Below are 111,510 nucleotides of genomic sequence, written 5' to 3'. Positions count from 1 at the left end.
GACCTCCGGCACCAGCCAGAGCAGCAGGAGGAGCAGTCCGAGGAGGACCAGCACGGAGCCTTGCGCACGCGTCATGACGGGCGAACGGACGGTGGCGCTGGCGGTTCCGCTGGCGGACCGGATTGCTGCGGGCCGCGGCATCCGCGTCGCGTCAGTCGGCGCGGATGTTCGCCTCCCGCACCACCCGGCCGTGCAGGGCGAACTGGCCCTCGAGGAAGCCGGCGAACTCCTCCGGCGTGTTCGGCCGCAACAGCCCGCCGAGCGCCACCAGCTTCTCCGCGACCGCCGGCTCGGCCGCGGTCGCGTTCAGCGCGGCGTTCAGGCCGCGGCGGATCTCCTCCGGCGTGCCGGCCGGCAGGAAAATGCCGTTCCACTCATAGGTCTCGAAGCCCGGCAGGGTCTCGGCGACCGCCGGCACGCCGGGCAGGACCGGCACGGGCTCGCGGCCGGTATGGGCGATGACGCGCGCGGTGCCGGCGCGGAAATGGCCGACGCTGCCGGGGACGTTGCTGAACTGCAGCTGGATGCGGCCGGTCACCATGTCGTTCCGCGCCGCCGGCGCGTCGCGGTAGACCACGTGGCTGATCTGCACCCCGGCCATGGCGTTGAACAGCGCCAGGGTGATGTGCTGGGCCGAGCCGATGCCGGAGGTCCCGGCATCGATCGTCGCCGGCGCCGCCTCCGCCGCCGCGATCAGCTCCGCCACCGTGCGCGGCGCGAAGTGGTGGGACCCGACGATGGTGTTCGGCGTGACCAGCGACAGGAAGACGGGCAGGAAGTCGCGCCGCGTGTCGTAGGGCAGCTTCGGCCCGAACAGCGCCGGGTTCACCGAATGCGCGGTCGCGTCATAGAGCAGCGTGTGGCCGTCGGGCGGCGCGCGGGCGACGACCGAGGCGGCGATGGTGCCCGCGGCGCCCGGCCGGTTCTCCACCACGTAGCTTTGCCCGCTGCGTTCCGACAGCCGGCCGAAGAGCAGGCGGCAGACGATGTCGGCGGTGCCGCCGGCGCCATAGGCGTTGACGACGCGCACCACCCGCGCCTGGCCCCGGGCGGTGGCGGGAGCGGCCAGGGCGGCTCCCAGCAGCGCGCGCCGGCGCATCTCAGGCCGAGGTCGGCATGAAGCGGAAGCCGTCGCCCCAGCGCGTCAGGTGTCCGGTGGAGGGGGAGGGGAAATGCGCGGTGCAGAGCAGCCGGCCGCTGTCGCACTGGTGCTCGAGGAAGCGCCGCCGCGTCACCGCCGACTGCGCCTGGTCGGTGTCGGCGCGCATCGACAGCTCGGGGTAGCGCGCCTGCAGCGGCGAGTGGATCAGGTCGCCGGTCAGCACGCCGGTGGTCTCGCCCTTGCCGAGCTCGACCGCGTAGTGGTCCGGCGTATGGCCCGGCGTCGGGATCAGCCGGACATGGTCGTTCAGCGCGGCGTCCGTCCTCACCATCTGCGCCTGCCCCGCGGCGACGACGGGCAGCACGCTGTCCTCGATCACCGGGTTCGGCGCGCGCGCGTGCTCGGCTTCCCAGTAGGCGTACTCCTTCTCGCCGAAGACGTATTTCGCGCGCGGGAAGGTCGGCACCCAGCGGCCGTTCTCCAGCCGGGTGTTCCAGCCGACATGGTCGACATGCAGGTGCGTGCACATGACGTAGTCGATGTCGTTCACCGAGACGCCGGTCGCCGCCAGGTTCCGTTCCCAGGTATCGGCGGTCTTCATGTGCCAGAAGGGCCGGGCCGGGCGCGGCTTGTGGTTGCCGACGCAGGTATCGACCAGGATGGTGTGGTGCGGCGTGCGGACGAGGTAGGACTGGATGCAGAGCCGCAGCTTGCCCGTGGCCCTGTCGATGGCGCCCTGCTCCAGCCAGGGAAGGTTCTCCTCCAGCACCTCCCGGGTCAGGGAGGGGAAGAACTCCAGCGGGTCGAAGAGCGGCGTCTCCTCCTCGATCACCCGGTGAATTTCCAGGTCGCCCAAGCGGAACTGCGTGCTCATTTTCCATCCCCCGTCCGTTATTCGGGCGAGTGTACCGCCTCAGGCCCGGCGCGCCACCACCGCGACCGGGCCGCCGCCATCGGGGCCCTGGTGCTCGGCGCCGCCGCTGACGAAGAGGTCGGTGCGGCCGACCGCGCCGGCGATCACGCCGCCGACCAGGGCGCGCGCATGGCGCGTCGCGTTGATGTCGCTGTCGTCGGCCATGATGTGGCGCCGGCCGCGGATCAGCCCGGTGGAGGAGGGCTCGGCCTTGGCCAGCACCGCCACCAGCCTCTCGCGCGCGGCCGCCGGCACCTGGCCGTCCTCGGTCGGCAGGCCGGCGGCGCGGAGGGCGGCATGCACCGCGGGCAGGTCGATGGCGTCCTGCATGACGGCATGGGCGATCGCCAGGTCGCCGCCCCAGTCCGGGCTGTTGCCCAGCACGATGACCTCGCACCTCAGCAGCTCGACGCCCGCCGAGGTGCTGGCGCGGCCGGAGAACAGCGACCAGTCGGCGCCGATCGCCGCCTCCGGCACGCTGTCCACCTCGCCGAGGGCGAGCGCCACGCCGAGCGCCGCGGCGCCGCGCGACAATCCCATGGAATGATAGGTGTCCTCGGTCGCCACCGTCCGGCCGCGGGCGCGGGCCGCGGCGATGCGCTCGCTGGTCAGCAGCGGGCATTTCACCTGGACGTAGTGGACCTCGGCGGGATCGGCGATGCCGGCCCCGGCCATGGCGGCGCGGGTGGCGGCGGCGGTGGCCTCGACCTGCGGGCCGCGGCCCAGTTCCTCCGGCGCGAAATCCCGGGTGAAGGCGGTGCCGATGGCGAGCGCGCTGGCCGGCTCGGCCGCCGCCGCCGCGGTCACCGAGAGCACCAGGAAATGCGGCGAGAGCCCGCCCTCCGTGCCGCCCGACATGACCATGGCGACGCGCGCGGCGACGCTCTCCGGCGCCTCGCCCAGCCGCCGCCCGAGCATCAGGGACAGCGCCTGCACCGCATAGGCGCGGGTGAAGTCGTTGACGCAGCCATTGCCCTCGGTCTTGCCGAGCACGGCGACGACCTCCTGCGGGTCGAGCGCGCCGGCATCGAACAGCGCCTCGATCGACGCGGTGTCGCCAGGATGGCGCATGGGGACGCGGTGGAGCAGGGCGCGGCGCGCGGGCATGGGTGGTCCGATCGGCTGGTTCGGTGGCAGCATAGCGGCGGCACCCAGGGAGGCGAGGCATGTACGAGACGCGCGAACGACCAGGCGACGGCTACCGCTACATCCCGGCGGTCTTCCAGTATTCGGCGGGCGTCGCGGCGCTGCCGGGCTTCCGGATCGAGCGGGTGCGCTTCGCCGAGCCGGTGCCGATGGCGGCCGGCTTCGCCCGCATCGCCGACTACCTCAAGGGCATCGGTCGGCCGCTCTCCGCCTTCTGCCAGTGCGAGCTGCGCTCGCCCGGCCAGTTCACCGAGGCAGGCTTCCGGCAGTTCAACCTCGGCTATGCCAAGGTGCTGGGGGAATGGGGGATCCTGACGGGCAGCGACAACCCGGTGGCGCGCAGCAATGTCTGCCCCGAGCTGACCCCGCCGGCCGAGCCCGCCTTCCATGCCTTCTCCTGCACCCTGCCCGATGCCGGCGCCGCGCCGAGCTTCGCCACCGCGGGCAGCGGCGAGAGCACCGAGGGCAAGGGCAGCTACGAGGAGCAGACCATCGCGCTGGGGGATGTCTCCCCCGCCGGGCTGCGCCGGAAGGCCAGCTTCGTGCTCGGCGAGATGGAGCGGCGGATGCAGGCGCTCGGCGGGTCCTGGGCCATGGCGACGGCGGCCCAGGTCTATACCATCCACGACATCCATCCCTTTCTCGGCGACGAGCTGGTGGCGCGGGGCGCGGGGCGGCACGGCGTGACCTGGCACCACTGCCGGCCCCCGGTGGTCGGGCTGGAATACGAGATGGACGTGCGCGGCCTGCCGCTGGAGCGGGTGATCCCGGGCTGAGGGACGGGATTCCGTTGCGGTTCCGGGCATTGCGGCGTATAGGAATATGGTCAACGGCCCCGCCATGCCCGGGCGGGGCGAGGGCGGGTTTGAAAAGCTGAAATCCTCAAATCCTCAAGCCGGGATCGCGCCGGGCCCGGGTTGGCCCGGGCCTGGCGCCGATCCCGGCCGGATCGGCCTCAACTTTCTTGAGCGAGGTTGAGGCGAATTGAGGTTGAAGAGTAAAATCCCGGGCCGGGACGGGGTATGTCCGGAACGGCCGGGAAGACGGCATTTTCCCGTGGGACGCGGGCGTCCGACCCCTGACCCGTTCCGGCGCGCCCGGCACCCTCCGCGTGGCGCCAGCCGGCCCGCAGCAAGGCAGGGAGGGGTTCGCGGAGGGAGTGGACTTGCCGCCCGATCCTGCCCTCAGAAGCTCACCACCGGCTTCGCCCTGGCCTCCGCCGGCACCTCGAAGAACCGCTCCGGCGCGAAGCCGAAGGGTCCGGCGAGCAGGTTGCCCGGCACCGTCTGGATGCGGGTGTTGTAGTCCTGCACGGCGTCGTTGAAGAACTGCCGGGCGAAGGCGATGCGGTTCTCGGTGGTCGCCAGCTCCTCCTGCAGCGCCGTCATGGTGTCGCTGGCGCGCAGCTCGGGCACCGCCTCGGCCAGGGCCAGCAGCCCCTGCACCTGGCGGCCCAGCGCGGCCTCGGCCGCGGCGCGGGCGGGGATGTCGGCGCCGGCGGCGGTGGCGGCGCGGCGGGCCTCGAGGATGCGGTCGAAGATCCCGCTCTCGTGCTTCATGTAGCCCTTCGCGCTTTCCACCAGGCCGGGGATCAGGTCGCTGCGCCGCAGCAGCTGCACGTCGATCTGCGCCCAGGCGTTGCGCACGCGATTCCGCGCGGCGACCAGCCCGTTGTAGAGCCAGGCCAGCAGCACCAGCAGCAGCACGACGATCCCGGGGATCCACCAGGCGGACATCGCAGGCTCCTTCAAAGGCGGAGGACGAGGGAGGCGAGGGCGGCCCCGCCCATCACGGAGAAGAACGAGGCGCCGGCCAGCAGCAGCCCCACCATGACGACCAGCGCGCCGAACAGCGGCACCAGCAGCGCCAGCAGGAAGACCACGAGTGCCGCCTTCCAGCCCGGCAGCGCCGCGATGCCGCGCAGCCCGGCAAGGAGGCCGCCGCCCGGTGCCGGGCCGGCGCCGAGCGCGGCCAGGCGCGCCAGGCGCCGGCCCGGCGCCGGCGTCAGCGCCGCGACCATGCTGGCCCTGGCACGGAAGCCCTTCGCCGCGTCGTGCTGCGGCGCGTGGAAGAAGCCGAGCTCCTGCAGCGCCCCGCCCGGCGGCAGGCCGTCCGCGTCGATCCGGCGGAGCGCGCCGGCCAGCGCTTCCGGGTCGCGCAGCAGCTGCACCGCGACGGCATCGGCCAGGTAGCGCCGCGCCCGCCAGAGCAGGCCGAGCGGCCAGCCGAAGACGAAGAGCATCCAGAGCGAAACGAGCAGCTTCTGCACCAGGGTCAGCAGCATCCAGGGCAGCAGCGGCGCCACCAGCAGCGCGCCGAGCGGCGGCCAGCGCTCGGCGAGGCTCATCACCCGGATCATCTGGTCCATGGACTCCGGCGCGGTGCTGGCGGCGAGGCCGGTGGTCAGCGGCCCGGCCCGCGCCGCCGGCAGCAGGCCGAGCACCGCGCGGGCCAGGTCGCCGAGCGTGGTCCAGGCGGCGCGGCGGAAGGGCAGGTCGAAGACCAGCACCATGGCGCCGAGCGTGCCGAAGACCGCCTGCACCGCGGCCGCCAGCCGCAGGTCGCCGCCGCCGAGGGAGCCGACGAGATGCGCCGCCACCCCCTGCGTCTCCCGCCGGTCCAGCCGTTCCAGCAGGCCGCGCGTGGCGATGATGGCGGCGTCGCGGTGGGAGGCGCCGAAGGCCGCGGCATTGGGCTCCGCCGCATCGACCAGCAGCAGGCGCGGGGTCGGCAGGCCCGCGGCGAGCGAGAGCTCGGCCAGGATGTTGCCGAGCTGGCGTTCCTCCGCATCGGCCTCGCGCGGCGCGCGGGCGGCAAGGTCTGCGGCGGCGGCGGCGACGGCGCTGCGGCGCTGGAAGCCGGCCAGCCGCGCCCAGATGAGCGCGCCGAGCAGCATCCCCGGCAGGACGAGCTGCGCCGCGTGCAGGAAGGAAGGGATGGCGGCGCGGGTGCCGACGGCTCCCTGCGCGTCGAGGATGTCGAGAGCCTGGAAGAAGGCATGGACGCAGCCGCCGATCCAGGCATCGAGCGCCTGCAGCGCCGCCAGCATCGCCGCGGGCGCCAGCCCGATCCAGGCCAGCAGCTTCAGGCCGAGCGCCAGCAGCAGCAGCACCAGCGGCCCGGTGATGGTGCTGAGCACCGCGCCGAGGCCGGCGGCCAGGCCGAGGCAGAGCAGCGCCCAGAGCCGCGCATGGCGGCGGCGCCGGGCCTGCTCGGCGAAGAAGGTCGTGCGCTCCGCCGGGGCGGCGGCGAGATCCGGCATCGTTCCGGCTTACACGGGAACCGGGCGCCGGGACGGAGGCTGGAGCGAAAGTGACGCCGGGCGCGTCGGGCCGGCGCCGCCCCGCGGTCAGGCCGCCAGTGCCGGCTGCGCCCAGCCGGCGGAACCGCGGCCCACCGCCTCGCCCACCAGCAGCAGGGCCGGGCCACCCTGGACCCAGGCCGGCGCCTCGGCCGCGATGGTCTCCAGCGTGCCGCGCAGCACCCTTTGCCGCGCGGTGCCGCCGCGCTCCACCACCGCGGCCGGCGTCGCGGGGGAAAGGCCCTGGGCCACCAGCCCGTCGCGGATCTCCCGCAGCATGGTCAGCCCCATGTAGATCGCCAGGGTCTGCCCCGGCCGCACCAGGCCGGAGACGTCGACGCTGCCGTCGCGCCGGTGGCCGGTGACGAAGGTCACGGCGCGGGCGGCGTCGCGGTGGGTGAGGGGGATGCCGGCGCCGGCGGCGCAGGCCAGTGCGGCGGTCACGCCGGGCACCACCTCGCAGGGGATGCCGGCTGCGGCGAGCGCCTCGGCTTCCTCGCCGCCGCGGCCGAAGACCAGCGGGTCGCCGCCCTTCAGGCGCACGACGCGCTTGCCCGCGCGGGCGAGGCGCACCAGCAGGGCGTTGATCTCCTCCTGCTTCATGCAGTGGTTGGCGCGGGCCTTGCCGACGAAGATGCGCTCGGCATCGCGCCGGGCGAGCTCCAGCACCTCCTCGGTGCCGAGCCGGTCGTGGACGATGACGTCGGCCTCGCCCAGCAGCCGCAGCGCCCGCAGGGTCAGCAGGTCGCCGGCGCCTGGCCCGGCGCCGACCAGGTGCACGATGCCAGGCGGCGCGGCGTCGGCGCCCTCGAGCGCCCGGGCGAAGGCGGCCTCCGCCTCCGCCTCGCGGCCGGCCATGGCGAGGTCGGCGGCCGGGCCGGACAGCGCCGCGTCGAGGAAGCGGCGGCGGGCGACGAGGTCCGGCAGGCGGCGGCGCACCGCGGACTTGAAGCGGTCCGCGAGCGCCGCGACCCGGCCGAGGCCCATCGGCAGCACCGCCTCGATCCGCTGGCGGACCTGCCGCGCCAGGACCGGGGCGGCGCCGCCGGTCGAGATGGCGATGGTCATGGGCTCGCGGTCGATGATCGCCGGCATCAGCGCGGTGCAGAGCGCGGGCTTGTCGACGACGTTGACCGGGATGCCCCGCGCGCGGCAGGCCTCGGCCAGCGCCAGCAAGTCGGGGTCGGCCGCATCGGCACCGATGGCGATGGCGCAGCCGTCCAGCAGCGCCGGCGCGAAGGTCGCGGCGAAGCGGATCTCGGCCCCGGCCTGCCGCAGGATGGCGGCCTTCCGCTCCGCGACCTCGCCGGTGCCGAGGACGAGCGCCACCCGGCCCTTGAGGTCGAGGAAGACGGGGAAGTGCAACATGCAGGCGGGCTCCGGCTCGGGTGCGGTAGATGGCCGGGCGGGCCGGTGATCGCAACACGTGGTGCGAAGGAAGATTGGGGAGGCAACGGTGTTTCCTCCCGTGGGACGCATGCGTCCAATCCCTCCATCCCTTTTTGTGGGTCGGGACCCGCCACACGACGGGTGCCGACCCGCAGAAACAGATGAGGGGGCCTGGGGGAGAACACTTTGCTCCTCCGGCCTTTCTTCAGGCCGCCGACATCGCCGGGTTGGCATGCCGCGCATGCAGGAATTCCAGCACCGCCGTGCGCGCCGCGACGAAGGCCGGGTCGGCCGCCAGCGCCAGCCTGTTGCGCGGCCGCGGCAGTTCGACCTTGAGGATCTCGCCGACCGTCGCATTCGGGCCGTTGGTCAGCATGACGATCCGGTCCGACAGCAGCACGGCCTCGTCCACGTCGTGGGTGATCATCACCACGGTGGTGCCGCGGGCGGCATGGATCTCCATCACCTGGTCCTGCAGGTGGGCGCGGGTCAGCGCGTCGAGCGCGCCGAAGGGCTCGTCCAGCAGCAGCACCTTGGGCCGCATCGACAGCGCGCGGGCGATGCCGATGCGCTGCTTCATGCCGCCGGAGATCTCGGCCGGGCGCTTGTCCTTTGCCGGGGTCATGTGGACCAGCGCCAGGGTCTCCATCACCCATGCGTGCCGCTCGGCCTTCGACATCTTGCGGCCGACGGTCTGGTCCACGGCGAGCCGGATGTTTTCGTAGCAGGTCAGCCAGGGCAGCAGGCTGTGGTTCTGGAAGACCACGGCGCGGTCGGGGCCGGGGCCGTCGATCTCCTTTCCTTCCAGCACCACGCCCCCGGCGGAGGGCGGCAGCAGCCCGGCGATGACGTTCAGCAGCGTCGACTTGCCGCAGCCGGAATGGCCGATGACCGCGACGTACTCGCCGCGGGCGATCTGCAGGTCCACCTGCCGCAGCACCGGGACCGCACTGCGCGGGAACTGGATGGAAAGACGGGAGATGTCGAGGAAGCGGTCCATGCCGGTGTCTCCCGTTATGCCGCCGCGGTGCCGCGGGTGGCCAGCCGGCCGGCCAGCGCCACGATCCGGTCGAGCGCGAAGCCGACCAGGCCGACATAGACCAGCGCGACGATGATGTCGGAAAGGTTGGAGCTGTTCCAGGCATCCCAGACGAAGAAGCCGATGCCGACGCCGCCGATCAGCATCTCGGCGGCGACGATCGCCAGCCATGAGAGGCCGATGCCGATGCGGAGGCCGGTGAAGATGTAGGGCGCGGCGGCCGGCAGCACGATCTTCCAGAAGAAGGCCGGGCCGCGCAGGCGGATCACCGCGGCGACGTTGCGGTAGTCCTGCGGCACGTTGCGGACGCCGACCGCGGTGTTGATGATGATCGGCCACACCGAGGTGATGAAGATGACGAAGATCGCGCTGGGCTGCGCTTCCCGGAAGGCGGCGAGGCTCAGCGGCAGCCAGGCCAGCGGCGGCACCGTGCGCAGCACCTGGAAGATCGGGTCGAGCCCGCGCATGGCGAAGGGCGAGGTGCCGATCAGCAGCCCGGTCAGGATGCCGGCGATGCCGGCGATGGCGAAGCCGAGCGCGACGCGCTGCAGGCTGGCCGCAAGATGCCAGAACAGCCCCTTGTCGAGCCCGCCGCGGTCGAAGAAGGGATCGGTGATCAGGTCGTAGCTGTCGGCCCAGACCTTGGAGGGCGGCGGCAGCGTCGCGGCCGGCCCGCTGGCGAGGAATTCCCAGAGGCCGAGGAAGACGGCCAGGATCATCACCGGCGGGATGACACTGGCCAGCACCGGCGTGATGCGCGACGGCTGCGGCAGCCTGGCCAGCAGCGGCCGGGACATCTGCGCCGGGGCCGGCGCGGGCTTGGTGGAGACGGCGGTCATCTCAGGCCCCCGCGAGCTTCTTGATCGAGAGCGAGGCCAGGTAGGCGGCCGGGTTCTCGGGGTCGAAGACCTTGCCGTCGAAGAAGGCCTCGCGGCCGCGGCTGGTGCCGCTCGGCGTCTCGGCGGGCTTCACCCCGGCCATTTCGGCGGCCTCGCGCCAGAGCGCCTGGCGGTTGACCTGGGTAACGAGCGCCCTTGTATCGGTAGCCTCCGGCAGCACGCCCCAGCGGATGTCCTCGGTCAGGAACCACAGGTCATGCGAGGGGAAGGGGTAGCTGGCATGGTCGCGCCAGAACTTCATCAGCAGCGGCGAGCCTTCGACCTTGCGGCCGTCGCCGTAGTCGATGTTGCCGAGGCTGCGCTGCAGGATGTCGGCGACGGGGACGTTGAACCAGGCGCGCTTGCCGATGATGGCGCACATCTCGGCCTTGTTGGCGGCCTCGTCGCACCAGCGCTGCGCCTCGATCACCGCCGCCGTCAGGGCGCGGGCGGCGTTCGGGTGCTTCTCCACCCAGTCGCCGCGCATGCCGAGCGACTTCTCCGGATGGTCGCGCCAGAGCTCGCCGGTGACGGCGGCGGTGAAGCCGATCTTCTGGTTGACCAGCTGGTCGTTCCAGGGCTCGCCGACGCAGAAGGCGTCCATGGTGCCGACCTTCATGTTGGCGACCATCTGGGGCGGCGGCACGACGATGGTCTGCACGTCCTTGTCCGGGTCGATCCCGGCGGCAGCCAGCCAGTAGCGGATCCACAAATCGTGGGTGCCGCCGCGGAAGGTCATCGCGATCTTGCTCTCCGGCGTCAGCGACTTCCTCAGCGCCGCGGCGTCGACCGTCGGCTTCAGCGGCTTGTGCTTCTCGGCGACCGAGAGCGCCTGGCCGTTGGTGTTGAGCCGCGCCAGGATCACCATCGGCACGGGCTGGCTGTTCTGCGTGACGCGCCCGGTGGTCATCAGGTAGGGCAGCGGCGTCAGGATATGGGCGCCGTCGATGCCCCCGCGCTCGCCGCCCAGCACCAGGTTGTCGCGCGTCGCGCCCCAGCTGGCCTGCTTCGAGACCTCGACATCGGGCAGGCCATGCTTGGCAAAAAGACCTTTCTCCCTGGCGATGATCAGCGGCGCGGCATCGGTCAGGGCGATGTAGCCGAGGGTCGCCTTGGTCACCTCGGGCTTGGTCGAGGCTTGGGCGAAGGCGCCGCGCTGGGTGGCGGCGCGGGCGACGGCCAGCAGCGCGGCGGTGGCCGCGATGGCGTTGCGGCGGGTGAGGCTCATCGGCGGGTCTCCGGCATCGGGGCGAGTGGCAGGTCGGCGGGTGGTGGGTTGGGGGCGGGGGGCTCGACCTCCCGCAGGCGGGCGGCGGCGGCCCGCCAGATGTCCTGGCGCCAGGGGGTGAGGGCGGTGGCCTCGGCGATACCGGGCGGGATGTGGCCCCAGCGGCGCATCTGCCGCAGCCACCAGCCCGCCTGCTCGCGCCGCGGCAGGGTGGCGGTGCGGAAGCGCAAGGGGGCCGCCTGCATGAACCCTTCGGCGGTGCCGTCGAAGGCGGCGCCGATCGCGCCGGCGGAGAGATCGGGGAAGATGCGGCGCTGCAGGATGTGCACCGCCTCCGCCTTGTTCTCCGGCTCGTCCAGCCAGCGCGTCGCGGCGATGGTGGCGGCGGTGCAGGCGGTGGCGCTTTCCGGGTCGCGCAGCGCATAGCCGGCGGCGAAGGCCAGCACCTTCTCCGGATGGTTCGGCCAGATGTCGCCGGAGGAGAGCGCGATGGTGCCGGCGCCCCGTTCCGCCGCGTGGCTGCCCCAGGGCTCGCCGGCGCAAAAGCCGTCGATGGCGCCGTCCGCCAGCCGCTGCGCGCAGAGCGCGGGCGGGACCACCACCAGCCGCAGGTCGCGGTCGGGGTCGAGCCCGGCCGAGGCCAGCCACCAGCGAGTGAGGTAGTTGTGCGACGAATAGGGGAAGACGACGCCGAGCGTGACCGGCCGGCCGGCGTCGGCGCGCCGTCGTGCCACGGCGGCGAAGGCGGCGGCCGGCAGCGGCCGGGGGAAGCGGCCGATCTCGGCGGCCAGGGCGCGGGAGATGGTGAGCGTGTTGCCGTTGGCACCGAGCCCGGCGCTGACCGTGACCTGCGCCTTGACGCCGTCCAGCCCCGCCGAGAGGGCGATCGGCATCGGCCCCAGCAACTGCGCCGCATCCAGCGCGCCGAAGGCCAGCTTGTCGCGGAGCGCCGCCCAGGCGCTCTCGACGGAGAGGCTGACGCGCAGCCCGACGGCATCGAAGAGGCCCAGTTCCTCGGCGACCAGCAGCGGCGCCGCATCGGTCAGCTGGACGCAGCCGAGCCGGAGCGTGCGCGCGGCGTGGCGCCGCTGCGCACGACGGGGGCCGGTCAGGTCGGGGGCCAGGGTCTCGGATGGCACGCGGGCGGACCTCCGGCCGGGAAGGCCAGGTGCGGACCGCCATTGGACCGCGGGCAACGGGGGTGCGGCACGCTCCGGGGAGGTGCGCCGGATCGGCAGGCCCGCGCCATTGCGGGCCGTCGCGTCGCGGCAGGAAAACCGGAATGGAGACGATCGTCAAGCGAATTGCGTGAACTTTGAGCAAGAGACCGGAAATTTCGAAATTATGACTAATTTTAGCTCGTCATTTCGGGTTTTTGCCCATTATTGAGGCGGCTACGGTACCCAGCTTTTGCCCGCGATCCATCGCCATCCGCCGCAGGCGCCGATAGGCCTCCGGCTCCGTCATCCGATGCTTCTGCATCAGCACCGCCTTGGCGCGGTCGACCAGCCGCCGCTCCTCGAGATCCTGGCGCGCCGCGGCCAACTCGTCCCGCAGCGCCTGGTGGGCGCGGAAGCGGCGGATCGCCACCTCGATCACCGGCCGCACCCGCGCCGGCGCCATGCCTTCCACCACATAGGCGGCGACACCGGCCTCGAGCGCCGCCTCGATCTGCTCGGGCTCGGCCTTTTCGGCGAAGAGCACCACCGGGCGCGGCTCGTCGCGGTGCAAGGCCCGCATGCCCTCCAACTCGTCGCGGGAGGGATCGTCGAGGCCGCAGACGATGACCTCGGCGCCGCTGTCCCGCACCGCCCGGGTCAGCCCCGCGGTGCCGCCCACCACGCCCACCACGACGCAACCCGCGGCGACCAGCCCGGCCTCGACGGCCGCCGCGCGATCGCCATCGCTGTCCACAAGCAAGACTCGCAGAGTCACGGTCCCCCGACACCTCGGGCCGCAGCCGGCCCTTGCGACTGTCCCCATGCGACCGGCAAGGCACAGATCGTGCCGCGATACGGAGGTGGCGCGGCAGCCGGTGCTCGGGCAGCATCGCGGCGGAGGAAACCCGATGCCGCAACGCCTTGGACGCCGTGCCCTGCTGGCCGCGGCGGGCACCACCGGTCTGGCCGCACCGTGCATTGCCCAGACGGAGGGCTGGCCTGCCCGCCCGGTGCGCATCGTGGTGCCTTTCACCCCGGGCGGGTCGAACGACGCCATCGCCCGGCCGCTGGCCGAACGGCTGCAGGCCCGCTTCGGCCAGCCCTTCGTGGTGGAGAACCGTCCCGGTGCCGGCAGCGCCGTCGGTGTCGCCGCGGTGGCGCAGAGCGCGCCGGACGGGCACACGCTGCTGCTGACGACGTCCTCGATCGCCGCGATCGGTCCGGTCCAGGGCAGCGGCTTCAACCCGGCCGCCGAGCTGGACGCGGTGGCGTTGCTGGCGAAGGCGCCGCTGATCGTGGTGACGCCGCCCGGCTCGCCGCTCGACTCGATCCCGGCGCTGGTGGCGGCGGACCGGGCCAGCCCGCGCAGCCTGCACTTCGCCAGCTCCGGCCCAGGCAGCACCACCCATATCGCCGCCGAGCTCTTCAACATGCGGGCCGGGACGACGCTGCAGCACGTGCCCTATCGCGGCACGGCGGGAGCTTTGACCGACCTGGTGGCGGGGCGGGTCGACCTGATGTTCACCACCATCGCCAGCGCCGCCGGGCAGATCCGCGGCGGGCTGCTGCGGGTCATCGCCTATACCGGTGAGGACCGGCCCGCCGGCAGTCCGCCGGCGCCGACGGTGCGCGCCGCCGGCATCCCCTACGAGTCCGGGATCTGGTGGGGGCTCTTCGCCCCGCGCGGCCTGGCGCCCGAGCTCCGCCGCACGCTGAACGCCGCGGCCAATGCGGCGCTGGAGGAGCCGGGCTTCGCCCGCTACCTCGCCGGCGAGGGGGCGCTGCCGGCACCGTTGCCGCCCGCCGCCGTCACGGCCTTCCTGGAGTCCGAGGTCCGCGAGATGCGCGAGGTCGTGGCCGCGGCGCATATACGGGCGGATTGATGCTCCGCGGCGGGGTCGGATTGACGCGGCGCCGCTCGGCGACTCCATAGTGAAGCGTATTGCGGCAGGGGGCGTGCGATGTCTGGCATCCTGGTGATCGGCGGCGGCGTCGGCGGGCTGACCCTGGCGCTCTGCCTGCACCGCAACGGCATCCCCTGCACGGTGCTGGAGGCGGCGGCCGAGCTGCGGCCCTTGGGCGTCGGGGTGAACATCCTGCCGCATGCCGCGGCCGAGCTGGCGCGGCTGGGGCTCGAGCCCGCCCTGGCCGCGGTCTGCGTCCAGCCCTCGGAAGCGAATTTCTTCAATCGCTTCGGCCAGCACGTGCACCGGGAAGCGCTGGGCCGCGCCGCCGGCTACGACCACCCGCAGCTGTCGCTGCACCGCGCCGACCTGCATGCCGCGCTGCTTGCGGCGGCGCGCGAGCGGCTGGGGGCGGACGCGATCCTGCTCGACCGCCGCGTCGCGCATGTCGGCCAGGACGAGGACGGCGTCACCGTGGAATTCACCCCGGGGCGCGACGGCACGGTGCCGCCGGCGCTGCGCGGCAGCGTCGCCATCGGCAGCGACGGCATCCATTCGGCGCTGCGCCGCCAGCTCTACCCCAGGGAGGGCGACCCGAAATACACCGGCTACAACATGTGGCGCGGGGTGACGCGCTGGCCGCCGGTCCTGAACGGCGCCTCGATGACCCGGGTCGGCTGGCTGAAGAACGGCAAGATGGTGCTCTACCCCATCCGCCGGCACGAGGACGGGACGCAGCTGCTGAACTGGGTCTTCGAGGTGGAGACCGAGACGCACCGGTCCCGCCGCGACTGGAACCGGCCCGGCGAGGTCGAGGACTTCATGCCCTGGATCCGCGACTGGGTCTTCGACTGGCTGGACGTGCCGGCCATGGTCCGCGCCAGCGAGGTCGTGCTGGAATTCCCCATGGTGGACCAGGACCCGCTGCCGCGCTGGACCTTCGGACGCGTGACGCTGCTCGGCGACGCGGCGCATCCGATGGTGCCGCGCGGATCGAACGGCGCGGGGCAATCCGTGCTGGATGCGCGCTGCCTGGCCGACCGGCTGGCGCGGCATGCCGACGACCCCGAGGCCGCCCTGAAGGCCTATGAGGCGGTGCGGCTGCCGGCGACGACGCAGGTGGTGCTGACCAACCGGAAGAACCCGCCCGACGTGATCCTGCGCGAGGTCTTCCTGCGCACCGGCGACCGCCCCTTCGCCCGCATCGAGGACGTGATGAGCCGGGAGGAGATGCTGGCCATCACCGGCGGCTACAAGCAGGTCGCGGGTTACGACCTGGAAACCCTGAAGGCGAGGCCCGCCGGGGCTTGAGGCCGGCCGCTGCATCCGCGGCGGCGGTATGGTACTCCCTGCCGGCGGCGCCTCGGCCAGCGGCCCCGCCAAGCCAGAGCAGGGAGCATCGACCGATGAGTCTCGCCTTCGCCACGGAACGCCGGCTGCTTGCCGAGGATGAGCTGGACCCGATCCGGCGCAGCCATTTCCCGCTGCTGGAAGGCCTGCCGCGCGCGGAGGTCCATGACCTGCTGCACTGGCTGCGGGCGCGGCGCAACCGGGCGCGGGACCTGATGCGCGACCATCGCCGGTCGAAGCGGGGCAAGGGCTCCGCCGCCCAGCCGCTGCCGGACGCGGATCGCGGCCTGGCGGCGAAGAAGCAGGTCTTCGCCGGCGCGCTGCGGCGGGTGAATGCCCGGCTGGACGCGCTGCTGGCGGAGGAACGGCGCGCCGCCAACCTGGCCCGGCTGCGGCAGGCCCTGGGACGCCGGCAGGCGGCGGTCCCGCACCACCCGGCGGGCGGAGCGACGCCGGATGCCGGCACGCGGCCGCTGCCCAACCGGAAGGCGCGGCCGACCATCCATGGCGCCCGGATCGGCAGCGCGTCGCAATCCGTCCGCACCGCGCAGGCGAGGCGGGATGCGCGCGGTTGACGCCGCGCTGCGGAGCCGGCTGCGGCACGCCTCGGCAGGCCTGGCCAGGGACAAACAGGGCACCGGCTTCGGGTGAAGCCGCGTCTGGGAGACAAGCATGCAGAATACCGAGGAAATCTGGCGCCTGGTCGATGCCAGTAAGGCCGAGTTCGAGGACCTCTCGGACCGCGTCTGGCACATGCCGGAGCTGGCCTATACCGAGACGCGGTCCTGCGCCGAGCACACCGCGATGCTGCGCGAACAGGGCTTTCGCGTGACCGAGAAGGTCGCCGACATCCCGACTGCGGTGATGGGCGAGGCGGGCGAGGGCGGTCCGGTGATCGCCATCCTCGGCGAGTACGACGCGCTGCCCGGCCTGTCGCAGGAGGCCGGCGTTGCCGAGCAGCGACCGCTGCCCGGCCCCGGCTTCGGCCATGGCTGCGGCCACAACCTGCTGGGCTCGGCGGCGATGCTCGCGGCGACCGCGGTCAAGGACTACCTCGCGGCCAACAAGCTGCCCGGCCGGGTCCGCTACTACGGCTGCCCGGCCGAGGAAGGCGGCGCCGCCAAGGGCTTCATGGTGCGCGACGGCGCCTTCAAGGATGTGGACATCGCCATTTCCTGGCACCCCGCCGCCTTCGCCGCGGTGCAGGAAGCGCTGTCGCTGGCCAATACCCGGATCGACTTCAGCTTCGCGGGCCGCGCCAGCCATGCCGCGGCGGCGCCGCATCTCGGCCGCAGCGCGCTCGATGCGGTCGAGCTGATGAATGTCGGCGTCAACTACATGCGGGAGCACATGCCCTCCGACGCCCGCATCCACTATGCCTACCTCGATGCCGGCGGCGTCGCGCCGAACGTGGTGCAGCCGACCGCGAAGGTCCGCTACCTCATCCGCGCCCGCGACCTGGTCGAGCTGCGCCGGCTGATCGAGCGGGTGCGGAAGATCGCCGAGGGCGCCGCGCTGATGACCGAGACCAGGGTCGAGGCGAAGGTGGTCAGCGGCGTCTCCAACCTGCTCGGCAACCTGCCGCTCGAGCGCGCCATGCAGTCGAACCTCGATCGCCTCGGCCCGCCGCCCTTCGACGAGGCCGACCGCGACAAGGCCGCCGAGTTCCAGGCGACCCTGAGCGAGGAGGACATCGCCGCCGCCTGGCGCAAGATGGGCTTGCCGGTGCGGAAGGGCGTCCCGCTCTGCGACGTCGTCGTGCCGCTCGACCTGAAGGGCGCGCCGATGGTGGGCAGCACCGATGTGGGCGACGTGTCCTGGGTGGTGCCGACGGTGCAGGCGCGCGGCGCCACCTATGCGATCGGCACGCCGGGTCATTCCTGGCAGCTCACCGCGCAGGGCATGCTGCCGGCGGCGCACAAGGGCATGGTGCACGTGGCCAAGGTGATGGCCGGCACCGCGGTGGATTGCCTGCGCGACCCGGCGCTGGTCGAGGCCGCCAAGGCCGACCTGGCGGCGCGGACCGAGGGCGCGCCTTACGAGCCGGTGCTGTCGCCCGACGTGCAGCCGCCCTTCGGGATGTCGACGGCGGCCTGAAAGCAAGGTTGGGGAGGAAAGCATTTCCTCCCCAAACCCCACCTTAGTTTCTCGCGGGCTTGGCACCCGCCGCGCAGCGAGCGCCGACTCTGAGAAATATAGGAGGGTTGGACGCCAAAGGCGTCCAACGGGAGGATACTTCCTCCCTGGCCCTGCCTATTCGGCGAATTCCGGCGGCGCATCGTCGAGCCCCGCCGGGGCCACCGCCAGCGGGTCGCGCGCCAGCAGGCCGGCATCGTTCTCCGCCACCTTGTTGACCCGCGGCGTCACCGGCCAGGCGGCGACCATCTCCGGCGGGCAGGGGCGCAGCAGGGCCAGCAGGTCCTCCGCCTCGGCCGGGTCCTCGCCGAGCCAGCGGCCCCAGGAATCGCGCGGCAGGATCACCGGCATGCGGTGGTGCATCGCCGCCAGCTTCTCGTTCGCATCCGTCGTCACGATGGTGCAGGTCCGCAGGATGCCGCCGTCCGGCGCCCGCCAGCCCTCCCACAACCCGGCCAGGGCCATCGGCGCGCCATCCGCCAGCGCGACGGCATAGGGCTGCTTCGACTTGCCGTCGGTGCGCCATTCGTAGAAGCCGTCGGCGGTGACCAGGCAGCGTCGCTTGCGGAAGGCCTCGCGGAAGGCGGGCTTCTCGGCGACGCTTTCGGACCGGGCGTTGATCATCTTGGCGGCGCCGGAGGCATCCTTGGCCCAGCGCGGCACCAACCCCCAGCGCAGCGCATCGAGGTGGCGCAGACCGGTCTCCGGGTGGCGCCGCACCACCATCGCATCCTGGGTCGGGGCGCGGTTCCAGCTTGCCGCGAAATTCGGCAACGGGTTCACCGTCTCGAAGTAGCGCGCGACCGAGGCCGGGCCGCGCTGCTGGAAGTAGCGTCCGCACATCCCCGAGGATTACGGCAGATCGCCGGGGCGCGGAACCGTCCGGGGCCGTGAATCTGCCCGGCCGGCTGGGGGCCGGTGCCGCCGCGGGCGGGCGGCGTCCCGCCACCGTTCGGATGGCATGCGTGTGCCGTGACGCTCAGAATGGCAGGATGATGTCGAGCAGCTGCGAGCCCAGCCGCGGCTGCTGGATGTCGGACAGCGTGCCGCGGCCGCCATAGGCGATGCGGGCTTCGGCGAGCCGGTCGTGCCGGATGGTATTGTCGCTGGCGATGTCCTGCGGCCGGATCACGCCCTGTACCGACAGCTCGCGCATCTCGGCGCTTACCCGCACCTCCTGCTTGCCGTTCACCACAAGGTTGCCGTTCGGCAGTACCTGCGTGACCGTCGCCGCCAGCCGCAGCGTGACGGTCTCCGACCGCTTCGCCGTGCCGTTGCCGTCCGTGGTCTGGCTGCCGGAGGCGCTCACCAGGGTGTCCGGGCTCGCCGCCTTCGGCAGCCAGCGGGTCTGCATGCCGAAGAGCTGCGGCATGCCCATGGCGTCGGCGCCGGTGCGGGCGCGCTGGGTGCGGTTCTGCAGCTGCGCCTGGTCGTCGATGCTGACCAGCACGGTGATGAGGTCGCCGACCTGGGCCGCGCGCTGGTCGCGCAGAAAGGTCCGGCTGCCCGGCCGCCAGAGGCTGTTCGCCGGCGTCGGCGGGTCGAGCGGACTCGGCATCGGCATGGCGACGGGCCGATAGCCCGGCTCGGCGGTCGGGTCCCGCACTGCGGAGAGCTCCGGCGGCCGGCCGACGCGGGACAGGCGCTCCAGCGTCCCGCACCCCGACAGCAGCGCCAGCGGCAGCAGCAGCAGCAGTGCGCGCATCACTCGATCCCCTGCCGCAGCGGCGTGGCGCCCATTGTCACCCGGACCCGCCCCGGCCCGGTAACCTGGGCTTCCACCACCGTCCGGCTGCCGAGGTTCATCACCGGCACCAGTCCGCCGCGCGGCGCCGCTTCCAGCGCCCGGCCCTGGGCGGTCAGCGCGATCCCCGGCGCCTCCACCACCATCGTCACCAGCGTGTTGCGGCCGACCAGCGCCGGGGCGGCGAGGTCGCCGCGCTGGAACGGCATCTCGGACCCCAGCGGGCGCTGCAGCTGCTGGCCGAGCACCTGGTCCAGCCGCTCCGCGGCCCCTGGCCGGACCCGTTCGGCGCGCAGCCGCACCAGCCGGGCATCGCCCGGTCCCACCACGTCGCCGAGCGCCAGCCGCCGCGTCGCCACCACCACCGGCAGGGTCGGCATCGCGCGGCCGGCCAGCCGCAGCCGCTGCACCGGCATGCCGTCCGCCATGATCACCAGCGTCGCGCCGAAGCGCCCGCCGGCGGCGCCGAGGCTGGCGCCTTCCACCGCCAGGTGCCGTGCCGCGCCGGCCGGCAGCATGGGCGGCGCGAGCGGGCCGAGATCCAGCTCCGCCTCCGGGTCGAGGCCGAGCCGCAGCAGCTCGGCCCGCAGCGCCGCGGCGATCTCCTCCCGCTGCAGCATCTCGCCGGGCCGTTCCACCACGACCCGCTCCTGCGCCGAGAGTGGCCGCCAGGCCAGCCCATGCGCCCGCGCCAGCGCGGCAAGTTGCGCCGCCTCGATGACCAGCCGCCGGCCCGGCGCCGGCGCCGCGCCGATCGGCTGGGCGGCGCGTGGCCCGGCGCCCTCGAAGATGTCGCCGAGCCGCAGGGTCGCGTCCTCGACCACCGCGAGCGGCCGCGGCCCTGCCATGTCCTGCGCCGCGGCGGGCAGGGCGAGGGCCAAGAGGAGCAGGAGCGCGCGCATCGGCCGCCTCACCGCATCCGCGACAGCGTCGAGAGCATCTCGTCGCTCGCGGTGATGACCTTGCTGTTCATCTCGTAGGCGCGCTGCGCGGTGATCAGGTTGGTGATCTCCTGCACCACGTTGACGTTGGAGCTTTCGATGAAGCCCTGCAGCACCTGGCCATGCCCCGGCTGCCCCGGCGCTGCCAGCTGCGCCTGGCCGGAGGCCGGGGTCGCCAGCAGCATGTTCTCGCCCATCGCCTCGAGCCCGCCCTCGTTGGCGAAGATCGCGGTCTGGATCTGGCCGACATTCTGCGGCGCCACCTGGCCGTCGATCTTCGCCAGCACCTCGCCGGCGGCATTGATGGTGACGTCGCGCGCCGCGGCCGGGATGGTGATGCCGGGCAGCACCAGGAAGCCCTCGGCGGTGACCATCTGGCCTTCCGCCGAAAGGCCGAAGGTGCCGTCGCGGGTAAAGGCGGTCTCGCCGGAGGGCAGCTGCACCTGGAAGAAGCCGTTGCCGCGCACCGCCAGGTCGAAGCGGTTCTCGGTCTGCTGCAGGCTGCCCTGCTCGCCGATGCGGTAGATCGCGGAGGTCTTGACGCCGAGCCCGACCTGCGCGCCGGCCGGCAGGATGCTGCCGCTCTCCGAGCTCTGCGAGCCGACCCGGCGCATGTTCTGGTAGAGCAGGTCCTGGAACTCCGCCCGCCGGCGCTTGAAGCCGGTGGTGCTCATGTTGGCGATGTTGTTCGAGATGACCTCGACATTGGTCTGCTGCGCCAGCATCCCGGTGCCGGCGATCTGCAGGGAGCGCATGGTCGGTCGCCTCCGGCTCAGCTGCGCTTGCGCAGGATGCGCTCGACCGCGGTCTGCAGCCGCTCGCCCTCGCGGTCGGCGAAGGTCACGGCGTTCTGGAATTCGCGGACCTCCTCGGTCATGCGGACCATCTCCATCACCGCGTTGACGTTGCTGCCCTCGACTGCGCCCTGGACAACACCGGGGCGCTCCATCGGCAGCGGCGTCTCCTCGGTGGCAAACAGCCGGTCGCCCTCCGCGCGCAGCTTCTGCGGCGCCTCGAACCGCACCACCCGCAACTGGCCGATGGCGCCGTTCTCCGAACGGATGGTGCCGTCGCCCTGGATCTCGATGCGGCTGTCGGCGGGGCCGAGCGTGATGGGAGAGCCGCGGGTGTCGAGCACCGCATTGCCGTCGGCATCCATCAGGCGGCCATCCTGCCCGAGCGTGAAGCGGCCGGCGCGGGTGAAGCGTTCCTCGCCCGCCGCGTTCTCGACCACGAAATAGCCTTCCCCCCGCAGGGCGACGTCCAGTGGATTACCGGTGGTGGTCATCGGGCCGGGGCGGGTTTCCCGCCAGGTCGCGCGGTCGAGGCTATAGGCCACCGTCTGCCCGCCGCTGCCCGGCGGGGAGGGCGGGAGAAAGCGGGCGAAGATCGGCCGCTGTGCCTGAAAGCCCGGCGTGTCGGTATTGGCGAGGTTGTTCGCCAGCACCTGCGTCGCGCGCTGCTGCGCGCCGAGGCGGGAGAGGATGACATAGCCGGGCGTATCCATGCGGGGTCCCCATGCGGGCGGCGCCGTCCTGGCGCCTGGTCATGCCGCCCCCAGCGCAACCGCCATGCCAGCCGCGGGGCGCCCCGCGCCCGGCCGTACCTGCCGGTCGCGGCAGGATTTGCCGCCCCGCCCGGCCAGCCCTGCCGCCGCAAGGCTTTCTTAAGCCCCGGCGGGCAGGATGCGCCGCCAAGGGGCGAGGTGCGGGATGTCGTCGAAGGCGGTCGGATCTGACGTGGCGGTGGCGAAGGGGGGCAAGCGCAAGCTGCTGCTGCTCGCCGTGCCGGTCATGCTCGCCGCGATCGGTGCCGGCCTCTGGTTCAGCGGCATTCTGCCGAAGATGCTGGGCAAGGGCGACGGGGAGCACCACGCCGGGACCGAGGGCGCACCGGCCGCAGCGCAGGCGCCGGTCTTCTTCGACATGCCGGAGATCGTCGCCAACATGAACGCCACCGGCCGCCGCGCCGCCTATATCCGGCTTCGCAGCAAGCTGGAGCTGTCGAAGCCCGAGGACGCGGCAGCGGTGCAGGCGGCGATGCCGCGGCTGCTTGACCTCTATGCCACCTACCTGCGGGAGATGCGGCCGGAGGAACTGCGCGGCAGCGCCGGCACCCAGCGGCTGCGGGAGGAGCTGATCGCCCGCGCCAGCCTGGCCGCGGCGCCGGCCCGTATCACCGATGTCCTCTTTACCGAGATCCTGCTGCAATGACCAGCGCCGAAGACGACGATCTCGCCGCCGCCTGGGGCGAGGCGCTGGAGCAGGAGGGCAGCGCGGAAGCCGCCCCGGCGCCGGATGCCGCGCGCGTCCTGAACCAGGCCGAGATCGACAGCCTGCTCGGCTTCGGCGGCGGTGACGCGAAGCAGGAGGACCAGACCGGCATCGAGCGCATCGTCAGCGCCGGCCTGGTCTCCTACGAACGCCTGCCGATGCTGGAGATCGTCTTCGATCGGCTGGTCCGCATCCTCTCGACCAGCCTGCGCAACTTCACCTCCGACAACGTCGAGGTCTCGATCGACAGCATCGTCTCGCTGCGCTTCGGCGACTACCTGAACAGCGTTCCGCTGCCCGCCATGCTGGCCGTCTTCAAGGTCGAGGAGTGGGACAACTACGGCCTGCTGGTGGTCGATTCCGCGCTGATCTACTCGGTGGTCGATGTCCTGCTCGGCGGCCGCCGCGGCACCGCCGCCATGCGGATCGAGGGCCGGCCCTATACCACCATAGAGCGCACGCTGGTGGAGCGGCTGATCACCGTGGTGCTGCAGGACCTCTCGGACGCCTTCAGCCCGCTCTCGCCGGCGAATTTCCGCTTCGAGCGGTTGGAGGTGAATCCCCGCTTCGCCGCCGTCTCCCGGCTGTCCAATGCCTGCATCCTGTCCCGCCTGCGCGTCGACATGGAGGATCGCGGCGGCAAGATCGAGCTGCTGCTGCCCTACGCGACGCTGGAGCCGGTGCGCGAGCTGCTGCTGCAACAGTTCATGGGCGAGAAATTCGGCCGTGACAGCATCTGGGAGACCCACCTGGCCGAGGAGCTGCGGCATACCGAGCTCGCGCTCGACGTGGTGCTGGACGAGCAGGCGATGCCGCTGGCCTCGGTCATGTCCCTGCAGCGCGGCGACCGCATCACCCTGAACGTCGCGCCCGGCGCGCCGGTCATGCTCCGCTGCGGCGAGGTCCCCTTGTTCGAGGCCGAGCTGGGCCGGCGGGAGAACCGCCTCGCCGTGCGGATCGGTCGCGCGCTCCGCAGGCAGCCGGAAGGGGGTTGAGCCGATGGGCTGGATCGAATGGGCGCTGCAATGCGTCGTCATCCTGCTGCTGGTCGCGGCACTGCCCCTGGTGCTCCGGCTGGAGCGCACATTGGCCGGGGTGCGGCGTGACCGCGCGGCGCTGGACGGCAGCGCGGGCAACCTTGGTGAGGCAACGCGGCTGGCCGAGGCCGCCTCCATCCGGCTGCGCGCCGCGGCGGAAGGCGGCGGGCGGCAACTGGCCGAGAAGCTGGCGGCGGCCGAGCCGCTGCGCGACGATTTGCGCTACCTGGTGGAACGCGCCGAAGTCATGGCCGACCGGCTGGAAGCGGCGGTGCGCGCCGCCCGGCCCGCCGTCCCGGAACCGGCCGCCGAGGCTGCGCCCGCCGAGGCGGGCCGCAGCCAGGCGGAACGGGCGCTGTTGCGCGCGCTGCGGGTGGGCCGCTGATGCGCCCGCGCCTGTTGCCCGCCGCACTGGCCGCCATGGCGCTGCTGCTGGCCACCAAGCTACAGGCGCTGGTCGCGCCGTCGCCCGCCCCCGCGCCGGTCCTGGCGCTGGTGGCCTCGGCGCGGGCCAGCAGCGAGCCTTCGGCCGCCGCCCGTGCCGCGGCGCCGTCCCCGACCTTGGCCCGCCCGCTACAGCCGGTGCCGCCCGAGGCGCCTTCGCCCGAGCAACAGGCGGAGCGTGCGGTGCTGGAAGAGCTGCGCGCCCGGCGCGGCGAGCTCGACGCGCGCGACCAGGCGATCGCGGCGCGCGAGATGGTCATCGCCGCGGCCGAGAAGCGCATTGCCCAGCGGATCGAGGAGCTGGGCGCGCTGCAGCAGCGGCTGCAATCCTTCGACCAGCGGCTGAGCGAGCGCGAGGCGGCCGGCTGGCGACAGATGGTCAAGCTCTACGAGGGTATGCGCCCGCGCGACGCCGCAGCGATTTTCGACGACCTGGAAACGCCGGTGCTGCTGCAGATCCTCGACCGGATGGGGGAGCGCAAGGCAGCCCCCGTGCTCGGTGCCATGAAGCCAGAACGCGCCCGCAGCATCACCGCCGAGCTGGCACGGCACCGCGCCCGTCCCGCCGACTGACCCGCAACCCCCGCCACCAGAAGGCAAAGGCCGCCCATGGACAAGTCCACCAACGTCCTCATCGTCGACGACTACAAGACGATGCTGCGGATCATCCGCAACCTGCTCAAGCAGCTTCAATTCGACAATGTCGAGGAAGCCACCGACGGCCAGGAGGCCCTGGCCAAGCTTCGCGCCGGCAGCTTCGGCCTGGTGATCTCCGACTGGAACATGCAGCCGATGACCGGGCTCGACCTGCTGAAGGAAGTTCGTGCCGATGCGCGGCTGAAGGACACGCCCTTCATCATGATCACCGCCGAGAGCAAGACGGAGAACGTGGTCGCCGCCAAGCAAGCCGGCGTCTCCAACTACATCGTCAAACCTTTCAATGCGGAGACGCTGCGCGAGAAGATCGAGAAGGTGATGGCGCATGCCTGACGGCGACATCCCGCAGGACGGGCCCGGCCAGGACCGGATCGAGGAAGCGGTGCGTGCCGTCCTCGGCAGCCTTTCGGGCGCGATGACGGTGACCGAGGCGGCGCTGCTCTCGGAGCTGGAGGCGCTGGGCCGCGAGGTGATGCGCGCCAAGTCGGAGATCGCCGCGCTTCGCGTCGAGGACATCAACCACAGCCATATCCCGGCGGCGACCGACGAGCTGGACGCGGTGGTCGAGCACACCGCCGAGGCAACCAATGAGATCCTCGACAGCTGCGAGACGCTGGAGGCGCTGCAGGCGACGCTGTCGGGTGCCGCGGCGGAAACGGTCGCTGCCGCCGTGACCCGCATCTACGAGGCCTGCAGCTTCCAGGACATCACCGGCCAGCGCATCGGCAAGGTGGTCGCCGCACTGAAGGCGATCGAGACGCGGGTCGCCGCCGTCACCGCCTCCTTCGCCCGGCAGCTGGAGGCGGATGCCGTGCCTGGCGACGGCCCGGCGGAGGATGGCCGGACCGAGGGCGAGCGGCTGGCGAATGGGCCGCAGCTGCCGGCGGCCGCGAGTTCGCAGGCCGAGGTCGACCGGCTGCTGGCCAGCTTCGACTGATGCGCCTGGCGCTGGCCTTCACGCTCGCCGTCCTGCCGGGTCTTGCCGCGGCGGAACGCGTGGCGGTGCGTGCCGGCGACCATCCCGGGCATGGACGGCTGGTCTTCGACTGGCCCGCCCCGCCCGCCTATGGCCTCGACCAGCAGGGCGAGCAGGTGCTGCTGCGCTTTCCACCCGGCACCGAGTTCCAGCTGCCGCGAAAGCTGCCGCGCAACCTGCTGGCCGCGGTGGCGGAGGGGGAGGGCATCCGCCTGACCCTGCGTCCGCGCGCCACGGCACGGCATTTCCGGCTCGGGGGCAGGGTGGTGGTGGACCTGCTCGACCCGCTGGCCGAGCCGGCGCGGCAGGACGCGCGGGCCGATTCCGGGCCGGCCTCCAGACCAGCCCCCAAGCAGGAGCCGAGGCTGAAGCCGGGGGGCGCGAAGCCTCCCATGCCAGCTCCGGGCGCCGGCTCCGGGCCGGTGGCGGCCGAGATCCCACCCGTCCGGCCGCACCCAGCCCGACCTGCTGACGCGCCGCCGGCTGCCTCGCCCGAGCCGCCGCGCGCCGAAGCGTCGCGACCGGAGCCGCCGCCCGCTGCCCCGTCGCCTGCCGTCCCGCCGACCGCCGCCGCGCCGTCCGTCGCCGCGCTGCCGCCCGCGTCGCTGCCGGCGCGGCTGCTGGCGATGCCCAACCGGGTGCCTGCGCTGCAGCTGCCCTTTGCCGCCGGCACCGGCGCCGCGCTGCTGCGGCGGGGAGAGGAGGTGCTGGCCGTCTTCGACACCGCCGCCGCGCCAGACCTTGTCCCGCTGCGCGGCGACCCGGTCTTTGGCGGGCTGCGCGCTGAGGCGCTGCCGGGGGCCACCCTGCTCCGCCTGCCGCTGGCGGCGCCGGCCCAGCTGCGTGCGAGGCGAGAGGCCGCCGGCTGGGTCCTCGAAGCCGTCCGCACCGCGGCCGAGGCGGGGCCGCCCGGACCGGTGCTGGCAACCCAGGCCGAAGCCGGTCCGCCGCCGCGCCTGGTGCTGACCGCCGCCGCTCCCGGTCGGGTCGTCCCGGTCACCGATCCCGAAACCGGCCTGCCGCTGCTGGTCGGCACGTTGCGGGAGGGGCGGGAGGCAGTGCCGATTGGCCGCCGGCTGCCCGAGCTCGACCTGCCGCCCACGACGCTCGGCGTCGCGGTGCTGGCCCGGTCGGACGGCATCGCGCTGCAGCCGGGCAATGGCCGCTTCCTGCTGACCGCATCGGGCGGCACGCGGCTTGCGCTGGATGTGGATGTCGCCCGTGCCGACGCCGGCCCGACGATGACCCGCAGCTTCGAGTTGCCGACCCAACCGGTGCCCGAATTGCTCGCCCGGCTGCAGAGCCTGCAGGCCGGGATCGCCGGTGCCCCGCCGCTCGGCCGGATGCCGCAGCGCCGGGCGGCGGGAGAGACGCTGCTGGCGCTCGGCCTGCCGCAGGAGGCCCAGGCGATGCTGCTGCTCGGCTATGCCGAGGACCCGCGCGCCGGGGCCGACCCGCGCTACACCGCCCTTTCGGCCGCCGCCGCGCTGCTGGCGGGCCGATTGGGCGAGACCGCGGCGCTGGCCGCCCCGGGCCTGGCCGAGAGTGACGAGGCGGTGCTCTGGCGCGCCGCCCTGGCCGCGGCGCAGGGCGATTGGCGGCTGGCCGGCCCCGGTTTCTCCGCCACGCTGCCGCTGCTGCTGGCCTACCCCGAGCCGCTGCGGGCCAGGCTGTTGCCGCGAGCTGCGCTGGCGCTGGCCGAATCGGGGGATGCGGCGGCGCTCGGCCGGCTCCTCGCCGCCGCCGGTCCGGCCGCGGAGGGGCTCGCCTTGTCGCGCGCCATCCTGGCGGAGACGGAAGGCAAGGCGGAGGAGGCTCTGGCCGGCTACGACGCCGTTGCCGCCGGCCGTGACCGCCAGTCCAGGGCGCGGGCGATCCGCCGGGCGGTGGAATTGCGCCTGGCCAGCGGGAGGATGGATGCCGCCCAGGCGGCCAAGACGCTGGAAGCGGTTCTCTTCGCCTGGCGTGGCGATGCGGCCGAGCTCGAGGCGCGGCTGCGCCTGGCCGCGCTGCGACGTGAATCCGGCAATGGGCGCGGCGCCCTGGCCCTGCTGCAAGAAACCGCGACGATGGTTCCAGAGCATGCCGCGGCGCTGCAGCCGGCTCTGCGCGACAGCTTCCTCGCGGCACTGGCCGATGCACCGCCGCTCGCGGCGGTCGCGCTGTTCGACGCCTATCCCGCGCTGCTGCCGGTCGACCAGCGCGGCGAGGCGGCGGTGCAGCTGCTGGTCGAGCGGCTGGTGGGATTGGACCTCGGCGATCGCGCGGCGACGCTGCTGCGGCAGGCGATGGAGCAGGCCAGCGGCGTTTCGCGGAGCGCGCTCGGCCTGCGGCTGGCCGCATTGCGGCTCGAGGAAGGCGATGCCGCCGGCACGCTCGCGGCACTGGCCGGCAGCGCTACGGCGGACATGCCGTCCGCGATGCAGCGCGATCGCGCGGTGCTGGCGGCGCGCGCCGAGGCGCGGCTCGGCCGCGCGGCGGAGGCGATCGCCGCGCTGCGTGCGCTGGGTCCGGCGGGCGGCGAGGCCTTGTCGCAGCTGCTGGCCGAGCAGGCGGATTGGGCCGGTGCCGCGGCGGCGCTTGATGCGCATATCGGCGCGGCGCTGCCGGCATCGCCCGCGCCGCTCGACGACGCACAGCGCCGGTTGCTGCTGCGCCAGGCGTCGCTGCTGGCCCTCGCCGGTGACGAGTCCGGCCTCGCTGCCCTGCGGGATGCGGCCGGCGCGCGGATGGGCGAGGGACCGCCGGCGGAGGCCTTCCGGCTGCTCACCGTCGATCCGCTGCGCGGCCTGGCCGACCTGCCTCGGCTGCAGCGTGAGTTGCAGCTTTTCCGCAACCTGCCGTCGCGGCTGGAGGCATTGCGGGCAGGAGCGTCGCTGACACGCTGAGTCCCGCGTCCCCCGCGGGGGAGAGCGGCATTATTTTCGGCCGTGCTGCGCAGAAAATGGCTTGCGTCCTACCCCCCCTTGCCCCATATGCCGCCGCCATTGACCTGATCGATCCCCGATCACCCCGGTCATCTACTGGTGGGAACAGGAGCCCGATGGACGCTCTTATCCAACTGGGGATGGTCTCGGAGCAGCTCCCGAGCGAAGCCCAGAACTCTGCAACCTCGGCGAGCGAGGCCAAGGATTACTTTGTCAGTCGTGACGGCGTGAAATTCGCTGGCACGCATCTGATCATAGATCTGTGGGATGCCACCAACCTGGCGGACCCCGAGCATATCGACGACGTGCTGCGCGAGGCGGCGGTGGCCACCGGTGCGACGATCCTGCACGGCCACTTCCACCATTTCGGGCCGAACAGCGGCGTCTCCGGCGTGCTGGTGCTGGCGGAAAGCCATGTCTCCATCCACACCTGGCCGGAGCGGGACTATGCGGCGCTCGACATCTTCGTCTGTGGCGAGTGCAACCCGTATCTCGCCATCCCGGTGCTGAAGAAGGGCTTCCAGCCCGGCCGCGTCCAGCTCGCCGAGCACAAGCGCGGCCTGGTCGGCTGATATCGATCGAAGCATGCGGGTTCCAGGGGCGGGGCCGCGAGGTCCCGCCCTTTCCTGTTTGAGGGTGGCTGTGCCGTGACCGATTCGTGGGTGAACGAGACGCTCTACGGCGCCTGGGGTCAGCGCTTCCTGGTGAAGCGCGAGCTTGCGCGGGTGCGGAGCGCCTTCCAGGACATCATGATATTCGAGAGCGAGACGCACGGCCGCGTCATGCTGCTCGACGGCGTCGTGCAGATCACCGAGGCGGACGAGTTCGTCTACCAGGAGATGCTCACCCATGTGCCGCTGCTGGCGCATGGCGATGCGAAGCGCGTGCTGATCATCGGGGCCGGGGACGGCGGCGTGCTGCGGCGGGTGCTGCAGCACAAGGGCGTCGAGCGCGCCGTCATGGTGGAGATAGATGGCGAGGTGATCCGCCTGGCCAAGCAGCACCTGCCAATGATCGCCGGCGAGGCCTGGAGCGATCCGCGCGCCGAGGTGATCGTCGGCGACGGCATCGACCACGTGAAGCAGGCGCCGGATGCCTCCTTCGACGTCGTCATCGTCGACAGCACCGACCCGATCGGCGTCGGCGAGGTGCTCTTCACCGACGAGTTCTACGCCAATTGCGCCCGCCTGCTGACGCCGCGCGGCCTCGTGGTGAACCAGTGCGGCGTGCCCTTCATGCAGGCCGAGGAGCTGCGCGAAACCTCGCTCCGCCGCAGGAAGTCCTTTGCCGACGTCTTTGCTTACGTCGCCGCGGTGCCGACCTATGTCGGCGGCTTCATGACGCTGGGCTGGGCGGCGAAGGATGCGGCGCTGCGCGCGGTGGCGGTCGAGGAGATCCGGGCGCGGGCCGCGGCTGCCGGCATCCTGGGCACGACGCGCTACTGGACGCCGGAGATCCATTGCGGCGCTTTCAACCTGCCGCCCTATATCGCCGAGCACCTGCCGAAGTAGGTTCGGGCTAGCGATTCACGCCGCGGGTGGTTCCCACCCGCGGCGGTCGCGGGCCGGCTCAGCGGACCAGCACCCGCAGCGCGACCAGCCCGGCGATCCCGCAGGCGGCGATCACCGCCGCCATCGGCACCGCCGTGCCGGTATGCAGCAGCCCGACCAGCGCACCGGCCAGCGCGCCGCCGCCGAATTGCAGCGTGCCGATCAGCGCGGAGGCGCTGCCCGCATGCCGCCCCTGCGGGCCCATCGCCAGCGTCGTCGCCAGCGGCATCACCGCGCCGATGCCGGCGACATAGCCGAAGACCAGCGCCGCGATCGCGGCGAAGCCGCCGAGCCCGGTTGTCGCCGCGCCCAGCAGGGCGGCCCCGGCCAGCGACATCCAGGCCAGGGCCGCGCGCAGCATCCGCGCCGGCGGCACCCGCTTCGCAAGACGGGCGACGCTCTGCGCCGCGATCATGATGCCGAAGGCATTCACCCCGAAGAACAGGCCGTATCGCTGCGGCGAGACGCCGAACAGCTCCATGTAGACGAAGGGCGAGCTGCTGATATAGGCGAACATCCCGGCCAGCGGCAGCACCGCCGCCAGCGTGTGGCCGAGGAAGTGCCGATCCCGAAGCAGCCGCAGATAGGTGCGGATGATCGCCGCCGGCCCGTCCTGCCGGCGCCGTTCCGGCTCGAGGCTCTCCGGCAGTGCCAGCGCCACCACGATTGCCAGCGCCGCGGCATAGGCCGCCAGCACCCAGAAGATCAGCCGCCAGCTGCCGAAGCCCAGCAACGCGCTGCCGATCGAGGGTGCCAGGATCGGCGCCAGCCCCTGCACCAAGCCGAGCTGCGCCATCAGCCGGATCGCCGCATGCCCCTCCGCCAGGTCGCGGACGATGGCCCGGGCCATGACCATGCCGGCGCAGCCACCGAGGCCTTGGCCGAAGCGCAGCCAGGTCAGCGTCGCGACATCGGCGGTGGTGGCGCAGCCGAGCGAGGCCAGGCTGAAGATCGCCAGCCCCAACAGCAGCGGCGGCTTGCGGCCGAGACGATCGGCCAGCGGCCCGTAGACGAGCTGCGCCGTCGCCATGCCGGCGAAGAAGGCGGCCAGCGTGCCCTGCACCGCGGCAGGGTCGGCCGGCAGCCCGGCCGCGATGTCCGGGAAGGCCGGGAGGTACATGTCGGTGGCCAGCGGCCCGAAGGCCGACATGGCGCCGAGGATCAGGGGCAGCAGCCAGGGACGCGGGAGCATTCATTGGGCTTATCACCCGATGTTGCGCTGCACCATGGCCCCCGGCTCCAAACGGTCCCGGTCAGAAGCCGATGCCTTCCTCCCGCAGCCGGTCCTGCACCAGCCGCTTCGGGATCTTGCCGTAGCCGGATTTGGGCAGGGCGTCCCAGACCACCACGCGCAGCGGCTGCTTGTAGCGGGACAGGCGTTCGTTGAGGTGGGCGAGCACCGCGCCTTCGGTCACCTGATGGCCGGGTCGGGCGACCACGGCGGCGACGCCGCTTTCGCCCCAGCGAGGGTGCGGCAGTCCGACCACGGCGCATTCCAGCACCGCGGGGTGGGTCAGGATCGCCTCCTCCACCTCCCGCGGGTACACATTGCTGCCGCCCGAGATGTACATGTCGGAGGCCCGGCCGGTGATGGTCAGGAACCCCCGCGCGTCCAGGTGGCCGAGGTCGCCGGTGTGGAACCAGCTGCCCCGGAAGGCCTTCTCGTTCGCCTCCGGATTCTCGAAATAGCCGGCGAAGACGGCGGGGCCGCGGACGCAGATCTCGCCGGTCTGGCCCGGCGCTAGGCGGGCGCCGGACTCACCGAGGATGGCGATGTCCATGCCGGTCCGGGCGCTGCCACAGGACCCGAGCGGAAAGCTCTCGTCGTCCTCGGTGCTGTGCTGGTCCGGCCGGAGGACGGTGATGTTGCCGGTGACCTCGCCCAGGCCGAAATACTGCACGAGGCAGGGGCCGAGCTTCTGCAGCGCGCGCTTCTGGTCGGCGCGGTACATCGGCGCCCCGGCATAGATCACGTGCTTCAGCGAGGAATGGTCGTAGCGGTCGACCGCATCGTGCTCGACCAGCGCGGTCAGGATGGTCGGCACGGTGAACATGTTGGTCACCCCGTGCTCCTCGACCAGCCGCCAGGCCTCCTCGACGTCGAACCGCTCGGTCGGCAGCAGCACGGTCCGCGCCCCGCGCGCCACCTGGCCGAGCTGGTGGATGCCGGCGCCGTGCGACAGCGGCGCCAGGACCAGCGACGCGTCGCGCTCCGTCACGCCGGGGAACAGGTCGGCCAGGTGGTTGGTGACGACGAAGGCCATCTGCCCATGCGTCAGCACCGCCGCCTTGGGCCGCCCGGTGGTGCCGGAGGTGTAGAAGAACCAGACCGGATCGCCGTATTCCACATCCGCCTCGTGGTCCGGCGGCGGCGGCGTCGCGGCCGCCAGCGCCGATTCGTAGTCGAGGTCCTCGCCCTGCGCGTCGCCGATCGCCAGGACCAGCTCGCAATGCCCGGCGGCGCGGATGGCGTCGGCATGTGCCGAGAAGCCGCGGTCGCGCAGCAGGGCCCGGGCGCGGGAGGTCTCGGCGAGGTACCCGACCTCGGCCGGGGTGAGGCGGAAATTGGTCGGCACCCAGACCGCCCCGATCTTGAAGGCGGCCCACATCATCTCGAACATCGCGTTGCCGTTGCGGCTATGCGTCAGGATGCGGTCGCCCTTGCCGATGCCGCGCGCCCGCAGCGCGGCACAGAGACAATCGACCCGGGCATCGAGCTCGGCGAAGCTCCAGCGCTGTTCGCCCCAGACGAGCGCGACGGCATCCGGCACGCGGCGCGCCGTCTGGGTGAGCAGGCGGCCGAGATTCATGGCGGTGGCGGGACCCATTCGACGATTCCTCCTGGCCTCAAGAAGCAAGAAAGCCAGGCCGGGGAAAGGTATTCCCCCGCACCCCAAGCTGTTTTTGTGGGTTTCGCAATGACTGCGGCGCGCCGAGCAGGCGCTGCAGGAAGACCAGGTCCAGCCAGCGGTCGAATTTCCGCCCGACCTCACGGAGATGCGCCACCCGCCCGAAGCCCAGGCGCTCATGCATGGCAATCGAGGCGGCTTTCGCCGCATCGACCCCGGCGATCATCATGTGCTTCCCGAGGCCTTCCGCCACCGGAAAGAGCGCCGTCACCAGCGCCCCGCCGCGGCCGCGGCATTTCGCCCGGATGTCCAGGCTGTGCGCCACCGTATGGCGATGGCCCGGCCAGGCACGGAAATCGCCGAAGCCGGCCATGCCCGCCGCATCCTCGGCCACCAGCACCGGGTAGCCCTCCGCCTGCCGTCCGGCGAACCAGGCGGCGCGGTCGGCCGGCGGCATCGGATCGTCGGCCTGGACCGCGGTCGAAGTGCGGATGACCTCATTGTAGATCGCCAGGATGCCGGGCGGGTCGGTTTCGCCGGCGGCGCGAACAGTCATGTCGTGCATTCCCTAAATATTCGTATCGCGAAGTTTTCGGCCGCGCTTGGCTTCGCATCTGCAGCATTTCACGCGTAGCTAATCCGTACATCCAGGGAATGCTGCCCATGTCCTTGTCGCGCGCTGCGGCCGCGCCCCCGCGCGGGCTGGCCACGACCACCGTCCCCGCTGCGGCCTTTGCGCTTGGTTTCTGGGGCCTTCTCGTCCTCGGCATCGTGCTCGGCATGCTGGCCCTGCCACATGGCCGGATCGGCTATACGCTCGATGATCCCTACATCCACCTGGCCTTGGCCGAGCGGATCGCGCAGGGCCATTACGGCATCAACCTAAGCGAGGTGACGGCCCCGTCCTCCTCAATCCTCTGGCCCTTCCTGCTGGTGCCCGGCGTCGGGACCACCTGGCACGTCTGGCTGCCGCTCGGCATCGCCCTGGCCTGCGGCGCGGCGAACGCGGTGCTGCTCGGGCGGCTGGTGGACCGGCTGCCCTGGGCCCCCGGTGCCGATTGGGCGCGGATCGCGCTGGTCGTGCTGCTGGTCCTGGCCGGCAACCTGGCCGGGCTGCCCTTCACCGGCATGGAGCACAGCCTGCAGGTGCTCCTCGCCGCCGCCTGCGCCTGGGGGCTGGCGGAGGCGATGCGCGGCCGCCCGATCCCCCTCTGGTGCCTCGCTGCGGCAGCGACCGGCCCGGCGGTGCGCTACGAGATGTTCGCCCTGGTCGGCGCGCTGATGATCGCGCTGGCCGGGCAGCGGCGCTGGGCCGCGGCGGCCGGGCTGCTGGTCGCCGCGCTGGCGCTGCCCGTCGGCTTCGGTGCCTGGCTTACGGCGCAGGGCCTGCCGCCGCTGCCCAACTCGGTGCTGGCGAAGTCGGATGTCTATGCCGGGGCGGAAGGCGTGCTCGGGCCCGTCCTCGCCCTGGTCTCGAATGCCTCCCTGGAACTGCTGCGGCATCCGCGCCGCTGGCCCTACCTGGCCTTGCTGGTCCTGCTCGCGGCGCTGACGCTGCGGGCGCCGCCGGTGCAGCGCTGGCCGCTGGCCGGCGCGGTCGCCGCGCTCGGCCTGCACGCATTGGTTGGCCGCTTCGGCTGGTTCTACCGCTACGAGGTTTACGCGCTGCTCTTCGGCGCCATGGTGTTGGCGGTGGCCTTGGCCAGCGCCTCCCGGACCTGGCGCATGGCCGGGGCCGCGGTGCTGCTGGCCGCCGCCGCGGCGCAGGCGCCGGCGGCGTTGCAATCGCCCCGCGCCGCGCAGAACATTCAGGACCAGCATTACCAGATGCACCGCTTCGTCGCCGATTACTGGCGGCAGGGCATCGCGGTGAACGACCTCGGCTGGGTCAGCTACCAAGTCGATCCGAAGCTCTATGTCCTCGACCTCTTCGGCCTCGCCTCGAACGAGGCGCTGCGGCAGAAGCACAAGGACGGCCCCTGGATGGAGGCGATGGTCCGCCGCCACGGCATCCGGCTGGCGATGATCTATCCCTGGTGGTTCGAGGGCGTGCCCGAATCCTGGGTCCGGGTCGCCGAGCTGCGGCTGTCCGGTCCGCGCATCGCCCCGGCCGGCGACACCGTGACCTTCTACGCGACCGAGCCGGGAGCGGAGGCGGAACTGCGGCGCAAGCTGGCGGAATTCGCGCCGACCCTGCCGGACGGCGTGCGGCTGGACCTGCGCTGAGCCCAGGGCCGGGGCAGCGGGCGCCCGCTGCGTGGGCAGTCCCGTCCCCGGGGCGGCGAGCGCGGCAGTGCCACCCTCTCGCCAAAGCGAGGGGAGGGCGGTCATATGCCGCATCGCCCTCCGGGCCGAGACATGGAGACCGCAATGATCGACCAGGCCGCCATCGACGCATTGTTCCTCACCGCGCGCACCCACAACAAGTGGAAGCCGGAGCCGGTGAGCGAGGCGGAGCTGCGCCAACTCTACGACATCCTGAAGATGGGCCCGACCTCCGCCAACTGCTCGCCCGCCCGCTTCGTCTTCGTCACCACGCCCGAGGGCAAGGAGAGACTGCGGCCGGCGCTTTCCTCCGGCAACCTGGAGAAGACCATGTCGGCGCCGGTGACGGTGATCATCGGCATCGACACCATGTTCTACGAGAAGCTGCCGACGCTCTTTCCGCATGCCGATGCCCGGTCCTGGTTCACCAGCAGCCCGGCTCTGGCCGAGGAGACCGCCTTCCGCAACGGCACCCTGCAGGGCGCCTACCTGATGCTGGCGGCCCGCGCCGTCGGGCTCGACGTCGGCGCCATGTCCGGCTTCGAGAAAGCCAAGGTGGACGAGGCCTTCTTCGCCGGCACCACGGTGAAGTCGAATTTCCTCTGCAACCTCGGCCATGGCGATCCCAGCGGCGTCTTCGGCAAGCTGCCGCGGCTGCCCTTCGAGGAAGCCTGCAGCATCGCCTGAGGAGCCCTGCCATGATCTGGCGAGCGGCTGCCGGTGCCGCGCTGGCGCCGAGGCCTGCCGGGGCGACGGGCAGCGCGACTGCCGGCGCGCCGCCGCGGATGGCGGCCCCGGAGCACCGTCGGACGGAATGATCGGCCGCGCGATGGTCTCGGTGACCTGCGACATGGCCGGCGCCATGCCTGCGCCGGGGCACCGCCCGGTGCCTGGGATGCGTGCCGGGCGACGGCCGGTCCCGACGGGTCGGGCCAGCGCCGCGGCCGCTCCAGGGACGGCCGGCGATGGCCGCGGGCGGGCAACGCAGCCGGGCCGCCTTGCCCTGGCGGATCGCCGATGAGGCGGCGGCAGGTCCTTGCCGGCGCGGCCACGGCCTCGTCCCTGCTTTTGGGCGGCTGCGTGCCGGTGGTCATGCCCGCCGGCCCGGAAGTCGGCAGTCCTGTCCTGTCGACGCGAAGCTTCACTATGTCGGACGGCAGGGAACTGCCCTATTCCGCATGGTTGCCAGAGAGGGCGCCCCGCTTCGTCATCCTCGGCCTGCACGGCTTCGGCGACTATTCGCGCAACGCCTTCGACATTCCGGCCCCGGCCTTCACCAGCCATGGCGTGGCCCTTTATGCCTATGACCAGCGGGGCTTCGGGGCGGCGCCCAACCGCGGACTCTGGCCCGGGGTCCCGACGCTGGTGGCCGACTGCACCGCCGTCGTCGCGCTGCTCGCGGCCCGGCATCCCGGCGTCCCGGTCTTTGTCCTGGGCGAGAGCATGGGCGCCGCCGTCGCGCTCGTCCTGGCCACCCGCCACCCGGCGCTGCCGGTCGTCGGCTATATCCTCTCAGCCCCCGGCGTGCGCGGCCGTGCGAGCATGGGCGAGGTCTCTCGAACGGCGCTCGAGATCGCCTCCCGGCTGATCCCCGCGGTCGGCTTCAGCGGCGCGGCGCCGGGCTTCTCGCCCTCGGACAACGAGGACGCCATGCGCCGCTGGTCGCGCGACCCGCTGACCGCGAAGGAGTTCCGCGTCGACCTGGTCTATGGGCTGGTCGACCTGATGGACCAGGCGCTGGATGCGGCGACCCGCTTCGCCCCGCGGGCCCTGGTGCTGTACGGGGCGAAGGACCGCATCGTGCCGCCCGACCCGCTGCGGCGGCTGCTGGCGACCATGCCCGCCAGCCCGGACCGCCGGGTCGCCTATTACCGCGAGGGGCACCACCTGCTGCTGCGCGACCGTGGCCGGGCCGTGGTGATCGGCGACATCCTCGCCTGGCTGGACCAGCCAGGCGCGCCGCTGCCCTCCGGCGCCGACCAGGCCGCGGAGGCATGGCTGGCGGCGGAGGGCGATGCGCGCCGCTGACGCGGCGCGGGGCCGGGGGACGGCCGCAGCCGTCCCCCCCCGGCCGGTTGGTCAGGACGCCTTCAGCGGAAGGGCGAGGAAGGCCCGGCCACCGTCACGCTCCACCTGCAGCGCGATGGCCGCCTTGCCGTCCTTCCGCGCCGCGCCGACTGCCTCGACCACGTCGCGCGGGCCCTTCACCGTCCGGTCGCCGGCGCGGAGGATAACATCCCCTGTCTGCAGCCCTTGGTTGGCGGCGGCGCTGTCCGGCCGCACCTCGGCGATGACGGCACCCTCGCCGCCGCGGTTCGGGGCCAGAGCCAGGCCTAGATTGCCCTGGGCCTGCCGCTCCTCGCCGGTCGCCCGTGCCTCCCGCGTATCCGGCGCCTGGCCGAGGGTGACCTTCTGCTCGATCGGCTTGCCGTCGCGCAGCAGGTGCAGGGTGACGCTGCCGCCCGGCTTCACCGCGGCCACGGCTTCCGCCAGGTCACGCGGCTGCGCCACCGGCCGGTCGCCCACTGCCGTGACCACGTCGCCCGGCTGCACCCCGGCCTTGGCGGCCGGTCCGTCCTTCTCGACGCCGCCGATCAGCGTGCCCTTGGCATCCTTGATCGACAGCGCGCCAGCGAGCTCGTTGTCCAGCTTCTGCATGGAGACACCGAGCCAGCCGCGCTCCACCCGGCCGTTCTGCTGCAGCTGCGCCACCACGCCCTGCACCAGCGCCGAAGGCACCGCGAAGCCGATGCCGATATTGCCGCCGGAGGGCGAGAAGATCGCCGTGTTCACGCCGACCACTTCGCCCGCGGTGTTGAACAGCGGGCCGCCGGAATTGCCGGGGTTGATCGAGGCGTCGGTCTGGATGAAGTCGTCATAGGGGCCCGCGCCGATCTGCCGGCCGCGCGCCGAGACGATGCCTGAGGTCGCGGTGCCGCCGAGGCCGAAGGGGTTGCCCATGGCCAGCACCCATTCGCCGACGCGCAGGTGGTCGCTGTCGCCGAACTTCACCGTCGGCAGGTCGCCGCCGGCGTCGATCTTCAGCAGGGCGATGTCGGTCTTCGGGTCGGTGCCGACCACCTTGGCCGGCAGCTCGCGGCCATCCGCCAGCTCGACCTTCACCGTATCGGCCTCGCCCACCACGTGGTTGTTGGTCACCACGTAGCCGGCGCGGTCGATGATGAAGCCGCTGCCCTGGCCCATGGTGCGGCGGGGCTTGGCGCCCTGGTTGGCCCCTGGGCGCTGCTGCTGCTGGAAGAACCGCTCGAAGGGCGTGCCGCGCAGCTCGGGCGGCAGGTCGGCGACCTGCTGCGCCTCGGCATGGCCGGTGACCGTCACGCGGACCACGGCCGGGCCGACCCGGGCGGCGAGGTCGGCGAAGTCGGGGCCGGCCGGGCGGGGCAGGGCGATGGCGGTGCCCGTCGCGGTCTGGGCATCGGCCGGCAGGACGAAGGGGGTCAGCGCGGTGGTGCCGAGGGCCAGCGCCAGCGCACCGGCGGCCAGGGTGCGGATGCGGCGATTCGGGGTGGGCATGCGATCCTCCGTGGAAAGGCCACCCGGTCGGGCGGCATGGCGCCATCAGGCCACCCGCCAGTTGCCCGCAGCCTCGCCCGAACCATACCGATCCGTATGGGACCGCTGCCGCCGCTTCGCGCTACATCAATCCGGGGCCGGAGCCGGGAGGGCGCGTTGAAGATCCTGGTCGTCGAGGATGATGCGGAAACCGCCGACTATGTCGCACGCGGCCTGACGGAGGCCGGGCACACGGTGGACCGCGCCGCGGACGGGCGGGAAGGCCTGTTCCTGGCCAGCGACGGCACCTACGACGTGCTGGTGGTGGACCGGATGCTGCCGAAGCTCGACGGGCTCGGGCTGGTGCGGGCGCTGCGGGCGGCCGGGGTGCGGACGCCGGCGCTGTTCCTGACCGCCCGCGCCGGGGTCGGCGACCGGGTCGAGGGGCTGGAGGCCGGCGCCGACGACTACCTCGGCAAGCCCTTCGCCTTCGCCGAGCTGCTGGCGCGGCTGAACGCCCTGGCGCGGCGGCCGCCCATGAGCGCCGAGGTGACGGTGCTGCGCGTCGCCGACCTCGAGATGGACCTGCTGAAGCGCAGCGTCACCCGCGCCGGCCAGCGGATCGAGCTGCAGCCGCGCGAATTCCGCCTGCTGGAATACCTGATGCGTCGCACCGGCCAGGTGGTGACGCGGACCATGCTGCTGGAAGCCGTCTGGGATTTCCATTTCGACCCCAAGACCAGCGTGGTGGAGACGCATATCAGCCGCCTCCGCGCCAAGCTGGACCGCGAGGGCGCGCCGCCGCTGATCCATACCATGCGCGGCGCCGGCTACTGCCTCCGTGCCCCCGACTGATCCCGCCGGTGACCGGCCGCGCTGGTGGGGGAGCACCGCCTTCCGCATCACCCTGCTGCATCTGGTGCTGACGCTGCTGGGGACGCTGGCGCTTTCGGGCGTCGCCTGGTGGGCGACCACCGGCTTCGCCCTGCGCCAGCTGGCGCAGGAGGTCGAGCGCGATTCGGCGGTGCTGGTCCAGGCCGTGCGGCTCGGCGGGCCGGCCTCCGTCGCACTGTCTATCGAGGCGCGGATGGCGGCCGACCGCAGCGGCACCCAATATTTCCTGCTGGCGGCGCCGGATGGCCGCAGGCTGGCCGGCAACCTCGCCACCACGCCCCAGGCGCCGGGCTGGGAGCGATTGCAGGTGTCCGGCGCCGGGGTGGACACCGCGCTGCTGGCGCTCGGCACCGCGCTGCCGGGCGGCGGCTTCCTGGTGGTGGGTCGGGACCTGGCGCCGGTGCGGCAGCTGGAGGGCTTCCTGCTCTCGGCCGCGGGCTGGGTCGGCGGGACGGCGCTGCTGCTCGGCCTCGGCGGCGGGCTGCTGATCGGGCGCGGCGTGACGCGGCGGGCCAGCGCCATGGCCGCGGCGCTGGCCCGCGTGGAGGCCGGGGAGATCGGCCACCGCCTGCCGGTGCGGCACGGCGGCGACGAATTCGACCGGCTGGCGCGGCGGATCAACACCACGCTCGACCGGGTGCAGGGGTTGATGCAGGCGCTGCGGCAGGTAACCGATGATATCGCGCACGACCTGAGGACGCCACTCAGTCGGCTGCGGCAGCGGCTGGAATCAGCCTTGCGGACGGCGGAAGGCGATGCTGCCTGGCGCGCCACGACCGAGGGCGCGATCCACGACGCGGAACAGATGCTGGACGTCTTCGCCGCCCTGCTGCGGATCGCCCAGGCCGAGAGTGGCGCCCGCCGCGCCGCCTTCGTCCCCTTCGACCTTTCCGCCGTGGTCGAAGCCGTGACGGAGGTGCATGCGCCCTCGGCCGAGGCTCGGCGCCAGACGCTTCAGGTGAACGTGCCGCCAGGACTATCGATCCTGGGCGACAGGGATTTGGTAACGCAGATGCTGTCCAATATCCTGGACAATGCGGTGAAGCACGGACGCTCCGGCGGTCGGATCGACGTCCAGCTCACGGCGCGGCCGGCAGGTGGTGTGGTGCTGACAGTGGCAGATGACGGGCCTGGCATTCCGGCGGAGGCACGCGAGGCGGTGCTGCGCCGCTTCCACCGGCTGGATGCTGCGCGGGCAACCCCCGGGACCGGCCTGGGGCTCGCCCTGGTCAAGGCGGTCGCCGACCTGCACGGCATGGCGCTGACATTGGGCGAGGCCGGGCCAGGGCTGCGGGTGACGCTCGAGATGCCGGCGGTGACGGCATGATCCGGGCCGGCACGCTGCTCGCCCTGGGGCTGCTGACGGCGGGGGAGGCACGGGCACAGCTCTGGCCGTTGCAGACCGGGCCGGGTGGCGACATCGTCAGCCAGGCCATGGCGGATTTCGACCGGCTGCGACGCGGTGCCCCGGAACTACAGCCGGATATCGGCTTCCTGCCCGGGCGTGCCGCCGTCGCTGCGCCGGCCTGGACCCCGCCGCCCATGCCAAGGCCGCGCCCGGTTCGCCGCACTGCCGCCCCGCGGCGGGAGCCCGCCGTGGCGGCGGCCCCGATGTCCGCGCCGGTGGCAACGCCGTCGGAGCGGCGGCCGGATCTCGAGGCTGTCGAGCGCCGGCTTGCCGAGCGCGAGCGGACGCTCCGCGACCTGCAGCGTGACCTGGTGGAAGAGCGAAAGCTGGTGGAGGAATGGCGCGGGGGGCAGCGGACGAGCCGCTGAAGGGCGGAACCGCCGGCAGGCGCACAACTGCTTTGCAGACAGCAAGCCGAACCGGCCGGGCGAAACAGATGGTCGGAGCGGCGGGATTCGAACCCACGACCCCTTGTCCCCCAGACAAGTGCGCTACCAGACTGCGCCACGCTCCGACGCCGGCGGGATAGCATCGCGGCAGGCGGGCCGCCAGCCCCCTGATCGGGATTTGCGGTTGGGGGCTTTCAGCCCCCGCGCACCTGGCTCCGCAGCATGTGCTTCTGGAGCTTGCCCGTGCTGGTCCGCGGCAGCTCGGCAAAGATGACCTGCTTCGGTGCCTTGAAGGGCGCCATGTGCTGCCGGCAATGGGCAATCAGCTCGGCCTCAGTGGCGCTCGCCTCCGGCTTCAGCTCGACGAAGGCGCAGGGAACCTCGCCCCACTTCTCGTCCGGCTTGGCGACCACCGCCGCCAGCATCACCGCCGGATGCTTGTAGAGTGCGTCCTCGACCTCGATCGAGGAAATGTTCTCGCCGCCCGAGATGATGATGTCCTTGGAGCGGTCCTTCAGCTGGATGTAGCCGTCCGGATACTTCACCGCGAGGTCGCCGGTGTGGAACCAGCCGCCGGCGAAGGCGGCCTCGGTCGCCTTGGCGTCCTTCAGGTATCCTTTCATCACGACGTTGCCGCGCATCATGACCTCGCCCATCGTCGTGCCGTCGGGCGGCACGGGCTGCAGGGTGTCGGGGTCGCGGACGTCGAGCGCCTCCAGCGCCTGGTAGCGGACGCCCTGGCGGGCCATCAGCCTGGCCTGCTCCGGCGCGGGCAGGGCGTTCCAGGCGACGTTCCATTCGTTGACCACCGAAGGGCCGTAGCATTCGGTCAGGCCATATACGTGCAGCACCGCGAATCCGGCGCTGCGCATCGCGGCCAGCACCGCTTCCGGCGGCGGCGCGCCGGCGACGACGAACTGCACCTGGTGCGGCAGGTCCCGCTTCTGCGCCGCCGGCGTGTCCAGCAATGCCGACATGACGATCGGCGCGCCGCACATATGGGTCACGCCGTGTTCGGCCATCAGCGCCCACATCGCGGCGCCGCGCACCGCGCGTAGGCAGACATGCGTGCCGGCGACGGCGGTGACGGTCCAGGGAAAACACCAGCCGTTGCAATGGAACATCGGCAGGGTCCAGAGATAGACCGGATGCCGCGCCATGCTGGCCGAGAGCACGTTGCCGGTCGCCAGCAGCTGCGCGCCGCGATGGTGATAGACCACGCCCTTCGGCTTGCCGGTGGTGCCGGAGGTGTAGTTGAGCGCGATGGCGTCCCATTCATCCTGCGGCATGCGCCAGGCGAAGGCCGAATCGGCTGCGGCGAGCATCGCCTCGTAGTCGTGGCCGCCCATGGTATTGGCGTTGGCCGCCTCGCCGGCTTCCGGATCGGCGACCTCGATCACCAGCGGCTGCGCCTTGCATTGGGTGAGCGCGAGGCGGAGCAGCGGGATGAATTCGCGGTCGACCAGGATCGCCTTCGCCTCGCCATGATCGAGTATATAGGCGATGGTCGCGGCATCGAGCCGGGTGTTCAGCGTGTTCAGCACGGCGCCGGCCATCGGCACGCCGTAATGGCATTCCAGCATCTCCGGCGTGTTCGGCAGCAGCGCCGCCACCGTCTCGCCGCGGCCGATGCCCTGCGCCGCCAAGGCCGAGGCGAGCCGCACGCAGCGGTCGCGCAACTCGCGGTAGGGCCGGCGCAGCGCACCATGGATGACCGCGACGTGGTCCGGGAAGACCGCCGCCGCACGCTCAAGGAACAGCAGCGGCGTCAGCGGCTGGTGATTGGCGGGGTTGCGGGCGAGCCCGGTCTCGTAGTCCTGCGCGGCCATGTCGTCGTTCCTACCGATGCCGCCATTCCGGCGTGCGCTTGCCGAGAAAGGCGCCGATCCCCTCGGCGGCATCCTCGGCCAGCAGGTTCTCTACCATGACCGTACCGGCTGCGGCATAGGCCTCGGCCAGCGGCAATGCTGCCTGGGCGTTGAAGCCGCGCTTGCCGAGGCGCAGCGCGACCGCCGACCGCGCCGCGATCCGCTGCGCCAGGGCCAGGGCCTCCGGCAGCGCCTGGCCGGACGGGACCACGCGGTTCACCAGCCCCATGCGGTGCGCCTCGGCGGCCGGGATCATCTCGCCCAGCAGCAGCATCTCCATTGCCGCCTTGCGCGGCACCGCGCGGGCGAGGGCGACGCCCGGGGTCGTGCAGAACAGGCCGATATCGACGCCGGGGGTGCAGAACTTCGCCCCTTCCGCCGCGACCAGCAGGTCGCAACTCGCGGCGAGCTGGCACCCGGCGGCGGTGGCGACGCCCTCGACCGCGGCGACGACCGGCTGAGGCAGGGTGACCACCGCCTGCATGACGCCGGCGCATTCCGCCATGGTGGCTTCGAAGAAGGCGCGGCCGGCATCGGGGTCGGTGCGGCGCGCGGTGATCTCCTTCATGTCGTGGCCGGCGGAGAAGGCGGGGCCTTCCGCCGTGATGACGACGCAGCGGATGGCATCCTCGGCGCCAACGCCGTCGAGCGCCGCCTGCAAGGCGGCGAGCATGGCGCGGGAGAGGCTGTTGCGGGCCGCGGGGCGGTTCAGCGTCAGGATGGCGACCGGGCCCTCGTCCCGGCGCAGCACCATCGCCTCATTGTTCCCCGCCGGGGCGTGGGTTGCGGACATGCATCTGGCTCCCTTCTTGGCCGCAGAGGTAATGCGGCCCGGAGCGCACGCGCAATGGGGTCGCGCTCAGGCGCGGGCCGGGCCGTAGTGCCGGTAGATCGCCTCGGCCAGCGCCTTCAGCGCGGCATCGGCGCGCTGACCGGCGATATTGGTCTGCATGACCATGGCAAAGTCGCGGCTCGGCTGCACCAGGACCAGCGCCAGGTTGAGCGTATTGGACCCGGCATGCTGCAGGAAAGGCTCGCTCGACCAGGGATGGCGGAGCACCCCCCAGCCAAGGGCATAGCCGCCGCCACCCGGTGTGCCCGGGGCCGCATCGGGCCGTGGCGCCATGGCAACCACCTGGGTATGCAGCCGCCGCAACGTCTCCGGCGTGACCAGGGCCGGGCCGCGCTTGCCCTCTCCGGCATGCCATCCGGCCCAGGCGGCGAAGTCGAGCACCGAGAGATGCACCGTGCCGGCCGGGCCGATGATCAGCGGGTTGTCGCCATTGGGGCCGGCCAGCATGGGCTCCGGCGTACCGTCGGGCTGGATCGCGTGCCCAAGCGGCGCGTCGGTCCGGCCGAGCCGCGCCGCCGGCCCGAAGCCGGCGGTGGCCAAGCCAAGGGGGGTGAAGATCCGGGCGACGACGAGTTCTTCCCAACTGCTGCCGGCGGCGCGCTCGGCGGCCGCGCCGGCCATGGTGTAGCCCATGTTGGAATAGGCGAAGCGGCTGCCGGGCGGCGAGGCCAGCGGCTGCGTGCTCCATTGCCGCACCAGCCAGTACCGCAGCGCGTCGAGGTTGCCCGGCTGCAGGTAGGACTGGCCGAGCAGCCGGTCGAAGACCTCGTTGTCCATGGGCAGGCCGCCGGTATGGGAAAGCAACTGCGTCAGGGTCACGCCGCGCAACCCGGCATCCATGCCGGAGGCGAGGTCGGGAAAGGCCTCGGCGACGGTGGTGTCCCAGCGCAGCCTGCCTTCTTCGACCAGCATCGCCACCAGCAGCGAGGTCATCGCCTTTGTGTCCGAGCCGATGTGAAAGGCGTCATCCAGGGTGACCGGCGTCTCGGTGCCCCAGCGCCGGATGCCGACCGCGCCGGCGGCGGTGACGCGGCCATCCTGCACCGCGGCGGCGGCCAGCGCCGGCAGCCCGTGCTCCGCCAACACGGGTTGCAGCAGCGGGGCGAGAGAGGTGGCGCCGGGCGGGATCGCGGCCGGTGCCGCACCGGCCGCGAGCGTGGCCAGCGCCGTTCGGCCCAGCATTGTTCGTCGACGCATGGCGATCCCTCCGCTTCGGCTCCGCCGATGCTGGAGCAGAACCCGTGCGGAAGGCCAGATGCGGTGGAGGGTGCCGTACCATGTCCGGCCGCACCCTCCACCCTTGGTTGTCAGGCTGGCGTGAACATCGTCGCCGGCGGTGAGTCCCCCTGGGTCGGCTTGAAGACGACCTTGACCTTCTGGCCGATCTTCAGGCTGTCCAGGTCGCAATCGACGATGTTGGTGAAGATGCGGACACCCTCGTCCAGCTCGACATAGGCGACGCTGTAGGGCTCCTTCGTCCGCATCACCGTATAGGTGTAGATCGTGCCGGTGCCCTTGGCCTCCACCAGCTCGACATTGTTCGAGAGCGTGAAGGGCGAGCAGCCCCGCGGGTACCAGAAGTGCTTGCCGGTATCCTTGCAGAGGCCGATCAGCAGCCGTCCTTCCCGCGCCGCGTCGAAGTACGGCTTGTTGGTCGGGTCGACGTTGATCGCCGGAAGGGCGCGGTTGGACGCTGGCGTTGCCATCGGGATCACACCCTTTCCAGAACGACGGTTGCGCTGCCATGCCGGGTGCCGAGCAGGCCACCGGTGCCATGCGCCAGGGCCAGGGTGCAGCCGGGCACCTGGACTTTCGGATGCGCCTCGCCGCGAAGCTGCCGCACCGCCTCGATCACCTTGGTCATGCCGCCGCGATTGGCCGGATGGTTGTTGCAGAGCCCGCCGCCATCGGTGTTGAAGGGCAGCTTGCCGACGCCGCTGATCAGGTTGCCGTCCGAAACGAACTTGCCGCCCTGGCCCTTTTCGCAGAAGCCGAGGTCTTCCAGCTGCATCAGCACGGTGATGGTGAAGCTGTCGTAGATGCTGGCGTACTGGATATCCGTCGGCGTCACGCCGGCTTCCTCGAAGGCGCGGGCGCCGGACCAGCGGGCGCCGGAGAAGGTCACGTCGGTATAGCCGGCATTCTGGTTCTTGGTTGCCTCGCCGGCGCCCTTCACCTTCACCAGCGGCCGCTTCAGGGATCTGGCGATCTCAGGCGTGGTGACGATCAGCGCGCCGCCGCCATCCGAGATGACGCAGCAATCGAGCCGGTGCAGCGGGTCGCTCACCATGGGCGAGTTCACAACGTCTTCCACCGTGACGACCTTGCGCAGCATCGCATGCTCGTTCCACTGCGCGTGGTGGCTGGCGGCCACCTTGATCCAGGCGAGCTGCTCGCTGGTGGTGCCGAATTCATGCATGTGCCGCATGGCGCACATGGCGTAGACATTCGCCACCGTGCGGCCATAGACCATCTCGAAGGGGTCGTCGGGCACGTTGGCGCCCCAGGTGCGCGGCGCGGTGCCGGTGGCCATCGCCTCGGCGCGCGGGCGGCCGGCCAGCGTCACAAGGGCGATGCTGCACTTGCCCAGCGCGATCGCTTCCGCCGCATGGCCGACATGCAGGACATAGGAGCTGCCGCCGACATCGGTGCTGTCGAGGTGCTTCAGCTTGGTCAGGCCGAGGTAGTCGGCCATGTTCAGCGGGCCGAGGCCGGGGGCGGCGCCGGTGCAGAAATAGCCGTCGATGTCGTCCTTGCTCAGCCCGGCATCCTGCAGCGCGCCATAGGCGACCTCGGCATGCAGCTGCGCGACGGAGGTGTTGTCAGCCTTCCGCGTCGGGTGCTCATAGGCCCCGACGATATAGGCCTTGCCATTGATGCTCATGGGCGTCGTGGCCCTCCCTTTGGTTCGCTGGCTATCTATCCCCGCGCAGGTTTCCCCGCTCGCGCCGCGGCGTCAAGCCAGGGGGCGGGCTATTTCAGCCCGCCGCCGAGGAACTGCTTCAGCTCCGCCGTCTGCGGCGCGTCGAACAGCTTGGCCGAGGGTCCCATCTCCCAGACCTTGCCCTGGTGCATGAAGACGGTGGTGGTCGCCACCCGCTCAGCGAAGGCCATCTCGTGCGTCACCAGCAGCATGGTCATGCCATGTGCCGCCAAGCGCTCCATGGTGGCCAGCACCTCGCCGGTCAGTTCGGGGTCGAGCGCGCTGGTCACCTCGTCGAACAGCATCACCTTCGGCCGCATCGCCAGCGACCGAGCGATGGCGACGCGCTGCTGCTGGCCGCCCGAGAGGTTGTCCGGCCAAGCGTCGAAACGCTCGGCCAGGCCGACCTCGGCCAGGGTCTCCTCCGCCCGCGACCGCGCCTCGACCTTCGAGACGCCGAGGACGACGCGCGGCGCCAGCATGATGTTCTCGCCGACCCTGAGGTGCGGAAACAGGTTGTAGCTTTGGAAAACGATGCCGACATCCTTCCGGAGGTCGCGCAGCCCATGCGCGCTGGCGTCGAGCCCATGGCCCGCCACCTGGATACGGCCGGACTGGATCTGCTCGAGCCCGTTGATGCAGCGGAGCAGGGTGGACTTGCCGGAGCCGCTGCGGCCGATGATCGCCACGACCTCGCCGGACTCGACGCTCAGGTCGATCCCCTTGAGGACCTCGACTTCGCCGAAGCGCTTGTGGACGCCTTCAACCTGCACGACTGGCATTGAGCTTCCCTTCCAGGCGCCGGGCCAGCAGCGAGATCGGCCAGCAGATGGCGAAGTAGATCAGCGCCACCGTCCCGAAGACCTTGAAGGGCTGGAAGGTGGCGTTGTTGACCAGGTTGCCGGCGCGGGCCAGCTCGATCACCCCGATGATGGAGACGATGGAGGTGTTCTTCACCAGCTGGACGATGAAGCCGACGGTCGGCGCGACGGCGATGCGCATCGCCTGCGGCAGGATGACGTAGCGGTACTGCTGCGGCCGGGAGAATGCCAGCGCCGTCGAGGCCTCCCATTGTTGCCAGGGCACCGCCTGGATGCAGCCGCGCCAGATCTCGCCGAGATAGGCGCTGGCATAGAACGCCATGGAGATCGAGGCAGCGACGATCGGCGGCAGGTCGAAGCCGAGCATCGACAGCCCGTAATAGGCGAGGAACAGCAGGATCAGTACCGGGATGCCCTGAACCACGCCGATCCAGCCGGCCGCCAGCAGCCGCAGCGGTGCCAGCCGCGAGGTGCGGGCAATCGCCACCACGAAGCCGAAAAGACCGCCGAGGACCAGCGACAGCACGGTCAGCAGCAAAGTCCAGCGCGCCGAGCTCAGGATGAAGATGAACTCGGACTGGGTGAATTCGCGGATCATGCGCCGGACTGCCCGCGCAAGCGGCCAAGGCCGGACCCGGTCGGGAAGAGCACCGCGCCGAGCCCGGCGAAAAGCACCCGCAGCGTCAGCGCGATGGCGAGGTAGATCAGCGCCACGGTGATGTAGGTCTCGAAGCTGCGGAAGGTGTCCGATTCGATGTTGGAGGCCTGGGCCGAGAGCTCCTGCACCGAGATGAAGGAGCAGACCGAGGTCGCCAGCGTCACCAGCACGAACTGACTGGCCAGCGCCGGCCAGACCCGGGCGATCGCCGGCGCCAGCACGATGTAGCGGAACACCTGCCAGCGGGTGAGCGCGAGGGAGAGCCCGGCCTCGATCTGGCTCTTGTGAACGCTCTCGATGCCGGCGCGAACGATCTCGGTCACGTAGGAGCCGAGATAGACGACAAGCCCGATCAGCGCCGCCTGTTCTGCGGTCAGCTTCACGCCGATCGAGGGCAGGCCGAAATAGATGATCAGCAGCTGCACCAGGAAGGGCGTGTTGCGGATCAGCTCGACATAGACGTCGATCAGCACGCCTGCCGCGCGCGGCGCCAGGCTGCGCAGTGCCGCGAGCAGGATGCCGAGCAGCCCGCCGAAGACGATGGCCATGCCGGCGAGCTGCAGCGTCTGCAGCAGCCCTTCCAGCAACAGGTCGCTGCGGGCGAAGACCGCGCCGAACTGGAACTGGAACCCCATCTAGAAGACGGCGAGGTCGGCCGGCAGCGGGCTTCCCGTCCACTTGGTGGAGAGCTCGTCGAGCTCGCCATTGCCCTTCATGAAGTAGATGGTGTTCTGCAGCCATTGCCGCAGCTCGAACTGGTCCTTGCGGACGGTCATGCAGTTCGGCTGGTTGAACAGCAGGAACTTGTTCTCGAGGCCAGCTTCCGGACGGGTCTTGGCGATCTCGCCGCCGATGGTGTCAGGGATGCCGCAGGCATCGATCTGGCCGACGATCAGCGCCTGGGCGCTGGTCGCGTCATCCTCGAAGCGGACGATCTGGGTACCCTTCGGCGCCTTGCGGACCAGGGCCTGTTCCTGCGGCGTGCCGCGGGGGACGCCGACCTTCTTGCCGACCAGGTCGCCCAGTTCCTTGATGGGACTGTCCTTCTTGGCCATGATCATCATGCGGAAGGCGCTGTAGGGCATGGTGAACATCACCGTCCTCGCCCGCTCCGGCGTTGCCCCCAGCGTCGCGCAGAGGAAATCCACCTTGCCGGATTCGAGCGCCGGGATGCGGGAGGGCGGAGTCAGCGAACTGATCTCGGCCGGGACGCCCAGGTACTTCGCCAGCAGGTTCGAGACATCGATGTCGTAGCCGATGGCATTGCCCTGCGGGTCGACCATGCCGAAGGGCGGTGCGCCGGTGACGACGCCGATCCGCGCCTTGCCGCGCTTGATGATGTCGCCGGTGGTGATCGGCCCGGCCTGCTGGGCCTGGGCGGCGCTGGTGAACAAGGCGGGTGCCGCCAGGGCGGCACCGGCGAACAGGCGCTTGCGCAGAAGCATGGGTTTCCTCCGGGTGGGATTGGGGCTGCTCAAACCACGCTTGTCAGTCCGCCGTCAACATAGAGCAGGTGGCCGTTGACGTAGGACGCGGCGTCCGAAGCCAGGAAGACCGCGGCGCCGACCAGTTCCGGCAGCTCGCCCCAGCGGCCGGCAGGCGTCCGCTTGCAGAGCCAGTCATTGAACTCGGCATTGGCCCGCAGCGGGGCGGTGAGCTCGGTGCTGAAGTAGCCCGGGGCGATGCCGTTGCATTGCAGCCCGTGCTGCGCCCAGTCCGCGCACATCGCCTTGGTCAGCATCCCGATGGCGCCCTTGGACGCGGTATAGGGACCCGTGGTCGGACGACCGAGCATGCTCATCACGCTGCAGGTATTGATGATCTTGCCATGGCCGCGGCCGAGCATCCCCTTGGCCACGGCCCGGGCGCAGAAGAAGGCGCTGTGCAGGTTGGTGGCGATCACCTCGTGCCAGGTCGCGTCCGGCATTGCGTCCAGCGCGCCGCGCAGGTTCACCCCGGCATTGTTGAACAGGATCTCGATCGGGCCGAGCTCGGCCTCGATCCGGGCGACGCCGGCATCCACCGCGGCGCTGTCGGTGACGTCGAAAGCGGCGATGTCGACCTGTGCGACGCCATCGGCGCGCAGCCCGGCGGCGGCCTTTTCCAGCTTCACCACGTCGCGGCCGTTAAGCACCAGACTGGCGCCGGCTAGGCCGACACCCCGGGCGAGCGCCAGGCCGATCCCCTGGCTGGAGCCGGTCACCAGGGCGCGCCGGCCCGTCAGATCGAATAGCTTGAGCGACATCGTCCCATCCCCTGGCGCGGCATCGGCCGCGCCGCCGTCTGGTTGTCGAGCGGATTAACGCTTCCGAGCGTTGCCGCCCTCCAGCGATCTGCTCTAGAGCCGCCGAGACAAGCAGGGGAGGCGCAGTTGGACAAGCCGGAGCTTCTGGTCATGGGCGTCCTTCCCGATTGGGACCTGGAGCCGCTGGCCGAGCGCTACACCCTCCGCCTGCTCTACGAGTCACCGAACGAGGCCGCCTTCCTGGCCGAGCACGCGCCGGAAATCCGCGCCATCATCACCAAGGGGGAGATCGGCGCCTCCGCCGCACTCATGGAGCGGCTGCCGAAGCTTGGCCTGGTCGCCTGCTACGGCGTCGGGATCGACGCCATCGACAAGGGCTGGTGCGCCGCGCGCGGCATCCCGGTAACCAATACCCCCGACGTGCTGACCGAGGACGTGGCCGACAAGGCCTTCGCCTTGCTGCTCGGCGTGGCGCGGCAGGTCCCGCAGGCCGATGCCTGGGTGCGCGACGGCCGCTGGACCCGGGAAGGCTCCATGCCGCTGACCACCCGGGTCTGGGGCAAGCGCATCGGCATCGTCGGCCTCGGCCGCATCGGCCGCGCCGTGGCGCGCCGGGCGGAGGGGTTCGGGATGCAGATCAGCTACAGCGGCCGCACGCCGAAGGCCGACCTGTCCCATCCCTGGTACCCGACCCCGGCGGCGCTGGCGCCCGAGGTCGATATCCTGGTCTGCTGCGCCATGGGCGGGCCGACCACCCAGGGGCTGATCGACCGCGCCGCCTTCGAGGCCATCAAGCCCGGCTGCATCTTCGTCAACGTTTCCCGCGGCTCCTGCTGCGACGAGGCGGCGCTGCTGGACGCGCTCCGCAGCGGCCGGATCGCCATGGCCGGCCTCGACGTCTTCTGGAACGAGCCGACGATCGACCCGGCCTTCACCGGGTTCCCGAATGTCCTGCTGGCGCCGCATGCGGCGAGCGGCACGGTCGAGACCCGCAAGGCCATGGGCCAGCTGATGCGCGACAACGTCGAGGCGCATTTTGCCGGCAAGCCGCTGCTCACGGAGGTCAAGTGATGCGTGCCGTCGTCATCCACGCGCCGAAGGACCTCCGGGTCGAGGACCATGCGCCGGCGGCGCCCGGCCGCGGCCAGGTCCGCATCCGAATCCGCAACGGCGGCATCTGCGGCTCCGACCTGCACTACTACCAGCATGGCGGCTTCGGCGCGGTGCGGCTGCGGGAGCCGATGGTGCTGGGGCACGAGGTCGCCGGCACGATCGACGCGCTCGGGGAGGGGGTATCGCACCTCGCACTCGGCGCCGCTGTCGCGGTCAATCCCAGCCTGCCCTGCGGCGCCTGCCGCTTCTGCCTCGCCGGCCAGCCCAACCACTGCCTCGACATGCGCTTTTACGGCAGCGCGATGCGCCTGCCGCATGTCCAGGGCGGCTTCGCCGAGACCCTGGTCTGCGAGGCGGCGCGCGCCGTGGTGCTGCCCGACGGCATGGACACCACCCTGGCCGCCTTTGCCGAGCCACTCTCGGTCTGCCTGCATGCGGCGAGGCAGGCCGGGCCGCTGATGGGCGCCCGCATCCTGGTCACCGGAGCGGGCCCGATCGGCACGCTGGCCGTCGCCGTCGCCCGCCATGCCGGGGCGCGGGAGATCGTCGCCACCGACCTGCTCTCGGCCCCGCTGCTGACCGCGCGGCGGATGGGCGCCGACCGCACCGTGGCGGTGTCTGAGGACCCCGACGCGCTGCGCGGCTACGCCCTGGACAAGGGGCATTTCGACGTGGTGTTCGAGGCCAGCGGCAGCGCCGCCGCCCTGAAGACCGCGATCGAGGTGGCGCGGCCCGGTGCCACCATCGTCCAACTCGGCCTCGGCGGCGACGTGACCCTGCCGCTCTCGGCGCTGGTGGCCAAGGAGATCGCGCTGCGCGGCACTTTTCGCTTCCAGGAGGAATTCTCCTTGGCGGTGGAACTGCTCGGCCGCGGCGCGATCGACCCGATGCCGCTGCTGACCGCGACCCTGCCGGCGACGGAAGCGGTCGCGGCCTTCGAGCTCGCCGGGGACCGGAGCCGGGCGATGAAGGTGCAGCTGGCCTTCTGAGCTACTCCGCGCGGATGCCGGCCTCGCGGATCACCGGCTCCAGCCGCGCCGTCTCCTGCGCGATGAAGGCGGCGAACTGCGCCGGGGTGCCGCCGCCGAGAATGGCGCCCTGCTCGGCGAAGCGGCCGCCGATTTCGGGGTCCCCCAACGCCGTGTCCACCGCCTGCGCCATGCGCGCCAGGATCGGGGCAGGGGTCCCGGCGGGCGCGGCCAGGCCGAACCAGGTGCCGAAGAGAAAGCCGGGCAGCCCGGCTTCCGCCGTGGTCGGCACCTCGGGGATCTGCGGCAGCCGGCTGGGTGTCGCCACCGCCAGCGGCCGCGCGCCGCCGTCGCGCAGCTGCGGCAGGATGTTCGGCAGGTTGTCGATGATCATGTCGATGCGGCCGGCCACCAGGTCGGTCAGTGCCGGTGCCGCCCCGCGATAGGGGACATGCACGATGTCGAGGCCGGCCTGCCGCTTGAACAGCTCCAGCGCGATGTGCAGGCTGGTGCCGTTGCCGGCCGAGCCGGCGCTGAGCGTGCCGGGCGCCGCCTTCGCCGCGGCGACCAGATCGGCGAGCGTCTTCCACGGCTTGCCGGCGCCGACCGCCACGACCTTCGGCGTGTTCACCAGCAGGCTGGTCGGGGCGAAGGCGCGGCGCGTCTCGTACGGCATGCGGGCATAGAGGAACTGGTTGACCGCCAGCGTGCCGATCGACCCGACCATCCAGGTGTAGCCATCGGGCGCCGCCTTGGCGACCAGGTCGGCGCCGATGTTGCCGCCGGCGCCGGGCCGGTTCTCGACGATCACCGGCTGGCCGAGCAGCTGCGGCAACCGCGCCGCCAATGGCCGCGCCAGCAGGTCAACCAGGCCGCCGGGCGGGAAGGGGACGACGAAGCGGATCGGCTGCGCCGGCCAGGACGCCTGCGCCCCGGCGCGCGCGGCGGGCAGCATGGCGGCAATGCCGAGCAGGGCGCGGCGGCGCAGGGCGGTGGTCGGTGGCATGCGCGTCTCGTCCTCAGGACTTGTGGTAGAGCGTCGGGATGGCGGCATCGACCGCGACCTCGACCAGCATCGGACCCTCATGGCGCAGCGCCGCGGCCAGGGCTTCGGCCAGCAGCTTCGGCCCTTCGACGCGCAGGCCGGGGCAGCCCATGCCCTGCGCCAGCGCGACGAAATCCAGCCCGGGCAGGTCGATGCCGGGCACGCCTTCCGTCCCCATCACCCGGCTGAAGCTGCGCATCGCGCCATAGCCGCTGTTGTTGACCACAATGATGGTCAGCGGCAGCGCGTGCTGCGCCGCGGTCCAGAGCGCCTGGATGGAATACATCATCGACCCGTCGCCGATGATCGCCACGATCCGCCGCCCGGGATGCGCGAGCGCGATGCCGACCGCCGCCGGCAGCGAATAGCCGAGCCCGCCACTCGCCATGGTGTAGAAGCCACCCCAGTCGCGCATCGGCAGATGCGCCTGCAGCGCTGGGCGGTGGGAGGGCGCTTCCTCCACCACCACCGCCGCCCGCGGCAGCAGGCGCGCTAGCTGGTGGAACAGGTATTCCGCGCTGATCGGGGCGGAGGCTGCGGGCGCCGCCGGACGGGCGCGGGACGGCGGCGGGCTGCGGTCGCTCTGCACCAGCAGCGCCGCCAGTGCCGGCAGGCCGAGCCGCAGGCTGCCCTGGATCCCGGTACCCGTGCCGGCCGCGGCGATCGCCTCGCCATCCGCACTCAGCTGGAAGAGCGGCGTGCCCGAGGTGAACAGCGCGCAGTCGCCGGCGACATGGAAGGTGAAGACCGGCGCGCCGAGCACCAGCACCAGGTCATGCGGCGCCAGCGCGGCGGAGATGGCGGGCGGCGCCGCGGCGAAGAAGCCGGCAAACAGCGTGTGGTCCTCGGGAAAGGCGATGCGGCTGCAGAAGGGGCTGGCCCAGACCGGCGCGCGCAGCGTCTCGGCCAGTGCGACGGCGGCGGGCCCGGCGGCCTCGGCATCGACCTCCGGCCCGATCACCAGCACCGGGTTGCGCGCCGCCGCCAGAGCCGCGGCGCATTCCGCCAGCAGCGCCGGGTCGGGCGCCATGTCCTGGCTGGTGCGGCGCGGGGGCAGGGGGCGGGTCGGCGCGGACCAGTCGTCGCTCGGGATCGAGACGAAGGTCGGTCCGAAGGGCCGCTGCATCGCGACGTGGAAGGCATGCGCGATTGCGCCCGGCACGTCCTCGGCCCGGGCTGGCTCGCAGGACCATTTGACGTAGGGCTTGGGGAAGCTGGCGGCGTCCGTCGCGCCGAGGAAGGGGTTGCGCGGCAGCAGGCTGCGCGACTGCTGCCCGGCGGTGATCACCAGCGGCGCCTGATTGCGGTAGGCGGTGAAGACATTGCCCAGCGCATGTCCGAGGCCGGCCGCCGAATGCAGGTTGCAGAAGGCGGCGCGGCCGCTGGCCCGGGCATAGCCATCGGCCATGGCGACGACGCTGGCCTCCTGCAGCCCGAGCACGTAGCGGAAGTCGTTCGGCCAGCGATCGAGGAAGCCGAGTTCGGTCGAGCCGGGATTGCCGAAGACGGTGGTCATGCCGCAATCCCGCAGCAGCGCCATCGTGGCCTGCCGCACCGTGACCGTGTCCGCCATGGCGTCGCTCCCCGCTCCTGCCCCCGTGTTCCGGGAAAACGCGGCGGGCCGCAAGACGATGGCGGCGCAGTACCGCTTCCGTGCTAGCCTTATGGACTAACCGGAAGGTTCATAGCCGATGCCCGATATCGCCGTCGCACCGCGCCCGCGGCTGCGCGACCCCGACCAGACCCGCCGCAACATCCTGGACGCGGCACTGGCCGAATTCGCCGACAAGGGCCTGTCCGGCGCAAGGGTGGACGAGATCGCGGCGCGCACCGCCACCACCAAGCGGATGATCTACTACTACTTCGGCAGCAAGGAAGGCCTCTACGCCGCGGTGCTGGAGGAGATGTATGGCGGCATCCGTGACGCCGAGCAGGCACTGGAACTGGACAGCCTGGACCCCGTCGCGGCGATGCGGTGGCTGATCGAAGTGACCTTCGACTACCACGCGGCGCATCCGGAGTTCGTCCGCATGGTGGCGGTGGAGAACATTCACAGCGCCCGGCACCTGCAGCAGGCGCCCTCCGTTGCCGAGCGCAATGACGCGGTGATCCGCACCCTGCGCGCGCTGCTCGACCGCGGGGAGCATGCGGGGGTGTTCCGTGCCCGGGTCGATGCTGTCGACCTGCACCTGCTGATCAGCAGCTTCTGCTTCTACCGCGTCTCCAACCGGCACACCCTGCAGGCGATCTTCCGCCGCGACCTGACGGCGACGGAACACGTCGCGGCGCACCGGGCGATGATCGTCGAGGCGGTGCTGGCCTGGCTGCGGCCCTGATCGCTTACATCTCGGCGAAATGCGCCAGCATGCGGTCGGCATCCGGCACCAGCCCCGAGAAATGGCCGAAGGCATGCACCGCCTGGAACACTGCCATGCCGCCGCCATGCGCGGTGCGGCAGCCCTTGGCCCGCGCCACGCGCAGCAGCTCTGTCTCGAGCGGGAAGTAGACGATCTCGCTGACCCAGTGCCGCGGCTGCAGCAGCGCCGGGTCCAGCGGCAGGCCGGGATGCGCGGCGGTGCCGGTCGGCGTCGCATGGATCAGGCCGTCGGCCGCCGTCATCGCCGCGGGCAGGTCCGCCCCGGCCACCGCGCGCCCGGCACCATGCCGCGCGCAGAGTGCCGCAGCGACGCTTTCCGCCCGTGCCCGGTCCATGTCGAACAGCGTCAGGACCCCGACCCCCAGGCGCAGCGCCGCTTCCGCCACCGCCGTGCCGGCACCGCCGGCGCCGAGCTGGACCACCCGCCCCAGCGCCGCATCCGGCAGCTGCCGCCGGAAACCCTCGGCGAAGCCGGAGCAGTCGGTGTTGTGGCCGATGCGCTTTCCGCCCCGCAGCACCACGGTGTTCACCGCGCCGAGCGCCGCCGCTTCCGGCGACAGCGCGGACAGCAGCGGCACCACCGCCTGCTTGCAGGGATGCGTGATGTTCAGCCCATCGAAGCCCATCCGTTCCGCCGCCGTCAGCAACTCCGGAAGCACCTCCGCGCCCAGGCCCAGCTCGGTCAGGTCGATCAGCCGGTAGACGCAGCCGACACCCTGCGCCGCCGCCTCCCGCATATGCATCGCCGGGGTGCGGGAGAGCTGGATGCCGGTGCCGACCAAGCCGAGCAGCAGCGGACGGCGGGCCGGGGAAGGGGCTTGGGCGGTCATGGCGTTCGGCTCCGGATTTCCTCTTGCGGCATTTATGTACTATCTGGTACGTACACGTCAACGCCGGCCTGCTGGCTGGCCGTCCGCGAAGAGACGAGGAGAGGACAGCGCCATGACGACCTTCACCCGCCGCCAGTTCGGCCTTGCCGCCGCCTTCGGGCTGGGCGTGCGCCCCGCCTTCGCGCAGGGCGACTATCCCGGCAGCCGCCCGGTCACCCTCGTCGTCGCCTGGGCTCCCGGCGGGTCCACCGATTTCGTCGCCCGCGTCCTGGCCCAGGGGCTGTCCAAGGAACTCGGCGGCAACGTGGTAGTGGACAACCGCCCGGGCGCCAGCGGCACCATCGGCCATGCCTCCGTCGCCCGGGCCCGGCCGGACGGCTATACCCTGCTGCTCGGCGTCAACTCCACCTACGCCATGGCGCGGCACCTCTTCCCGCAGCGCGGCTATGACGACGAGAAATCCTTTGCCGGCATCGGCCGCGTCGCCACCACGCCGATCTTCCTCTGCACCAGCAACAAGCTTGGCGTGACCGACATCAAGGGCTTCGTGGTCAAAGCGAAGGCGCAGGACGGCAAGCTCTCCTATGCCTCTTCCGGCGCCGGTTCCTCGGCCCATCTGGCGACCGAGCTCTTCCTGCGCTCGGCGGGGATCGAGGTACAGAACGTCACCTACAAGGGCGGCGCCCCGGCGGTGCAGGCACTGATCGCCGGGGAGGTGGAGATGGCCTTCGTCGATGCCGTCACCGCCCTTCCGCTGATCGCCTCGAGGCAGGTCACCGCGATCGGCGTCTCCTCGCCGCAGCGCAACCCGCTGGCACCGGAGGTGCCGACCATCGCCGAGAGCGGTTATCCCGGCTACGAATGCTCCTCCGACTTCGCGCTGCTGACTCCGGCCGGCACGCCGCCTGCGATCATCCAGCAGCTGGCCGCCGCCAAGGCCGCTGCGCTGCAGCAGCCGGAGATCATCGAGAAGCTGCGCAACGGCTCGATCTTCCCCGATGTGAGCAGGCCCGAGACCTGGCCGCAGCAGGTGGTTGCCGAGAGCGCGAAATGGGGCGAGGTCATCAAGTCCCGCGGGATCACCCTGGAATAGGCGCATCGCCGCCGTCCCTGATCGGCACTAGACTTCATCCAGCGGCGCCCGCCGGGCGCCGCGCCCAGGAGGAGACCAAGGCATGTCGGACACCGCGCCCTTCCGGCCCTTCGCGGCCGGCACCCAGCCGCCGCTGGACCACGCTGCCTATGGCAGCACGCATCTGCGCCACCCGAAGCGCGCGCTGCGACCCCTGGCGCAGACCGTTTCGGAGACCACCGGCCCGCATTTCACCCCGGCGCTCTTCCCAGAGATCGGCGACTTGACGAAGCAGGCGAAGGGCGAGCCGCTCGGCGAGCGCATCATCGTCGCCGGCCGGGTGACGGACGAGGACGGCCGCCCCATCCCCAACACCATGGTCGAGGTCTGGCAGGCCAATGCCGCCGGCCGCTACGCCCATCCGCGCGACACCCACGACGCTCCCGCCGACCCGAACTTTCCCGGCGAGGGCCGCGTCTTCACCGATGCGCAGGGGCACTACCGCTTCGTCACCATCAAGCCAGGTGCCTATCCCTGGCGCAACCACCACAATGCCTGGCGTCCCGTGCACATCCATTTCTCGCTGTTCGGCACCGGCTTTGCCCAGCGGTTGATCACCCAAATGTACTTCTCCGGCGATCCGCTGCTGGCCCTCGACCCGATCTACCACGGCATCGCCGATGCCGGCGCACGTGACCGCCTGGTCAGCAGGTTCGACCTCGACATCACCGAACCCGAATGGGCGCTCGGCTACCGCTTCGACATCGTCCTGCGCGGCCGCGGCGCGACGCCATTCGAGGAGGCGCACTGATGCCCGCTGCCACCGCCAGCCAGACCATCGGCCCCTACTGGCACCTGATCGAGCACAAGGAATGGGCGGACCTGACGCGCTTCGGCGCGGAGGGCGAGCGCATTGAGGTGACCGGCCGGATTACCGACGGCGCCGGCGATGCCGTGGTCGATGCCGCGGTCGAGATCTGGCAGGCCAGCCCGCCGGCCGACGAGCGGTTTCCCGGCTATGGCCGCAGCGCCACCGACAGCGACGGGCGCTTCCGCTTCGTCACCCTGAAGCCCGAAGCGGTGCCGGGCAACGGCAACCAGACCCAGGCGCCGCATCTTTCCGTGGTGCTGCTCGCCCGCGGCCTGATGACCGCGCTGCGGACCCGCGTCTATTTCCAGGGCGAGGCGTTGAACGAGACTGACCCGCTGCTCTCCTCGATCGAGGATCCAGCCGAGCGGGCGACGCTGATTGCGAAGCCGATTGGCGCCGGTGCCTGGAACCTCGACATCCGCCTGCAGGGTGCAGGCGAGACGGTCTTCCTCGAGGTCTGACGCGACACCCTCGGCCGAAGGACCTCACCGATGCCGCTGCCGAAGTCGATCGCCACCGTCTGCCTTAGCGGGACCCTGCCGGACAAGCTGGAAGCCGCGGCGCTGGCCGGGTTCCAGGGGATCGAGATCTTCGAGAACGACCTGCTGACCTATGACGGCTCGCCCGAGGAGGTCGGGCGCATGTGCGCCGATCTCGGTCTTGCGGTCACCATCTACCAGCCCTTCCGCGACTTCGAGGCGATGCCAGAGCCGCAGCGCCGCCGCAACCTCGACCGTGCCGAGCGCAAGTTCGACACCATGCAGGCGCTCGGCACCGACCTGATCCTGGTCTGCAGCAACACGCAGCCCGCCACCTTGCCGGAGCCCGAACGCGCTGCCGCCGACCTGCGCGAGATGGCGGAACGCGCCGCGGCCCGCGGCCTGCGCGTCGGCTTCGAGGCATTGGCTTGGGGCAAGCAGACCAGCCTATGGCGCCAGGCCTGGGACATCGTGCACCTGGCCGACCATCCGGCGCTCGGCCTCATCCTTGACAGCTTCCACAGCCTCTCGCGCGGCGACGACCTCGCCGGGCTCGACGCGGTGCCGTCCGAGAAGCTGTTCTTCCTGCAGCTTGCCGATGCGCCGAAGCTGTCGATGGACGTGCTCTCCTGGAGCCGCCACTTCCGCCTCTTCCCCGGCCAGGGCGAGTTGCCGGTCGGGTCCTTCCTGCGCGACGTTCTTCGCGCCGGCTATCGCGGCCCGATCTCGCTCGAAATCTTCAACGACGAGTTCCGTGCCGCCCCTGTCCGCCGCATCGCCCGCGACGCGCTGCGCAGCCTGATCCTGCTGGACGACGAGGTGCGCGGCGCGGCGCCGCCCGCCGGTGTCCCGGCGGCCGCGCTGCCGCCTGCAGCGGAACTCGCCGGCTTCGAGTTCCTCGAATTCGCGGTGGACGACCCCTCGCGCGGGCAGCTCGCCGGCCTGCTCGGCACTCTTGGCTTTGCCCGCGCTGGCCTGCACCGCTCAAAGTCGGTCGAACTGCAGCGGCAGGGCGGCGTCAACCTCGTCCTCAACAGCGAACCCGACAGCGCGGCCTCCGAGCGTTTCGAGATGTTCGGCCCGGCCGTCTGTGCCATGGCGCTGCGCGTCGATGACCCCGCGCGCGCACTGGCCCGCGCGCAATCCCTGCTCAGCCCCGCCTGGCAGGAGCGCATCGGAGAGGGCGAGCAGCGCATCCCCGCCATCCGCGCGCCGGACGGCACGCTGATCTACCTGGTGCGCACCGGCAGCGACATCTGGTCGGCCGACTTCAACCTGGCCGCGCCGCAAGCCGCCGCGCTGCCGCCGCTCGCCGGCATCGACCATGTTGTGCAGGCGCTCGCCCCCGGGCACCTCGACGGCTTCGTGCTGTTCTGGCGCGCCGTCTTCGGTCTACAGGCCGACCCGGTCTGGGAATTGCCCGATCCCTTCGGCATCGTCCGCAGCCGCACGCTGTCCTCGGCAAGCCGCAGCGTCCGGCTGCCGCTGAACGTTTCCGAAAGCCGACAGACGACAACCGGGCGGTTCGTTTCCGCCTATGCCGGGGCTGGTGTGCATCACGTTGCCTTCGCCGCACCCGATGTCTCCGCGGCAGCGGCGCCGGATGCACCGATGCTGGATATCCCGGAAAACTACTACGACGACCTTGCGGCACGCTTCGGCCTTGGTGACGCGCAACTCGCCGCGCTGCAACGCGGCCATCTGCTGTACGACCAGGACGCTCAGGGCGGCAGCTTCGTGCATGCCTATACCCACGCCTTCCAGGACCGTTTCTTCTTCGAGCTCGTCGAGCGGCGCGGCGGCTATGACCAATATGGGGCGCCGAACGCGGCGGTGCGGATGGCGGCGCAGGCGCGGCAGCAAAGGAAGTGGGCATCGGGGAAAGGTACTTCCCCGAACCCCATCAATGTTTGTGGGTCTTGCGCGCGCGGGCGTGAGCGGCGAGCTTCACGCCCATGCAGCCGATCCCGTCTCACGTCCGCGACCATGCAGGCCTGATCCTTGCCGATACGCTCGGCGCCATCGTCGCGGGACACCGTGAGACCGAGGTCTCCGCCATGGTGGCGCGCCATGCGACCGGTGGCGTGCCGCTGCTGGGGACCGCGGCTGCCGCGCCGCCGCCCATGGCGGCCTTTCTCACCGGCTTGGCCGGCACCGCCACCGAGCTCGACGAGGGCAACTACCCTGCAGGCGGCCACCCCGCGATCCACGCCATCGCCCCCGCCCTGGCAGAGGCCGCAGTTCGCAACTGCGGCGGCGAGGCGCTGCTCACCGCCTGCATCGCCGGCTACGAGGCCGGTTCGCGGGTGGGTCACGCCATGCGGCTCCGCCCCGCCGCGCATCCGCATGGTACCTGGGGCGTCATCGGCGCCGCTGCCGCGGTCGCCAGCCTGCGTGGCCACGACGCCGCCCGGACCCAGGGGGCGCTCGACCTCGCCGCCAGCCTCGGCCTTGCTACCAGCGCCACCGCATCGCTGCGCGGCGGCTCCGTCCGCAACGTTTATGCCGGTGCCGCAGCGCAGAACGGTCTGCTCGCGGTGGACCTGGCGGAAGCCGGCGTCACCGGCGAGCCGCTCGGCATTCCCGTCGTCTTCGGCACGGTCATCGGAAACGCCTGGGACCAGATGGCCTACGAGGCCTCCGCCGGCCGCTGGTTCATCCTGGAGAGCTTCCTCAAGCTGCATTCCTGCTGCCGCGAGACCCAGGGCGCGTTGGAAGCGATCGAGCGGCTGCTGACCGAGGCGCCCATCGCGCCGGAGGCCGTCACGGTGATCGAGGTGGAGACCTTTGGCTCAGCGTCGCTGCTCTCGGAACGCGCCGCCGTCGCGCCGATCGCCGGCCGCTTCTCCATTCCCTTCACCGTGGCCACGCGAATCGTCTCCGGCGGCGCCTGGATCGAAGCTTTCTCCCCCGCCGCCATCGCCGATCCCGCGACCCGGGCCCTCGCCGCCAAGGTGACGGTCCGCGAGGACCCGGCCCTGACCGCCCGTCAGCCGGCCGAGCGCGTCTGCCGCGTCGTGCTGCGCTTGGCCGACGGCACGACCCGCCGGCGCGAGGTCATCGGCACCCCGGGCGACCCCGGCCGCCCGCATCCTGAAGCCGCGCTGCGCGACAAGTTCCGTCGCTGCGTCGAGCCCGGCCTCGGCGCCCGTTGGCGTGAACTGTGGGAGATGGCCCGCCACCCCGACCGCCTGTCCTCAGCCGCGGCACTGTTCCAGGCCTTCCGCCCCTGAACCCCTGCCGGGTCCGAGCCGCGCGGCGGCCCAGTGGGAATGTGCGGAGAGGGCAAAGCTCCCTTCGCTACTCCGCCGCCTTTGCCGGCCTTCCCGCCTGCTCCATCGCGCGCCGGATCCGCACCACCTCCGAGCCCTCGTCCAGCGCCACGTCGGCATAGGTGACGATCCCGCCCGCCTTCACCGCCCGCTTCAGCGGCACGCCATGCGCCAAGCCGATCGGCAGCGCCCCGACGGCGAGGGACCGCTCCGCCGGGATGCACTTGCCCCAGACCATGGCGCCACCCTCGCCATCCAGCACCTCGCCGGCCGCGAGGTCGCGCTTGGCCGTCGACGCCACGTCGCCGCGCCAGGCTTCCGACGACCCGGTCGGCTCCCGCCGCAGCGCCGCCGAGGCGACCGAGATGCCGAGTTCCAGCCCGATGAAGTGGTAGGGCCGCCACAGCGCCGCGTAGCGCCCGCTCGGGTCGGTCGCCACGCCGTATTCCGAGAAGCAGCGGCGGATATAGTCGGTCTCGCCCTCGAAGACCGCATAGACGCCCCAGCGCAGGTCGCCCTGCACCTGCCTGCCGTCGCGCTCGAGCGAGGAGATCACCTCCACCCGCCCGGTCGAGCCGGCGAAAACCCGCGGCAGGTCGTGGGTGCCGCAGGGCGGGAAGTCGAGGCCGTCCTCCGGCGGCTGCAGCCCGGTGGCATTGGCGATCGCCGCCATCTCGATGCCAGACTTCGTGCCGTCAAGGAAGGAGTTGAACATCTGCGGGTTCATCCCGCCGAGCTTTGCCTGTTCCTCGGTCAGCCCGTAATGTCCCCAGACGGTGGCTGGCGTGCTGGCATGGTAGGCCGGCAGGTATTTCGTGCCCTTGCCCGCGGCGACGACGGTGAAGCCCTCGGCACGCAGGGTATCGACGATCTCGCAGACCAGGGCCGGCTGGTCGCCATAGGCCATGGAGTAGACCGTCCCGGCGGCGTGCGCCTTCTCCGCCAGCAGCGGGCCGGCGAGGACGTCGGCCTCCACGTTCACCATGACGATGTGCTTGCCATGCGCGATGGCGGCGATCGCGTGGCGGATGCCGGCGGCGGGGTGGCCGGTGCATTCGACAATGACCTCGATGCGGGGATCTGCGATCAACCCCATCGCGTCCTCGGTCAGTGCCGTCGCGCCGGTGCGGAGCGCCGCGTCGAGGTCGGGCGCGCTGTATTTCGCCTCCGACCAACCGACTCGCGCCAGTGCCGCGCGGGCCCGGGGCAGCGCCAGATCGGCGATGCCGGCGACCTGCATCCCCGTTGTGCGCTGCGCGGCGGCGAGAAACATCGAGCCGAACTTGCCGGCCCCGATCAGCCCCACCGTCACCGGCTTGCCCGCTGCCGCGCGCGCCCGGAGCATCCTGTGCAGGTTCATGTCCGTTCCCACCCTTGATGGGCGCGAGCCTACCGCATCCACTGCACCGGAGAACCCGCCCAGCCGGGGATTTCTCCCGGCAGCGTCCGGTGGGCGGTCCAATTCCGCCGGGATGCGCTTGGCGCTTGCCCTGGCCCGGCGAGCAGGGCAGCATCCGGTGAACAGAGAGTGAACTTTTCCTCTTGCGCTTAGGTTCTCTTTTTGTTCCTATCGGGCTCATGCAGACCCATGCTTTCGCCGATGCCGGCTTCGCCATCCCGCCGCGCCCCGCCCGGGCCGGCTCCGCCACCGTCGATATGCGGCTTGTCGCCCGCCGGCATTTCCGCGCCGCTGGGCGCTGGTTCCGCGGCCTGGACGCGGTCCAGGAGGCGAGCCTGATCGGCATCGTCAGCATGGTGGGCTTCTGGGCCCTTGCGGAGTTGGTGCTGTCGCTCCAGGGTTTCTGACCAGATCGCAAGAATAACCGCTTGCGCGAACTCGACCGGATACAAGTAACGAATAATCGCTCACACGGACGCGTTTGGCTGCATTCCTTAGGATACCTCAGCATCGACCCGGCAGGCTGACGCTGGGGCCTGTGTCGATGCACGAGGTCCATGGTGAATCTGAACATCCTGTTGCGCGGTCAGTCGAACGCATTTCTTCTCGGTGCCTTCAACGGCAGCACTCTCGTCAGCCGCGTGCAGTCCCTGCTCGGCTTCGACGGCGTGAACGATACCGTCACGCTGGAATTCCAGCACGACGCTGCGGTCGCGAACACGGTTTATAGCGGCACCTCCTTCCTGACCGAGTGGCTGAAGTTGACAGCTGCCGGATGGCAGGTGGGAGCACAGGAACAAGGCCTTCTGAACTACATCAACGGCCTTTCCGCCGCGCAGAAGGCGCAGCCCACCGCCGTGGTCTGGCTGCACAGCGAGTACGACAGCCTCTACGGCGCGCTCACGCCGGCGCTCTGGGAAAGCGGCGTCCGCTACGACGCGGCGCTGGTGCGCGGCGCCTATGGCCAATCTGCCGCCACGCTGCCCTACCTCTTCGTCAGCGCCATTCCCTACAGCAGCGGCACCGGCACTGGTCATCAGGCGATCCGCACCGGGATGGAGGAACTCTCGGCCGACCCGGCCTTCAACGCCGGCATCGCCGCCCGCATCCAGGATTCCGACATGACCTGGGACAATCCCACCGGCTTCGGCGGGTCCCACATGTCCTTCGAGGACCAGCGGATCGCGTCGATCCGTATCGCTGCCTCGCTGGCCGAGGAATGGGCACCCTATGCCAAGCCCGGCTCCCCGGTGGCGCTGGCCGGCGGCAATATCGACAACCTCGGCCCGCAGGTCATCGCCGCCAGCGTCTCCGCCCCCAATCAGCTGATGCTCAAGGTGCAGTTCGATGCCGCCAGCAGCCTTGCGCCACTCGACGCTGCGGCGGCGCAGGGCGTCGGCTGGACGATCTTCGGCCCGGACGGCAAGGCAACCGATGGCGGCGCCGCGGCGCTGGCGATCGGTGCGCCGGACACGATGTACGTCTCCTTCAACGGAGTCATCCCGGCCGGCGCCAAGCTGTATTACGGCTGGGGTTATGGCCGGCTTGAAGCCGCCAATGGCACCGGCCAGGGCCATGCGGTCTACGACAATGCCGGCCTGCCGATCTGGGTGGATGCGCATGGGCTGGCTGTCGGCGGCGGCGCCGCGGTCGCCGCGGCCCCGGTCACCGGCGGCGCCAGCGTCTCGGTCGGCGCCACCGGCGGCAGTTACATCGCAACCGCCGCCGCGGAGAACTGGGTGATCCAGCCCGGCTCCGGCCATGCCGTGATCGACGGCTTCGATCCGGCGGTCGATACCCTGACCTTCACCGGCATCGCCCGGGAGAGCCTGATCACCTGGCAAACGAGTTCCACGCCCGGTCTTGGCATCGCCTGGAACCCCGGCGACGGCTACGTGACCCTGCCGGGCGTCGGCACGGTGCCGGAGAGCCATATCCTGATCGCCTGACCCTGCGCGGCGCATCCTGCTCCCGTCTTAACCCGGCTTTCACCCGGGCCGGGGCAGGGTGCGGTCGTGGTCCCGGACGACCCGGGACCCGACGATCGGAGGGAAAACCCGCATGCCGTTGAACTCGGTGAATACCAATGTCGGCGCGATGGTCGCGCTGCAATCGCTCAACAAGACTGCGGACGAGCTGACCGCTACCCAGAAGCGGATCTCGACCGGCTTCCGCGTCGCCGACGCAAAGGACGACGGTGCCGCCTATGCGGTGGCCGAGCGCGTGCGTGGCGAGATCGCAGCCACAGCCTCGGCGAACGAGCAGCTCGGCGGCGTGAAGGGGTTGCTCGACGTCACCAATGCCAGCCTGACCAATGTCGGCGAGACGCTGAAGAAGCTCAAGACCATCGTCGTCAAGCTGGCCGACGCGACCATCACCGCCGACCAGCAATCGCAGTATCAGGCGCAGGCCAAGGAACTCACCAACAACATCAAGGCCTTCATCGAGGATGCCAGCTACAACGGCAAGAACATCCTCGACGAGAGCGTGTCCACCCTGGCCAATACCGTGGTGCGCAACGGCGCCGGCGTGACCTACAGCTTCAACGGCTACTCCGCGCTGACGAACGTCTTCAATGGCGTCTCGGGTGCCAATGCCTGGACGGCGAGCTCCGCCGCGGCGGCGCTGACTTCGGGGGGCGCGATCACCGCCGCCATCAGCAACACGCTGACGCAGCTGAACAATTTCGGCTCCTACTCGAACTACATCGACAGCCAGATCACCTACAACAAGGCCAAGATGGACGCGCAGGAAGGCGGCCTCGGCGCCCTGGTCGATGCCGACCTGGCCAAGGAATCCGCCAAGCTGCAGTCGCTGCAGATTCGCCAGCAGCTGGGTACCCAGGCGCTGTCGATCGCCAACCAGTCGCCGCAGAGCCTGCTCAGCCTGTTCCGCTAATCCCGCACTCCATCGCGTCGCCAGCCCCGCAATGCGCGGGGGCGCCTATCCCGCCGGCAGGATGCCGGCCGACGCCTTCCTGGCCGTTATGGCCCGCCCCGCACGCCAGGCGATGTCCGCCGCGGAGCGGCGAGCCAGTCCAACCGCAGGACGGCTACCCAGCAAGGATTGCTGCGCATGTCCGAACAGATCTCCGCGGCCGAGCCGCCGCCCGCCACCGTCTCCGCCGCCGGCGCCGCGGCCTATCGCCGCCGCATGACCACGAAGCAGATGGAGGCCGAGGTCTTCGCCCGCGCCACCCGCGCCATCCGCACCGCGGAGCAAGCCGAGCCGCTGGCCCGGGCCCGCGCCGTCGCCGACAATCGCCGCCTCTGGGACGCCGTGCATGCCGCGGTGATGGACCCGACCAATGCCCTGCCGCCCTCCTTGCGCGGGCAGATCGCCGGCGTTGCGCTGGCGGTGCTGCGCGAATGCGACCAGCCCTCGCCCGATCTCGGCTTCGTTGCCGAAATGAACGACCTCTTTGCCGCGGGCCTCTGGCGATGACCGCGCCGCTCGTCGACCGCCTCGCCAACCAGGCCCACGCCCTGCTGCGCGACGGCCGGGCGGAGGAGGCGCTGCCAATGCTCGATCGGCTCGGCCGACTGGGCGCCCCGGCCTCCGCCGCGCTCCGCGCCGAGGCGATGCTGCAGCTCCTGCGGCTGGAGGAGGCGGAGACGGCTGCCGATGCCGCTCTTGCCGGGACGACGGACGACGCGCGGCTGCATCGCTTGCGCGCGCGCATCCGCCTGGCCCGGGGCCATCATGCCGGCGCTGCCGAGGATGCCGCGACTGCGGTCATGGCCGCGCCCGGCGATACCGCCGGCCGCCTGCTGCTGGCCACCGCCCTGCTCGAGGAAGGCCGCCACGACGAGGCGATCTGGTTCCTCGGCGAGGCTTGGCGCGCCGATCCCGGCAATGCCGCGCTGCAGGCGCGGCTCGGCCAGGCCTTCATGCGCGCCGGCCGTCACGAGGCGGCGGCGGAACTGCTGGCGCATTGCGAACAGCAGGCGCCCTCGACACCGGGCATCGCCGCGCTGCGCGCCCAGGCGGCGCTGCTGGCCGACGACGCGCCGGAGGCCGAGCGCCTGGCGCGTGCCGCGCTGGCCCGCGGCATCGTCGAGGGCGCAGTGCACAGCGTGCTGGCGCATGCCCTGGTCAGCCAGGGCCGGCTGGCCGAGGCCGGGCCGCACTTCGCCGCCGCCGCCCGACTCTCCCCCGCAAGCCACTATCTCGCGCACCTCGCCGCGGCCAGCAGCGGCACCACGCAGGACAGGGCGCCGGAAGACTATGTCGCCACGCTGTTCGACGGCTATGCGCCGCATTTCGAAACCTCGCTGCTGGGGCTCGGCTACCGGGTGCCCGGGCTGATCCGCCGCGCGGTCGAACGGCTGCTGCCGGCGGTCGCGGCGGGTCGGGCCTCGCTCGGTCCGGTGCTCGATCTCGGCTGCGGCACCGGCCTGGCGGGGGTGGCGCTGTCGGACCTGCTGCACGGGCCGTTGACTGGCGTCGACCTGTCGCGCCGCATGCTGGAACAGGCCGCGGCCAAGCACCTCTACACCAGCCTGCGGCAGGCCGATCTGACGGCCGTGCTGCGGGAAGAGGGCGCGGCCTATGCCCTGATCACCGCGGCGGATGTCTTCTGCTACCTCGGTGACCTGAACGAAACCCTGGCGCTCTGCCGGCAGCGCCTGGCGCCGGGCGGGCTGCTGGTGTTCAGCCTGGAACGGGCCGAGGCCGGCGCCGGCTGGCGGCTCGGCCCGTCAGGCCGCTATGCCCATGCGCCGGACTACCTCGCGGCCTGCCTGAAGGCGGCCGGGCTGCAGGCGCTCGAATGCCGCGAGGAAGCATTGCGCCGCGATGGCGAGGCGAGCATCCCCGGCCTGCTGGTGGCGGCCCATGCGATCGGCCACTGAAAGCGGCGGCTGGCCAGCCGGGCTCGCCGCCCTGGCCGGCGGCGCGCCGGCCGCGGCAGTGCCGCTGCTCGAGGAAGCGGCGGCGGCCGGGGAGGGGGGCGGCCTCGCCCCGCTCAACCTTGGCCTTGCCCTGATGCAGCTCGGCCGGCTGGCCGAGGCGGTGCCGGCGCTCGAGGCGGCGGCGCGGGCCTTGCCCGGCCATGCCGAGCCGGCCTTCCGCCTCGGCACCATCGCCGGGCTGCGTGGCGAGGCAGCGCAGGCCGAGGCGCATTTTCACGCCGCTTTGGCGCGCGACCCGCGGCATGTCCCGGCGCTGGCGGCGCTCGCCGCGCTCGAGGAGGAGAGCGGCCGCATCGAGGCCGCCGTCGCCCGCATCACATGCGCCCGGCTGCTCGACCCGGCCGAGCCCGAGCTGGACGTCGCCGCCGCCAGGCTCGCCCTGCGGTTGGACGATCTGCCGACGGCAATCGCCCGGGCGGAGGCGGTGCTGGCGCAACGCCCGGCGCATGCCGGCGCGGCGCGGCTGCTGGCCCGGGCGCTGCTGCGCCGCGACGGGGCGGAAGCGGCGCTTGTCGACGTCGCCACCCGGGCCGCGGCGGACCCGACCTCTGCCGGCCTGGCGGTCGCCGCGGCGGAGCTGCACGGCGCCGCCGGCCGGTACCCGACCGCGCTGGCGGAACTTCGTGTTGCCGCGATGCTGGCGCCCGATGCGGCGGAGATCCAGGCGGCGTTGGGTCTGGGTCTGGCCGATGCCGGGCGCGGGCAGGAAGCCGAGCCGCTGCTGCGCGCCGCCATTGCCGCCCGGCCGGGCGACCTCGACCTGCGCAACCGGCTGGCGACGGTGCTGTGGAAGTCGCACCGCGTCTCGGCGATGCTTGAGATGCTGGAGGAGGCGATCCGCGCCTTCGGCCCGCAGCCGATCCTGCTGATGAACCAGGCCCTGGCGCTGAACGCGCTCGGCGAGCAGGCGGCGGCGCTGGAGGTTGCCGAGGCAGCCGTGGCGCACCCCGCCGGCGGCACCCAGGCGCTGATGAACCGCATGGCGGTGCTGCCCTACCACCCGGAGCGCGGCCATGCCGCGGCGCTGCTCGCGGCCGGGCGCGCGGTCGCCGCCCGGCTCGGACCCGCCGCCGCGTCCCCGGCCCGGCCGCGCGACCCGGACCGGCGGCTGCGGGTGGGGCTGCTCTCGGGCGGGCTCGGGCAGCACCCGGTCGGCTGGCTGACGCTGGCGGGGCTGGAGGCACTGCCGGAGGCGGAGTTCGATCTCATCGCCTACAGCCTGAAGCCGCGCAGCGACACGATGGCCGGCCGCTTCCGCGCCCGCTGCGCGGTGTGGCGGGAGGTCGGGGCGCTCGACGATGCGTCGGTCGCCGCGATGATGGCGGTGGACGGCATCGACATCCTGCTCGACCTCGGGGGCTATGGCGATGGCGGCCGGCCCGGGCTCCTGCAGCGCAAGCCGGCGCCAGTGGCCATCAAATGGGTCGGGATGCAGACCGGCAGCATGGGCCTCGACGGGCTCGACTGGATGCTGACCGACCATTGGGAGACGCCGGCGGGCTTCGATGCCTTCTATGCCGAGCGCCTGCTGCGGCTGCCGGAAGGCTATGTTTGCTACCTGCCGCCGGCAGCGGCGCCCCCGGTCGCGCCATTGCCGGCGCTCACCCGTGGTCATGTCACCTTCGGCTGCTTCAACAACCTGGCCAAGGTGACGCCGCCATCGCTGCGCGCCTGGGCCCGCATCCTGGCCGCCGTGCCCGGTGCGCGCCTCGCCCTCCGCACCCATGCGCTTGGGGAGGCAGCGACGCGCGACCGGGTCCGCGCCCGCCTCGCGGCGCATGGCTTGCCGGAGGACCGCGTGGCGCTGGAGGGGGGCGTGCCGCACCAGGCGCTGCTCGCCGCTTACGGCGGTATCGACATCGCCCTCGACCCCTTCCCCTATGCCGGCGGGCTCACGGTCTGCGAGGCGCTCTGGATGGGCGTGCCGGTTGTGGCGCTGGCCGGGGACAGCTTCTGCGCCCGGCACGCGCTGAGCCACCTGGCGAATACCGGACTGCCCGATTGGGTCGCGGCTACCGAGGCGGATTACGTCGCGCTGGCGATCGAGCGGGCGCGCGACCTGCCGCGGCTCGCCGCGCTCCGGGCCGGGCTGCGCGCCAGGGTCGCCGCCGCCCCGCTCTGCGACGCGCCGCGCTTCGGCCGGTCCCTCGCCGCTGCGCTGCGGCACGCCTGGCGCGAATGGTGCGGCCCGGCGACGCCGGTGTGATGCAACGCCGCTCGGTTCTCGGGACTTCACTGGCTCGGGACATGGATCGGGAGGCTGGCGGCTTGGACCTGTTCAAGCCGGGGCAGGGGCAGACCTGCCGGGGTTGCGGCGCGACTCTGACCGAGGAGGTTGCCGATCTTGGCCTGGTGCCGCTCTCGGTCGACCCTGTACGGGCCGCCGCCGGCGTTCGTACCGTGTGTGCCCCGCTGCGTGCCTTTGTCTGCGGCGACTGCCGGCTGGTGCAGGTGGCCTCCGGCGGTGCCGTCCTGCGTGACCCGGCGCCCTGCCCGCCCGACGGCTTCGCCGGCATTATCGCCACGCGGCTTCGGCTCGGCCCCGGCACGCCGGTCGCCGCCTTCGATGCCACGGTGCTGGCCCCTTTCCGCGACCGCGACATCCCGGCCCAGGCCGTTCCCACTGGCGCGCTCAGCGCGCTCCGGCTGCGGGAGGCGCTGCCGCCTCCGGTCCTGTTGCTGGCCGGGCCGTTGCTGGCAACGGCCATGGACTTGGCCGATGCGCTGGCCGGGGTCCGCGCGCTGCTCGCTCCGGGCGGCGTTGCGGTTTTCGACATCCCTGATTTGATGGCCCGGCTCGCCGGCAACCGCTTCGACCTGCTGGCCCATGCGGTGCCGGCACTGCCCTCGCTTCTGGTGGCCGAGATGCTGCTCTGGCAGCACGGGCTCGTGCTCTTCGAGATCGAGGCCGTGCCGGGCCCCGGTCCCTGGCTCCGCCTGCTGGTCCGGCACGAGGAGGACGCGACCAAGCCGATCGCCGGCACCGTGCTGGGGCGGCGGGAGGCCGAGCGGGCGGCCGGGCTGGAAGGCCCCGCGGCCTATCACCGCGCCGCCGTGGCGGTGGCGGAGGCAAGGCTCGCGGTGCTCGACCTGCTGGTCGGCGCCCGGCGGGACGGGCGGGTGGTCGCCGGCTTCGGCGCCGGCACTGCGGCGGCGACCCTGGCCGCGGCAACCGGGCTCGGCCCCGGTTTGATCGGCTTTACCGTGCATCCGGAGGTCGGTCAGAGCGGGCTCGAACTGCCGGGCAGCCAAGTGCCGATCCTGCCGCCGGCGGCCCTGGACGAGGTGCAGCCCGACCTGCTGCTGGTGCTGGACGGCACCGCGGCCGTTGCAGCGCGGGCGGAGCTCGCGCGCCACTGCCGCTGGGATGGCAGGCTGGCGCTGCCGCTGCCGGTCCTGACCATCGTTTGATGTCGGCCATCCGTCTGAACGACTTCGTGCGCACCCGTCTGGCCGAGGCGCGGTAACGTTCCAGCCTGAAGGAACGAAGCCGCGATGACGGGAGCCGGAACCATCGAGGTCCGGCGGCTTTTGCACCCCGCCAGGCGCCCGGCCCGAAGGGACCATCACCTGCGGCCGGAAACACCAGGAGCGCGCATGAACCTCATCCAGACCCGCAGCCCAGCGGGCAGCTCGAACCCGACCGAGGCGCGCTTCGCGGCGGTGCGTGGCCGCACCGAGATGTTGGCGGCACCGCTTTCGGCTGAGGACCAATGCATCCAGTCCATGCCGGATGCCAGCCCCGCCAAGTGGCACCGGGCACATACCACTTGGTTCTTCGAGACTTTCCTGCTGATCCCGCATCTGCCGGGCTATCGCCGCTTCGACGAGCGTTTCGGCTTCCTTTTCAACTCCTACTACGAGGCCGCCGGCCCGCGGCATGCACGGCCACGGCGGGGCATGCTGACCCGGCCCTCGGCAGAGGAGGTCTCGGCTTATCGCGCGCATGTCGATGCCGGCATGGCGGCGTTGCTGCGCGACCCGCCGCCCGAGGCACTGCCGCTGGTCGAACTCGGCCTGCAGCATGAGGAGCAGCACCAGGAACTGCTGCTGACCGACATCCTGCACGCGCTGTCGCAGAACCCTTTGCTTCCGGCTTATGACCCGGACTGGCGGGAGCCGCGCGCCGCGACCGGCGAGCCGCGCTGGCTGGACTTGCCGGAGGGTGTCGGCGAGATCGGCCATGCCGGTGCTGGCTTCGCCTTCGACAACGAAGCACCCCGCCATCGCACTTGGATCCCTGGTTGCCGCGTCGCCGACCGGTTGGTCAGCAATGCCGACTGGTTCGGCTTCATCGCGGATGCCGGCTACCGGACGCCGACCCTCTGGATGAGCGATGGCTGGGCCGCCTGCGCCTCCGAGGGCTGGGAGGCGCCGATGTACTGGCAGCGCGGCGAGGCCGGCTGGCTGCAATATACCCCGGCCGGGCTTCGCCCAGTCGACCCTGCCGCGCCGGTCCGCCACATCTCCTGGTACGAGGCCGAGGCCTTCGCCCGCTGGTCCGGCAAGCGGCTGCCGACCGAGGCGGAATGGGAGGTCGCCGCGGCGCTGCCCGGCTTCCGCGACGCTGCCGGCATCGGCTGGCAATGGACCGCCAGCGCCTACCTTCCCTATCCCGGCTTCCGTCCCTGGGAGGGCGCGGTCGGCGAGTACAACGGCAAGTTCATGATCAACCAGATGATCCTGCGCGGCGGCTCGCTGGCCACTCCGCCTGGCCACACCCGACCGAGCTACCGCAACTTCTTCCCGCCCGGGGCGCGCTGGCAATTCAGCACGCTGCGTCTGGCGGAGGATGCGGCATGAGCGGCGCGCTCGCTCGCGACGCAGCGGAGGCACAGCGCGCCGCGCTGGTCGCCGATGCCGTCGCCGGGCTCTCCGCTCCGCGCAAGACGCTGCCCTGCAAATGGCTCTACGATGCCGAGGGCGCCCGGCTCTTCGAGGCGATCACCCGGCTGCCAGAATACTATCCGACGCGGACCGAAACCAAGATCCTGACCGAGCAGGCCGAGGCAATCGCGGCGGCGATCGGCCCTGGTGCCGCGGTGGTGGAATTCGGGCCTGGTGACGGTGCGAAGGCCGAGTTGCTGCTTGCCGGGCTGCACGCCCCGGCTGCCTATGTCCCAGTCGACATCGCGCCCGAATGGCTGGAGGCCGCGGCTTCCCGCGTCGCCTCGGCGCGGCCCGGCCTGCCGGTGCTGCCGGTGGTCGCCGACTTCACCCAGGGCTTTGCCCTCCCGAAGCGGATCGGCGCGGCGCCGCGGCTCGGCTTCTTTCCCGGCTCCACCATCGGCAATTTTGAACCCGCCGAGGCGACAGCTTTCCTACGGCGGGCCCATGCAAGCCTCGGCGCGGGGTCGCGCATGCTGCTCGGCGCCGACCTGGTGAAGGAGGTCGCGGCGTTGACGGCAGCCTATGACGACGCCGCCGGGGTGACCGCGGCCTTCGACCTCAACCTGCTGCACCGGTTGAACCGCGAGGCCGGGGCCGATTTCGACCTGACCGGCTTTGCCCATCGCGCGGTCTGGAACCCGGCGCTGGAGCGGGTGGAGATGCATCTCGCCTCGCTCCGGCCGCAAGTGGTGCGGCTGGCGGGGCGGAACTTCCGCTTCGCCGAGGGCGAGACCATCCATACAGAGAGCAGCCACAAATACCGACCCGAGGGGCTGGAGGCGCTGGCCAGGGCAGCCGGCTGGCGTGCGGCGCGGATGTGGAGCGACCCCCGGCGGCTCTTTTCGGTTTGGCTGCTGGAGGGGTGGGCGCCTCTGGCTGGGGCGGCCATGCGCTGCTGAAAGCGATCGTGGCAGGGCCGGACACCCTGGCGCGGGAATCTGCTTTCGGAACAACGGCCTGCAGCGGTGCCGCGTTCACCTTTGAACGCAAACCGCTATAGGCTGCGTCACATGCCCCGAACCGACATCGCCAGCCATCGTGGCGGCGCCTTCCTCTGGCCCGAGAACAGTGCCTTGGCCTTCCGCCGAGCCCTGGCGCTGCCCGCCGAGCAACTCGAGCTCGACGTCCACCTCTCCGCGGATGGCGCGGTCGTGGTCATCCATGATGCGATGCTGGACCGCACCACCGATTCGACCGGGCCGGTGCGCGCCCGGACCCTGACCGAGCTGCGCCGGGTCCGGGTGCGGGGCACCGGCGGGGAGCCGCCGCCGACGCTGGCCGAGGCTGCCGCCCTGACCCGCGACGCCGGCCGCATCCTGCGGCTTGAGGTGAAGGCGGATGCCGAGGGCCGGCCTTATCCCGGCATCGTCCCGGCCTGCCTGACGGTTCTCGACGCTGCCGGGATGCGCAGCCGGACCGTGGCGATGAGCTTCCAGCCGATGACCGCCGCCGAACTCGCCGCCGCCGACGGCCTGTTGCGGACTGTGCTGCTGCTGGAAGCGAGACCCTGGCGCGGCATGGGCCTGGCGGGCGCCGTCGCCCTCGGCCGCCACAGCGGCGCGGCAGAGATCGGTCTGCCTGTCGGCGAACTGGATGCGGCGGCGGTCGCCGGTTTCCGCGCCGCCGGGCTCGGCATCGGCGCCTGGGGCGCGAACCATCCCGCCAGCATTCGGCAGGGACTTGAGCTCGGCCTCGACGCGATCGCCACCGACGACCCGCCCTTGGCACTTCGGCTGCGGGGCTAAGGCAGCATGGGCGGGGTTCGACCCATTGAGCCCGGCCGGACGATCTATAGCTCGCGAGTTTTACCTTGAAGGTTGGGTGCCTGATTGCCCAACCGCGCCGGACGCCGCGTAAAACTCCAGCAACCCGCCTGGTTCAGACCCTTCCTGCCTTGGTGGGCGTGGCATCCCGGCTCGCAACCCGCTCCGGCGCTCTGCTGCCCTGTGAGACCACTTGATGAGACCATCCCAGAGATCCTTGCCCGGTCGTTCCGCGGCCGCGGCGCCGGCCCAGCCCGGCCTGTCCGAGCCTGAGCTGCGCCTGCGCCTGGGCCTCGCGCCGGACAATGCGGTCCTCTGGCAGCAGCTCGGCCAACATTGCGCCGCCAGTGGCCGCATGGCCGAGGCGGCGGAGGCCTTCGGAAAGGCAATCCAAGCAGGCGCCTCGGCCATCGCCCTCGCCGTTCCGCATGCCATGGCGCTGAGCGGGGCAGGCCGTGCCGAGGAGGCCCTGGCGGTCGCCCGCGCGGCACAGGCGAAGCGGCCGAAGGACGTCCTGCTGACCAACCTGCTCGGCATCATGCAGAAACGGGCCGGCCGGCTGCGGGAGGCGCAGGCGACCTTCGAGGCGGCCCGCAAGCTCGATCCCCGCGCCGTTTCGGCCTGCCAGAACCTCGGCAACCTGCACGACCAGCTTGGCCGCTTCAGGGAGGCAGCGGCGGCCTATCAGGCCGGGCTGCGGATCGAGCCCCGCAACGCGGACCTGCTCCGGCTGCTCGGCCGCACCCTGCGGACGGCGGGCGACCACGCGGCGGCGGTGGCGGCCTTCGAGCGTGCCATGGCGCTGGGCCCGCCGCATCTCGACCTGCTGACCGATCTGGTCGGCACCCTCGTCGACATGGGCGAGACCGACCGCGCCTTCGGGATGATCGAGCGTGGCCGCAAGCTGCGGGGGGGCGACCCGCGGGTCGATATCCTGGAGGCCCGCCTGGCCCTGCGGCTGGGCCGGCCGGAGGAGGCGCGCGCGCTGGTCGAAAGAGCGCTGGCAGTGGCGCCGGGCGATGCGGATGGCGCCGTGCTGCTGGCGCGGCTGCATGGCGAAGGCAACCTGGAAGCGGCGAACGGCGCGCTGCGCCGGGGGCTCGCGGCCAACCCGGAATCCGTCGTGCTGATCACCCGGCTGATCGAGAACCTGACCCGCAGCCGCTACGGCGACGAGGCGCAGCACCTGCAGGAAGCCTATGAACTGTCCTGCCGGCTGCTGCAGAGCAACCCCGGCGCTGCCCTGATGCATGCCAAGCCGCTGCGGACCGCCTTCCTGCGCTGCCTGGATCACGACCGGCTGGATGCTTGCGGCCGGCTCGTGGACATCGCGCCGCGCTGGATCGCCGATGGCGAGATCGCCGGGTTGCACTACGAACTCGGCAACGTCCGCACCCTGCAGGACAGGCTGGACATCGTCGAATGGCATCGCGCCTGGGGCCAGCGCGAAACGCGCGCGATCACCCCGCTGGCTCTGCCGACGACGCCGGCTTTGGCCACCGGCCGGAAGCTCCGCATCGGTTTCATGTCGAGCGACCTGCGCGACCACCCGGTCACCTATTTCGCCCTGCCACTGCTGGAGCAGTACGACCGCGACCGGGTAGAGGTCTTCTGCTACTCGTTCAACGAGCGCGAGCGCGACCCGGTTCAGGCGCATATCGAACAGCAGGTCACCGGCTTCCGCTGGTGGCCTCGCCGCCCCTCTGCCGAGGTCGCCGCCGGGATCGCCCAGGATGGCCTCGACATCCTGTTCGAGCTCGGCGGCACCACGGCGATGAACAAGCTGGACGTCATGGCCTATCGCCCGGCGCGGATCGGCGCGAGCTGGCTCGGCTATCCGCATTCGGCGGGGCTGGAGACGATCGACACCATCCTCGTCGATCCCTACATCAAGCCGGACGATCCGCGACTGCTGATCGAGCGGCCTTTCGAGCTGGCCGAAAGCTGGGTGGCGCTGAGCCCCATGGGGTTCCGCGACGTGCCGATCGAGGAGAGCCTGCCCGAGGAACGCCGCGGCGCGCTGACCTTCGGCACCATGAACAACCCCTACAAGTTCACCCGCGCCTGCCTGGATGCCTGGGCGGCGGTGCTGCGGGCAGTGCCGGATTCGCGCTTCCTCTTCGTCCGGCCGGAAGCCCGGACGCCGGCCTTCGTCGCCAATGTGCGCGCCGCCTTCGCCGCACGCGACGTCGATCCCGACCGGATCGACTATGTCGGCGTGCGTGGCCGGCACATGCCGCACTACAACGCGATCGACATCGCGCTGGACAGCCTGCCGCATGTCGGCGGCACCACCACCTGCGAGACGCTGTGGATGGGGGTGCCCTGCGTCTCCCTCGTCGGCCCGGGCTTCCCCGAGCGGCTGAGCTATTCGAACCTGACCAATGCCGGCCTCGGCGACCTGGCGGTCTTCAGCGTCGAGGACTACGTCCAGACGGCGGCGGCGCTGGCGGCGGACCGCAGCCGGCGGCGCCTGCTGCGACACGGGCTGCGCGACATGATCCGCAGCCATCCGCTCGGCCAGCCCGAGCGCTTCCTCCGCGCTTTCTATGCCAAGGCCGAGGAGGTTGCGCGCGCATGAAGGCGGTGATCCTGGCCGGCGGCCGCGGCACGCGGATCTCGGAGGAGACCTCGCTGCGGCCGAAGCCGATGGTCGAGATCGGTGGCTGGCCGATCCTCTGGCACATCATGAAAATCTACGCGGCGCACGGCGTCACCGACTTCGTCGTCTGCCTCGGCCACAAGGGCTGGCAGATAAAGGAGTACTTCCTGAATTATCGGCTGCATGCCTCGGACCTGTCGATCGACCTCGCCTCGGGCCGGGTGGATGTCCTGCGGCCAGCGGCCGAGCCCTGGCGCATCGCCCTGGTCGATACCGGGGAGGACAGCATGACCGGAGGCCGGCTGAAGCGGATCGCGCCCTATGTGGTGGACGAGCCGGCCTTCTGCATGACCTATGGCGATGGCCTCTCGGATGTCGATATCGGTGCGCTGATCGAGTTCCACCGGGCGCATGGCCGGCAGGCGACCGTCACCGCGGTGACGCCGCCTGGCCGATTCGGCGCGCTGGCGCGCGAGGGCGCGGCCGTGGAGGCCTTTGTCGAAAAGCCGGCCGGCGATGGCGGTACCATCAATGGCGGCTTCTTCGTCCTGTCGCCCAAGGTGCTGGGCCGCATCGAGGGCGATGCGACGACCTGGGAAGCCGAGCCGCTGCAATCCCTGGCCCGCGACGGCGAGCTGATGGCCTACGACCACAAGGGCTTCTGGCAGGCGATGGACACGCTGCGCGACCGCGACCAGCTGGAACGGCTCTGGGCCAGCGGCCGGGCACCGTGGCGGCAATGGTGATCCCGTCGCGCTCGTTCTGGGCCGGGAAGCGGGTGCTGGTCACCGGCCATACCGGCTTCAAGGGCGCTTGGCTGGCCCTCCTGCTGTGCCGGCTCGGCGCTAGGGTGACGGGCATCGCGTTGCCACCGGAACCCGGGCCGAATGCCTTCGAGCTGCTGCGGGTCCGGCCCCTGATGGCGGCCGACCACCATGCCGATATCCGCGATGGCGAGGCCCTGGCGGCGCGGCTGCGCACGCTGCGGCCCGAAGTCGTGCTGCATCTGGCGGCACAGGCCTTCGTCGGCCGCGGCTATGCCGAGCCGGCCATGACCTTCGCCGCCAATGTCGATGGCACCATCCACCTGCTGGAGGCGATGCGCGGCCTGCCCGGCGTCGCTGCGGCGGTGCTGGTCACCTCGGACAAGGTCTATCGCAACGACGGCGCCGGCCGCGCCTTCCGCGAGGGCGACGCGCTCGGCGGTGCCGACCCCTACAGCGCGTCGAAGGCGGCGGCGGAGATCGCGGTCGCCGCCTGGCGCGCATCCTTCGGTGCCGCGCTCCCGCCGCTCGCCACGGCGCGGGCCGGCAACGTCATCGGCGGCGGCGACTTCGGCGCGCAGCGGCTCATCCCCGACCTGGTGCGCGCCGCCAAGGCGGGGCAGCCGCTGCTGCTGCGCCGCCCGGATGCGACGCGGCCCTTCCAGCATGTGCTGGACGTGCTGCGTGGCTACTTGCTGCTGGCTGAGCGGCTGGCGACCGGGGAGGCGCCGCCGGCGTTGAATTTCGGCCCCGCCGATGGGGAGATCCGGGTGCGCGACCTGATCGCCGCCTGGGGCGCACCGGTGGACTGGCGGCAGGAGGACGGTCCGGTCATGTCGGAGGCACCTCGCCTCGGCCTCGATTCCAGCTTGGCGGCCGGGACGCTGGGGTGGCGCCCGCTGCTCTCGACTCCCGGGGCGATCGCCGAGACGGCGCGCTGGTATGCCGCCTGGAGGAATGGCGGGGATGTGCAAGCGGAGGCCATGGCGAGCATCGACCGGCTGCTGCCTGCATGAGCGGCGCGCGTCCCGTCACTGCCTGCCGCGCCTGCGGCGGCCGGCTCGGCCTGACCTTTTGCGACCTTGGCCATCAGCCGGTCGCCAATTCCTATGTTCCGCCGGACCGGGCGGGCGAGCCGGAGCCGGCCTTTCCGCTCCGCGCCGTGGTCTGCGATGCCTGTCGCCTCGTCCAGCTCGACACCGTGGTCGACGAGCGCGGGATCTTCACCGACTACGCCTATTTCTCCTCCATGTCCTCGACCTGGCTGGACCATGCTGCGCGGTTCTGCGCGGGCGTCGCCCGGCGGCTGGCACTCGGCCCCGGCTGCTTCGTGGTCGAGGTTGCCAGCAACGACGGCTACCTCCTGCGCAACTTCGTCGCCGCCGGCATTCCCTGCCTCGGCGTTGAGCCGGCGGCGAATGTCGCCGCGATTGCCCGTGCCGCCGGCGTGCCGACCGAGGCACGCTTCTTCGGCCGCGACGCCGCCCGTGACATCCTCGGCGCACGCGGCGGCCGGCCGGCCGATCTGGTGATCGCCAACAACGTACTGGCGCATGTCCCCGACCTCGACGACTTCGTCGGCGGCCTGGCGCTGCTGGCGGGACCTCGCGGCGTGGTCTCGATCGAGGCGCCGCACCTGGTTGCGCTGGTCGACGGCGTGCAGTTCGACACCATCTACCACGAGCATTATGCCTATTGGTCGCTACTCTCGATGGAGGCGGCGCTGGCGCGGCAGGGCCTGCGGGTCTTCGACGTCGAACGGCTGGCGACACATGGCGGCTCGCTGCGCGCCCTGTCGGCCGCTGCCGAGCAGCCCCCTTCCGCGGCCCTGCTGTCGGTGCGGGCGGAGGAAGCGGCGCGCGGCCTCGGCGACGATGCCTTCTACAGCGGCTTCGGCCCACGCGTGCGGGCTGTGCTGGACGGGTTGCGCGCCTGGCTGGACGGGGCCGCGGCCGAGGGCCGCCGTGTCTGCGCCTACGGCGCCGCAGCCAAGGGCAATACGCTGCTGAATGCCACCGGCGTGACCGCCGCGGATATCCTGGCGGTGGCCGACCGCAGCCTTGCCAAGCAGGGACGGCTGATGCCGGGCAGCCGCATCCCGGTGGTCTCGCCCGAGGCAATGCTGGCCCTGCGGCCGGACGACATCCTCATCCTGCCCTGGAATATCGAAGCCGAGGTGGCCGGCCAGTTGCGTGCCGCCGGCTTCACTGGACGGTTGGTCGTCGCGGTGCCGCAGCTAACCATGCGGGGTGCGCCGGAATGAGATTCCACGAAACCCGGCTGCCGGGCGTGGTCGAGGTGCTGGCGGAGCCCGCCGCCGACCCGCGCGGCCGCTTCCTCCGCACCTGGTGCGCCGAGAAATTCGCCGCCGCCGGTCTCGACTTCCGGCCCCTGCAGTCCAGTATTTCGGAAAACCGGGCGCGGCACACCTTGCGCGGGATGCATTGGCAGGCGGCGCCGGCCGAGGAGCGCAAGCTGGTGCGCTGCCTGCGCGGCGCTGTCTTTGACGTCGCGGTGGACCTGCGGCCGGACTCGCCCGCCTACCTGCATTGGGTGGGCGTAGAACTTCGGGCTGCAGAGCATAACGCGTTGCTGATCCCGGCCGGCTGCGCGCATGGCTTCCTGACCCTGACCGACGACGCCTGGCTGGAATACATGATCGATGCGCCGTACCGGCCTGATGCCGGACACGGCGCCCGCTGGGACGACCCGGCCTTCGGCATCGCCTGGCCGGCGCCACCCGCCGTCATCTCCGAGCGCGACGCGCAATGGCCCGACCATGCCTGAACGCCTGCTGCTGACGGGGGCCAGCGGCTTCGTCGGCCGGGCAATGCTGGAACCGCTGGCGGCCCGTGGCTTCGAGGTGCATGCGGTGGCGCGGCAGCGGGGCGAGGGCGGCGCGACATGGCACGCCGCCGATCTGCTGGATGCGGGCGCGATGCGCGCGCTGCTGCGCGATATCCGGCCGTCCGTGCTGGTGCATGCCGCTTGGTATGTGGCGCACGGGGCATTCTGGACCGCGCCGGAGAACGCTGCCTGGGTCGAAGCCTCCACCGCGCTCGGCGAGGCCTTCGCCGGGCGGCGCATGATCGGCCTCGGCAGCTGCGCCGAGTACGACTGGGCGGGGGAAGGGGTGACACCCTGGCCGGAGACCCGTCGCATCGCTCCCGCGACGCCCTATGGCAAGGCCAAGGCCGAGCTCTGCCGGCACTGGATGGGCCTCGGCCAACGGCGCGGCATCGCCGTGGCCTGGGCGAGGCTATTCCACCTGTTCGGCCCGGGCGAGCATCCCGACCGCTTGGTGCCGGCGGTGCTATGCGCGCTTCGGGCGGGGCGCGTGGCGGCTACCGGTTCCGGCCGACCGATCCGAGACTTCGCCTGCACCGGCTTTCTCGGCCGCGCCCTGGCGGCGCTGGCGGCGAGCGATGTGGTCGGGCCGGTAAACGTTGCCTCCGGCCAGCCGGTGACGATCCGTGCGGTGGTGGAGGCGATCGGCCGCATCACCGGCCGCGCCGACCTGCTGCGGCTCGGCGCGCTGCCCGACCGGGCCGAGCCGCCCTTCATCGTCGCCGACACGACGCGACTCCTGCACGAGGTCGGCTTCACCGAACGCGCCGATCTGGAAAGTGACTTGGCGGGGCTGTCCTAGCGGCGACGGATGCCGTTCAGCGCGAGCTCGGTGTGCAGCGCGACGAGTTCCGCCTTGCCGAGTCGACCGTTCGGCCGGTACCACGTGCAGATGCCGGTCAGCATGGCCAGCATGGCGAAGGCGGTGACCGGGATGTCGGCGATGTCCAGCTCGCCGGCATCGACGCCCTCGCGCAGGAGCGCCATCAGCCGCGCCTCATAGCCCGCGCGCATCGCCACGATCCGCGCATGATTGGCCGGGTCAAGCGCGCGCAGCTCGAAATTGGCGATGTAAACCTCATGCCGCCTCTCCGTATGGTAGAGGACGTGATGGCCGATGAAGGCGCGCAGCCGGTCCATCAGCACCGGCCCGGCCGCCGCCACCGCCGCATCCGTCGCGGTCAGCAGCGCCGTCATGTGCTCCTGCATCAGGTCGGATAGCAGTGCCTGCTTGCTGACGATGTGGTTGTAGAGCGAGCTAGGCTGGATCCCGACCTGCGCCGCTAGGTCGCGCAGGTTCATCGCCGCGAAACCCTGGCGGTAGATCAGCCGGAGCGCCACGCGCCGGATCGCCGCTGCGGTGCGCGCGCCGTTGGAGCCCGTGATTCGGGCCATTTCCTCTCCCCTGCCGCGATCTCGGCCGGCGCAGCCTCCGTCACATGGAGACTTGCAGTCAATCTGGAAACTAACGTACCTTCGTTTCCAGCAGGGCAGTCAAGTCCCTGCCGGGAGGATACGGATGACGCGACAGCAGGACAGCCATGTCCGCCGCCCCGGCGCTGCACCGCAGCATTCCCGCGCGGCCGCGCGCTCTGCCCATGGCGGCTGATACCGGCACGGCCGTCGCGCCGATCCTGGCCGCCGAGCATGTCTCGCTGCGCTTCGGTGGCGTTCGCGCGCTGACCGAAGTCTCCTTCGAGGTCCGGCGCGGCGAGGTATTCTCCATCATCGGTCCGAATGGCGCCGGTAAGACCTCGATGGTCAACTGCATCTCCGGCCGCTACCGCCCGACTGAGGGACGGATCCGCTTCGACGGTGCCGACATCACCCGCGTGCCGACACGGAAGCGCGCCGCGGTAGGGATAGGCCGCACCTTCCAGAACCTGGCGCTGTTCGGCCACATGACCGTGCTCGACAACATCATGGTCGGCCGCCACCACCTGCTGAAGCACGGCTTCTGGACCGGCATGCCGTATTGGCTCGGCGGCGCCCAGCAGGAGGAGATCCGCCATCGGCGCGAAGTCGAGGAGATAATCGATTTCCTCGAAATTCAGCATGTCCGGAAGGCAACTGCCGGCACGCTCTCCTACGGGCTGCGGAAGCGGGTCGAGCTGGCGCGGGCAGTGGCGCTGAAGCCGAAGCTGATCCTGTTGGATGAACCAATGGCCGGCATGAACCTAGAGGAGAAGGAGGACATGGCTCGCTTCATCCTCGACCTCAATGAGGAATGGGGCATGACCGTGCTGATGATCGAGCACGACATGGGCGTGGTGATGGATATCTCGCACCGGGTGATGGTGCTCGATTTCGGCCGCAAGATCGCCGAGGGCACGCCGGAGGCCGTGCTGGCCGACCCGCATGTCCGCCGCGCCTATCTCGGCGAGGCGGATGAGGTGGTGCACGACCTCGACGAGCCGGTGACGGCATGAGCGACGCGGATACGCTGCCCAAGCTGCTGCGACGCAACGCCCGCGGCTTCCCGCACGAGGTGGCGTTGCGGGAGAAGGAGTTCGGCATCTGGCGCAGCATTACCTGGGCGGACTATGAAGCCCGCACGCGGGCCTTCGCGCTCGGCCTGGGAAAGCTCGGCCTCGGTGCAGGCGATGTGATCGGACTCATAGGCGACAACCGCCCGGACTGGATCATGGGAGAAATCGCGGCTCATGCGATCGGTGCCCAGTCGCTGGGCGTCTACCGCGACGCACTTGAGGACGAGGTCGCCTACCTGTTGGCCTTCGCCGGTGCCAAGGCGGTGATCGCCGAGGATGAGGAGCAGGTGGACAAGCTTCTCGGCATCAGCGACCGCGTGCCGAGCCTGCGGCACATCATCTACTGCGATCCGCGCGGAATGCGGAAGCATGAGGATCCGCGCCTGCTGCCCGTAGCTGAGCTGGCCGCGCGGGGTGAAGCGGTGCACCTGGATCGGCCCGATGCCTGGGAGGCGATGGTCGCAGCCACGCGCGCTGACACCATAGCCATCCTCTGCACAACCTCGGGTACCACGGCGCGGCCGAAGCTGGCGATGCTGACCAGCGGCGCGATGGTGCGGCATTGCGCAGCCTACCTGCAGGCCGATCCCAAGGGACCGCAGGACGAGTACGTCTCCGTCCTGCCGCTGCCATGGATCATGGAGCAGATCTACTGTATCGGCTGGGGTCTGCTGGCCCGGATGAAGGTGAACTTCGTCGAGGAGCCGGAGACAATGATGGCCGACTTCCGTGAGATAGGTCCAACCTTCGTGCTGTTCGCGCCGCGCGTCTGGGAAGCCATCGCCGCCGAGGTCAGAGCGAAGGTGATGGACGCCTCGCCCTTCAAGCGGCACATGTATGAGCTGGGCACCAGGCTGGGCCTGGAGGCGTTGGACCGGCACCAGCGATCCTTTGCCGCCGACCAGTTGCTGTTCCGCGCGCTGCGCGACCGGCTCGGCTTCACCAACCTGACTTCCGCCGCAACCGGCGGCGCCGCGCTCGGCCCCGACACCTTCCGCTTCTTCCAGGCGATGGGCGTGCCGCTGCGTCAGATCTACGGCCAGACCGAGACGCTCGGCGCCTATACCGTCCACCGCCCGGGCGAGGTGAACCAGGACACTGTAGGCGTCGCCTTCACTGCCGAGATCGAGACGCGGATCGATAGACCGGACCAGAATGGCCTCGGCGAGATCGTCACCCGCCACCCCAACATGTTCTCCGGCTATCTCGGCATGGCGGAAAATCCCGACCTGCGCGACGGCTGGCTGCATACCGGCGATGCCGGCTATTTCGACCAGGTGGGCCACCTGGTGGTGATCGACCGCATCAAGGACATCGCCACCACCAGCCGCGGCGATCGCTTTTCCCCGCAATATATCGAGAACAAGCTGAAGTTCAGCCCATACGTGGCCGAAGCCGTGGTGCTCGGCGATGGCAGGCCGCATCTCGCGGCGATGATCTGCATCCGTTTCCCAATCGTCTCCAAATGGGCCGAGCGCAACCGCATCGCCTTCACCACCTATACCGACCTGGCCTCCAGGCCCGAGGTAACGGCGCTGCTGCAGGCTGAGGTGGCAAAGGTAAACGCCACCCTGCCCGAGCCGCAGCGGATCCAGGATTTCCTCCTCCTGTACAAGGAGTTGGACGCGGATGACGACGAGCTGACCCGCACCCGCAAGGTGCGCCGGGGCGTCATCAATGACAAATACGGCACGATCATCGAGGCGATGTACCGGGGCGATGCGGCGATCCCGGTCGATACCACCATCGCCTTCCAGGACGGCACCAGGCAGCGCATCCGGACGACCCTGAAGGTGGTCTCGATGCGGCCGGCGCCCGCCATGGCAGCGGAGTAGGGCGAATGGATTGGTCGCTGCTGCTGCAGCTCACCCTGAACGGCCTGATCGTCGGCGCGCTGTACGGCGTCGTGGCGATGAGTTTTGTGCTGATCTACAAGGCGTCTCAAGTGGTGAACTTCGCGCAGGGCGAGTTCCTTCTGGTCGGCGCCTGGGTTTGCTGGTGGATGCTGACCGAATGGCAGCTGCCCTTCTGGGCCGGCTTCCTGTTCACCCTGGCCTTCATGACTCTGTTCGGCATCATTCTGCAGGTGGTGGTGTTGCGTCCGCTGATCGGGGAACCGGTGATCAGCGTCATCATGGCAACAATCGGTCTCGGCATCTTCTTCCAGGCGCTGATGAAGTGGATCTTCGGCGTTTTCGCCAAGCCGTTTCCGCCGATCTTCACCACGGAGCGGATCAACCTGCTGGGGTTGGAGGTGCAGACGGTCTATCTGTTGAGCCTCGGCATTTCCGTCCTCATCATGGCCGGCTTCGCCTGGTTCTTCACCGCCAGCAAGCATGGCCTGGCGATGCGGGCGACGGCCTTCGACCAGCAGGTGGCGCAGTCGCTCGGCGTCTCGGTCCCAAAGGTCTTTGCCATGTCCTGGGCGATCTCGGCGGTCGTCTCGGCGGTCGCGGGCGTGGTCGTCGGGGTGGTGAACGGCGTCTCCTCCGCCCTGTCCTTCTACGGCATCAAGGTTTTTCCCGCCGTGATCCTCGGCGGGCTCGACAGCGTGGTCGGCGCGGTGCTCGGCGGGCTGATCGTCGGCGTGCTGGAGAATTGGGCGCAATATCTCGACGCCAACTGGCTCAACTGGGGCAACATGTACAGCATTGCGCCCTTTTACGCACTCATCCTCATCCTGCTGGTCAAGCCCTACGGCCTGTTCGGCACCAAGAACATCGAGCGCGTCTGATGCCGAGCCTCGCACCAGCGGGCGACTACCGCAGCAGCTACCGGGAAGACATGACGATCTTCCTGACGCGCAACAGCCGGATCGGGCTGTTGATCGGCATAGTGCTTGTTGCCTGCGCGCCGCTCGCGCTGGGGCGCTACGAACTCGGCCTGCTGATCAATATCGGCTTCCTTGGTATCGCTGCGCTCGGGCTGAACATCCTGGTCGGATTCACCGGGCAGATCAGCATCGGCCACGCCGCTTTCTTCGGCTTCGGTGCCTTCATGAGTGCCTGGCTGCATGAGCGCTGGCACATCCCGGTCGTGTTCTGCATCCCGCTCGCCGGCATCGCCACGGCGCTGATCGGCTTGGTCTTCGGCGCCCCCGCGGCGCGGCTTAAGGGCCTGTACCTGGCCATCGCGACGCTCGCCGCGCAGTTCATCCTCGAGGACTTTTTTGCCCGTGCCCAGTGGTTCACCGGTGGCGTCGCCGGCCGCATCACCGAGCCGTTCGAGCTGTTCGGCTGGCGCGCCGACCGCGAGGAAAGCTACCTCTACGTCGTTCTTGCCGCTGTCATCGTCATGTACGCCTTCGCCGCCAACCTGATGCGGACGCGGGATGGCAGGGCCTTGGTCGCGGTGCGGGACCATTACCTCTCGGCCGAGGTCATGGGCGTGAACCTGGCCTATTACCGCACGCTATCTTTCGGGATCGCGTCTTTCTATGCCGGCGTTGGCGGCGCGCTTTATGCCCACTACCTTCTGTTTGTTAGCGTCGAGGCCTTCAACATCCTCTTTTCCATCCAATTCCTTGGGATGGTGATTATCGGCGGCCTCGGCTCCATTATGGGCAGCCTGATGGGGGCCGCCTTCATGGTGCTGCTGCCAGAAGTGGTCCAGGTCGGCGCCGACGCGCTGGCTGGCGGCGCTATCGACCGCGCCTTGAAACTCGGCAGCTCGATTTCGTTCCTGCGGGAGATGGCGGTAGGGCTCGCCATCATCCTCTTCCTGATCTTCGAGCCGAACGGAATTGTCCATCGCTGGCAACTGATCAAAGCCTACTGGAAGCTCTACCCCTATTCGCACTGACCAAGCCGGGAGGAAAAAGGTATGACGATGCGGAAGCACATGCTGGGATGGGCGGTGGTGGCCGCAATGGCGCTGCCGATGGCCGCCGGCGCACAGCCGATCCCGCTGGGGCATCTGATGGATCTTTCCGGCGGCACCAGCGATGTCGGGACGCCGTTTGCACAGGGCGTCAACGACACCTTCGCCTGGGTCAACAAGACCCGCAACGGTGTCGCTGGCCGGTCGGTCAACGTGCTTGCGCATGACTATGGCTATCAGGCGCCGCGCGCCGTCAGCCAGTATCAGGCCTGGAGCCGAGACCGTGTCGTCGGCATCATGGGATGGGGCACTGCGGATACCGAAGCGCTGGTGCGCTTCGTGACACGTGACAGGATTCCTTATGTCTCAGGCTCCTATTCCGCCGCACTCACCGATGCGGCTGGAAAATCCGGCCGCCAGGGCGTCGAGGCTACGCCGTACAACTTCTTCTACGGCCCGTCCTACTCCGACGCGCTGCGCGCGATGCTGCAGTGGGCCGCGGATGACTGGAAGGCGAAGGGCAAGCCGGGCAGGCCGAAATACGTCCACATGGGTGCCAACCATCCCTATCCGAATTCACCGAAGGCTGCGGGGGAAGCGCTGGCGCAGGAACTCGGCTTCGATGTGCTGTCACCCGTCACCTTCGCGCTGACGCCGGGCGACTACACCGCGCAATGCCTGACGCTAAAGAACCAGGGCGCCAACTACGCTTATCTGGGCAATACCGCAGGCTCCAACATCTCCGTCCTGCGGGCCTGCCAGACGGCTGGGGTGGACGTGCAGTTCCTCGGCAATGTCTGGGGCATGGATGAGAATGCAATGAAGGCGGCGGGCACGGCAGCAGATGGGGTGGTCTTCCCGGTCCGCACAGCGGCGGTCTGGGGCGCGCAGGCGCCGGGCATGGCCAACGTGCAGGCGATCAGCCGGATCTCGGATGCGGCTGGCACGGCCTATCGCCCGGTGCATTACGTTGCCGGCATCTGCAGCGCCATGCTGATGGTGGAGGCGATGGAGACCGCCGCGGCAAACGGTGGCCAAGTGACCGGCGAGCGGATTCGCGACGGATTCTATGCCCGCAAGGACTGGATCCCGAAGGGTTTTGAAGGTGTCTGCGTACCCTCGACCTTCACCGCGAACGACCATCGTGGTCAACTGAATGTCACGCTTTACCGGTCGCGCGTCGCCGGCGATACCAGCCAGGGCAGCGTGAAGGACCTGGTCGCGGCCGGCACCATCAAGCTGGAACCGGTCACAACGGTGGCACTGCCGCGCAAAGCCGAATGGTTGGGCTGGTAGAGCCATGAGTGCAGCACTGCAGATGACGGCGTCCTCGGCGCTTCTCGAGGTGAACAACATCGAGGTCGTCTATAACGACGTCATCCTGGTGCTGCGCGGTCTCTCGCTCTCGGTGCCGCAGGGCAAGATCGTTGCCCTACTGGGGGCCAATGGCGCCGGCAAGTCGACGACACTGAAGGCGATCTCCGGCCTGCTCAAGACCGAGGAGGGTGCGGTCACCCGAGGCGAGATCCGCTTTGGTGGCGACCGCATCGACGGGATCGATCCGCATGTGATCGTCCGGCGCGGCATCTTCCAGGTGATGGAAGGGCGGCGGATCATCTCCGACATGACTTGCCTAGAGAACCTGCGGCTTGGCGCCTTCATCCGCTCGGACAAAGAGGTAACGCGCGACATCGAGATGGTCTACAGCTACTTCCCCCGGCTGAAGGAGCGTACCGGCCTGGCCGGTTACCTTTCGGGCGGCGAGCAACAGATGCTGGCGATCGGCCGGGCGTTGATGGCGCGGCCGAAGCTGATCCTGATGGACGAGCCTTCGATGGGCCTCAGCCCGCTGCTGGTGAAAGAGGTCTTCGGCATCATCCGTAAGCTGAACGAGGATCTCGGCATCACGATCTTGCTTGTCGAGCAGAATGCCCGGATGGCGCTATCTGTGGCATCCTATGGCTATGTCATGGAGCAGGGGAAGGTTGTGCTGGATGGCACCGCCGAAGCGCTTGCGAGCAATGAGGACGTCAAGGAATTCTACCTTGGCGGTCATGGCGCAGAGCGCAAGAGCTTTCGAAACCTGAAGAGCTACAAGCGGAGAAAGCGGTGGCTCTGACGTTTTACGACGATCTCGAGACGCGCAGCGCGGATGCACGCGAAGCTGCGCAGGCGCAGGCGCTGCAGCGGCAGGTTGCACATGCCAAGGCGCATGCCCTGCATTATTCGCGGGTGCTGGCCGATGTCGATCCTGCCGCCGTCTCGCTTGCCGCGCTGCCGATCACGCGCAAATCCGCGCTGATTGCCCAACAAGCAGGGGAGCCGCCTTTCGGTGGCGTGGTCGCGACGGCCTTCGGCACGCTCGCCCGGGTTTTCGTTTCCCCCGGTCCGATTGCCGAGCCGGAGGCGGCGGCGACCGACTACTGGCGCTATGGCCGCGCGCTGCACGCGACCGGGCTGCGGCCGGGAAAGCTGCTGCATAATTGCTTCGCCTACCACTTCACGCCCGCCGGAAGCATGCTGGAAGGGGGTGCCCGCGCGCTTGGCTGTCCCGTATTTCCCGCTGGCACCGGCAATACCGAGATGCAGGCGCGCGCCGCGGCGCAGCTTCGGCCGTGCTGCTACAGCGGGACGCCAGATTTCCTCAAGGCCATTCTGGAGAAGGGCGACGAACTCGGGCTTGATCTCACCTCGCTTCAGCTGGGCCATGTGACGGGCGGCGCCTATCTGCCCTCCTTGCGCGGCTGGTACGCGGATCGCGGCCTGACCGTCCTGCAGAGCTATGGTACCGCGGATCTCGGCCTGATCGCTTATGAAAGCGAAGCCCGCGAGGGCATGATCCTCGACGAGGGCGTGATCGTCGAGATTGTCCGGCCGGGAACCGGCGATTTGCTTCCGGACGGGGAGGTAGGTGAGGTGGTCGTGACGACACTGAACCCGCACCATCCGTTGTTACGGTTCGCCACCGGCGACCTCTCCGCGATCATGCCGGGCGTTTCGCCCTGCGGTCGCACCAATCGGCGCATGCGGGGTTGGATGGGCCGTGCCGATCAAGCAGCCAAGGTACGCGGCATGTTCGTGCGGCCCGAGCAGGTGGCGGAACTGCTGCGGGCGGTGCCAATCGTGATGAAGGCACGGCTGGTCGTCTCGCTCGATGGAGACCGCGATGTCATGCTGTTGCGTGCCGAGGCCGCCACGGCGGATGAAGCCCTGACAGAACAACTGGGGCTCGCGCTGCAATCGGCCACCAAGCTGCGCGGCTTGGTCGAACTGGTGCCGCCGGGAAGCCTACCAAACGATGGCCGGGTCATCGATGATACCCGGCCGGTGTCAGGCTGATGCTGCCGCGCGGCGCGACCTACGAGGCAATCCGCGACGCCTTCCGCTGGCGCATCCCGGATCGCTACAACATGGGTGTCGATTGCTGCGATCGTTGGGCGGATGGCAGCGGCCGCCCGGCACTCCTGCATCTCCATGCCGATGGACGGGTCGACCGGATCAGCTTCGATGCGATGAAGGCAGACAGCAACCGGTTGGCCAATGTGCTGCGGGCACATCGCATCAGCCGTGGCGATCGCGTCGGCGTCCTGCTGCCGCAGGTACCGGAAGCCGCGGTCGCGCATCTCGCCATCTACAAGCTCGGCGCCATTGCAGTTCCGCTGTTCCAGCTGTTCCAGGAACAGGCACTGGAATTCCGGTTGCGGGACAGCGGCGCTTCGGCCTTGGTGACGGATACGACCGGGCTGGCTAAGCTGGGTAGCATTCGGGCGGGGTTGCCTGACCTGCGGCTGGTGCTGAACACCGACGGGGCGGGCGATGCGGCGCTCGACCTGCCCTACGCGATGACACGCGCTTCCGACGCCTTCGATCCGGTTGATACGGCGGCTGAGGATCCGGCGATCATCATCTACACATCGGGCACGACCGGGGCGCCGAAGGGCGCGCTGCACGCCCATCGCGTGCTGCTCGGCCATTTGCCGGGCGTCGAGATGCCGCAGGACCTCTTCCCGCGCCCTGGCGACCTGTTCTGGACGCCGGCCGACTGGGCCTGGGTGGGCGGCTTGTTCGACGTGCTGTTGCCGAGCCTGCATCACGGCGTTCCGGTGCTCGCGCATCGCATGGCCAAGTTCGATCCGGAGTTCGCCCTACGCCTGATGGCGGCCCATGGCGTACGGAATGCCTTCCTGCCGCCAACCGCATTGAAGATGATCCGGTCGGTGCCGAAAGCCGTGCAGTATGGCGCGCATCCCCGGAGCATCGGCAGCGGCGGCGAGACGCTCGGTGCCGAACTCCTGGAATGGGGGCGCGGAACCTTCGGGGTCACCATCAACGAATTCTACGGCCAAACTGAATGCAACTTGGTCGTCTCCTCCTGCAGCGCCGTCATGCCGGCGCGTCCGGGTTGGATGGGCCGGGCGGTGCCGGGGCATGAGGTTGCGGTGGTGGATTCCGAGGGCCGGCGGCTACCACCTGATGCGATCGGTACCATTGCCGTGCGCCGACCAGATCCGGTGATGTTCCTCGGATATTGGAACAATCCATTGGCGACGGCGGCCAAATTCGTTGGCGACTGGCTGCTGACGGGCGATCAGGGTGTCGAGGACGAGGCAGGTTGGCTGCGGTTCGTCGGTCGCGACGACGATGTCATAACTTCCGCCGGCTACCGCATCGGGCCCAGCGAGATCGAGGATTGCCTGCTGCAGCATCCCGCAGTCGCCATGGTGGCCGTGATCGGCCTGCCCGATCCACTTCGGACCGAGGCGGTGACCGCGATCGTCGTCCTCACCCCAGGCATTGTCGCCGATGCTGGTCTGGCGACCGAATTGCAGGGCCATGTGAAAACCCGCCTCGCCGCGCATAGCTATCCGCGGCAGGTCATCTTTCAGGATGCGCTGCCGCTGACCGCCACCGGCAAGGTAATGCGGGGCGAACTCCGCAGGTGCATGGTACAGGGAAGCGACTGATGTCCGGCAATGCCACCATCCCCGGCCTTGATTTCGGCCTCGGTGAGGAGATCGACATGCTGCGCGCCAGCGTGCGCGGCTTCGCCGATGCGCGAGTCGCGCCGATTGCCGCAGAGATCGATCGTACGGACGAGTTCCCCCGCCATCTCTGGCCGGAGATGGGCACGCTCGGCCTGCACGGCATCACCGTCAGCGAGCAATGGGGCGGTGCGGATATGGGCTACCTGGCCCATTGCGTGGCGATGGAGGAAATCAGCCGGGCCAGCGCCTCCGTCGGCCTCTCCTACGGCGCCCACTCCAATCTTTGCGTCAACCAGATCAGCCGGAACGGGACCGAGGAGCAGAAGCGGCGCTACCTGCCGAAGCTGATTACCGGCGAGCATCTCGGCGCCTTGGCGATGAGCGAGCCGGGGGCCGGTTCCGATGTCGTATCCATGAAGCTGCGGGCCGAGAAGCGCGGCGATCGCTATGTGCTGAACGGCACCAAGCTTTGGATCACCAACGCGCATTATGCCGAGACGTTGGTGGTCTATGCCAAGACCGACCTCGATGCCGGGCCGCGGGGCATCACCGCCTTCCTGATCGAGAAGGGCTTCAAGGGGTTCCTCCCGGCGCAGAAGCTCGACAAGCTTGGCATGCGTGGCAGCCCGACCAGCGAGTTGGTCTTCGAGGATTGCGAAGTCCCGGCCGAAAATGTCCTCGGCAAGGTGAATGACGGCGTGCGCGTGCTCATGTCGGGGCTCGACTACGAACGCGCCGTGCTGGCGGCGGGGCCGATCGGCATCATGCAGGCCGCGCTCGATGTCGTGGTGCCCTATATCCACGAACGCAAGCAGTTCGGCCAGGCAATCGGCGAGTTCCAGCTGATCCAGGGCAAGGTTGCCGATATGTACACGGCGCTGAATGCCTGCCGTGCCTATGTCTATGCTGTCGCGCGGTCCTGCGACCGTGGCCAGGCGACGCGGAAGGATGCCGCGGGCGCGATACTCTATGCGGCGGAGGCGGCGACGCGGATCGCGCTCGATGCCATCCAGATCCTCGGCGGCATGGGCTACATCAACGATAGCCCGACCGGCCGCCTGCTGCGCGACGCCAAGCTCTACGAGATCGGCGCCGGTACCAGCGAGATCCGCCGCATGCTGATCGGCCGAGAATTGTTCCGGGAAACCGCATGAGTGTGCTCACCTCCGCCCTCGATACCCGCGGCGTCGAATTCCGTGCCAATGCTGCGCATATGCGGACGCTTCTGGCGCAACTCGACGAGCGCACCGCAGCGGCCGCACTGGGTGGGCCCGAGGCTTCGCGCACCCGCCACCTCTCGCGCGGCAAGCTGCTGCCACGGGAACGCGTCGAGCGGCTGCTCGACCCCGGCGCGCCGTTTCTCGAACTCTCGCCACTCGCGGCGCATGGGATGCATGGCGGTGAGGTGCCGGCGGGTGGCATGATCACCGGTATCGGCCGTGTGGCCGGGCGTGAATGCGTCATCGTCGCCAACGACGCCACGGTGAAGGGCGGCACCTACTACCCTATCACAGTCAAGAAGCACCTTCGGGCGCAGGAAGTCGCGCAGCAGAACCGGCTGCCCTGCCTTTATCTCGTGGACAGCGGCGGCGCGAACCTGCCGAACCAGGACGAGATCTTTCCTGACCGCGATCATTTTGGCCGGATTTTCTTCAACCAGGCGACCATGTCGTCGCTCGGCATCCCGCAGGTCGCGGTGGTGATGGGCAGCTGCACCGCCGGTGGCGCCTATGTGCCCGCGATGTGCGACGAGGCGATCATCGTCCGCAACCAGGGAACCATCTTCCTTGCCGGACCGCCGCTGGTGAAGGCCGCGACAGGGGAGATCGTCACAGCCGAGGATCTCGGCGGCGCCGATGTGCATACGCGGCTGTCCGGCGTTGCTGACCATTTCGCCGCGGACGACATGCATGCGCTGGGCCTCGCGCGCCGCATCGTGGGCCATCTGGCGCCGACCCGGCCGCCGGGCAGCGACCTGACGGCGCCCGTCCCGCCGCGCTACGATCCGGCCGAGCTGCACGGCATCGTCCCGAAGGATGTCCGCCAGCCCTACGACGTCCGGGAAGTGATCGCACGCATCGTCGACGGCTCGGAACTCGACGAGTTCAAGGCCCGCTTCGGCGCGACGCTGGTCTGCGGCTTCGCCCGGGTCTGGGGGCGGCCGGTCGGCATCATCGCCAACAACGGCATCCTGTTTTCCGAATCCGCGCAGAAGGGTGCGCATTTCGTCGAGCTCTGCAGCCAGCGCAACATCCCGCTGGTCTTCCTGCAGAACATCGCCGGCTTCATGGTCGGGCGTAAGTACGAAACCGGTGGCATCGCCAAGGATGGCGCCAAGCTGGTCACGGCGGTCGCCACCACCAGCGTGCCGAAATTCACCGTCATTATCGGCGGCAGCTTCGGCGCCGGAAATTACGGCATGTGCGGCCGTGCCTATTCGCCGCGGCTGCTCTTCACCTGGCCGAACAGCCGCATCTCCGTCATGGGGGGCGAGCAGGCCGCCAGCGTCCTTGCCACCGTCCGGCGCGACAACTTGGAAGCCGCCGGCAAGACCTGGCCCATCGAGGAGGAGGAAAGCTTCAAGGCGCCGATTCGCGCGCAGTACGAGCTGCAGGGCGACCCCTACTACGCCACAGCCCGGCTTTGGGACGATGGCATCATCGATCCCGCCCTGACACGGGACGTGCTGGGCCTCGGTCTCGCCGCCGCCGCCAATGCACCGACAGCGCCGACGCGCTTCGGCGTGTTCCGGATGTGACGGCTATGTTCCGCACCGTCCTCATCGCCAATCGCGGCGAGATCGCCTGCCGCATCATCCGCACCGTGCGGCGCCTCGGGTTGCGCAGCGTCGCCGTCTTCTCCGAGGTCGATGCCAGGGCGCAGCATGTGGCACTTGCCGATGCCGCCTGGACGATCGGCCCGGCCAGCGCCGCCGACAGCTATCTCCGTATCGACCGCATCCTGGAGGCCGCCCGCGCCAGCGGCGCCGAGGCAATCCATCCCGGCTACGGCTTCCTGTCGGAGAATGCCGGCTTTGCAGAAGCCTGCGCCGATGCCGGCATCGCTTTCATCGGCCCGCCGCCCGCCGCCATCCGCGCCATGGGCAGCAAGGCAGAGTCGAAGCGCCTGATGGAGGAAGCCGGCGTTCCCATTGTCCCTGGCTACCACGGGGAAGCGCAGGACGAGGCGCATCTCGCCGACCAGGCCGCCCGCATCGGCTTCCCCGTGCTGATCAAGGCCAGCGCCGGCGGCGGCGGCAAGGGCATGCGTCCCGTGCTGCGCGCCGAGGATTTTGCCGCGCAGCTCGCCGGTGCGCGGCGCGAAGCCAGGGCCGCCTTCGGCGACGACCGCGTGCTGCTCGAGCGCTACCTGCAGAAGCCCCGCCATGTCGAGGTGCAGGTCTTCGCCGACTCGCAGGGCAAGGTGCTGCACCTGCACACCCGGGATTGCTCCGTGCAGCGGCGCCACCAGAAGGTGCTGGAGGAGGCGCCGGCCCCCGATCTGCCGCCCGCCTTGCGTGCCCGCCTTCACGAGGCCGCCGTCGCCGCGGCGCGTGCCGTCGGCTACGTCTCGGCCGGCACGGTCGAGTTCATCGTCGAAGGCAACGATGCCTTCTTCATGGAAATGAACACCCGCCTGCAGGTCGAGCATCCGGTGACGGAGATGATCACCGGCCTAGACCTGGTCGAATGGCAGCTGCGCGTTGCCGCCGGCGAGCCGCTGCCGCGGCTCGAGGCCCCGCCGCCGGACGGCCACAGCGTCGAGGTCCGGCTCTATGCCGAGGATCCGGCGCAGGATTTCCGACCCTCCACCGGCCCGCTGCGCCGCTTCGCGCTGCCGTACCCCGCGCCCGACCTGCGGATCGAAAGCGGCGTGCGCGAGGGCGATGCGATCACTCCCTTCTACGACCCGATGATCGCCAAGCTGGTCGCCTGGGGGCCGGATCGCGGCGCGGCGCTGGCGCGGCTGGGTGCGGCGCTCGGCGAATGCCGGATCGCCGGCATCACCAGCAATCTCGGCTTTCTGCAGCGCCTTGTCGCGCACCCGGCGATGCTGGCGGCGGAACTGGACACCGGCTTCGCCGTGCGCTTCGCCGCCGACCTGCAACCGGCGGCCCGTCCCACACCGGCCCTGGCACTGGCCGCGGCGGCGCTCGAAGCGCTGTTGCCTGCCCCCGGCGCATCGTCCGATCCCTGGGACCGGCAGGATGGTTGGCGCCTGCAGGGCGGCGGCTCGCAACTCCTCCTGCTGGCGGATGGCGAGGCGGTGCATCGCCTCCTGCTGACGCATACCGGGCCCGGCTGGCGCGTGGCGCTGGACGGCGCCGAGGCGATGCTGGGCGGTCGTCGGCTTGACGCCGCGCTGCAGGTCGTCCTGAACGGCGTCACCCACCGCATCCCCGTGCTGCGCGACGGCGATGCCATCCATGTCGCGGTGCCCGAGGGCGCCTGGACCCTCCGCCTGCGCGATCCCTATCTCCCGGCCGGGGGCGAGGCCGTCGGCCAGGGCCGCCTTGCAGCGCCCATCCCTGGCCGTGTCGTGCAGGTACTGGTGAAGGAAGGCGAGAACGTGTCCCGTGGCCAGGTCCTGGCAGTGCTGGAAGCGATGAAGACCGAGCTTCGCATCACCGCCCCGGCCGATGGCGTGGTCGCGCATCTCGGCTGCGCGGCCGGCGACAGCGTGGAGGAGGGAACCGAGATCGTCACATTGGTGGCGCCGGATTGACCTGCGGCGGGAAGGGGCGGAGCCATGGCAGCCTCCCTCCAGCCGATCGTGACGAATGTCCTCTTTGAGACCAAGCCAGCCCCGCCGCTGGAAGCCCAGGCACCGCAGTTCGTTCGGACGGGCGAGCGCTGCTCTTCACCCTCTCCATTTCCTTCGTGGCGACGGCCGCGGTGCCGGGCGGGCGTTGAGCATCAGGGGCCTGCCTGCCAATCGCGGATCGCAGGCAGCGGCCAGACCAGCATCAGCACGTTGAGCGTGAGGTTGTCCCGGATCACCGCCAGTGCCAGCAATTCCAGCCCGATCGCCAGCAGCACCGAGAGCCAGGCGGGCAGGCGCGCCGCCAGCCAGAAGCCGAGCAGCATCGCCAGCATGTCGCTGACCGAGTTCAAGACGCTGTCGCCGTAGTAGTGGAGTGCGATGGTCGCGGTGCGGTAGCGGTCGATGACCCAGCTGCTGTTCTCGGCGATCTCCCAGGCTGCCTCGACGGCGAGCGCGACCAGCGCGCGTGGGCCGAGCGGCAGGCGGGGCAGGGCCAGCGCCAGGGCGGCATAGAAGAGCAGCCCATGCACGATGTGCGAGAGCGTGTACCAGTCGGCGAGCTGCTGCGAGTTCTCCGGACTGTTCGCTGCATTGGCCCAGAGCCGGATCGTGCCGCAGCGGCACCAGGGCTCCCGCCCCATGGCGAGCTCGATGGCGGCGGCGGCAAGGATCAGCAGCAGGCCGAGCAGCGGCCAAGTCCGGGCGGGCATGGACGCAGTGTGGAACGATTTGCCCGCTTCGGCTATCAGCGCAGTGGATTGCGCAGCAGCAGCCCGGCCCCGGCAAGGGCGATGCCGAGCGGGATTGCGGCGGCAAGCGCCTGTTGCGCCGCCAGGGGCGGCAGATGGTGCAGCAACAGGGCGAAGGCCTCCCGCCGCGCGCCGCGCTGGGTCAGGGCGCAGCCGAGCAGCAGGCGAGCCTCGGCCGGCGCGACGCGCGGGCAGAGCGGGCAGGCGGCGGTCAGCGCGTCGCCGGCGCCGCGCATCAGCGCATCCAATGGGACGAGGGCGGCCCCGGCCCCCTCGGCGATGAAGGGCAGGCGGGGCGCGGGCAAGGGTGGCTCACCGCGGCGGGCCGCCTCGGCCCAGAGGCGGATGCCGTCGAGCAGCAGGCGCTCGGGCGGCGGCAGGGTTTCGGCCGGGGTGTCGGCCCAGGGCCAGGCGGGGAGTCCATGCGTCGCCATCGGGGGTCCTCCTGAGCGGAGACTTACCGCAATTGCGACTTAGTCGCAAATACTGTCGCTCGGGTCCGGCTCATGTGCCGGTGGCGACCGGGTCCGGGCCGAAGCGGTTCGGCCCGGTATCGCCGGCGCGGGCCAGCCAGACGATCAGCAGGATGAAGCCGACCAGCGGCACTAGGGAGATGAGCAGCCACCAGCCGCTGTGGTTAGTGTCGTGCAGCCGCCGTACGCCCACGCCAAGGCCGGGCAGCAGGACCACCAAGCTGTAGAGGCCGTTCAGCAGGCCGCCGCTCTCGCCGCCGAAGATGACGACGTCCAGCAGCCCGGTCGCGCCGTGCATCAGAATGTTGAAGACGAAGAACCACCAGTATTCGGAGCGGCGGGCGCGGCCCTCGAAGACTGCGTATTTCGAGAAGCAAACGGCGATCGCCTGCTGGAATCCCATCGGGATCATCTCCTGGATCGGCCGAGAGGGTAACAAGCCGTTGCCGTTCAGTGGAAGTCCCGGCTCGGCGGCAGCTTCACCCGCGGATCGCCGCGCAGATCGGGCTTCTCGACCTCGTCGGCGCGGGCCAGGGCGCGGCGCCAGGGGCCCTGCGCCGGATCGTCGAGCGCGGCGAGACCGGCCAGCAGCGCCGAGCGGTCGATCAGCCGCCGCACGATCAGGTGGATGATCGGCACCGCGGCATCCAGCCGCTCGACCCGGCCTTCCGCCACGACCAGCCGGGCGGCGACGACTGCCGCGCGGAATTCGCGGGCGAGGTCGGGGTAGACGACCAGGTTGGCGACGCCCCATTCGTCCTCGACCGTGAAGAAGACCACGCCCTTGGCGCTGCCCGGGCGCTGCCGCACCAGCACCAGGCCGGGCAGGCGGATCCAGGCGCCGCGCCTGGCCGCGTTCAGCACGCGGGTATCGGCCAGGTTTTCGGCATCCAGCAGCGGCCGCAGCAGGGCCAGTGGGTGGTGCCGCAGCGAGAGGCCGGTCGAGGTGTAGTCCAGCACCGTCTCCTCTCCGGCGGTGGCGGCGGGCAGGCTGGCAGCGGGTTCGAACAACTCGCCCTGCAGCGGGGCAGGGGTCTCGACCGCCGCGGCCTCCCACAGCGCGGCGCGGCGGCCGAGGCCGAGGGAGCGGAAGGCATCCGCCTCCGCCAGCCGCTCCACCGCGCCGCGATCGAGTGCGGCGCGGTGGATGAGGTCGGCCAGCGACCGCGCCGGGCGGGCCGCGACGATGCGCTTCGCCGCGGCCTCGGGAAAGCCCTGCACCTGGCGCAGACCGAGGCGGAGCGCGAAACCGCCTTCACTGTCCGGATCGGGTTCCAGCGAGCAGTTTCAGTCGCTTTCCAGCGCATCAGCGGCCAGGACGCGCACGCCATGCTCCCGCGCGTCGCGGACGATCTGCGCCGGAGCGTAGAAGCCCATGGGCTGGCTGTTCAGCAGGGCGCAGGCGAAGGCCGCCGGGTGCCAGCGCTTCAGCCAGGCGGAGACATAGACCAGCTGGGCGAAGGCGGCGGCGTGGCTTTCGGGGAAGCCATAAGTGCCGAAGCCCTCGATCTGGCGGAAGCAGCGATCGGCGAAGTCCTCGTCGATGCCGTTCCGCGCCATGCCGGCGGTGAATTCCTGGCGGAACTGCCAGATGGTGCCGACATGGCGGAAGGTCGCCATGGCGCGGCGCAGCTCGTCGGCGCGGGCCGGGGTGAAGCCGGCGCCGGTGATGGCGATCTGCATCGCCTGCTCCTGGAAGAGCGGCACGCCAAGGGTCTTCTCCAGCACCGGGCGCAGCGTCTCCGAGGGATAGTCCGGCTCCTCCTCGCCGCTCCGTCGCCGCAGGTAGGGATGCACCATGTCGCCCTGAATCGGGCCGGGCCGGACGATCGCCACCTGGATGACCAGGTCGTAGAACTCCTTGGGCCTGAGGCGCGGCAGCATGTTCATTTGCGCCCGGCTTTCGACCTGGAAGACGCCGAGGCTGTCGGCGCGGCGCAGCATGGCATAGGTCTCGGCATTGTCCTGCGGCACGGATTGCAGGGTCAGCCTGGTGCCGCGATGCAGCTCGACCAGGTCGAAGGCGCGGCGGATGCAGCTCAGCATGCCCAAGCCGAGCACATCGACCTTGAGGATCCTCAACGCCTCGATGTCGTCCTTGTCCCATTCGATGGTGTGACGGTCCGCCATCGCCGCCCTGGTGACGATGGCGAGCTCCGTCAGCCGGCCCCGGGTGATAACGAAGCCGCCGACATGCGTCGCCAGGTGGCGGGGGAAGTCCAGCAGCTCCTCGGTCAGTTCGCAGGCCAGCGCCAGGCGGGGATCCTCGTCCGGATGCAGCCCCTGGTCGGTGGCGATCTCGGCGATGGAGGCGCCGCCGGCGCCCCAGACGGATTTCGCCAGCCGCCCCGTCACGTCCTCCGACAGGCCCATGGCCTTGCCGACCTCGCGGATCGCGCTGCGGTCGCGGTAGCGGATCAGCGTGGCGGCGATGGCAGCACGGTCGCGGCCATAGCACCGATAGATATGCTGGATCACCTCCTCGCGCCGTTCGTGCTCGAAATCCACGTCGATATCGGGGGGCTCGTTCCTCGACTCGCTGATGAAGCGCTCGAACAGCAGCGTATGCTTGCTCGGGTCCACCGAAGTGATGCCGAGCACGTAGCAAACCGCGGAATTGGCCGCCGAGCCGCGGCCCTGGCAAAGGATGCCCTCGCCAACGGCGTAGCGGACAATCTCGTGCACCGTCAGGAAATAGGGCGCGTAGCCCATGCGCTCGATCAGGCCGAGCTCGTAGTCGAGCTGTGCCGCGACCTTGCCCGGCGGGCCCTCCGGCCATTTCGCCGCGGCGGCCTCGGCCACGCGCTTCGCCAGGCTCTGCTGCGGCGTCAGCCCGGGCTCGAGGATCTCGTCGGGGTATTCATAGGCCAGCTCGCGCAGGGAAAACCGGCAGGCGGCAGCGACGCGCAGCGTGGCGTCGATGGCATCCTCGTGCCCGGCGAAGAGCCGGCGCATCTCGGCGGCGGGCTTCAGATGCGCCTCGGCATTGCGTTCCGCCGCATAGCCCAGCGCATCGACGGTGGTGCCGAGCCGGATGGCGGCGAGCACGTCGGCCAGGCGGCGGCGGTCCGCCTGATGGTAGCGTGCGGCACCGGTGGCCAGCAGCGGTGCGCCGGCCGCGCTCGCCATGGCGGCGAGACGGTCGAGCCGCTTGCGGTCGTCGCCGCGATAGCGGTGCCGCGCGGCGCAGAACAGCGGCAGGGCAAGGCTGCGGCGCAGCACAGCGGCATCGCGCGCTAGGCGTCGAGCGAAGCTGTCATCCGGATCGTCGGGCGGGACCAGCGCCAGGACCATGCCCTCGGCCGCAGCGAGCAGCGTGTCCCGCGCGATGTGGCACTCGCCCTTTGGCGCCTGCATCCGGCCGGTCGAGAGCAGGTGCGAGAGCCTGCCATAAGCGGCGCGATCGGTCGGCCAGGCGAGATAGACGCAGCCATCCAGCAGCGTGACGCGCGCGCCAGGGACGAATTGGATCCCCGCCTGCTCCGCCGCCACGGTACCGCGCACCAGTCCCGCGAAGCTGTTGTGGTCGGCGATGCCGATGGCGGCATGGCCCAGCGCCTTCGCCGTCGCGACCAATTCCTGCGGATGCGAAGCGCCGTCGAGGAAGCTGAAATTCGACAGCGCGGCCAGTTCGGCGAATCCGCCGGTCATCTTGCAGACTCGAGGTGTCCAGAGGCCTTTCGGCCTTTGGCGGGGAGTTCAGAGGGGCAGCGCCCCTTTGCATCATTCGAACCGCCCATGCAGCCACCATTGCGTCTCCTCTCCCGGCACCGCGATGCCGGAGCGGCAGACCCAGAGCCGCGCGCCCGTGACCAGTTGTACCCGGTAGTAGTCGCGGAAGGGCCGCCCCGGCCGGTCCCGCCACCATTCCGGTGCGATGCGCTCCGGCCCCTCCGCCCGCAGCACCCGCCAGGAGGCGCGGCCGAGCCGCAGCAGGGAGGGCGGCGCATCCGGCAGCAGCGCAACGGCGGACAGCCGCACCGGCCGGCGCAGCAGCCGCACCGGGCGCGGCCCACTGCCGGGCCAGCCGGGGGGCGGCAGCACGCTTTCGAAAGGGCCGACGCGGAAGATCGCGCGCTCCGGCCAATGGCTGGCGCGCGGCGCTAGGCGCCAGACCTCGACGCGCTGGGTGAGGCGGTCGAGCAGCTCCGCCAGGCTCTGCCGGCGCGTATCGGCGGAGGCGCCGCCCTCGCCGGGCAGCGCGGCCTGCGCCGCCGTCAGCGGCGCGCAGGCGCGGGCCTCCAGCGCCAGCCGCTCGAAGCCGAAGCCGGGTTCCAGCCCCTCCAGCTTCTCGCGGAACAGGCGGGCGATGTGGCGGGGGTCGCGCGCCGGCAGGCCGGTGCCGATCACCGCCAGCTGCACCACGCCATCGACGCGGAAGGCGTGCAGCAGGAAGCGGCGGGCGCCCTGGCCGGCCTCCTGCAACTGCCGGCAGAGCTCGGGCAGCAGCACGACGAGGGTGGCGTCGATCGCCTCGCGCGTCACCACCGGTTCAAGGAAGTCGCGCGCCGCCAGGAAGTCGGGCGGCGGCCGCAGCGGGCGGAGCGGGCGCGGGCGGAGGCCGGTGGCGGCATCGAGCGTCGCCAGCAGCGCCAGCCCGAAGCGTTTGGCCAGCGGCCCGCGCGGCTGCCGCAGCAAGTCGCCGACGCGGCGCAGGCCGAGCCGGTGCAGCGCGGCAATGCTGGCCGGCGGCAGGCGCAGCGCCTGCAGGGGCAGGGGGGCGACAGCGATCGCCGCCTCGCCCGGCGGCACGACGATCCCGACGCCGGCGCGCGCCAGGCCCGCGGCGCAATCCGCCGTGCCGGCGATGGCGGCCTGCACCGTGACGCCGGCGCGGGCGAAGCGGGCGACGAGGGCGCGGCGCAGCGCCTCCTCCCCACCATGCAGGTGGGCGATGCCGGTGATGTCCAGCAGCAGCCCGTCCGGCGGGTCAAGCGCCGGCAGCGGGGTGATGCAGCGTGCCCAATGCGCCAAGCGTCGCAGCCAGGCGGCATCTGCTTCCGGCACATGCGGGTGCAGCGCGAGTTCGGGCAGGATGGCCTGGGCATCGGCCAGGGCCTGGCCAGGGTGGAGACCGGCGGCGGCCGCCGCCGGGCTGACGGCGACGAGGGCACGGCGGCTGCCCTCGGTGGTCCAGATCGCGGCGAAACCGGTCAGGCACAGTCGCTCGACCGGCAGCCAGGGGAGGTGCAGGGCGGCGATGCGGCGGGAGATGGCGGGCTCCCCCGCCGGTCCGGCGTCAGGCTCCGGTGTGGCGGGGAGGAGGCTGTCCTGGCCGAGCCGTGGCGGTCCGCAGGCGCGTCGCCTCATCGCGCACGGCGCCTCGCCTGTACCGGCATCGCCTCGACCTCCGTCTCCGGCTCGACCTCGCTCCCGGCATCGTCGAGGTCCAGCCGCTCCGCCGCGGGGCGCCAGACCACATCCCAGCGCTGCGGCCGGACGCCGCGGCCGCGCAGCAGTTCGAGGCTCCAGCGCGGGTCGCCCAGGTCATGCGCGCCGCCCGTGCCGGCCAGCGCGCCCACCCGCCAGCGGGTCAGCGCCGCGGTGGCGCCCGCCTCCGCCTCGCCGTCCGGGCGCAGCAGCAGGCCGATGGCGCCGCCCGCTTCGGCTGCCAGTTGCAGACGTCGCGCGGTGGTCAGGTCCAGCCCGTCCGCCGCCAGCAGCGCGCCGGCGATGCCGGGACAGCGCAGGCTCTCCTCCATTGCCCAGAGCGCATCCTGCCGCCGTGGCGCCTGCACCAGCACCAGGTCGGCGGGCGAGAGTCCGAAGCGCGCCAGGCCGGGCGGCCAGGCATCCGGCTCGGCGGCGATCCACAGCACCGTCCCGCGCGCCCGCGCCAGCAGCAGGCCGCAGAAGCCTGCCGCGGCGCCGGGATCGGCCGCGAGCACCTCGTGCACCGCGGCGCGCGCCAGGCCGCCGCCGGGCAGACGCTGGTCGATGGCGTCGCACAAGGGCAGGCTGTCGCCCTCGGGCCGGGCGCCGCTGCGGTCCAGCCGGGCGATGCGCGCGCGCAGCGCCGCCAGCACGGCGGGGCGGTCCAGGGCATGGCCAGGCAGCGAAGCCGGCGGGGAATCGGAGAGCGATATCATGGCGTGTTCGCGCTATGTTCTTGTAGCGGACCGGGTCAGGTCAAGCGTTACCCGCCAGGGATATGCATTCAGGTTCATGGGTGCAGGGCAGGAATGCACGCAAGCCCCTTGAATCCCGGGCCTGGACGGCCGCAGATCACAGAAAGCGTGGAGGACCCATGAGCGCCCAGCCGAATACCCCGACTCGGATGCACGTGGTGGACGGCTTTGCCGGCGCCGTGGGCCATACGCCTCTCATTCGCCTCCGCCGCGCGAGTGCGGCGACCGGCTGCGAGATCCTCGGCAAGGCGGAGTTCATGCAGCCCGGCGGCAGCGTGAAGGACCGCGCCGGTCTCGGGATCATTGAGGATGCCGAGCGGCGCGGCCAGTTGACCCCCGGGGAGCCGGGGATCGTGGTGGAAGGGACGGCCGGCAATACCGGTATCGGCCTGACGCTGGTGGCGAACGCGCGCGGCTACAAGGCCATCATCGTGGTCCCCCGCACGCAGAGCCGGGAGAAGCTCGACTTTCTCAGGATGATCGGCGCCGACCTGCGGCTGGTCGATCCGAAGCCGCTGCGCGACCCCGGCCATTATGTGAACTTTTCCCGCGCCATCGCCGAGGACCTGGCCGCCAAGGGCGAGCGGGTGATCTGGGCCAACCAGTTCGGCAACCTGGCCAATGCTGCGGCGCATGAGGCGACGACCGGGATAGAGATCTGGGAGCAGACCGGCGGCCGCATCGATGCCTTCACCTGCGCCTGCGGCACTGGCGGCACCCTGGCCGGCGTCGGCCGGGCACTGAAGGCGCGCGACCCGAAGGTCCGCATCGTGCTGGCCGACCCGATGGGCAGCGGCCTTTATAGCTGGATCAAGACTGGCGAGGTGAAGGCCGAAGGCAACTCGATCACTGAGGGCATCGGCCAGGCCACCGCGGCACCGGGCAACCTGGAGCACGGCCGAGACTACATCGACGATGCGGTGCAGGTGACCGATCCGGTGGCGCTGGAGCAGGTCTTCGATCTGCAGCAGCACGAGGGCATCTCGGTCGGCGGCTCGGCAGGGGTGAACGTGGCGGCGGCCATCGCCGTGGCGCGGCAGATGGGGCCGGGCCACACCATCGTGACCATCCTCTGCGATGGTGGCGCGCGCTACCAGAGCAAGTTGTTCAATCCTGAATTCCTGCGCGAGAAGGGGCTGCCGGTGCCGCCCTGGCTGGCCTGAGGAGACCCGCCTTGGAGATCATCGAGCTCGCCCGCACGATCCGCGAACGCGACCCCGCCCGGCCCAGCTGGTTTGAGGCGGTGACCTGCTATGCCGGGCTGCAGGCGGTGATGATGCACCGCGTCGCGCATGCCCTGTATCGCGCCGGCTTCAAGGTACTGGCACGCGCCGTGTCGCATACCAACCGGTTCATCACCGGGATCGAGATCCATCCCGGTGCGAAGATCGGCCGGCGGCTGTTCATCGACCATGGTATGGGCGTGGTGATCGGCGAGACGGCCGAGGTCGGCGACGACGTGCTGATCTACCACGGCGTGACGCTGGGCGGGCTGTCCCTGGCGAACCGCGCCGGGCCGGGCGGCAAGCGCCACCCGACCATCGGCGATGGCGTGGCGATCGGCGCCGGGGCGCAGGTGCTGGGGCCGATCCGCATCGGCGACGGCGCGCGCATCGGCGCCAATGCGGTGGTGGCGATGGAGGTGCCTGCGGGCGAGACCGTCATCGGCATCCCGGCGCGGCCGCCGCACGAGCACCGCATCCTGACCGGCCAGTCCCTGGGGCGCGCGGCGCCGGCGCCGAGCCCGGGCTACGGCTTGCTCGACATGCCCTGCGACCCGGTGGGGGAGGAGATTGCCACGCTGCGCGCCGAACTGGCAGCGCTGCGGGCGGAGATGGCGACGTTGCGGCGCCAGCAAGGAGCCGGCCAAGGGGCGAGCCAGGCCGCAGGGATGCCGGCGGCGGAGTAGCGCTCTGCCCTTGCCGGCAGCAGCCTGGTCCGGCCGGGCCCCTGTGCGCTTCCCCCGCGAAGATGCCGGCATGCGCCTTGCCGCGCTGTTCGCCCTGGGCGCCATCGTCGCGCCGCCGACCCTGGCGCAGGAGCTGCCGCCGCTGCTGAAGCCGCGGCAGGACGTTGCCATCACCTACCGCTTGCCGACCCCGCCGTTCGCCGGCGGGAAGCATCGGCTGCAGACCTTCGTTGCCGCCGCGACGGGATGGCAGCGGCAGGAAAATGCCGGGCTCGTCGGCATCACCTACCCAGAGGCGAAGCGGCGCTACATGTTCTCGACCAATCGCCAGGACGCGCTTTAGGACCGGGTGGTCGAGCAGCCGGTCGATGCCGACGAGATGGATCTGCAAGGGGGTCGCGCGCGACCCGGACTTCCAGGTGAGGCGCCTCGGCACCGACCAGGTCGCCGGCTTCGCCTGCACGCGCTGGCGGGCGCAGAAGGTGCAGGAGCCCGAGGTGGACGGGACGGAGCTCTGCCTGGCAGCGGACGGGGCGGTGCTGCGGAGCCGGGTACGGCGGCAGGGCATGACCGAGATGATGAAGGCGGTCCGGGTGGAGTACGGCCTGCTTGACCCGGTGCTTTTCGTCCCGCCCAGGGAGTGGCCGGTGCAACGTTAGGCCCTCGCCGGTCTTTGGATGATCCGGCAAGGGGCGGGGCACGCAACAGGTGCGCCGTGGCCCCGGATCATGGAGAGGAGCCGAGCATGGCCAGCATCAAGCGCAGCGCGAGTGCCCAGTGGCAGGGCACGGGCAAGGACGGGAAGGGGGCGCTGACCACCCAGAGCGGGACGCTGAAGGGTACGCCCTATGGCTTCAACAGCCGCTTCGGCGACGGGCAGGGGACCAATCCGGAGGAACTGATCGCCGCCGCGCACGCCGGCTGCTTCACCATGGCGCTGGCCTTCAAGCTGCAGGGTGCCGGCCTGACGCCCGAGAGCCTGGCGACCGAGGCGAAGCTGACGATGGAACAGGAGGGCGCCGGCTGGAAGATCGCCGCGATCGCGTTGGTGTTGAAGGCCAAGGTGCCGGGCGCCAGCCCGGAGCAGTTCCAATCCCTGGCGGCGGATGCCAAGGCGACCTGCCCGGTCAGCCGCGTGCTCAACGCCGAGATCTCGCTGGACGCCACGCTGGAATAGCCGGGCTCAAGCCCATAGAAATAGATAGAAGGGGCGCAGGGGAATACCTTCCCCTGCATTCTTACGGCCTCGGCGTCAGGTCCCAGGGCAGCCGGTCCGCTTCCTGCAGCGCATCCACCCGGCTGATGCCGATGTCGCGCAACATGCGGTCGTCCATCTCCGCCAACTGCCGGCGGGTCCAGATCGCGCGCAGCATGACCCAGAGCCCGGGACGCGGCGCTTTCGGGGCCGCGGCGGTACGTGCAAGGGACCCGAAGGATAGGGTGCTACGGATGGCCATGGTGGGATCTCCTTTTCCCGGCCCGAGGATGGGCTCCTCAGGACGGGGAGGATGCGGGGCCGGCCGAAATAAGGAAAACGAATTGCATTGACGTTCGCCATCAGCGGTTTTGATATGGCGCCATGCTCGCCCTGCCCCCTGGCCTCGACCCCGACCTGCTCCGCAGCTTCGTCCTGATCGCCGAGGGCGGCAGCTTCACCCGCGCCGCCCAGGCGGTGGGGCGGACGCAATCGGCCGTTTCCATGCAGATCCGCCGGCTTGAGGAAGCGCTGGGCCAGCCGTTGCTGCTGCGCGGCGCCCGTGGGGTGGAGCCGACGCCGCATGGCCAATGGTTGCTGGAACGCGCCCGGCGGATCCTGGCGTTGAACGACGAGATCGTGGCGAGCTTCCGCCAGCCGGAGGTGGCCGGGCAGGTCCGGCTGGGCTCGCCGGACGACTACGCGCTGGGCTGGCTGCCCGGCATCCTCTCCCGCTACGCCGCCAGCCATCCGGCGGTGCAGGTGGAGGTGACCTGCGCCCCGTCCAACGAATTGGTCGACCGGCTGGCGGCGGGCGAGCTGGACCTGACCCTGCTGTCGGAAGGCAACGAGCCGCCGGGCGGCCGGGTCCGCTGGCTTTGGCGCGGGCCGCTGCACTGGGTGGGAATCGAGGAGGTGGCACGGCGCCGGCCCCTGCCAATGACGCTGGCGCGGGGCGGCTGTTCCTGGCGGCGCGCGGCCATCGAGGCCCTGGAGGAGGCAGGAATGCCCTGGCGGATGGCCTATACCTCGGCCTCGCTGTCCGGCTGCCTGGCGGTGGCGCTGGCCGGGCTGGCGGTGACGGTCGCGATGCCCGTGCCGCTGCCGGACGGGGTGAAGCGGCTGGGGGAGGATGAAGGGCTGCCGAAGCTGCCCGATTTCGCCATCGGCCTGCTGCGCGGCCCGGGGACCCCGGTGGCGGAAGCCCTGGCCCGGCATATCGAGGAGAGCTTCCGGACCGGCGAGGCGCTGGAGGCGGCCTGACGGGCTTGAGTCGGAAGGCGATCGGGTCCATTTGCGCGCCAGCTTCATCGGGCCGCAGCAAGGCCGAAACCGAGGATCGCCGATGCACCGTCGTACCCTGCTGGCCGGGCTGGCCACGGGCCTTGCCGCCCCCGCCGTGCTGCGCGCGCAATCGGCTTGGCCGGACCGGCCGATCCGGCTGATCGTGCCCTGGCCGCCGGGCGGGTCGACCGACACCATCGCCCGGATCTTCCAGCCGAAGCTTTCCGACGTGTTGGGCAAGCCGGTGATCATCGACAACCGGGGTGGCGCCTCGGGCTCGATCGGGGCGATCGAGGCGGCGCGCTCGGCGCCGGACGGCAGCACCTGGATGCTGGCCTATGACAACGAGGCGACCAACCAGACGCTGTTCCGGCTGCCCTACAAGGCGCTCGAGGCCTTCGCGCCGGTAAGCGTGGTGGCCGATGGGCCGCTGGCGCTGGTGGCGCATCAGTCGACGCCGTACCAAAGCTTCCAGGATGTGGTGGCGGCAGCGAAGGCGGCGCCGGACACGATCAGCTATGCGAGTTCGGGCGTGGGCGGCCTGGCGCATGTCTCGACCACGCTGCTGCAGCAGCAGGGTGGGTTCAGCCTGGTGCATGTGCCCTATCGTGGCGGCGGGCCGGCGGTGCAGGACGCGGTGGCCGGCAATGTGCCGCTGTTCATGTCGAACGTCGTCATCATCAGTCAGCACATCAAAGCGGGAACGTTGCGGCCGCTCGGCGTGACGACAGCCGGGGAGACGCGGCACGTACCGGGCGTGAGGAGCTTCGCGCAACAGGGCTTCGCCGGCTTCGAGGCGCCAACCTGGTGGGCCTTCCTCGGCCGCGCCGGAACGCCGGAGCCGATTCTGGCACGGATGCGGGAGGCGCTGACGGAGGCGCTGGCCGATCCTGCCGTGCGCGGCAAAATCGAGGAGCAAGGTGCGGATGTGCGAGCTTCCGGACCCGAGGAATGCCGGCACTTCCTCGCACGGGAGATCGACCGCTGGGGGCGGGTGATTCGCGATAACAACATTCGGGTGGACAGCTGAATCTGCCTGGAGCGGGTCGCTAGCTGCGGCGACCCGACAGACGTGTGAGCCTTCGCAAAACTACCATGGGGGGGTGTTGACCCAAGTGGCTCGCAGGGGTTAGAGACTGGCCCACCGCAGCAAGGCTGGGGCTTGACGATCACCGGCGGCTTCGCCAGTATCTTCGCCCTACCATTGAGGTGGTGACATCGCTTAGCGCGGCTTTCCAGCCGACCCGTAAGGGCGGAAGAGTTGGCCGCGGTAAAGTGGTTTGTTGCTCGGCTCCGGCCGAGTGGCTGTTCATTGACAGTTGCATCTGGTTTTGGAAGCGCGTTTTGCGTGAGTTGTTGCCATTTGGTTATCCTGTTGGGATGGCTGGGGGGCGGACTTTTGCTGGGTGTGTATTTTGCGATGATCTGTCTCTGCGAGGGGATGGGGAGTGGGATGCGCGGGCGGCGCTGCTGTGGTTGGGCGTGAGCTTGGCTGTGGTGGGTGTTGCTGGGGCGGGGGTTTGTTCTTTGGTGGTTCTGGTGGGGTTGGCTGGGTGGCGATGGATGGATGGGTTATGGATGTGGGTTCGCGGGTATGGCGCTTGGCTGTGAGGCTGTGGCGCTGATGAACCTGAGAGTTTGATCCTGGCTCAGAGCGAACGCTGGCGGCATGCTTAACACATGCAAGTCGCACGGGCAGCAATGTCAGTGGCGGACGGGTGAGTATCGC

The 111,510-nt window shown here is 70.9% G+C and carries 106 protein-coding genes, 1 tRNA gene and 1 rRNA gene (1 of these 108 only partly in view); 63 read left to right on the top strand and 45 right to left on the bottom strand.

The window, feature by feature from the left end:
• The 4 genes from E2C06_RS14580 to atzD form a co-directional block, all read right to left on the bottom strand.
• Window positions 1-54, bottom strand: the beginning of a protein-coding gene (locus E2C06_RS14580) for an AI-2E family transporter (RefSeq protein ID WP_165982396.1). It extends 945 nt beyond the left edge of the window; the window shows 54 of its 999 coding nt (coding positions 1-54); the start codon lies at window positions 52-54; its stop codon lies beyond the left edge, outside the window.
• A 97-nt stretch (window positions 55-151) separates the two neighbouring features.
• Window positions 152-1,099: a Bug family tripartite tricarboxylate transporter substrate binding protein gene (locus tag E2C06_RS14575; protein WP_133289337.1), complete on the bottom strand. Its 948-nt coding sequence runs from the start codon at window positions 1,097-1,099 to the stop codon at window positions 152-154.
• A gap of 1 nt (window position 1,100) precedes the next feature.
• Window positions 1,101-1,976: an MBL fold metallo-hydrolase gene (locus E2C06_RS14570; RefSeq protein ID WP_133289336.1), complete on the bottom strand. Its 876-nt coding sequence runs from the start codon at window positions 1,974-1,976 to the stop codon at window positions 1,101-1,103.
• 39 nt (window positions 1,977-2,015) lie between these two features.
• Window positions 2,016-3,122 (bottom strand): cyanuric acid amidohydrolase, encoded by a 1,107-nt coding sequence (gene atzD / locus E2C06_RS14565; RefSeq protein ID WP_133289335.1) that lies wholly within the window; start codon window positions 3,120-3,122, stop codon window positions 2,016-2,018.
• Between the two features lie 59 nt (window positions 3,123-3,181).
• On the opposite strand from atzD, the gene cnbZ reads away from it, so the two are divergent.
• Window positions 3,182-3,937, top strand: coding sequence for a 2-amino-5-chloromuconate deaminase CnbZ (gene cnbZ, locus E2C06_RS14560; RefSeq protein ID WP_133289334.1), 756 nt, complete (start codon window positions 3,182-3,184; stop codon window positions 3,935-3,937).
• A gap of 408 nt (window positions 3,938-4,345) precedes the next feature.
• Here cnbZ and E2C06_RS14555 read toward each other — a convergent pair whose 3' ends face one another.
• From E2C06_RS14555 to E2C06_RS14520, 8 genes are all read right to left on the bottom strand, one after another.
• Window positions 4,346-4,897, bottom strand: a complete 552-nt coding sequence (locus E2C06_RS14555; RefSeq protein WP_133289333.1) for a LemA family protein — start codon at window positions 4,895-4,897, stop codon at window positions 4,346-4,348.
• An 11-nt stretch (window positions 4,898-4,908) separates the two neighbouring features.
• Window positions 4,909-6,423, bottom strand: a complete 1,515-nt coding sequence (locus tag E2C06_RS14550; RefSeq protein ID WP_133289332.1) for a M48 family metalloprotease — start codon at window positions 6,421-6,423, stop codon at window positions 4,909-4,911.
• 87 nt (window positions 6,424-6,510) lie between these two features.
• Window positions 6,511-7,830: a siroheme synthase CysG gene (gene cysG, locus E2C06_RS14545; protein ID WP_133289331.1), complete on the bottom strand. Its 1,320-nt coding sequence runs from the start codon at window positions 7,828-7,830 to the stop codon at window positions 6,511-6,513.
• A gap of 226 nt (window positions 7,831-8,056) precedes the next feature.
• Window positions 8,057-8,851 carry an ABC transporter ATP-binding protein gene (locus E2C06_RS14540; protein ID WP_133289330.1) on the bottom strand — a complete coding sequence of 265 codons (795 nt, stop codon included), beginning with the start codon at window positions 8,849-8,851 and terminating at the stop codon, window positions 8,057-8,059.
• A gap of 14 nt (window positions 8,852-8,865) precedes the next feature.
• A complete protein-coding gene (gene ntrB / locus E2C06_RS14535; RefSeq protein WP_133289329.1) occupies window positions 8,866-9,729 on the bottom strand; it encodes a nitrate ABC transporter permease in 864 nt (287 codons plus the stop codon).
• A 1-nt stretch (window position 9,730) separates the two neighbouring features.
• Complete coding sequence (locus E2C06_RS14530) at window positions 9,731-10,996, bottom strand: CmpA/NrtA family ABC transporter substrate-binding protein (RefSeq protein WP_133289328.1); 1,266 nt, start codon at window positions 10,994-10,996, stop codon at window positions 9,731-9,733.
• Window positions 10,993-12,135 (bottom strand): CmpA/NrtA family ABC transporter substrate-binding protein, encoded by a 1,143-nt coding sequence (locus E2C06_RS14525; protein ID WP_165982395.1) that lies wholly within the window; start codon window positions 12,133-12,135, stop codon window positions 10,993-10,995. Before E2C06_RS14525 ends, E2C06_RS14530 begins: the two co-directional genes overlap by 4 nt.
• 223 nt (window positions 12,136-12,358) lie before the next feature.
• Window positions 12,359-12,931, bottom strand: coding sequence for an ANTAR domain-containing response regulator (locus E2C06_RS14520; RefSeq protein WP_241671285.1), 573 nt, complete (start codon window positions 12,929-12,931; stop codon window positions 12,359-12,361).
• Between the two features lie 133 nt (window positions 12,932-13,064).
• Between E2C06_RS14520 and E2C06_RS14515 the strand changes: the two genes are divergently transcribed.
• From E2C06_RS14515 to E2C06_RS14500, 4 genes are all read left to right on the top strand, one after another.
• Complete coding sequence (locus E2C06_RS14515) at window positions 13,065-14,039, top strand: Bug family tripartite tricarboxylate transporter substrate binding protein (RefSeq protein ID WP_165982394.1); 975 nt, start codon at window positions 13,065-13,067, stop codon at window positions 14,037-14,039.
• Between the two features lie 78 nt (window positions 14,040-14,117).
• Window positions 14,118-15,371: a flavin-dependent oxidoreductase gene (locus E2C06_RS14510; protein ID WP_133289325.1), complete on the top strand. Its 1,254-nt coding sequence runs from the start codon at window positions 14,118-14,120 to the stop codon at window positions 15,369-15,371.
• A 95-nt stretch (window positions 15,372-15,466) separates the two neighbouring features.
• Complete coding sequence (locus E2C06_RS14505; RefSeq protein WP_133289324.1) at window positions 15,467-15,985, top strand: hypothetical protein; 519 nt, start codon at window positions 15,467-15,469, stop codon at window positions 15,983-15,985.
• A gap of 97 nt (window positions 15,986-16,082) precedes the next feature.
• Entirely contained in the window at window positions 16,083-17,507 is a 1,425-nt protein-coding gene (locus tag E2C06_RS14500) for a M20 family metallopeptidase (RefSeq protein ID WP_133289323.1), read from the top strand.
• Window positions 17,508-17,663: 156 nt separating this feature from the next.
• Here E2C06_RS14500 and E2C06_RS14495 read toward each other — a convergent pair whose 3' ends face one another.
• The 5 genes from E2C06_RS14495 to flgF form a co-directional block, all read right to left on the bottom strand.
• Window positions 17,664-18,389, bottom strand: a complete 726-nt coding sequence (locus E2C06_RS14495; RefSeq protein ID WP_133289322.1) for an SOS response-associated peptidase — start codon at window positions 18,387-18,389, stop codon at window positions 17,664-17,666.
• A 136-nt stretch (window positions 18,390-18,525) separates the two neighbouring features.
• On the bottom strand, window positions 18,526-19,251 hold the full coding sequence (flgH, locus tag E2C06_RS14490) for a flagellar basal body L-ring protein FlgH (protein ID WP_133289321.1): 726 nt from the start codon (window positions 19,249-19,251) through the stop codon (window positions 18,526-18,528).
• Entirely contained in the window at window positions 19,251-20,192 is a 942-nt protein-coding gene (gene flgA / locus E2C06_RS14485; RefSeq protein WP_133289320.1) for a flagellar basal body P-ring formation chaperone FlgA, read from the bottom strand. Before flgA ends, flgH begins: the two co-directional genes overlap by 1 nt.
• A gap of 8 nt (window positions 20,193-20,200) precedes the next feature.
• Entirely contained in the window at window positions 20,201-20,986 is a 786-nt protein-coding gene (flgG, locus tag E2C06_RS14480) for a flagellar basal-body rod protein FlgG (protein ID WP_133289319.1), read from the bottom strand.
• A gap of 17 nt (window positions 20,987-21,003) precedes the next feature.
• On the bottom strand, window positions 21,004-21,738 hold the full coding sequence (gene flgF, locus E2C06_RS14475) for a flagellar basal-body rod protein FlgF (RefSeq protein ID WP_133289318.1): 735 nt from the start codon (window positions 21,736-21,738) through the stop codon (window positions 21,004-21,006).
• 205 nt (window positions 21,739-21,943) lie between these two features.
• Here flgF and E2C06_RS14470 point away from each other — a divergent pair, with 205 nt between their 5' ends.
• The 9 genes from E2C06_RS14470 to speE all read left to right on the top strand — a co-directional run bounded on the left by E2C06_RS14470 (window position 21,944) and on the right by speE (window position 30,056).
• Complete coding sequence (locus E2C06_RS14470) at window positions 21,944-22,444, top strand: flagellar basal body-associated FliL family protein (protein WP_165982393.1); 501 nt, start codon at window positions 21,944-21,946, stop codon at window positions 22,442-22,444.
• Window positions 22,441-23,499: a flagellar motor switch protein FliM gene (gene fliM / locus E2C06_RS14465; protein ID WP_133289316.1), complete on the top strand. Its 1,059-nt coding sequence runs from the start codon at window positions 22,441-22,443 to the stop codon at window positions 23,497-23,499. Before E2C06_RS14470 ends, fliM begins: the two co-directional genes overlap by 4 nt.
• A 4-nt stretch (window positions 23,500-23,503) precedes the next feature.
• Window positions 23,504-23,926 (top strand): DUF6468 domain-containing protein, encoded by a 423-nt coding sequence (locus E2C06_RS14460; protein WP_133289315.1) that lies wholly within the window; start codon window positions 23,504-23,506, stop codon window positions 23,924-23,926.
• Window positions 23,926-24,558: a MotE family protein gene (locus E2C06_RS14455; protein ID WP_133289314.1), complete on the top strand. Its 633-nt coding sequence runs from the start codon at window positions 23,926-23,928 to the stop codon at window positions 24,556-24,558. The genes E2C06_RS14460 and E2C06_RS14455 overlap by 1 nt, the downstream gene beginning before the upstream one ends.
• Before the next feature lie 36 nt (window positions 24,559-24,594).
• Window positions 24,595-24,975, top strand: a complete 381-nt coding sequence (locus E2C06_RS14450; RefSeq protein WP_133289313.1) for a chemotaxis response regulator CheY — start codon at window positions 24,595-24,597, stop codon at window positions 24,973-24,975.
• The gene (locus E2C06_RS14445; protein WP_133289312.1) at window positions 24,968-25,579 is read left to right on the top strand and encodes a protein phosphatase CheZ; all 612 of its coding nucleotides are present in this window, start codon (window positions 24,968-24,970) and stop codon (window positions 25,577-25,579) included. The genes E2C06_RS14450 and E2C06_RS14445 overlap by 8 nt, the downstream gene beginning before the upstream one ends.
• Window positions 25,579-28,506, top strand: a complete 2,928-nt coding sequence (locus E2C06_RS14440) for a hypothetical protein (protein WP_133289311.1) — start codon at window positions 25,579-25,581, stop codon at window positions 28,504-28,506. Before E2C06_RS14445 ends, E2C06_RS14440 begins: the two co-directional genes overlap by 1 nt.
• Window positions 28,507-28,661: 155 nt before the next feature.
• Window positions 28,662-29,117 carry an adenosylmethionine decarboxylase gene (speD, locus tag E2C06_RS14435; RefSeq protein ID WP_133289310.1) on the top strand — a complete coding sequence of 152 codons (456 nt, stop codon included), beginning with the start codon at window positions 28,662-28,664 and terminating at the stop codon, window positions 29,115-29,117.
• A 75-nt stretch (window positions 29,118-29,192) separates the two neighbouring features.
• Window positions 29,193-30,056, top strand: a complete 864-nt coding sequence (gene speE / locus E2C06_RS14430) for a polyamine aminopropyltransferase (protein ID WP_133289309.1) — start codon at window positions 29,193-29,195, stop codon at window positions 30,054-30,056.
• A gap of 58 nt (window positions 30,057-30,114) precedes the next feature.
• Here the strand turns inward: speE and E2C06_RS14425 are convergent, their stop codons facing one another.
• The 3 genes from E2C06_RS14425 to E2C06_RS14415 all read right to left on the bottom strand — a co-directional run bounded on the left by E2C06_RS14425 (window position 30,115) and on the right by E2C06_RS14415 (window position 33,500).
• Window positions 30,115-31,287: a Bcr/CflA family multidrug efflux MFS transporter gene (locus E2C06_RS14425; protein WP_133289308.1), complete on the bottom strand. Its 1,173-nt coding sequence runs from the start codon at window positions 31,285-31,287 to the stop codon at window positions 30,115-30,117.
• Between the two features lie 61 nt (window positions 31,288-31,348).
• On the bottom strand, window positions 31,349-32,923 hold the full coding sequence (locus E2C06_RS14420; protein WP_133289307.1) for an acyl-CoA synthetase: 1,575 nt from the start codon (window positions 32,921-32,923) through the stop codon (window positions 31,349-31,351).
• Window positions 32,924-32,942: 19 nt separating this feature from the next.
• On the bottom strand, window positions 32,943-33,500 hold the full coding sequence (locus E2C06_RS14415; RefSeq protein ID WP_133289306.1) for a GNAT family N-acetyltransferase: 558 nt from the start codon (window positions 33,498-33,500) through the stop codon (window positions 32,943-32,945).
• Between the two features lie 107 nt (window positions 33,501-33,607).
• Between E2C06_RS14415 and E2C06_RS14410 the strand changes: the two genes are divergently transcribed.
• The 3 genes from E2C06_RS14410 to E2C06_RS14400 all read left to right on the top strand — a co-directional run bounded on the left by E2C06_RS14410 (window position 33,608) and on the right by E2C06_RS14400 (window position 37,237).
• Window positions 33,608-35,170 carry a hypothetical protein gene (locus E2C06_RS14410; RefSeq protein WP_133289305.1) on the top strand — a complete coding sequence of 521 codons (1,563 nt, stop codon included), beginning with the start codon at window positions 33,608-33,610 and terminating at the stop codon, window positions 35,168-35,170.
• A 144-nt stretch (window positions 35,171-35,314) separates the two neighbouring features.
• Window positions 35,315-35,896, top strand: coding sequence for a malonic semialdehyde reductase (locus E2C06_RS14405; RefSeq protein WP_133289304.1), 582 nt, complete (start codon window positions 35,315-35,317; stop codon window positions 35,894-35,896).
• A 459-nt stretch (window positions 35,897-36,355) separates the two neighbouring features.
• Window positions 36,356-37,237 carry an alpha/beta fold hydrolase gene (locus E2C06_RS14400; protein ID WP_165982392.1) on the top strand — a complete coding sequence of 294 codons (882 nt, stop codon included), beginning with the start codon at window positions 36,356-36,358 and terminating at the stop codon, window positions 37,235-37,237.
• 51 nt (window positions 37,238-37,288) lie between these two features.
• On the opposite strand, the gene E2C06_RS14395 is transcribed toward E2C06_RS14400, so the two are convergent.
• On the bottom strand, window positions 37,289-38,743 hold the full coding sequence (locus tag E2C06_RS14395) for a DegQ family serine endoprotease (protein ID WP_133289302.1): 1,455 nt from the start codon (window positions 38,741-38,743) through the stop codon (window positions 37,289-37,291).
• Between the two features lie 156 nt (window positions 38,744-38,899).
• Here E2C06_RS14395 and E2C06_RS14390 point away from each other — a divergent pair, with 156 nt between their 5' ends.
• Genes E2C06_RS14390 through E2C06_RS14380 form a run of 3 tightly spaced genes read left to right on the top strand, consistent with a single transcriptional unit; the run spans window position 38,900 to window position 41,392 of the window.
• The gene (locus E2C06_RS14390) at window positions 38,900-39,577 is read left to right on the top strand and encodes a winged helix-turn-helix domain-containing protein (RefSeq protein WP_133289301.1); all 678 of its coding nucleotides are present in this window, start codon (window positions 38,900-38,902) and stop codon (window positions 39,575-39,577) included.
• Window positions 39,564-40,943 carry a sensor histidine kinase gene (locus E2C06_RS14385; protein WP_133289300.1) on the top strand — a complete coding sequence of 460 codons (1,380 nt, stop codon included), beginning with the start codon at window positions 39,564-39,566 and terminating at the stop codon, window positions 40,941-40,943. The genes E2C06_RS14390 and E2C06_RS14385 overlap by 14 nt, the downstream gene beginning before the upstream one ends.
• Window positions 40,940-41,392 carry a hypothetical protein gene (locus tag E2C06_RS14380; protein ID WP_133289299.1) on the top strand — a complete coding sequence of 151 codons (453 nt, stop codon included), beginning with the start codon at window positions 40,940-40,942 and terminating at the stop codon, window positions 41,390-41,392. The genes E2C06_RS14385 and E2C06_RS14380 overlap by 4 nt, the downstream gene beginning before the upstream one ends.
• Window positions 41,393-41,461: 69 nt before the next feature.
• Here E2C06_RS14380 and E2C06_RS14375 read toward each other — a convergent pair.
• The 11 genes from E2C06_RS14375 to E2C06_RS14325 form a co-directional block, all read right to left on the bottom strand.
• Window positions 41,462-41,538, bottom strand: a tRNA-Pro gene (locus E2C06_RS14375).
• Window positions 41,539-41,607: 69 nt separating this feature from the next.
• A complete protein-coding gene (locus E2C06_RS14370; protein ID WP_133289298.1) occupies window positions 41,608-43,242 on the bottom strand; it encodes an acyl-CoA synthetase in 1,635 nt (544 codons plus the stop codon).
• A gap of 10 nt (window positions 43,243-43,252) precedes the next feature.
• Entirely contained in the window at window positions 43,253-44,074 is an 822-nt protein-coding gene (locus E2C06_RS14365; protein ID WP_133289297.1) for an enoyl-CoA hydratase, read from the bottom strand.
• Window positions 44,075-44,140: 66 nt separating this feature from the next.
• Window positions 44,141-45,331, bottom strand: a complete 1,191-nt coding sequence (locus E2C06_RS14360; protein WP_133289296.1) for a serine hydrolase domain-containing protein — start codon at window positions 45,329-45,331, stop codon at window positions 44,141-44,143.
• A gap of 110 nt (window positions 45,332-45,441) precedes the next feature.
• Complete coding sequence (locus tag E2C06_RS14355; protein ID WP_133289295.1) at window positions 45,442-45,840, bottom strand: Zn-ribbon domain-containing OB-fold protein; 399 nt, start codon at window positions 45,838-45,840, stop codon at window positions 45,442-45,444.
• Between the two features lie 5 nt (window positions 45,841-45,845).
• Window positions 45,846-47,018: a thiolase domain-containing protein gene (locus E2C06_RS14350; protein WP_133289294.1), complete on the bottom strand. Its 1,173-nt coding sequence runs from the start codon at window positions 47,016-47,018 to the stop codon at window positions 45,846-45,848.
• An 89-nt stretch (window positions 47,019-47,107) separates the two neighbouring features.
• Window positions 47,108-47,839 carry an amino acid ABC transporter ATP-binding protein gene (locus tag E2C06_RS14345; RefSeq protein WP_133289293.1) on the bottom strand — a complete coding sequence of 244 codons (732 nt, stop codon included), beginning with the start codon at window positions 47,837-47,839 and terminating at the stop codon, window positions 47,108-47,110.
• Window positions 47,820-48,476, bottom strand: coding sequence for an amino acid ABC transporter permease (locus tag E2C06_RS14340; protein WP_133289292.1), 657 nt, complete (start codon window positions 48,474-48,476; stop codon window positions 47,820-47,822). Before E2C06_RS14340 ends, E2C06_RS14345 begins: the two co-directional genes overlap by 20 nt.
• Window positions 48,473-49,171, bottom strand: a complete 699-nt coding sequence (locus E2C06_RS14335; RefSeq protein ID WP_133289291.1) for an amino acid ABC transporter permease — start codon at window positions 49,169-49,171, stop codon at window positions 48,473-48,475. Before E2C06_RS14335 ends, E2C06_RS14340 begins: the two co-directional genes overlap by 4 nt.
• Window positions 49,172-49,981, bottom strand: coding sequence for a transporter substrate-binding domain-containing protein (locus E2C06_RS14330; RefSeq protein WP_133289290.1), 810 nt, complete (start codon window positions 49,979-49,981; stop codon window positions 49,172-49,174).
• A gap of 29 nt (window positions 49,982-50,010) precedes the next feature.
• Entirely contained in the window at window positions 50,011-50,781 is a 771-nt protein-coding gene (locus tag E2C06_RS14325; RefSeq protein ID WP_133289289.1) for an SDR family oxidoreductase, read from the bottom strand.
• Between the two features lie 150 nt (window positions 50,782-50,931).
• Between E2C06_RS14325 and E2C06_RS14320 the strand changes: the two genes are divergently transcribed.
• The gene (locus E2C06_RS14320) at window positions 50,932-51,852 is read left to right on the top strand and encodes a 2-hydroxyacid dehydrogenase (protein ID WP_133289288.1); all 921 of its coding nucleotides are present in this window, start codon (window positions 50,932-50,934) and stop codon (window positions 51,850-51,852) included.
• Window positions 51,852-52,883 (top strand): L-idonate 5-dehydrogenase, encoded by a 1,032-nt coding sequence (locus E2C06_RS14315; protein WP_133289287.1) that lies wholly within the window; start codon window positions 51,852-51,854, stop codon window positions 52,881-52,883. The genes E2C06_RS14320 and E2C06_RS14315 overlap by 1 nt, the downstream gene beginning before the upstream one ends.
• A gap of 1 nt (window position 52,884) precedes the next feature.
• On the opposite strand, the gene E2C06_RS14310 is transcribed toward E2C06_RS14315, so the two are convergent.
• Complete coding sequence (locus E2C06_RS14310) at window positions 52,885-53,868, bottom strand: Bug family tripartite tricarboxylate transporter substrate binding protein (RefSeq protein ID WP_133289286.1); 984 nt, start codon at window positions 53,866-53,868, stop codon at window positions 52,885-52,887.
• A 13-nt stretch (window positions 53,869-53,881) separates the two neighbouring features.
• Window positions 53,882-55,480: a benzoylformate decarboxylase gene (gene mdlC, locus E2C06_RS14305; RefSeq protein ID WP_133289285.1), complete on the bottom strand. Its 1,599-nt coding sequence runs from the start codon at window positions 55,478-55,480 to the stop codon at window positions 53,882-53,884.
• Between the two features lie 118 nt (window positions 55,481-55,598).
• Here mdlC and E2C06_RS14300 point away from each other — a divergent pair, with 118 nt between their 5' ends.
• Window positions 55,599-56,243: a TetR/AcrR family transcriptional regulator gene (locus E2C06_RS14300; protein WP_133289284.1), complete on the top strand. Its 645-nt coding sequence runs from the start codon at window positions 55,599-55,601 to the stop codon at window positions 56,241-56,243.
• 4 nt (window positions 56,244-56,247) lie between these two features.
• Here E2C06_RS14300 and E2C06_RS14295 read toward each other — a convergent pair whose 3' ends face one another.
• Window positions 56,248-57,114 (bottom strand): shikimate dehydrogenase, encoded by an 867-nt coding sequence (locus E2C06_RS14295; RefSeq protein WP_133289283.1) that lies wholly within the window; start codon window positions 57,112-57,114, stop codon window positions 56,248-56,250.
• Between the two features lie 112 nt (window positions 57,115-57,226).
• On the opposite strand from E2C06_RS14295, the gene E2C06_RS14290 reads away from it, so the two are divergent.
• From E2C06_RS14290 to E2C06_RS14270, 5 genes are all read left to right on the top strand, one after another.
• Complete coding sequence (locus E2C06_RS14290; RefSeq protein WP_133289282.1) at window positions 57,227-58,207, top strand: Bug family tripartite tricarboxylate transporter substrate binding protein; 981 nt, start codon at window positions 57,227-57,229, stop codon at window positions 58,205-58,207.
• A gap of 82 nt (window positions 58,208-58,289) precedes the next feature.
• The gene (gene pcaH, locus E2C06_RS14285) at window positions 58,290-58,997 is read left to right on the top strand and encodes a protocatechuate 3,4-dioxygenase subunit beta (protein WP_133289281.1); all 708 of its coding nucleotides are present in this window, start codon (window positions 58,290-58,292) and stop codon (window positions 58,995-58,997) included.
• On the top strand, window positions 58,997-59,518 hold the full coding sequence (gene pcaG, locus E2C06_RS14280; RefSeq protein ID WP_133289280.1) for a protocatechuate 3,4-dioxygenase subunit alpha: 522 nt from the start codon (window positions 58,997-58,999) through the stop codon (window positions 59,516-59,518). Before pcaH ends, pcaG begins: the two co-directional genes overlap by 1 nt.
• Window positions 59,519-59,548: 30 nt before the next feature.
• Complete coding sequence (locus E2C06_RS14275; protein WP_133289279.1) at window positions 59,549-61,534, top strand: bifunctional sugar phosphate isomerase/epimerase/4-hydroxyphenylpyruvate dioxygenase family protein; 1,986 nt, start codon at window positions 59,549-59,551, stop codon at window positions 61,532-61,534.
• Window positions 61,492-62,769: an MmgE/PrpD family protein gene (locus E2C06_RS14270; protein ID WP_133289278.1), complete on the top strand. Its 1,278-nt coding sequence runs from the start codon at window positions 61,492-61,494 to the stop codon at window positions 62,767-62,769. Before E2C06_RS14275 ends, E2C06_RS14270 begins: the two co-directional genes overlap by 43 nt.
• A 67-nt stretch (window positions 62,770-62,836) precedes the next feature.
• Here E2C06_RS14270 and E2C06_RS14265 read toward each other — a convergent pair whose 3' ends face one another.
• Complete coding sequence (locus E2C06_RS14265) at window positions 62,837-64,168, bottom strand: NAD(P)H-dependent oxidoreductase (RefSeq protein WP_133289277.1); 1,332 nt, start codon at window positions 64,166-64,168, stop codon at window positions 62,837-62,839.
• Window positions 64,169-64,386: 218 nt separating this feature from the next.
• Here E2C06_RS14265 and E2C06_RS14260 point away from each other — a divergent pair, with 218 nt between their 5' ends.
• The 16 genes from E2C06_RS14260 (at window position 64,387) to E2C06_RS14185 (ending at window position 82,788) form a co-directional block, all read left to right on the top strand.
• Window positions 64,387-64,614, top strand: a complete 228-nt coding sequence (locus E2C06_RS14260; RefSeq protein ID WP_133289276.1) for a hypothetical protein — start codon at window positions 64,387-64,389, stop codon at window positions 64,612-64,614.
• Between the two features lie 150 nt (window positions 64,615-64,764).
• The gene (locus tag E2C06_RS14255; protein ID WP_133289275.1) at window positions 64,765-66,156 is read left to right on the top strand and encodes a hypothetical protein; all 1,392 of its coding nucleotides are present in this window, start codon (window positions 64,765-64,767) and stop codon (window positions 66,154-66,156) included.
• Between the two features lie 112 nt (window positions 66,157-66,268).
• Window positions 66,269-67,105 (top strand): flagellin, encoded by an 837-nt coding sequence (locus E2C06_RS14250; RefSeq protein WP_133289274.1) that lies wholly within the window; start codon window positions 66,269-66,271, stop codon window positions 67,103-67,105.
• Window positions 67,106-67,282: 177 nt separating this feature from the next.
• A complete protein-coding gene (locus E2C06_RS14245) occupies window positions 67,283-67,651 on the top strand; it encodes a flagellar biosynthesis regulator FlaF (protein ID WP_133289273.1) in 369 nt (122 codons plus the stop codon).
• A complete protein-coding gene (locus E2C06_RS14240) occupies window positions 67,648-69,060 on the top strand; it encodes a tetratricopeptide repeat protein (protein WP_165982391.1) in 1,413 nt (470 codons plus the stop codon). The genes E2C06_RS14245 and E2C06_RS14240 overlap by 4 nt, the downstream gene beginning before the upstream one ends.
• Window positions 69,044-71,326, top strand: coding sequence for an O-linked N-acetylglucosamine transferase, SPINDLY family protein (locus E2C06_RS14235; protein WP_165982390.1), 2,283 nt, complete (start codon window positions 69,044-69,046; stop codon window positions 71,324-71,326). The genes E2C06_RS14240 and E2C06_RS14235 overlap by 17 nt, the downstream gene beginning before the upstream one ends.
• Before the next feature lie 62 nt (window positions 71,327-71,388).
• Window positions 71,389-72,531: a hypothetical protein gene (locus tag E2C06_RS14230; protein WP_165982389.1), complete on the top strand. Its 1,143-nt coding sequence runs from the start codon at window positions 71,389-71,391 to the stop codon at window positions 72,529-72,531.
• Between the two features lie 186 nt (window positions 72,532-72,717).
• Window positions 72,718-73,923, top strand: a complete 1,206-nt coding sequence (gene egtB, locus E2C06_RS14225; protein WP_133289269.1) for an ergothioneine biosynthesis protein EgtB — start codon at window positions 72,718-72,720, stop codon at window positions 73,921-73,923.
• Entirely contained in the window at window positions 73,920-74,909 is a 990-nt protein-coding gene (gene egtD / locus E2C06_RS14220; protein ID WP_133289268.1) for an L-histidine N(alpha)-methyltransferase, read from the top strand. The genes egtB and egtD overlap by 4 nt, the downstream gene beginning before the upstream one ends.
• A 111-nt stretch (window positions 74,910-75,020) precedes the next feature.
• Window positions 75,021-75,755, top strand: coding sequence for a glycerophosphodiester phosphodiesterase (locus E2C06_RS14215; protein ID WP_133289267.1), 735 nt, complete (start codon window positions 75,021-75,023; stop codon window positions 75,753-75,755).
• Window positions 75,756-75,990: 235 nt separating this feature from the next.
• Entirely contained in the window at window positions 75,991-78,354 is a 2,364-nt protein-coding gene (locus tag E2C06_RS14210) for a tetratricopeptide repeat protein (protein WP_165982388.1), read from the top strand.
• Window positions 78,351-79,121: a glucose-1-phosphate cytidylyltransferase gene (gene rfbF / locus E2C06_RS14205; RefSeq protein ID WP_133289265.1), complete on the top strand. Its 771-nt coding sequence runs from the start codon at window positions 78,351-78,353 to the stop codon at window positions 79,119-79,121. Before E2C06_RS14210 ends, rfbF begins: the two co-directional genes overlap by 4 nt.
• Window positions 79,115-80,155, top strand: a complete 1,041-nt coding sequence (rfbG, locus tag E2C06_RS14200; RefSeq protein ID WP_133289346.1) for a CDP-glucose 4,6-dehydratase — start codon at window positions 79,115-79,117, stop codon at window positions 80,153-80,155. The genes rfbF and rfbG overlap by 7 nt, the downstream gene beginning before the upstream one ends.
• The gene (locus E2C06_RS14195; protein WP_133289264.1) at window positions 80,152-81,402 is read left to right on the top strand and encodes a class I SAM-dependent methyltransferase; all 1,251 of its coding nucleotides are present in this window, start codon (window positions 80,152-80,154) and stop codon (window positions 81,400-81,402) included. The genes rfbG and E2C06_RS14195 overlap by 4 nt, the downstream gene beginning before the upstream one ends.
• Window positions 81,399-81,926, top strand: a complete 528-nt coding sequence (locus E2C06_RS14190) for a dTDP-4-dehydrorhamnose 3,5-epimerase family protein (protein WP_133289263.1) — start codon at window positions 81,399-81,401, stop codon at window positions 81,924-81,926. The genes E2C06_RS14195 and E2C06_RS14190 overlap by 4 nt, the downstream gene beginning before the upstream one ends.
• Window positions 81,919-82,788 carry an NAD-dependent epimerase/dehydratase family protein gene (locus E2C06_RS14185; RefSeq protein ID WP_165982387.1) on the top strand — a complete coding sequence of 290 codons (870 nt, stop codon included), beginning with the start codon at window positions 81,919-81,921 and terminating at the stop codon, window positions 82,786-82,788. Before E2C06_RS14190 ends, E2C06_RS14185 begins: the two co-directional genes overlap by 8 nt.
• Here E2C06_RS14185 and E2C06_RS14180 read toward each other — a convergent pair.
• Entirely contained in the window at window positions 82,785-83,381 is a 597-nt protein-coding gene (locus E2C06_RS14180) for a TetR/AcrR family transcriptional regulator (RefSeq protein ID WP_133289261.1), read from the bottom strand. The genes E2C06_RS14185 and E2C06_RS14180 overlap by 4 nt on opposite strands.
• Window positions 83,382-83,527: 146 nt before the next feature.
• Between E2C06_RS14180 and E2C06_RS14175 the strand changes: the two genes are divergently transcribed.
• Genes E2C06_RS14175 through E2C06_RS14125 form a run of 11 tightly spaced genes read left to right on the top strand, consistent with a single transcriptional unit; the run spans window position 83,528 to window position 98,004 of the window.
• A complete protein-coding gene (locus E2C06_RS14175; protein WP_456305180.1) occupies window positions 83,528-84,415 on the top strand; it encodes an ABC transporter ATP-binding protein in 888 nt (295 codons plus the stop codon).
• Window positions 84,412-86,310 (top strand): AMP-binding protein, encoded by a 1,899-nt coding sequence (locus E2C06_RS14170; protein WP_133289260.1) that lies wholly within the window; start codon window positions 84,412-84,414, stop codon window positions 86,308-86,310. The genes E2C06_RS14175 and E2C06_RS14170 overlap by 4 nt, the downstream gene beginning before the upstream one ends.
• A gap of 5 nt (window positions 86,311-86,315) precedes the next feature.
• Window positions 86,316-87,209, top strand: coding sequence for a branched-chain amino acid ABC transporter permease (locus E2C06_RS14165; protein ID WP_133289259.1), 894 nt, complete (start codon window positions 86,316-86,318; stop codon window positions 87,207-87,209).
• Window positions 87,210-87,259: 50 nt separating this feature from the next.
• A complete protein-coding gene (locus E2C06_RS14160) occupies window positions 87,260-88,276 on the top strand; it encodes a branched-chain amino acid ABC transporter permease (RefSeq protein ID WP_370451435.1) in 1,017 nt (338 codons plus the stop codon).
• Between the two features lie 21 nt (window positions 88,277-88,297).
• Window positions 88,298-89,590 (top strand): ABC transporter substrate-binding protein, encoded by a 1,293-nt coding sequence (locus E2C06_RS14155; RefSeq protein WP_133289257.1) that lies wholly within the window; start codon window positions 88,298-88,300, stop codon window positions 89,588-89,590.
• 4 nt (window positions 89,591-89,594) lie between these two features.
• Window positions 89,595-90,413: an ABC transporter ATP-binding protein gene (locus E2C06_RS14150; protein WP_133289256.1), complete on the top strand. Its 819-nt coding sequence runs from the start codon at window positions 89,595-89,597 to the stop codon at window positions 90,411-90,413.
• Complete coding sequence (locus E2C06_RS14145) at window positions 90,404-91,633, top strand: phenylacetate--CoA ligase family protein (protein WP_206664546.1); 1,230 nt, start codon at window positions 90,404-90,406, stop codon at window positions 91,631-91,633. The genes E2C06_RS14150 and E2C06_RS14145 overlap by 10 nt, the downstream gene beginning before the upstream one ends.
• Window positions 91,633-93,258: an acyl-CoA synthetase gene (locus E2C06_RS14140; RefSeq protein WP_133289255.1), complete on the top strand. Its 1,626-nt coding sequence runs from the start codon at window positions 91,633-91,635 to the stop codon at window positions 93,256-93,258. The genes E2C06_RS14145 and E2C06_RS14140 overlap by 1 nt, the downstream gene beginning before the upstream one ends.
• Window positions 93,258-94,433, top strand: coding sequence for an isovaleryl-CoA dehydrogenase (locus E2C06_RS14135; protein WP_133289254.1), 1,176 nt, complete (start codon window positions 93,258-93,260; stop codon window positions 94,431-94,433). Before E2C06_RS14140 ends, E2C06_RS14135 begins: the two co-directional genes overlap by 1 nt.
• Window positions 94,430-96,037 (top strand): carboxyl transferase domain-containing protein, encoded by a 1,608-nt coding sequence (locus E2C06_RS14130; RefSeq protein ID WP_133289253.1) that lies wholly within the window; start codon window positions 94,430-94,432, stop codon window positions 96,035-96,037. The genes E2C06_RS14135 and E2C06_RS14130 overlap by 4 nt, the downstream gene beginning before the upstream one ends.
• Window positions 96,038-96,042: 5 nt before the next feature.
• Complete coding sequence (locus tag E2C06_RS14125; protein ID WP_133289252.1) at window positions 96,043-98,004, top strand: acetyl/propionyl/methylcrotonyl-CoA carboxylase subunit alpha; 1,962 nt, start codon at window positions 96,043-96,045, stop codon at window positions 98,002-98,004.
• A gap of 191 nt (window positions 98,005-98,195) precedes the next feature.
• Here E2C06_RS14125 and E2C06_RS14120 read toward each other — a convergent pair whose 3' ends face one another.
• The 7 genes from E2C06_RS14120 to E2C06_RS14095 all read right to left on the bottom strand — a co-directional run bounded on the left by E2C06_RS14120 (window position 98,196) and on the right by E2C06_RS14095 (window position 105,354).
• Entirely contained in the window at window positions 98,196-98,753 is a 558-nt protein-coding gene (locus E2C06_RS14120; protein WP_133289251.1) for a DUF2585 family protein, read from the bottom strand.
• Window positions 98,754-98,788: 35 nt separating this feature from the next.
• Window positions 98,789-99,226, bottom strand: coding sequence for a hypothetical protein (locus E2C06_RS14115; protein WP_133289250.1), 438 nt, complete (start codon window positions 99,224-99,226; stop codon window positions 98,789-98,791).
• A 70-nt stretch (window positions 99,227-99,296) separates the two neighbouring features.
• Window positions 99,297-99,668, bottom strand: coding sequence for a DUF805 domain-containing protein (locus tag E2C06_RS14110; protein WP_133289249.1), 372 nt, complete (start codon window positions 99,666-99,668; stop codon window positions 99,297-99,299).
• 47 nt (window positions 99,669-99,715) lie between these two features.
• On the bottom strand, window positions 99,716-100,543 hold the full coding sequence (locus E2C06_RS40595) for a helix-hairpin-helix domain-containing protein (protein WP_338324211.1): 828 nt from the start codon (window positions 100,541-100,543) through the stop codon (window positions 99,716-99,718).
• A 9-nt stretch (window positions 100,544-100,552) separates the two neighbouring features.
• Window positions 100,553-102,916, bottom strand: a complete 2,364-nt coding sequence (locus E2C06_RS14105) for an error-prone DNA polymerase (RefSeq protein WP_338324210.1) — start codon at window positions 102,914-102,916, stop codon at window positions 100,553-100,555.
• Between the two features lie 72 nt (window positions 102,917-102,988).
• Complete coding sequence (locus tag E2C06_RS14100) at window positions 102,989-104,575, bottom strand: Y-family DNA polymerase (protein ID WP_133289248.1); 1,587 nt, start codon at window positions 104,573-104,575, stop codon at window positions 102,989-102,991.
• Window positions 104,572-105,354 (bottom strand): ImuA family protein, encoded by a 783-nt coding sequence (locus tag E2C06_RS14095; RefSeq protein WP_133289247.1) that lies wholly within the window; start codon window positions 105,352-105,354, stop codon window positions 104,572-104,574. The genes E2C06_RS14100 and E2C06_RS14095 overlap by 4 nt, the downstream gene beginning before the upstream one ends.
• A 158-nt stretch (window positions 105,355-105,512) precedes the next feature.
• Here E2C06_RS14095 and E2C06_RS14090 point away from each other — a divergent pair, with 158 nt between their 5' ends.
• The 5 genes from E2C06_RS14090 to E2C06_RS14070 all read left to right on the top strand — a co-directional run bounded on the left by E2C06_RS14090 (window position 105,513) and on the right by E2C06_RS14070 (window position 108,479).
• Window positions 105,513-106,556 (top strand): cysteine synthase A, encoded by a 1,044-nt coding sequence (locus E2C06_RS14090; protein ID WP_241671284.1) that lies wholly within the window; start codon window positions 105,513-105,515, stop codon window positions 106,554-106,556.
• An 11-nt stretch (window positions 106,557-106,567) separates the two neighbouring features.
• On the top strand, window positions 106,568-107,302 hold the full coding sequence (gene cysE / locus E2C06_RS14085; RefSeq protein WP_133289246.1) for a serine O-acetyltransferase: 735 nt from the start codon (window positions 106,568-106,570) through the stop codon (window positions 107,300-107,302).
• 70 nt (window positions 107,303-107,372) lie between these two features.
• On the top strand, window positions 107,373-107,645 hold the full coding sequence (locus E2C06_RS14080) for a hypothetical protein (protein ID WP_133289245.1): 273 nt from the start codon (window positions 107,373-107,375) through the stop codon (window positions 107,643-107,645).
• Window positions 107,646-107,670: 25 nt separating this feature from the next.
• Window positions 107,671-107,961: a hypothetical protein gene (locus E2C06_RS14075; protein WP_133289244.1), complete on the top strand. Its 291-nt coding sequence runs from the start codon at window positions 107,671-107,673 to the stop codon at window positions 107,959-107,961.
• An 86-nt stretch (window positions 107,962-108,047) separates the two neighbouring features.
• A complete protein-coding gene (locus E2C06_RS14070; protein ID WP_193560459.1) occupies window positions 108,048-108,479 on the top strand; it encodes an OsmC family protein in 432 nt (143 codons plus the stop codon).
• Window positions 108,480-108,540: 61 nt separating this feature from the next.
• Here E2C06_RS14070 and E2C06_RS14065 read toward each other — a convergent pair whose 3' ends face one another.
• The gene (locus E2C06_RS14065) at window positions 108,541-108,759 is read right to left on the bottom strand and encodes a DUF1127 domain-containing protein (RefSeq protein WP_133289243.1); all 219 of its coding nucleotides are present in this window, start codon (window positions 108,757-108,759) and stop codon (window positions 108,541-108,543) included.
• 122 nt (window positions 108,760-108,881) lie between these two features.
• On the opposite strand from E2C06_RS14065, the gene E2C06_RS14060 reads away from it, so the two are divergent.
• The 3 genes from E2C06_RS14060 to E2C06_RS14050 form a co-directional block, all read left to right on the top strand.
• Window positions 108,882-109,760 (top strand): LysR substrate-binding domain-containing protein, encoded by an 879-nt coding sequence (locus E2C06_RS14060; protein WP_133289242.1) that lies wholly within the window; start codon window positions 108,882-108,884, stop codon window positions 109,758-109,760.
• 82 nt (window positions 109,761-109,842) lie between these two features.
• Window positions 109,843-110,811, top strand: coding sequence for a Bug family tripartite tricarboxylate transporter substrate binding protein (locus tag E2C06_RS14055; protein WP_241671283.1), 969 nt, complete (start codon window positions 109,843-109,845; stop codon window positions 110,809-110,811).
• Between the two features lie 596 nt (window positions 110,812-111,407).
• A 16S ribosomal RNA gene (locus tag E2C06_RS14050) occupies window positions 111,408-111,510 on the top strand; the annotation flags it as partial.

Source organism: Dankookia rubra, assembly GCF_004355005.1.
GTDB lineage: Bacteria > Pseudomonadota > Alphaproteobacteria > Acetobacterales > Acetobacteraceae > Paracraurococcus > Paracraurococcus ruber_A.
Note: the sequence above shows the minus strand (reverse complement) of the source record. Positions and strands in the feature narration are given on the sequence as shown.

Coding starts and splice junctions, on each gene's coding strand:
- E2C06_RS14575 (WP_133289337.1), bottom strand. CDS start 1,099: ATGCGCCGGCGCGCGCTGCTGGGAGCCGCCCTGGCCGCTCCCGCCACC.
- E2C06_RS14570 (WP_133289336.1), bottom strand. CDS start 1,976: ATGAGCACGCAGTTCCGCTTGGGCGACCTGGAAATTCACCGGGTGATC.
- atzD (WP_133289335.1), bottom strand. CDS start 3,122: ATGCCCGCGCGCCGCGCCCTGCTCCACCGCGTCCCCATGCGCCATCCT.
- cnbZ (WP_133289334.1), top strand. CDS start 3,182: ATGTACGAGACGCGCGAACGACCAGGCGACGGCTACCGCTACATCCCG.
- E2C06_RS14555 (WP_133289333.1), bottom strand. CDS start 4,897: ATGTCCGCCTGGTGGATCCCCGGGATCGTCGTGCTGCTGCTGGTGCTG.
- E2C06_RS14550 (WP_133289332.1), bottom strand. CDS start 6,423: ATGCCGGATCTCGCCGCCGCCCCGGCGGAGCGCACGACCTTCTTCGCC.
- cysG (WP_133289331.1), bottom strand. CDS start 7,830: ATGTTGCACTTCCCCGTCTTCCTCGACCTCAAGGGCCGGGTGGCGCTC.
- E2C06_RS14540 (WP_133289330.1), bottom strand. CDS start 8,851: ATGGACCGCTTCCTCGACATCTCCCGTCTTTCCATCCAGTTCCCGCGC.
- ntrB (WP_133289329.1), bottom strand. CDS start 9,729: ATGACCGCCGTCTCCACCAAGCCCGCGCCGGCCCCGGCGCAGATGTCC.
- E2C06_RS14530 (WP_133289328.1), bottom strand. CDS start 10,996: ATGAGCCTCACCCGCCGCAACGCCATCGCGGCCACCGCCGCGCTGCTG.
- E2C06_RS14515 (WP_165982394.1), top strand. CDS start 13,065: ATGCCGCAACGCCTTGGACGCCGTGCCCTGCTGGCCGCGGCGGGCACC.
- E2C06_RS14510 (WP_133289325.1), top strand. CDS start 14,118: ATGTCTGGCATCCTGGTGATCGGCGGCGGCGTCGGCGGGCTGACCCTG.
- E2C06_RS14505 (WP_133289324.1), top strand. CDS start 15,467: ATGAGTCTCGCCTTCGCCACGGAACGCCGGCTGCTTGCCGAGGATGAG.
- E2C06_RS14500 (WP_133289323.1), top strand. CDS start 16,083: ATGCAGAATACCGAGGAAATCTGGCGCCTGGTCGATGCCAGTAAGGCC.
- E2C06_RS14495 (WP_133289322.1), bottom strand. CDS start 18,389: ATGTGCGGACGCTACTTCCAGCAGCGCGGCCCGGCCTCGGTCGCGCGC.
- flgH (WP_133289321.1), bottom strand. CDS start 19,251: ATGCGCGCACTGCTGCTGCTGCTGCCGCTGGCGCTGCTGTCGGGGTGC.
- flgA (WP_133289320.1), bottom strand. CDS start 20,192: ATGCGCGCGCTCCTGCTCCTCTTGGCCCTCGCCCTGCCCGCCGCGGCG.
- flgG (WP_133289319.1), bottom strand. CDS start 20,986: ATGCGCTCCCTGCAGATCGCCGGCACCGGGATGCTGGCGCAGCAGACC.
- flgF (WP_133289318.1), bottom strand. CDS start 21,738: ATGGATACGCCCGGCTATGTCATCCTCTCCCGCCTCGGCGCGCAGCAG.
- E2C06_RS14470 (WP_165982393.1), top strand. CDS start 21,944: ATGTCGTCGAAGGCGGTCGGATCTGACGTGGCGGTGGCGAAGGGGGGC.
- fliM (WP_133289316.1), top strand. CDS start 22,441: ATGACCAGCGCCGAAGACGACGATCTCGCCGCCGCCTGGGGCGAGGCG.
- E2C06_RS14460 (WP_133289315.1), top strand. CDS start 23,504: ATGGGCTGGATCGAATGGGCGCTGCAATGCGTCGTCATCCTGCTGCTG.
- E2C06_RS14455 (WP_133289314.1), top strand. CDS start 23,926: ATGCGCCCGCGCCTGTTGCCCGCCGCACTGGCCGCCATGGCGCTGCTG.
- E2C06_RS14450 (WP_133289313.1), top strand. CDS start 24,595: ATGGACAAGTCCACCAACGTCCTCATCGTCGACGACTACAAGACGATG.
- E2C06_RS14445 (WP_133289312.1), top strand. CDS start 24,968: ATGCCTGACGGCGACATCCCGCAGGACGGGCCCGGCCAGGACCGGATC.
- E2C06_RS14440 (WP_133289311.1), top strand. CDS start 25,579: ATGCGCCTGGCGCTGGCCTTCACGCTCGCCGTCCTGCCGGGTCTTGCC.
- speD (WP_133289310.1), top strand. CDS start 28,662: ATGGACGCTCTTATCCAACTGGGGATGGTCTCGGAGCAGCTCCCGAGC.
- E2C06_RS14425 (WP_133289308.1), bottom strand. CDS start 31,287: ATGCTCCCGCGTCCCTGGCTGCTGCCCCTGATCCTCGGCGCCATGTCG.
- E2C06_RS14420 (WP_133289307.1), bottom strand. CDS start 32,923: ATGGGTCCCGCCACCGCCATGAATCTCGGCCGCCTGCTCACCCAGACG.
- E2C06_RS14415 (WP_133289306.1), bottom strand. CDS start 33,500: ATGACTGTTCGCGCCGCCGGCGAAACCGACCCGCCCGGCATCCTGGCG.
- E2C06_RS14410 (WP_133289305.1), top strand. CDS start 33,608: ATGTCCTTGTCGCGCGCTGCGGCCGCGCCCCCGCGCGGGCTGGCCACG.
- E2C06_RS14405 (WP_133289304.1), top strand. CDS start 35,315: ATGATCGACCAGGCCGCCATCGACGCATTGTTCCTCACCGCGCGCACC.
- E2C06_RS14400 (WP_165982392.1), top strand. CDS start 36,356: ATGTCGGACGGCAGGGAACTGCCCTATTCCGCATGGTTGCCAGAGAGG.
- E2C06_RS14395 (WP_133289302.1), bottom strand. CDS start 38,743: ATGCCCACCCCGAATCGCCGCATCCGCACCCTGGCCGCCGGTGCGCTG.
- E2C06_RS14380 (WP_133289299.1), top strand. CDS start 40,940: ATGATCCGGGCCGGCACGCTGCTCGCCCTGGGGCTGCTGACGGCGGGG.
- E2C06_RS14370 (WP_133289298.1), bottom strand. CDS start 43,242: ATGGCCGCGCAGGACTACGAGACCGGGCTCGCCCGCAACCCCGCCAAT.
- E2C06_RS14365 (WP_133289297.1), bottom strand. CDS start 44,074: ATGTCCGCAACCCACGCCCCGGCGGGGAACAATGAGGCGATGGTGCTG.
- E2C06_RS14360 (WP_133289296.1), bottom strand. CDS start 45,331: ATGCGTCGACGAACAATGCTGGGCCGAACGGCGCTGGCCACGCTCGCG.
- E2C06_RS14355 (WP_133289295.1), bottom strand. CDS start 45,840: ATGGCAACGCCAGCGTCCAACCGCGCCCTTCCGGCGATCAACGTCGAC.
- E2C06_RS14350 (WP_133289294.1), bottom strand. CDS start 47,018: ATGAGCATCAATGGCAAGGCCTATATCGTCGGGGCCTATGAGCACCCG.
- E2C06_RS14345 (WP_133289293.1), bottom strand. CDS start 47,839: ATGCCAGTCGTGCAGGTTGAAGGCGTCCACAAGCGCTTCGGCGAAGTC.
- E2C06_RS14340 (WP_133289292.1), bottom strand. CDS start 48,476: ATGATCCGCGAATTCACCCAGTCCGAGTTCATCTTCATCCTGAGCTCG.
- E2C06_RS14335 (WP_133289291.1), bottom strand. CDS start 49,171: ATGGGGTTCCAGTTCCAGTTCGGCGCGGTCTTCGCCCGCAGCGACCTG.
- E2C06_RS14330 (WP_133289290.1), bottom strand. CDS start 49,981: ATGCTTCTGCGCAAGCGCCTGTTCGCCGGTGCCGCCCTGGCGGCACCC.
- E2C06_RS14325 (WP_133289289.1), bottom strand. CDS start 50,781: ATGTCGCTCAAGCTATTCGATCTGACGGGCCGGCGCGCCCTGGTGACC.
- E2C06_RS14320 (WP_133289288.1), top strand. CDS start 50,932: ATGGGCGTCCTTCCCGATTGGGACCTGGAGCCGCTGGCCGAGCGCTAC.
- E2C06_RS14315 (WP_133289287.1), top strand. CDS start 51,852: ATGCGTGCCGTCGTCATCCACGCGCCGAAGGACCTCCGGGTCGAGGAC.
- E2C06_RS14310 (WP_133289286.1), bottom strand. CDS start 53,868: ATGCCACCGACCACCGCCCTGCGCCGCCGCGCCCTGCTCGGCATTGCC.
- mdlC (WP_133289285.1), bottom strand. CDS start 55,480: ATGGCGGACACGGTCACGGTGCGGCAGGCCACGATGGCGCTGCTGCGG.
- E2C06_RS14300 (WP_133289284.1), top strand. CDS start 55,599: ATGCCCGATATCGCCGTCGCACCGCGCCCGCGGCTGCGCGACCCCGAC.
- E2C06_RS14295 (WP_133289283.1), bottom strand. CDS start 57,114: ATGACCGCCCAAGCCCCTTCCCCGGCCCGCCGTCCGCTGCTGCTCGGC.
- E2C06_RS14290 (WP_133289282.1), top strand. CDS start 57,227: ATGACGACCTTCACCCGCCGCCAGTTCGGCCTTGCCGCCGCCTTCGGG.
- pcaH (WP_133289281.1), top strand. CDS start 58,290: ATGTCGGACACCGCGCCCTTCCGGCCCTTCGCGGCCGGCACCCAGCCG.
- pcaG (WP_133289280.1), top strand. CDS start 58,997: ATGCCCGCTGCCACCGCCAGCCAGACCATCGGCCCCTACTGGCACCTG.
- E2C06_RS14275 (WP_133289279.1), top strand. CDS start 59,549: ATGCCGCTGCCGAAGTCGATCGCCACCGTCTGCCTTAGCGGGACCCTG.
- E2C06_RS14270 (WP_133289278.1), top strand. CDS start 61,492: ATGCAGCCGATCCCGTCTCACGTCCGCGACCATGCAGGCCTGATCCTT.
- E2C06_RS14265 (WP_133289277.1), bottom strand. CDS start 64,168: ATGAACCTGCACAGGATGCTCCGGGCGCGCGCGGCAGCGGGCAAGCCG.
- E2C06_RS14260 (WP_133289276.1), top strand. CDS start 64,387: ATGCAGACCCATGCTTTCGCCGATGCCGGCTTCGCCATCCCGCCGCGC.
- E2C06_RS14255 (WP_133289275.1), top strand. CDS start 64,765: ATGGTGAATCTGAACATCCTGTTGCGCGGTCAGTCGAACGCATTTCTT.
- E2C06_RS14250 (WP_133289274.1), top strand. CDS start 66,269: ATGCCGTTGAACTCGGTGAATACCAATGTCGGCGCGATGGTCGCGCTG.
- E2C06_RS14245 (WP_133289273.1), top strand. CDS start 67,283: ATGTCCGAACAGATCTCCGCGGCCGAGCCGCCGCCCGCCACCGTCTCC.
- E2C06_RS14240 (WP_165982391.1), top strand. CDS start 67,648: ATGACCGCGCCGCTCGTCGACCGCCTCGCCAACCAGGCCCACGCCCTG.
- E2C06_RS14235 (WP_165982390.1), top strand. CDS start 69,044: ATGCGATCGGCCACTGAAAGCGGCGGCTGGCCAGCCGGGCTCGCCGCC.
- egtB (WP_133289269.1), top strand. CDS start 72,718: ATGAACCTCATCCAGACCCGCAGCCCAGCGGGCAGCTCGAACCCGACC.
- egtD (WP_133289268.1), top strand. CDS start 73,920: ATGAGCGGCGCGCTCGCTCGCGACGCAGCGGAGGCACAGCGCGCCGCG.
- E2C06_RS14215 (WP_133289267.1), top strand. CDS start 75,021: ATGCCCCGAACCGACATCGCCAGCCATCGTGGCGGCGCCTTCCTCTGG.
- rfbF (WP_133289265.1), top strand. CDS start 78,351: ATGAAGGCGGTGATCCTGGCCGGCGGCCGCGGCACGCGGATCTCGGAG.
- rfbG (WP_133289346.1), top strand. CDS start 79,115: ATGGTGATCCCGTCGCGCTCGTTCTGGGCCGGGAAGCGGGTGCTGGTC.
- E2C06_RS14195 (WP_133289264.1), top strand. CDS start 80,152: ATGAGCGGCGCGCGTCCCGTCACTGCCTGCCGCGCCTGCGGCGGCCGG.
- E2C06_RS14190 (WP_133289263.1), top strand. CDS start 81,399: ATGAGATTCCACGAAACCCGGCTGCCGGGCGTGGTCGAGGTGCTGGCG.
- E2C06_RS14185 (WP_165982387.1), top strand. CDS start 81,919: ATGCCTGAACGCCTGCTGCTGACGGGGGCCAGCGGCTTCGTCGGCCGG.
- E2C06_RS14180 (WP_133289261.1), bottom strand. CDS start 83,381: ATGGCCCGAATCACGGGCTCCAACGGCGCGCGCACCGCAGCGGCGATC.
- E2C06_RS14175 (WP_456305180.1), top strand. CDS start 83,528: ATGTCCGCCGCCCCGGCGCTGCACCGCAGCATTCCCGCGCGGCCGCGC.
- E2C06_RS14170 (WP_133289260.1), top strand. CDS start 84,412: ATGAGCGACGCGGATACGCTGCCCAAGCTGCTGCGACGCAACGCCCGC.
- E2C06_RS14165 (WP_133289259.1), top strand. CDS start 86,316: ATGGATTGGTCGCTGCTGCTGCAGCTCACCCTGAACGGCCTGATCGTC.
- E2C06_RS14160 (WP_370451435.1), top strand. CDS start 87,260: ATGACGATCTTCCTGACGCGCAACAGCCGGATCGGGCTGTTGATCGGC.
- E2C06_RS14155 (WP_133289257.1), top strand. CDS start 88,298: ATGACGATGCGGAAGCACATGCTGGGATGGGCGGTGGTGGCCGCAATG.
- E2C06_RS14150 (WP_133289256.1), top strand. CDS start 89,595: ATGAGTGCAGCACTGCAGATGACGGCGTCCTCGGCGCTTCTCGAGGTG.
- E2C06_RS14140 (WP_133289255.1), top strand. CDS start 91,633: ATGCTGCCGCGCGGCGCGACCTACGAGGCAATCCGCGACGCCTTCCGC.
- E2C06_RS14135 (WP_133289254.1), top strand. CDS start 93,258: ATGTCCGGCAATGCCACCATCCCCGGCCTTGATTTCGGCCTCGGTGAG.
- E2C06_RS14130 (WP_133289253.1), top strand. CDS start 94,430: ATGAGTGTGCTCACCTCCGCCCTCGATACCCGCGGCGTCGAATTCCGT.
- E2C06_RS14125 (WP_133289252.1), top strand. CDS start 96,043: ATGTTCCGCACCGTCCTCATCGCCAATCGCGGCGAGATCGCCTGCCGC.
- E2C06_RS14120 (WP_133289251.1), bottom strand. CDS start 98,753: ATGCCCGCCCGGACTTGGCCGCTGCTCGGCCTGCTGCTGATCCTTGCC.
- E2C06_RS14115 (WP_133289250.1), bottom strand. CDS start 99,226: ATGGCGACGCATGGACTCCCCGCCTGGCCCTGGGCCGACACCCCGGCC.
- E2C06_RS14110 (WP_133289249.1), bottom strand. CDS start 99,668: ATGGGATTCCAGCAGGCGATCGCCGTTTGCTTCTCGAAATACGCAGTC.
- E2C06_RS14105 (WP_338324210.1), bottom strand. CDS start 102,916: ATGACCGGCGGATTCGCCGAACTGGCCGCGCTGTCGAATTTCAGCTTC.
- E2C06_RS14100 (WP_133289248.1), bottom strand. CDS start 104,575: ATGAGGCGACGCGCCTGCGGACCGCCACGGCTCGGCCAGGACAGCCTC.
- E2C06_RS14095 (WP_133289247.1), bottom strand. CDS start 105,354: ATGATATCGCTCTCCGATTCCCCGCCGGCTTCGCTGCCTGGCCATGCC.
- E2C06_RS14090 (WP_241671284.1), top strand. CDS start 105,513: ATGAGCGCCCAGCCGAATACCCCGACTCGGATGCACGTGGTGGACGGC.
- E2C06_RS14080 (WP_133289245.1), top strand. CDS start 107,373: ATGCGCCTTGCCGCGCTGTTCGCCCTGGGCGCCATCGTCGCGCCGCCG.
- E2C06_RS14075 (WP_133289244.1), top strand. CDS start 107,671: ATGCCGACGAGATGGATCTGCAAGGGGGTCGCGCGCGACCCGGACTTC.
- E2C06_RS14070 (WP_193560459.1), top strand. CDS start 108,048: ATGGCCAGCATCAAGCGCAGCGCGAGTGCCCAGTGGCAGGGCACGGGC.
- E2C06_RS14065 (WP_133289243.1), bottom strand. CDS start 108,759: ATGGCCATCCGTAGCACCCTATCCTTCGGGTCCCTTGCACGTACCGCC.
- E2C06_RS14060 (WP_133289242.1), top strand. CDS start 108,882: ATGCTCGCCCTGCCCCCTGGCCTCGACCCCGACCTGCTCCGCAGCTTC.
- E2C06_RS14055 (WP_241671283.1), top strand. CDS start 109,843: ATGCACCGTCGTACCCTGCTGGCCGGGCTGGCCACGGGCCTTGCCGCC.